Source organism: Salinicola halophilus (assembly GCF_003206155.1).
Classification (GTDB): Bacteria; Pseudomonadota; Gammaproteobacteria; order Pseudomonadales; family Halomonadaceae; genus Salinicola; species Salinicola halophilus.
Genome location: NZ_PZJV01000002.1, coordinates 171,410 through 286,752, shown reverse-complemented (window position 1 = coordinate 286,752; position 115,343 = coordinate 171,410). Strand labels below are relative to the sequence as shown.

The following is a 115,343-nucleotide window of genomic DNA, read 5'->3' as shown; positions in this document are numbered from 1 at the left end:
CGATGTACGTCGCCGCGATCGAGGCGATGGGGGCGGTGCCGACGCCGATGTCGCTGGGCGACGTCTATCCGGCCCTCGCTCAGGGGCTGGTCGACGGCGTCGAGAACCCGCTGCCGGTGCTCTACGGCGGCAAGTTCTATGAGGTGGTCAAGACGCTCAACCTGACCGGGCACATGCATACCGTGGCGCCCTTCGTCACCGGCCAGGCGTTCTGGGACCAGCTCTCGGCCGAAGAGCAGCAGATTCTCACCGAGACCGGCCAGGAGATGGCGACCAACCTGCGCGGCCTGGTGGAGCAGGAGACCGCCAAGTCGATGCAGGCGCTGACCAACGCCGGCGTCGAGGTCCACGAACTGGACACCACGGCGTTCCGCGAGCGCGCCGGCGAAGAGATTCCCGCTGCCTTTCCGCAGTGGAGCGACGGTCTCTACGACCGGATCCGCCAGATCATGGAGGAGTGACGCGCCGCGCCCGGCGGCGGCCCGCATCATCGACGCGGGCGTCGCCGGGCTCGCTCGACCTCGTTCCCCCAAGCCTTGCGGAAAGATTGCCTGTCACCACCGCGACGCAAGCGCCGCGTCGCCGAGAGATCGCCTCATGCCAACGCTATTCAGAGCCGTCGACCGTGTGATGCGGCTCGACGAGGTGATCGCGAGCCTGGCCCTGTTCGGCCTGTTCCTGGTCGCGATCGCCAATGTCTTCATGCGCTATTTCCTCTCTTCGCCGCTGGCTTGGAGCGAAGAGATCCTGCAATTGCTGCTCGTCTGGGCCAGCTTTCTCGGCGCCAGCGCCCTGGTCCGACGCAACGAGCACGTGCTGATCGGCCTGCTCAACGACAAGCTGCCCGCCGCCCTCGCCCGCTGGAACGTGCGGCTGTTCAACGTCGGTGTCGTCGCGCTCTGCGCGCTGGCGATGCTCTTCTGGGGCCTCGAGCTGCTGCCGTTCTCGCGCTTTCGCGCCACGCCGATGCTGCAAATTCCCTATTACTGGGTGCACATCGCCATTCCGATCAGCGCGGTACTGATGCTCTATCACGCCGTGGTGCGGCTCATCACCGACGACCGCGACGTCGCCGGTCCCGGCGCGGAGCCGGCGCCAGCCGGCACGCCACTTCACTCGACGCTCGGCACTGCCGACGGACACCGGGAGTAACTTCATGGCCGTCGGATTCGCCCTCGTCGCGCTCTTCGTTCTCTTCTGCCTCGGCACGCCGGTCGCGTTCGCGCTGTTCGCCTCGAGTCTCGTCTACTTTCTGGTCGGCGCCGACCAGCCGATGGTGATGCTGATCCAGCGCCTCGCCGGCGGTCTGGAGTCGGTTTCGCTGCTGGCGATCCCGTTTTTCATCATGGCCGGCGTGTTCATGAACCACTCCGGCATCACCGAGCGGCTGCTCAAGCTGGCCGAGCTGATGACCCGACGACTCCACGGCGGGCTGGCCCAGGCCAACGTGCTGCTGAGCACCTTCATGGGCGGGCTCTCCGGCTCCAACATCGCCGACGCCGCGATGAACGCCAAGCTCCTGGTGCCCAGCATGACCGCCGCCGGCTATCCGAAGGCGTTCTCGAGCGCGGTTACCGCTTCGTCGTCGCTGGTCACCTCGACCATTCCGCCGGGTATCGCGCTGATCGTCTACGGCTACGTCAACAACGTCTCCATCGGCCGGCTGTTTCTCGCCGGGGTCGTCCCGGGCGTATTGATGGCCGTGGCACTGATGTTCCTGGTCTCTCGCCAGTGTCGTCGGCTCGGCTATCAGCCGCCGCGCCGCGAGCGGGTCTCTCGCGTCGAATGGATCAGCGTCACCCGGGCGGGCATCATCGCGCTGCTGCTGCCGGTGGTGGTGATCGGCGGCATTCGCGTGGGCCTCTTCACCCCCACCGAGGCGGGGGCGATGGCGGTGCTCTACGCGCTCATCGTGGGGCTCTTCGTCTACCGCCAGATGGGGCTCGGCAGCGTCGCGCTGGCAACGCGAGAGTCGCTGATGGCCTCGGTCAACGTGCTGTTCATCATCGCCGTGGCCTCCGGCTTCGCCCGGGTGCTGACATGGGAGCAGATTCCCCAGCAGATCGCCCTGCTGCTCTCCTCGGAGGTGGGCAGTGCGGTCGCCTTTCTGCTCATCGCCAACGCGCTGCTGCTGATTCTGGGCATGTTCCTGGAGGGCAACGCCATCCTGATCGTGCTCTCGCCGCTGCTGGCACCGGTGGCCGCGCAGTTCGGCATCGATCCGGTGCACTTCGGCATCGTCTTCATCCTCAACGCCTCGATCGGCACCATCACCCCGCCGCTGGGCACGGTGATGTTCACCACCTGCTCGATCACCGGGGTGTCGATACCCGACTTCATCCGCGCGGTGATGCCCTACTGGCTGCTGCTGGTGGGACTGCTGCTGGTGGTGACCTTCGTGCCGGCGGTCTCGCTTACGCTGCCCAACTGGGTGTTCTGAGCCGCGACCGAGGCGAGCCGCAAAACGACCGGGGCCGGCGAATTCGCCGGCCGCTCTCCTACTCGTCGGTCACTTTCCTGCCCGCCGGCCTCTTGCCTGCCGGCGGAGCTCGCTCCTGCCCACCGGCCTTTGCGAGTCGCGCTGGCCGTGCCCCTCTCTTCCAGCCGCCGCCTTCGACAAATCGACGAGACGCTCGGTCTCGCCGCCCACCGGGCGTACCGGTAAGATGACGTTATCGGCGCCTATGTTGAACATAGTCGCGTCGATTCGGGCGACGGGTCGTCGCCGCGACCGATTTCGAGACCGGAGACGCCCTCGCGTGACCTCTTTTCGTAGCGATATCTCTTCGAACGGCGCCGTATCGGACGAGACGGCGTCGACGCTTGGCGTGGCCGAATCCCTGGTGCGCGACATCTTCACCGGGGACTACCGGCCGGGGGACTTCCTGCCGCGGGAGGTCGATCTCTGCACGCGGTTCGAACGCAACCGCTCCGCCGTGCGCAGCGAGCTGCGCCGGCTGGTGGATGCCGGTCTGATCGAGCGGATCTCCGGCTACGGCTCTCGCGTTCGCGAGTTCTCGGACTGGAACATTCTCGACCCGCAGATCACCATCTGGATGACACGCTTCGCGACCCCCAACCCCGGCATCCAGCGCGACATCCTGGCGTTTCGCTTCGACGTGGAGCCCTACGTGGCGATGACCGCGGCGAGTCGTGCCACCGCGCGGGATCTGGTGGCCCTGGAGGAGGCCTTCGAGGGGATGGGCCAGCATCTGCGTGACGCCCCGGCGGATGCGGCCGAACGCGCCCGCCTGCACAACGACTGGGACGTCGCCTTTCACGTCGCCATCTTCAAGGCGACGCACAACATCGTCTGGACGCAGCTCTCGCACATTCTACGCCCCTCCATCCACCTGCTCATCGAGACCTCCAACGTCAGCGAGAGCGCGCCAGGTGACAGCCTGGAGCGCCACCGCCAGGTGATGGAGTGCATCCGCACTCGCCGCCCGCGGGACGCCTTCTTCGCCTCCGTCACCCTGCTCGAGGGGACGGCGAACGCGCTGGGCATCGAGATGCCGCAGATGCGGCTCGGCCTGGTGCCCGACTGAACCAGAACGCTCGGCAGAACCAAAGTGCTCGACCGAACCAGAACCCCCGACCGAACCGAAACGCCGAAAGCACGCGATGCACGACGACGCCCGGCGTAACGACGCCCGGCGTAACGACGCCCGGCGTAACGACGCCCGACGTAACGACGCCCGGCACGCCGGCTAGCGCGCGCGCCGACGCCGCTCGGCGAGCGCACGAATATCCGTCGGCCCCGTCCGACAGCAGCCGCCGACGGCGCTCGCCCCCGCCGCCAGCCAGCGCGAGAGACCGTCGGCGAGATCCGCCGGCGCCGCGCCCGCCAGCGCATCCGCCGCGTGCCAGCGTTTGGCCACCGGATCGTAGTGCTCGCCGGAGTTGGGATAGACGATCACCGGCAGCGCGGTCCGGGTGCGAATCGTCGCGATCAGCGGCTCGATGTGCACAAGTGCGGTGCAGTTGATCCCCATGGCGACCACGTTGGGTCGGCCCGCCAGTGCCCGGGCGCAGTCGGCGATGGGCGTGCCGTCGCTGATGTGCTCGCCATCCTTCGCCGAGAAGGTGATCCAGGCGCGAGCGTCGAGCGCTTCCAGCAGATCGGCAATCGCCAGCGCCTCCTCGAGTGACGGCAGCGTCTCCACCGCGAGCAGATCCGGCCCGGCGGCCAGCAGCGTCTCCAGGCGCGGGCGGTGAAAGTCGGCGAGGAAAGCCCGGTCGATTGTCGAATCGGCGTAGCCGCGGTACTCGCTGCCGTCGGCGAGAAACGCCCCGTAAGGCCCCACCGAGGCCGCCACCAGCGGATAGGGTCTCGCGACGGCGTCTCCCTGCTCGCGCCAGAAGGCGTCCCGCGCCTCGCGGGCCAGCGTCACCGAGCGACGCATCAATTCGTCCGCCGTCTCGGCGTCGAGCCCGGCGCGCATGAATCCCTCTCGGGTCGCCTGATAGCTCGCGGTAATGGCGCAGTCGGCGCCGGCCTCGAAGTAGGCGCGGTGGACATCGCGAATCGTCTGCGGCGATTCATCCAGAATCCGCGCCGACCAGAGGGCGTCGTTCAGGTCGCAGCCCAGGCGCTCGAGCTCGGTGGCGAGCGCACCGTCGACGATCATGAAGCCGAAGCGCGCGGCGATCTCGGCGATAGGGTTGGCCAGGGAATCGAACGTCGCGTTGGCACTCATGTCGGCGTCTCCTCAGTGGGTTCGGCGTTGCGAGTCTGCCCGACAGCCCGCTGCCCCGAACGGGTCAGATAGTAGGTGGCGTAGCAGAGCGCGATGAAGGGCACGCCGAAGTAGAGCGCGACGCGCTGCTGCGGATCGAAGGCGATGCCCACGCAGGCGAGCAGGCAAAAGCCGAAGGCGGCGAGTGGCACGAAGGGATACCCCGGCGTCCGGTAGCGCAGATCCCGCGGATCGTTGCCGGCGCGCACGTACTCGCGGCGAAAGCGGTACTGACTCAGCGCGATCGCCATCCACACGACCACCACGGCGAGTCCGGAGATCGACACCAGCGCCAGATAGACCACGTCCGGCGCGTAGAGGCTCGAGAACAGCGAACCGAATCCGCCGATCATGCTCAGCGTGAGGGCATTCATGGGGATGCCGCGGCGATTGAGCCGCCCCAGCGCCCTGGGCAGCGTGCCCTGACGCGACAGCGTCCAGAGCATGCGCGAGGCGGCGTAGAGCCCGGAATTGGCCGCCGACAGCAGCGCGGTGATGATCACCAGATTGATGACGTCCGCCGCGCCCGGCACGCCGATGCGGTCGAACACTGCGACGAAGGGGCTCTCGACCAGCCCGGCCTGCTCGCGGGGCAGCAGCGCCGCGATCACCACGATGGTGCCGACGAAGAAGAGCACCAGCCGCCAGAGCGTGGCGCGGATCGCCCGGGGCACGTTGGTCTCGGGGTCGACGGTCTCGCCGGCGGCGATGCCGATCAGCTCGGTGCCGGAGAAGGCGAACATCACCGCCAGCAGCGTGGTGCCGATGGCGAGATAGCCGGTGGGAAAGAGCCCCTCGGCGAAGAGGTTGTCGAGCCCGGGCGCCCCGCTCGCCGTCTCGCCCGCCAGCGGCACGAAGCCCACCACTGCCGCGCCGCCGAGCGCGACGAAGACCACCACCGTGGCGACCTTGATCAGCGACAGCCAGAACTCCGTCTCGGCGAAAAGCCGGGTGGTGATGGCGTTGGTGGCGAAGACGATCAGCGCGAAGATCGCGCTCCAGTACCAGCCGGGCAGATCGGGAAACCAGCGGCCCATGAAGACTGCGGCGGCGGTGAACTCCGAGCCCAGCGCCACCGTCCAGGTGAGCCAGTAGAGCCAGGCGACGGTGTAGCCCGTGGCCGGGCCGATGAAGCGCGTGGCGTGAGCGCTGAAGGCGCCCGCTTCCGGCATCTGCACCGTCAGCTCGCCCAGGCACATCATCACCAGCCAGGCGATGACGCCCCCGATGAGATAGGCCAGTATCGCGCCGAACGGCCCGGCCTGATTGACGGTATAGCCGGAACTCAGAAAGAGCCCGGTACCGATGACGCCACCCAGCGACAGCATCACCAGATGCCGGCTCTGCATGCTGCGCTTGAACGTCGAGTCTTCGCTGTCACTCATGAAACACTACCCTTGCGGCTCGTTGACTCAGTGTCGGGGGCCGCAATGGTAATCAATCTCGCCCCCGAACGGGGACGCAAGACGTTGATGCGTAAGACCGTTTGGGAACAAGACGATGCGCGAGCGTAACGCGGGGGCCTGGCGCCCCGCCGCCGTCGAAGCGCGTGGCTCTTGGCTCTTGGCTCTTGGCTCTTGGCTCTTGGCTCTTGGCTCTTGGCTCTTGGCTCTTGGCTCTTGGCTCTTGGCTCTTGGCTCAGTGATTGTCCCGCGGCAAGTCCCAGGCGATGGCGCGGTACTTGGTGGCGGGCCTGAGCGTCATGCCGCGATCGAGCGGTTCGATCATCGAGCGCTGGATCTCCTGCCACGGCGTCTGGTGATCCCGATACGGGTAGCCGCCGGCGGCCTCGAGCCGAGTGCGGCGGGCGTCGAGCTCGGCGTCGTCGACCATGAGCGTCACCTGACCGCGCCGCAGATCGACGCGCAGCCGGTCGCCGGTCTCGAGCAGTGCCAGCGCCCCGCCGGTGGCCGCCTCGGGCGAGGCATTCAGGATCGACGGCGAGCCGGAGGTGCCGGACTGGCGCCCGTCCCCCAGACACGGCAGCGAGTCGATACCGCTTTTGATCAGCGCTTCCGGCGGCTGCATGTTGACCACCTCGGCGCTGCCGGGATGCCCCACCGGCCCCGCGCCGCGCATCACGAGGATCGAGTTCTCGTCGAGGCCGAGGGCCGGGTCGTCGATACGCGCGTGGTAGTCCTCGGAGCCGTCGAACACCGCCACCCGCCCCTCGAAGGCATCGATATCCGCCGGGTTGGAGAGGTAGCGCGCGCGAAAGTCCGTCGAGATGACGCTGGTCTTCATCAGCGCCGAGTCGAACAGATTGCCCTTGAGATTGATGAACCCCGCCGAGGCGACCAGCGGGTCGTCGAAGCGCCGGATGACGTCAGCATCCTGAGTCTCTCGCCCGCGGCAGTTCTCACCGAGGGTGAAACCGTTGACGGTAGGCGCATCGGCGTGCAGCCGCTCGGCGCCGAGCAGTTCGTTGACCACCGCCGGTACCCCGCCGGCGCGGAAGAACTCCTCGCCGAGGTAGGCCCCCGCCGGCATCACGTTGGCGAGTAGCGGAATGGCGTGACCGAGACGCTCCCAGTCGTCGTTGTCGATCTCGATGCCGACGTGGCGGGCGATGGCGTTGATGTGGACCGGGGCGTTGCTCGACCCGCCCAGTGCCGAGCAGACGACGATGGCGTTCTCGAACGCCTCGCGGGTGAGAATTCGGCTGGGTCGCAGATCCTCCCACACCATTTCGACGATGCGCGCGCCGGTGGCGTAGGCGACCATCGGCCGCTCCTTGTAGGGCGCGGGAATCATCGCCGAGCCGGGCAGACTCATGCCGAGCGCCTCGGCCATGGAGTTCATGGTCGAGGCGGTGCCCATGGTGTTGCAGTGGCCCACCGAGGGGGCGGAGTCGGCGATGCGGGCGAGAAACTCGGGGTAGTCGATCTCGCCGACCGCAAGGCGCTTGCGCAGCTCCCAGACGATGGTGCCGGACCCGACCCGCTCGGCGCCCCGCCAGCCGTTGAGCATCGGCCCGCCGGAGAGCACGATCGCCGGGAGATCGGCGGTCGCCGCCGCCATCAGGCACGCCGGCGTGGTCTTGTCGCAGCCGGTGGTGAGCACCACCCCGTCCAGCGGATAGCCGTGCAGCACCTCGACCAGGCCGAGGTAAGCGAGGTTGCGATCGAGCCCCGCCGTCGGCCGGCGCACGTTCTCGTGGATCGGATGCAGCGGGAACTCGAACGGCACCCCGCCGGCAGCGCGAATGCCCGCCTTGGTCCGCTCGACCAGATCGATATGGTGGCGGTTGCAGGGCGTGAGATCCGAGCCGGACTGGGCGATACCGATGATCGGCCGCCCCGACGAGAGCTCTTCCAGCGTGATGCCGTAGTTCATGTAGCGCTCGAGACACAGCGCGGTGGTGCCGGCGTGGTCGGGATTGTCGAACCACCAGCGGGAGCGCAGGCGGTCGGGGGTGACGCGGGGGTGATCGCTCATGACTCGTCGCTCTCTTCGGTGTCTTGCAGTCGGTGCGCCTCTCCCGCCGTCAACGAGAGAGACAAGGCTCATCGTCGGATCTAGAGCGCCTTCGCCGCCGAGTAGCCGCGATCGTCCGCCGGCTTCAGCGTGTTGCGCAGCGTGCGGCCGAAGGCCGGCAGCGTGATCTCGTAGCGATCCCCGGGCTCGACCACCACGCTATCGGCAAAGCTCAGGGTGGCCGTGCCGAAGAAATGAACGTGGACGTCGCCGGGGCGGCGGAAATTGTCGTACTTGAAGTGGTGGTGCTCGAGATTCGCCAGACTGTGCGCCATGTTGGCCTCGCCGGTGGCGAACGGCTTCTCCCACAGCACGCGGCCGTCACGCACGATGCGGCTGGTGCCCTCGAGACTCTCCGGCAGCTCGCCGATCAGAAGCTCCGGCCCGAAGCTGCAGGCGCGAAGCTTGGAGTGCGCCAGCCACAGATAGTTGAAGCGCTCGGTGACGTGGTCCGAGAACTCGTTGCCGATGGCGTACCCCACCCGCCACGGCGTGCCGTCCTCGCCGATGAGGTAGAGACCCGCCAGCTCCGGCTCCTCGCCGGCGTCCTCGGCGAAAGCGGGAGACGGAATGTCGGCCTCCGGGGCGACCACGCAGTCACCGTCCCCCTTGTAGAACCACTCCGGCTGCGGCCCGACCTTACCGTGCGCCGGTTTCCCCGCCTCCAGGCCCATGCGGAACATGCGCATGGAGTCGGTCAGTTCGCTCTCGTCGATCTTTTGGGCGGCGTGCATCGCCGAGCGGGTGTCGGCGCTGCCCAGATGCGTCAGCCCCGTACCGGTGACCAGGCAGTGCGCCGGGTCGGCATGGGTCAACGGCGGCAGCAGGCGGCGCTGCTCGACCAGCTCGGCGTAGTCGAGACGGGTCTCGGTGAGCGCGGCTTCGACGACCTCGGTCAGCGCGCGCGACTCAGCGATGGCGCGCCGGGCCAAGGCGTAGACGCCGCCCTCTCCCTCGACGAGGCGCACCTGGCTGTCGCTTTCGACGTAGCCGACCGCCAGGCGGTTGTTCTCGAGAAACTGGATCAGACGCATGGACACTCTCCTGGTGGGCTCGTTGGCTCGTTGGCTCGCCGACTCGTTCACTCACCGACTCGCTGGAAGGGCGCTCGACGACGCCGTCATCGGTGCGACTCGGATGACCTCGGGCGATGACGACGCGGCGGCCTGCGGGCGACAACGGATACCGTCCGCGCCCCGCATCGCCGGAACGCCGGAACGCCGGAACGCCGGAACGCCGGAACGCCGGAACGCCGGAACGCAGCGACGTCATCCTAGACCCTCTATGTTCAACATATAGACAATAAGTACAACATAGACTTTTGGAGCAAATACGCTCCCGAGCAATGGGGTTAGGCTGGCCTGGCGTCGTGGCCCTGAGGACTCACCGATATCCCGGCCGCCCGCGAGTACGACAATCAAAACAATCCACGATCGCTGATGCCCACGATCACCGATGCTCACGATCGCTCATGCTTACGATCGATAATGCCCACCTCGGGCCGGGAGACTCGCCATGCCTATCGCCTCGCTCAAACGCCCATGCCTCGCCCTTCTCAGCGTGGCGATGCTCGCCCCGCTACCGGCGCTCGCCGACTACCCCGAAAAGCCGATCACGCTGCTGGTGCCCTGGGCCGCCGGCGGCGGGACCGACGCCACCGCGCGGACCATTGCCGCCGCGCTCGAGGAGGAGCTGGGCCAGACCGTCAACGTCGTCAACCGCACCGGCGGCAGCGGCGTGGTCGGCCACACGGCGATGGCGATGGCGAAACCGGACGGTTATACGCTCGGGCTGATCACCGGCGAGATCAACATGATGCACTGGCAGGGGCTGACCCAGCTCACCTACGCCGACTACACCCCGATCGCGCAGATCAACTACGACTACGCGGGTATCCAGGTCGCCGCGGACGGGCCCTTCGACTCCCTCGACACGCTCATCGACAAGGTGAAGAGCGAGTCTTCCGGCAGCTACAACGCCTCCGGTACCGGTCAGGGCGGCGTCTGGCACCTCGCCTTCGCCGGTTTCCTGCTCGACCAGGGCATGGAGCCCAATCGGGTCTCGTGGATTCCCAGCCAGGGCGCGGCACCGGCGATGACCGAGATGGCCGCCGGCAGCATCGACATCGTGCCGAGCTCGGTGCCGGAAGCGCGCTCGATGATGGATGCCGGCCGCGTCGAGAGCCTGGCGATCATGGCGCCGGAGCGACTCGACTCCTTCCCCGACGTCCCCACCCTGAAAGAGGCGATCGGCAGCGACTACACCATCGGCGAGTGGCGCGGCATCGCCGGGCCGAAGGGCATGGACCCGGCCGTGGTCGAGACGCTGGAGAGCGCGATCCAGGCCGCCTACGAGAGCGACACCTATCAGGACTTCATGGCCAGGCAGGGCTTCGGCACCCAGTGGCGCGGGGCGGACGACTTCGGCACCTTCATGGCCGAGCAGGACGAACGCTTCGGCGAGATCGTCGAACAGGTCGGGCTGGCCAAATGATCCCCCATTCCGCCGGGAGATGAGCGCATGAGAGATTTCCTGCTCGGCCTGGTATTCGCGATCGGCGGCGGCGTGATCGTCGCCGTCGCTCGCACCTACCCGACGATGCCGACGCTGCAGTTCGGGCCGTCGCTGTTCCCGACGATCATCGGCATCGGCATGATCCTCGGCGGGGTGCTGCTGACGTTGACGAGTCTCACCGCGTGGCGTGCCGCCCTCGGCGACTCGCGCGGCGTCGTGGGTCGCTTCGACTGGCGCGGGCTTGCGCTCTCGCTGGTGCCCTGCGCGCTGGTGGTGTTCTACATCCTGACCGCAGAGATCCTGGGGGCGATGATCTGCATGGCGGTCTCGATGCTGGCGCTGATGTTGATGCGCGGCGCCAGACTCTGGCTGGCGGTGATCGTCGCTCTCGTCGTCTCCGGGACAATCTACTGGCTCTTCTCGCGCTACCTGCTGATTCCGCTGCCGGAAGGCCTACTGCTTTCACAGCGCCTTCCCTTCTCCTCTCTCTCACTCGCCGGGTGATCGCCGATGGATGCATTCCTGCAGGGCCTGGCCATGGTCTTCAACGCCCAGACGATGCTGGTGATCGTCGCCGCGGCGATCTTCGGCCTGTTCGTCGGCGCGATTCCCGGGCTCACCGCCACCATGGCCGTCGCCCTGCTGGTGCCGATCACCTTCTACATGGACGCCACGCCGGCGATCGCGGCGATCGTCGCGACCTCGGCGATGGCGATCTTCGCCGGCGACATTCCCGGCACCTATCTCAACATTCCCGGCACCCCCGCCTCGGCGGCCTACGTCGGCGAATCGCACCGGCTGGCGCAGCAGGGGCGCGCCCGGGAGACGCTGGGCACCAACCTGGTGTGTTCGGTGATCGGCGGGCTCTTCGGCACGCTGGTGCTGGTGTTCGTGTCGCCGTCGCTCGCCGAGGTGGCGCTCAACTTCAGCTCCTTCGAGTATTTCTGGCTGGCACTGCTGGGGCTCAGCTGCTCGATCTTCATCGCCATCGGCTCGCGGCTGAAGGCATTTCTCTCGCTGATGGTGGGCCTGCTGCTCTCCACCGTCGGGCTCGACATGATGAGCGGCGCGCCGCGCTTCACCTTCGGCGTGCCCGACCTGATGGCGGGAATCAACTTCATTCCGGTGATGATCGGGATGTTCGCGTTGAACGAGATCATGATGTTCTACGCCTCGCGGGACGAGTCGCGCAGCGTGCCGGTAATGGCCAAGGACAGCGTCTTTCGTGAGACGCCTCGCCACCTTCGCCGCTACTGGCGCAACGTGCTGCGGGGCAGTTCGCTGGGCACGCTGATCGGCGCGCTCCCCGGCGCGGGTGCCGATATCGCCGCCTGGATCGCCTACGCCCTGGGCAAGAGCCGTTCGAAGCAGAAGGCGAAGTACGGCACCGGCCATATCGAGGGCATCGTCGACGCCAGCTCCGCCAACAACTCAGGCATCAGCGGTGCCTGGGTGCCGGCGCTGGTGTTCGGCATTCCCGGCGACACCATCACGGCCATCGTCATCGGCGTGCTCTACATGAAAGGGATGAATCCGGGGCCGACCATCTTCATGGAGGGCGGCGGCCAGGTCTATGCGCTGTTCACGGTGTTCTTCGTCGCCAACCTGATCATGCTGCCGCTCGGCTACCTGGCGATCCGTGCCTCCAAGGTGTTCATCCTCACGCCGCGCAAGATCCTGATGCCAGTGATCCTGATGTTCTGCATCGTCGGCGCCTTCGCCATCAACAACGCGGTGACCGACATCTGGATCATGCTGATCATCGGGATGGCCGCCTACGTGCTGGCGCGCAACGATTTCCCCATGGCGCCGGCGATCCTCGGGCTGGTGCTCGGCGGCACGCTCGAAAACAGCTTCATGAGCTCGATGCTCAAGACCAACGGCGACCTGCTCGCTTTCTTCGAGCGTCCCATCAGTGCCGGCCTCGGCGCGCTGGTGATCCTCGTCTGGCTGCTGCCGACGCTGCTCAAGGGCTACCGTCGACTGCGCCCCTCCAAGACCGGAGTTCCCCATGACACGCCATGATGCCTTTGATCTGCGCGACACCCTGAAGACGCTCTTCGTCGAGCGCGGCGCCGCCCCGGAGGTCGCCGCCATCACCGCCGAGGTGCTGGTCGAGGGCGACCTGCTCGGCCACCACACCCACGGCGTCAAACTCGCCAACGGCTATCTCAAGGATCTCGCGGCCGGCCATGCCAGCGGCGACCCGGCCCGACTCGAGATCCATCAGACCAGCCCGGTAGCGGCGCTCTTCGACGGCCACTACCTGCTGGGGCCCTATCTGGTGCGCCGCGCCCTCGATCAGTGCCGGGAAGCGGCGGCCACCTTCGGCATCGGCATGGTGAGCCTCAAGCGCTCGCACCACATCGCCTGCCTGGCCGCCTATCTGCAGCCGCTGGTCGAGGCGAATCTGATGCCGCTGATTCTCACCTCCGACCCGGCGGTCGCCTCGGTGGCGCCGTTCGGCGGGCTGGACCGGGTCTACACGCCGAACCCGCTGGCGATCGGCATCCCCGGTCGCGAACAGCCACTTTTGATCGACGTGAGCATGTCGACGATCACCAACGGCACCGTCGCCAAGACTCGCGCCGCCGGCGAGCGGCTTGCGCATCCGGCGATCCTCACCGGTCACGGTGAAGCGAGCGCCGACCCGGAGGACTACTTTGCCGAGCCGCCGGGCAGCATCCTGCCGCTGGGCGAGCTCGCTTTCGGTCACAAGGGGTTCGCGCTGGGGCTGATGGTGGAGGCGCTGACTTCGGCGCTCTCGGGTTTCGGGCGCAAGGACTCGCCGGAAGGCTGGGGCGCGTCCGTCATGGTGATGGTGATCGACCCGGCGAAATTCGGCGGCACGGATGCCTTCCTCGACGAGACCGACCACCTTGCCCGACAGTGCCACGGCTCGCGCCCGGCCGACCCCGAGCGCCCGGTTCGCCTGCCGGGCGAGGCCGCCCTCGCACGACGCCGGGCGGCAATGGAAAACGGACTCGAACTGCCCCAGGACGTGCTCGACTCGCTGCGCGAGGCGGTCCAGGGCTCGTCGCTGGCCGGACAGACCGCCTTCGGCTAAGTCTTCGACGCGCCGGGTCTGGCGTCGTGCCGGCCCCGGTGCGTCGAACGTGTTCTGTTTTCACTCTCTCTTCCATCGTTCGCTTTTCTTTCAGGAGCCTTCATGCCCCGTCATGCCGCCCCGTCGATCGACGCTCTCTCTACCGACACACGCTCTACCGACACGCTCCCCACCGATGCCGAGCGCGCGCTGCTGATCGGCCGCGTCTGGCTACCCCGCGACCAGCGCGGTGACGGCCGTGGCGACGGCCCGGCGGTGGTCGCCGTGCGCGGTGAGCGACTGGTCGATCTCTCCGCCCACGTCGCCACGGTCTCCGAGCTGCTCGAGCGCCGCGATGCCGCCGAGCTCGCTCGCGATGCCGACGCGCCCGACATCGGCGCCCTGGACGAGATTCTCGCCAACGCCGGCGAGGGCGCCTCATCGTCGGTGCCCTCGCTGCTCGCGCCCTGCGACCTCCAGGCGATCAAGGCGTGCGGGGTCACCTTCGCGGTGAGTCTGCTCGAGCGGGTGATCGAGGAGCAGGCCGGCGGCGACCTCAATCGCGCGGCGGCGCTTCGCGACGAGATCCAGACGCTGATCGGCGGCGATCTGTCACGGATTCGCCCCGGCTCGGACGAGGCGATGGCGCTGAAGGCACAGCTTCAGGCGCGGGGCGGCTGGTCGCAGTACATGGAGGTGGGGATCGGCCCCGACGCGGAGGTCTTCACCAAGTCGCAGCCGCTCTCCTCGGTGGGTCACGGCGCCCGGGTGGGCCTGCATCCGGCCTCGAAGTGGAACAACCCGGAGCCGGAGATCGTGCTCGCCGTCGACGCCGCCGGCGAGCCGCGCGGGGCGACGCTCGGCAACGACGTCAATCTGCGCGACATCGAGGGACGCAGCGCTCTGCTGCTGGGCAAGGCGAAGGACAACAACGCCTCCTGCGCCATCGGCCCGTTCATCCGGCTGTTCGACGACACTTTCGGTCTCGACGACGTGCGCGCGGCGAAGGTCTCGCTGCGCATCGAAGGCGACGACGACGATTTCGTGCTCGAGGGCGAGAGCGACATGCGCGAGATCAGCCGCGATCCGCTGGACCTAGTGCACCAGACCCGCGGCGCCCATCACCAGTATCCCGACGGCTTCATGCTGTTTCTCGGCACCATGTTCTCGCCGATCCAGGATCGCGACGGCGAGGGCCAGGGCTTCACGCATCACATCAATGATCGCGTCACCATCTCGACCCCGACCCTCGGCAAGCTGACCAACGTGGTCGATCGCAGCGACCGACTGCCGCCGTGGAGCTTCGGGATCGGCGCGCTGATCGCCCACCTCGCCGGGCGCTGATCGGGTCAGCCCGGATCGGTCAGCCCGGATCGGGTCAACCCTGGCCGGCGCGCTCCAGCGCCTCGAGTCTCTCCAGGAACGCCCGCACCACCTCCGGGCGCTCCTCCCCCTTGCGCGTGAGGATGCCGTAGTAGCCGAGCGGCTCGCCCACGGTGAGCGGCAGCGCCACGAATCGCCCGGCGGAGACGGCGGTACGCAGCACCGAGGTCGGCATCAGGGCGATGGCGTCGGAGGAGCCGACGAGCTGCAGCGTCGTCTGCGTCGAGGTGGTCTCGATGACATTGCGCGGCGACGCGACGCCCGCCTCCGCCAGTGCGGCCTCGAAACGCCCCCGCATTGGGCTCTGTATGGGATGCATCACCCACGGCCAGCGCACGATCTCGGCAAGCGTCGGCACGCGGGCGGCCGCCTCGTCGGAGGTGGACACCAGCGGATGATCGGCGCGCACCACCAGCGAGACGGGCTCGGCCATCAGCGGTTCGAAGTCGAACAGATGCCGCTGGGCGGGGTCGGTGAGCCGACCGATCACCACGTCGAGCCGCTTGTACTCGAGCTCCCCCAGCAGTTGATCGCTCGAGTTCTCGAACACGCGCACCACCAGGCGCGGGCGCTCACGCTTGAGCGCGTTGATCGCCTGCGGCAGCAGCACCGGTGCCGCTCCGGGCACCGCACCGATCACCAGATTGCCCTGCCCGCCTTCGCGCAGCGAAACGAGGTCGTCGATCAGCCGGTCGGTGTCGTTGAGAATGCTGCGCGCATAGCGCACCAGCAGCCGGCCCGCCTCGGTAGGCTCCATGCTGCGCGGCTGACGCAGAAAGAGCGTCATGCCGAAGAAATTCTCGATGTCCTTTAGCATCTTGCTCGCCGCCGGCTGACTCATGCTCATACGTCGCGAGGTGGCGTGAAGATTACGACTTTCGTCGAGCGCGACCAGCAGCACCAGGTGCTTGGTTCGCAACCAGCTCTTGATGTGAATTCGACTATCGTGGGACATCGATCTTTTCACTCATAGGCTTTGGTCACAGACGATAACCCTGCGTTATTCAGGTGGCAAAAAAAACGATTGGTGAAAGCTCGCTTGCCTCCCGTACGCTGAATTCGACGTCGAGATCACGTTCCCTGCCGGTCACTTAGCGCAACCCGGTATTTCGCTCTCGACCGATAGACGAATAAAAGGTCGCCGACGAAACGCCTTGTATCGCATCACCGTCGTGACGGGGATTTTTCTTGACGGCCGCGGGGCAATCGTCAGCCGTTGACGCCTCGATGCAGCAACGATCGTTACCGATAGAAAGCGTTTCGAGACCGATTAACGGTCTAAAAACCGGGGGGTTACCGGCCTTTTTTTTCCGCGATTCAACCGCGATTCGCGTGGGTCATATCGAGGCGATCACGGCTCGGAAATCACCACGAAAGCCACGCCCGGGACTTCGACGAACGTCTTTTTACCCCAAGCGTCACCAAGACAAGGAGCGCGCAGCCGATGCCGAGAATTCAACGTGTCGACGTGCAGGATATCCGGTTTCCCACCTCGCGAGCGCTCGATGGCTCGGACGCCATGAACGCCGCGCCGGACTACTCGGCGACCTACGTCACCCTGCATACCGACGCCGATGACGGCCTCGAGGGCCACGGTCTCACCTTCACTATCGGCCGCGGCAACGAGATCTGCGTGGCGGCGGTGAACTCTCTGGCATCGCGCCTCGAGGGGCGAACGCTCGAGTCGATCACCGCGAACATGGGCGAATTCTGGCGCGACCTCACCAGCGGCGACAGTCAGCTTCGCTGGCTCGGCCCGGAAAAGGGCGTCATCCACCTCGCCTGCTCGGCGATGGTCAACGCCGTGTGGGATCTCTGGGCCAAGCACGAGGGCAAGCCGGTCTGGAAGCTGCTCGCGGACATGAGCCCCGCGGAGCTGGTCTCGTGTCTCGACTTTCGCTTCATTACCGATGCGCTCACCCCGGACGAGGCGATCGCGCTGCTCGAAGCCAAACGCAGCGGCAAGGCCGAGCGTGAAGCCTATCTGCGCGAGCACGGCTACCCCGGCTACACCACCTCCGCTGGCTGGCTGGGGTACTCGGAAGAGAAGATGCGTACGCTCTGCCGCGAGGCGCTGGCCGAGGGGTGGGCGCACTTCAAGCAGAAGGTCGGCGGCGACATCGACGAGGACCGCCGCCGCGCCGCCATCCTGCGCGAGGAGATCGGCGCGGATCGCACGCTGATGATGGACGCCAACCAGATGTGGGACGTCCAGGAGGCGATCGACAACATGCGCCGGCTCGCCGAATTCGATCCGCACTGGATCGAGGAGCCCACCAGTCCCGACGATATCCTCGGCCATGCCCAGATCCGCCGTGAGCTTAAGACCATCGGCGTGGCGACGGGCGAGCACTGTCACAACCGGGTGATGTTCAAGCAGTTCTTCCAGGCCGAAGCGCTCGACTACTGCCAGCTCGACGCGGCGCGCCTCGGCGGTCTCAACGAGGTGATCGTCGTGGTGCTGCTGGCGGCGAAGTACGGCATTCCCGTCTGTCCCCACGGTGGCGGCGTGGGACTCTGCGAATACACCCAGCACATCTCGATGTTCGACTACATCGCCGTCTCCGGCGAGCTCGACGGACGCCTGCTGGAGTACGTCGATCACCTGCACGAGCATTTCGTCGACCCGGTCACCATCCGCGCCGGCCGCTATCGGGTTCCCGACGCCCCGGGCTACGGCGTGACCATGAAGCCCGAATCGCTCGCCGAGCACCGTTTCCCCGAGGGGCCCGCCTGGCGGGATGCCCCGGCGACCGACTGACCCGTTTCACCCGCAGGAACGTCGCCGACGCCCGCGCGCCGGCGAGGACGCAAGACCCACAACGCACTCGCGCCAGTCAGGAGTCCAACGATGAAAACAACCGCACTCCCATTCTCCCATCTCGCCCAGCGGGCCGGGCGACCGTTCGCCGCGCTGGTCACCGCAGCCGCCATGAGCTTCACCGCCGTTGCCGCCCACGCGGCCACCGAGATGCCGCCGATACCCGAGGTCCAGGGCGACGTCGTCGAGGGCGACGGCAACGACTACAACCTCAAGTTCAACATCGGCCTGACCCAGTCCAGCGCCCAGTACCGCGGGCTCGAGTACTTCAAGAAGATCGTCGAAGAGCGCGGCGACGGCCACATCACGGTCGAGGCGTTCCACAGCGCCCAGCTGGGTGACGATCTCCAGTCCGTCAGCGCGCTGCAGGCGGGAACGCTCGAGATGACCGCGCCGTCGACCTCGCCGATGGTCAGCATGTTCCCGCAGTTCGCGGTCTTCGACCTGCCGTTCCTGTTCCCGCAGCCGGAAGACGCCGACCGCGTACTCGACGGCGAGATCGGCCAGCAGATGCTCGAAGAGGCCTCGTCCAAGGGGCTGGTCGCCATCGGCTGGGCGGAGAACGGCTATCGCCAGCTCACCGACAGCGGCGTGGCGGTCAGCGAGCCGAGCGATCTCGAGGGGCTAAAGATCCGGACCATGCAGAACCCGATCCACCTCGACATCTGGCGCACACTGGGGGCCAACCCGACACCGATGTCCTTCGCCGAGCTCTTCACCGCGCTGGAGCAGAACGTGGTCGACGGCCAGGAGAACCCGTGGAACACCATCAAGTCCTCACGCTTCAACGAGGTCCAGCAGTACGCCACGGAAACCAATCACGTCTACACGCCGTTCATCACGCTGGTCTCCGAGCGCTTCTGGAACCGTCTGCCGGAGAGCTACCAGCAGCTGCTGCGCGAAGCGGCGACCGACATGGGCGAGTACGAGCGTGAGGTGAGCCGCAGCATGAGCGATCAGATCAAGCAGGATCTGGCCGACAGCGGCATGGAGATCACCACGCTGACGCCGGAGCAGGTCGCGGTCTTCCAGGAGACGCTGGAACCGGTCTACGCCCAGTGGCGCGACAAGATCGGCGGCGACCTGATCGACAGCATTCGCGATGAGGCGAGCGCCGAACAACAGTAACCCGTCGGGGCCGCCGATGCGCGGCCTCGCTCTTTATCGAGCCCAATGACGCTCGCTGTCGGCTCAACGAGCCCGATGACGCTCGCTGTCGGTTCAACGAGCCCGATGACGCTCGCCTTCGATCGAGCCCGGCGGCGGGCGTTTTCGACCGTCACCGGCGCTCGCCCTTCGTTCCTTCGTCGAGGAAGCCCACGATGAACGCCGACTTAACCGCTGCCCGACCGCTGCTCGGCTGGCTCAAACTGACCCTCGAGATCGCCCTGGGGATCCTGGTGCTGGGCGTTGTCTTCTGCGTGACCGCCAACGTCTTCGGCCGCTACGTGCTCAACTACTCCTACACCTGGGCGGAAGAACTCTCCCGGGTGCTCTTCATCTGGCTGGTGCTGCTCGGGGCCGGCGTCGGCAGTCTCGACAACGAGCACGTCGCCGTCACCTATTTTCGCGACAAGGCCCCCGCGGGCCTGCGCAAGGCGCTGGCGCTGCTCGCCATCGCCATCATCTACGTCGTCTGTATCTGCGTGCTGCTGGGATTCAACGAACTGATCGGCGGCTACATGAGCGCCACGCCGATGCTGGGTATTCCCCACGCCTTTCTGTACAGCGCCATGCCGGTCATGGCGATCCTGACACTCATCGCCAATAGCGTGGCGCTGGTCTCACTGCTGCGAGGGAAGACGCCATGATTCTCTGGAGCATTCTGATCGGCCTGGCGATCTGCATCGTCATCGGCATGCCGATCTCCTTCGGCCTCGCGGCCATCACGCTGTTCATCTTCTTCTCGGCGGACTATGCGCTCTCGCCGCTGATCTCCCAGGCGGTCAACGGTCTCGACTCCTTCCCGCTGCTCGCCATTCCGCTGTTCATCCTGGTCGGCGAGGTGATGAGCGAAGGCGGCATCGCCACCCGACTGGTACGACTGGCAAGCGCCCTGGTGGGGTTCGTCGCCGGCGGCCTGGGTCAGGTGGCGGTACTCACCTCGATGTTCTTCGGTGGGATCAGCGGCTCGGCGGTCGCCGACGCGTCGGCGGTGGGCAGCATGATGATCGGGCCGATGAAGCAGCATCGCTACAGCGCCCCGCTGGCGACGGCAATCGTGGTCGCGGCGTCCGTGGTGGGAATCATCATTCCGCCCTCCATTCCCATGATTCTCTACGGCGTGGTGACCAATACCTCGATCTCTCAGCTGTTCCTGGCGGGGATCGTACCGGGAGTGCTGATCACCCTGGGGCTGGCGGTGACCACCTACGTGCAGTCGCGCAAGAACGGGCGCGGCCAGCCGTTCTCGTTTCCGGAACTCGCCAGCGCCCTGAAGGAGTCGATCTTCGCGCTGCTGCTGCCGGTGATCATCGTTGGCGGGATTCTTTCAGGGGTCTTCACGCCCACGGAAAGCGCGGCGATCGCGCTAGTCTACGCCTTCGTGGTGTCGTTCGTGATCTATCGCAGCCTCACGCTCAAGCGCTTCTTCCAGCTCTGCATCAATACCGGGCGCCTCACCGGCGTGGTGATGCTGCTGCTGGCGTTCGCCAGCGTGCTGGCGTGGCTGCTGACCGCGAACATGATTCCGCAGACGCTGGTGACGACGCTCTCCGCGGTGACCGACAACCAGTTTCTGCTGCTCCTGCTGCTCACCGCCTTTCTGCTGGTGGTGGGGTTCTTCATGGACCTGACCCCGGCGATGGTGATCCTCGCCCCGCTGATGACGCCGGTGGTGGTGAAGCTCGGCATCGATCCGGTCTACTTCGGGGTGCTGATGTCCTTCGTGCTGGGGATCGGGCTGATCACCCCGCCGGTGGGCACGGTGCTCTACGTCGGCTGCGGCGTGGGCAAGGTGGGCATGGAGAGTCTGGTCAAGAGCCTGCTGCCCTTCTATTTCACGCTGCTGGCCCTGCTGGCACTGTTTCTTGTCTTCCCCGGCCTCGTGCTGTGGTACCGCTGAGCGAGGAGTGAATCCATGCCGACCCGAGACGATCTGATTGCCGACCTGCACGGCCTGCTGGGCGAACGCGGTGTCGTGACCGATGCCGAGGCGATGGCGCGCTATCGCACCGACTGGACCGGCCGCGTCGGCGGCATGCCGCTGGCGGTGGTGCGCCCCGCCTCCACGGCGGAGGTCGCCGAGGTGGTGAGCTACTGCCACCGCAACGACGTGCCGCTGGTGCCCCAGGGCGGGCACAGCGGCCTCGTCTGCGGGGCGATGCCGGACGAGGAGATTGCGGAGCTGGTGGTGAGCCTGGAGCGACTCGCGTCGATCCGCGAACTCGATCCCATCAATTTCACGCTGAGCGCCGACGCCGGCTGCGTACTGCAGACCCTCAAGGAGGCGGCCGAGGCCGCCGAGTGCTATCTGCCGCTCTCGCTCGGCGCCCAGGGGAGCTGCCAGATCGGTGGCAACGTTGCCACCAACGCCGGTGGGCTCAACGTGCTGCGCTACGGCATGACGCGCCAGCTGGTGCTGGGGCTCGAGGTGGTACTGCCGGACGGCCGCATCTACAGCGGCATGCGCGCGCTGCACAAGAACAACACCGGCTACGACCTCAAGCAGCTGTTCATCGGCGCCGAGGGGACGCTGGGAATCGTCACCGGCGTCGTGCTGAAACTCTTTCCCCGCCCGCAGGTGACGCGCACGGCACTGCTGGGCTGTCGCGACATCGCGGCGGTGCTCGAGCTCTACGCCCTGGCGCGCCGCTGCTGCTGCGATCTGCTCACCGCGTTCGAGCTGATTCCGCGACGCTGCCTGGAGCTGGCGATGGAGGCATCACCGGACCTGCGCGACCCGCTGGACGCGCCCCATCCCACCTACGTGCTGCTCGAAGTCAGCGCCAGCGGACCCGCTGACCTGGATACGATGATCGAGACGCTGTTCGAGCGCGGCATGGAGCAGGAACTGCTCGATGACGGTGTGCTCGCCGCGAGCGAGACCCAGGCGCAGCAGCTCTGGCTGATTCGGGAAGCGATGCTGGAAGGTCAGCGGCGCACCGGCGAGCATCTGCGCACCGACATCTCGCTGCCGATCTCCTCGCTGCCGGCGTTCCACGAGCAGGCGACTCGAGCCGTGCTCGACGCCTGCCGTGACGCGACGGTGATCGCCTACGGCCACATCGGTGACGGCAACCTGCACTTCAACATCCTGCCGCCGCCGGCGACGCCGGACTCGGACAAGCCCGCCCTGCTCCACGAGCTCGAGACGATCCTGTTCGATCTCGTCGCCACCTTCGACGGCAGCATCAGCGCCGAGCACGGCATCGGCCGCTTGAAGCAGGCGCCGTTTCTCGAGCACCTGTCGGCGCCGGAGTTCGAACTGATGCGCGGCTTGAAACATCTCCTCGATCCGCGCGGGCTGGTGGCCCCGGGCCGCATTCTGCCGGCGCCCTCGCCGTGACCGCCTCGGAGATGGCCCTACCCAACGCCACGCCAGTTAACGGGAGCGCCCCATGAGAACGCCGCTGCGTATCGCCGTCATCGGCACCGGCCTGATGGGCACGCCCATCGCCCGCCATCTCGCCGGTGCCGGCCATGCGGTCGCGGCCTGGAATCGCACCGCCGCCAAGCTCGACGCCCTCCGCGAGGCCGGCGTGACACCCCTCGCCGAAGCGATGGAGGGCGCCACGGCCGACGTCGTACTGGTCATGCTCAGCGACGGCCCGGTCTGCGATTCGCTGCTGCTGGGTGGCGACGGCCTGATCGCGGCGATGGCGCCGGGCAGCACGCTCGTCGTGATGAGCTCGATCCCCGTCGCCAGCGCCGAGGCTCAGGCCGCGGCGGCCGCGGCGCGGGGTGTCGACTATCTCGATGCGCCGGTCTCCGGCGGCGAGCGCGGCGCCATCGACGCCACGCTTGCGATCATGGTGGGTGGCGACGAGGGCGCGTTCGAACGACGACGCGGGCTGCTCGAGTGTCTGGGTCGCCCGACGCACGTCGGCCCCGCCGGCTGCGGTCAGCTCGCCAAGCTCGCCAATCAGCTGATCGTCGCCAACACCATCGCCACCGTCGCGGAGGCGCTACTGCTTGCCGAACGCGGCGGCGCCGACCCCGCCCGGGTGCGCGAGGCCCTGCTGGGCGGCTTCGCCGATTCGCGGATCCTGCAACTTCACGGCCAGCGCATGATCGAGGGCGATTTCGCCCCCGGCGGCCCCGCCAAGTGGCAGCACAAGGATACGCGCACGGCCCTCGAAACTGCGGCAGTGCTGGGGCTCGATCTGCCCGTCAGCCAGCGGGCGGATGCATTGTTCGCCGACCTGCTCGAGCACGGCGACGGCGAGCTGGACCACAGCGCGCTGATCCGCGAGCTGCGACGCCACAACGGTCTGCCGGTGACCTGAGCGGCGCGGCCTTTCGCCACTGACTCTATTTCAGGCACAAAAAAACGCCGCCCACCTGAGGTGGGCGGCGTTTTGCCTGGTGCGATCGGCTAGCGATCAGGCCTGCGAGCGACGAACCGGCGCTTCGCCGTCGTTACGACGACGCGGTGCGCGTTCCGGCGCGCCCTGGTCCTCGGCGATCTCCAGCGTACGACCGCCGACGCGAGCGCGGGACATTTTCGCCAGGATGCTGGAGGGCAGACCGCTCGGCAGCTCGACCACGGAGAAGGCGTTGCGGATATCGATACGCCCGATACGCGCGCCTTCGATGCCGCCTTCGTTGGCAAGCGCCCCGACCAGCTGACCCGGCTTGATGCCGTCCTTGTGGCCGACGGAGACGCGATAGCGCGTCATGCCTTCACGCGGGCCGCTTTCGCGACGACGCGGTGCGCGATCGCGGTTGCCGCCGTCGCGGCCACCGTCACGGGCGTTGTCGCGACGCGCGGGACCGGCGGTGATGCGACCGATCGGCGCTTCACCAGCACGCGCGAGCGTGGCGAGTGCGGCGGCCAGATCGACGGGGTCGTGCCCCTCTTCGACCAGCTTCTCGATCAGCGCACGCTGATGGTCGGCGCCGGCGTCGAGCATTTCCCGCAGACGAGCGCTGAAGCTCTCGTCACGGTGAGCCCGAATCGCCGACTCGTCCGGCAGCGGCATTTCCGTCATTGCCTGGCCGGTAGCCTGCTCGACCCAGCGCACCTTGCGGGTCTCGCGACCGCCGGCGAAGGTGATCGCGGTGCCGTTACGACCCGCACGACCGGTACGGCCGATACGGTGAATGTAGGCTTCCGAATCCTGCGGCAGATCGTAGTTGATCACGTGCGTGATACGCGGCACGTCGAGGCCGCGAGCGGCGACGTCGGTGGCGATCAGCACGTCGACCTTGCCACGCTTCAGCCGGGTGACGGTGCGCTCACGCAGGCTCTGGTCGAGATCGCCCGAGAGGCCGGCGGCGTTGACGCCGCGTGCGGTGAGCTGCTCGACCAGCGTGGTGCAGGCGGCACGGGTCCGCACGAAGACGATGGCGGCGTCGACCGGCTCGACTTCGAGCACACGAGCGAGGGCTTCGAGCTTGCTCGGGCCTTCGACGCGCACGACGCGCTGTTCGATGTTCTCGCCGGTGCTGGTCTTGGACTCGATCGCTACCTTGACCGGATCGACCTGATAGCGATTGACGATGCGCTCGATCTCGCTCGGCAGCGTGGCCGAGAAGAACACGCGCTGAGAGCCTTCCGGCGTCTCGGAGACGACGCGCTTGACGTCGTCGATGAAGCCCATGCGCAGCATCTCGTCGGCTTCGTCGAGCACCAGCGCGGAGAGGCCTTCGAGCTTGAGGCTGCCGCGATCGAGGTGATCGATCACGCGGCCCGGCGTACCGACAACGACCTGCGCGCCACGCTTGAGCGCGGAGAGCTGTTCACGGTATTCCTGGCCGCCGCAGAGCGTGGCGATTTCCAGGCCCTTGAGGTTCTGGCCGTACTTGGAGAACGATACGGCGACCTGCTGGGCGAGCTCGCGGGTCGGTGCCAGCACCAGCACCTGCGTTTCGCGGCGGCCGAGTTCGAGTCGGCTGAGCAGCGGCAGCGCGAAAGCGGCGGTCTTGCCGGTACCGGTCTGCGCCTGGCCGAGTACATCACGGCCGTCGAGCAGTGCCGGGATGGTCTGTGTCTGAATAGGTGACGGTGTCTCATAGCCCAGGGTATCGAGGGCAGACAGTACTTCCGGCAATAGCGCCAGATCGCCGAATTTCGGCGTCGCGTCGGTCGAGGTCATTTCACACCTTGGAGTAGCCGGCAGGGCACCGGCGAAAATGTCGTGGCATCGCAAACGCTAGGTTCGCAGGATGCCGGTCGCACCTGGCATCGCATCTGACGCGGGCCAAAGAGGCTGCGTCGATGACTTATGTGGCGACCTGAACGCGCCCGGTCATTGAGAACACGACCGTTGAAGCGCTCCATCGTTGCATCCGGACGCAGAATTCGGCTTGCGCCGTGCGTCGTAAACGAGATACGTCCGGTATTGGCATCGACTTACCCGTCGATGGCGTGGGTTGCAGACATATCGGCAGGATGGCGGGGTCAACACATGCGAGGAGGCGCAACTATACCATCGGCGAATGGCATTCTCCACCGTGTTGGTAAATTTCCTACATGAGCCGTCGGCGGCGGCCTACGCCGTGCGTCCACCCGCCCGCTTCGAGCGTGATCGAACTCGACGGTGCTCGAGTTCGATCACCGAAAGCCGACAGAACGTCAGCGCGAGCCGACCCCAGTCAGGCGACGGACGATCGCGTAGACTGACCGGCCGTTTCTCCCGCTGACTGGACTCACCCGATGCCGACACTCTGGATCGATGCCGACGCCTGCCCGCGAGCGGCGCGGGATATCATCCTGCGCGCCGCCGAACGCACGCAGACCCTGACCTGGATGGTGGCCAACCACGCCCTGCCCTTGCCGCCGTCGGCCTGGGTGAAGTCGTGGACCGTTGCCCACGGCTTCGACGCTGCCGACCAGGCCATCGTCGAGAGCGTCGACGCCGGCGACCTCGTCGTGACCGGCGACCTGCCGCTGGCCGGCGAGGTCATCGAACGCGGCGCCGATGTGATGACGACCCGCGGCGAACGCCTGAGCGCCGATAACGTGCGCGCCCAGATTCAGATGCGCGACTTCATGGAGACGCTGCGCGCCAGCGGCGAGCAGACCGGCGGCCCTTCGGCCTATGGCGACGTCGACCGGCGCGAATTCGCCAATGCGCTGGATCGCTGGCTGCGCCGCAACGCCTAGACGCTCACGCACAAGGCCGGCGTCGCTCGCGCCGTTCAATCGCGCTCGCGGATGCCGTAGCCGGTCAGGCGTTCACGGTCGTGCTCGCGATCGAGATCGAGCTCGGGCCCCAGCGGTACGATGCGCGTCGGATTGATGGTCGGATGGCTATAGTAGTAGTGACGTTTGATGTGATCGAAATCCACCGTCTCGCCGATACCCGGCCACTGGTAGAGCTCGCGCAGATAGTTCGAGAGATTGGGATAGTCGGCGATGCGCCGCCGATTGCACTTGAAGTGGCCGTGATAGACGGCGTCGAAACGCACGAGCGTGGTGAACAGGCGAATGTCGGCTTCGGTGAGCCAGGTGCCCGCCAGATAGCGCTGCGTCTCGAGGCGGGACTCCAGGCGGTCGAGGCAATCGAACAGCGCCACGAAGTGCTTCTCGTAGACCCCCTGCTCGGTGGCGAAACCCGTCTTGTACACGCCGTTGTTGACGTTGTCGTAGACGTCGGCATTGACCGCATCGATGGTGTCGCGCAGATCGTCCGGATAGAGCGTCAGCCGGTTGCCGGTCAGCGTGTCGAACGCCGCATCGAACATGCGGATCAGATCCGCCGATTCATTGCTGACGATCCTGCCCTCGCGCTTGTCCCACAGCGCCGGCACGGTCACCCGGCCGGTATAGGTCGGCTCGGTCAGGGTGTAGAGCTCACGATGAAACTCCACGCCGTTGAGATCGTCACCGCTCGACCCTTCTTCGACGTGATAGGACCAGCCCTGATCGAGCATGAGGGGGCTGGTGTGGGAGACGCCGATGAGCGATTCGAGCCCCTTGAGCTTGCGCACGATCAGCGCACGATGAGCCCAGGGACACGCCAGCGACACGTAGAGATGGAAGCGATCCGGCGCCGCCTCGACACCCGGCTGCCCTTCGGGTCCGTTGCTGCCATCGGCGCTCACCCAGTCCCGCAGCTTGGCGGATTCGCGCACGAATTCGCCGCCATTGCCTTCGGTGTCGTACCACTGATCGCGCCACTCACCGTTGATCAGCAATCCCATGCGCCTTCTCCTCGCTTTCATTGATGGCAGGGCGTCGCGAACGACGCTCCCCGTTTGTCGTGTGTATAGCGTAGGCGGTCGCCGACCTCGGTCCCAACCCGATCGGGCAACCGCGCCGGCCGGCGTTCACTTCGCTTGTCTATTCCCGGCCGACCTCACCGCTCAGGCTATTGGCAGTCGACGACGACGCCTCGATCAGCGCCTCGGCGAGGGCCCGCGCCGCCGGGCCGGCGCTGTCGATATCCCGGTAGTAGAGTTGAAGCGTGGCATGACGTACGGCGCCGAGCCGCAGTGACAGCGCTTTCAGAGACCCAGCGTCGAGCGCCGGCTGGATGACGGTCTGCGGCACCCAGGCGAATCCCAGGCCACGCTCCAGCATGTCGATCGACGTCGAGAGATGACTGACCGTCCAGCGCTGCTCGGCCTTGAGCCAGCCATGATCACCGCGGTGGCGCACTGCCGAGTCGCGAATGACGATCTGACGATGCCGTTCGAGATCGCGCAGATCGAGAGAGCGGTCGAGCCGATGCAGCGCGTGATCGGGATGCGCCACCGCAATGAAAGGCACGTCGACGAGCGGCTCGCCCAGAAACCCCTGTGCCGGGATGCCAGAGATCGCCAGATCGGCAACGGATTCGTACAACATTTCGACAGCGCCGTTGAGCACCGTTTCGTGTAACTGCACCCTTACGTAGGGGAAGCGCTGCGAGAAGCCGAGCATCGCCGCCGCCAGCGCATCCCGAGGGAATATCTGATCGACGGCGAGCGTCACCTCGGCCTCGAGCCCGCCGGCGAGATGTTCGGCAACCTCTTCGAGCGAGGCGGCGCTCTCGATCACCTGCCGCGCTCGACGCAGCAGCATCTGCCCCGCTTCGGTCATCACGACCTGACGCCCGCGCGGCTCGAAAAGCTGCACGCCGAGCTGCTCCTCGATCTTGTGAATCGCGTGGTTGAGCGTCGAAGGACTTTTGTGGATGACTTCTGCCGCCTTGGCAAATCCACCGTGATCGGCTACTGCCGCCAGCATCTGCCACTGCAGTAAGGTCACTTTTGGCACGCCGCCCCTCCTCGTATCGATCGCCACTTTTCGCCCCCGCCCAACCTAACGCCAGATTAGCCTGGCGTCGCGTACGACTCCCACGTCGCGCCATTGGTCAGGGGTGACAAAACGTCACGCAGAATAACATTGACCGTGAACCAGCCAATTTTCGGCGAGATTAAACTGATACAACTCTTTTACGAGGATAAGAGTTAAGAATAATGTGGCAGCAATTCGTGAACCATATTGGTGCAATGTGCGGAATTATCTGGCGCTAAAGTGCACGTCTTTTGTTAGTCGGCAAAGCACCGCGTTGTCTGACCTGATCACGCTCAGCCCGCATGGTTCGGGCCTTTTGAGGGTGGATATAAATACAGCCTAGGCAATTAATACCGCGTTAGGGTAAGGTTCCCGAGCCTTGATGGGTTCTGTCATCTATTTTTCTTCGGGCTTTCACCTCCATGTTGCGAATTTTTCATTCGCTACCCCGCGCGCACAAGGTGCTTATACTTCCGGTCGCCACCATGGTCACCGTGCTGGGTACGCAAAAGATACTTGGGGTTTTCGACACTGCCGAAAACCCTATCGCCACGACCACCGTGGCAACGACGACACCGCTTACCCAATCGAGCGCCAATTCGGCGTCGAATTCGGGTGATTCACCGGCTCATGCCACGCTCGTCGCGCTCTCCGAGGACATCCCGCTGGCGAAACTCAAGCCGCTGGACGTGCTGGACATGAGTGTCATTCAGAGCGCGCACGCCGATGAACGCGCGCCTACCGCGCTGGCCAACGGTGCCATCGATTCGGTGTCGCCGGTGCTGAGCGCCAACGTGGTGGCCCTGGCCATGAGCCTAAGCGATCGGCACCGCGACCTGGCAGCGCAGGAGAGCGATATCGGCGGCACCTCCTACGAGGACTGGTCCTTCGATACCACGCTCGACCCGAGCGGCGACACCCAGCTCGGTGACGAGATCGCCTCTCGCGAGCATTACGTGCCCTCGTGGCAGAGCTACACGATCCAGCGTGGCGACTCCTTCGCGCTCACCGCCGAGCGGACCCTCGGGCTCGACTACTCGACGGTGGTGCAGATCCTCGACGCGGTGCCGGACAAGAAAGTGCTGACCCGCTGGCGCGTCGGCAAGAGCTTCGACTACAAGCTCGACGAGAGCGGTCAACTCTTGGCGCTGCGGGTGATGAAGAACCCGCGTGACGGCTATCTGATCGAGCGCGACGCCGACGATGAGCACTTCGCCTACTCGCCGATCGTCAACGCCACCGAAGCCACGCAGCGCATGTTCAGCGGCACCGTCAACGGCTCGTTCGCCGCTTCGGCACAGTCGACCGGGCTTTCCAACAGCGAAGTCTCCAAGCTCGTTCAGGTGCTCTCGAAGAAACTCGATTTCCGTCGTGACGCGCGCGTCGGTGACCAGTTCCAGGTACTGGTCGAGTCCGACATGATCGACGGCGAGTCGATGGACTCCAAGATCCTCGCCGCGGAGTATCAGGGACAGCGCATGGATCTCACGGTGATCCGCAACAGCGCCGACGATCACTTCTATACGCCGGACGGCAACAGCCTCGACCCGGCCTTCGATCGCTATCCGTTCGAAGGACACTACCGTGTCAGCTCGCCATTCAATCTGCGCCGCCACCATCCGGTGACCGGACGAATCAGCCCGCACAAGGGCACCGACTTCGCCATGCGCAGCGGCACGCCGATCGACGCACCGGCGGCCGGGCGCGTCGAGCGGGTGGTCAACCACCCCATCGCCGGCAAGTACATCCTCATCCAGCACGACAATGGCTACGAGACCCGTTACCTGCACCTGAGCAAGATGCTGGTGAAGCCGGGTGAGCGGGTGAAGATGGGTCAGGAAATTGCGCTGTCGGGCAGCACCGGCCGCGTGACCGGCCCCCATCTGCACTACGAAGTCCTGGTCAACGACCGCCAGGTGGACGCCATGCGCGTGCCGCTGCCCGAATCGCAGAGCCTGAGCGGCGACGCCCTGGCCGCGTTCAAGCGGGAGTCGGAGAACCTGCTTGCCAAGCTCGATCAGGGTGGCAACGGCGAACCAGCGCTCGCCAGCGTCAACGTCAAGCGCAAGCAGCGCGCCGACGACAGCATCTAAGCCCCACGTCGAAGCGCGAAGCGGCACCGGAAAAGCCACCCGACGGGTGGCTTTTTTGCGTTGGGTCACGCGATCACGACATCGCATCGGCGCAAGCTCGAGATCGCGTCGACGCCCATCCCGTCACCTTCGGCCACTTTCGTCGATCGCCCGTCTCGGGGCTGGCGCTTTTCGCGATAGCGCGTCATTCTGCAGAAGAAGCCACTCGCCAGAGAGGTAACGCCGAGCCCCAATCCTGATGTCCGAAATCGCGGCACTGATGGAGTGGTCAAGGCGACATCGACTTGTCACCGCACACTGTCAGGGTCGAGAAGCCTTGATCTCACAGGAGTGCTTTTGCCGATGGTGCGAATCGACAAGAAAGCCAACAGGCTCTACGTGCTGGACACCAACGTCCTGATTCACGATCCCGCCGCCCTCTACCACTTCGACGAGCACGACGTCGTCATCCCCATGACGGTGCTCGAGGAGCTCGATAAACACAAAAACGGCATGCGCGAAATTGCGCGTACCGCACGACAGATCAGCCGCACCCTCTCCGACCTGACCGCCAACGTCACCCCCGAACAGATTCAGCAGGGTATTCCGATTCCCCGCGTCACCGGCGATCCGGCCGGGCGGCTGCGGTTTCTCTGCTACTCGGATCTCGCCCCGCTGGAAACGCTGGAAAACTCGCCGGACAACCGCATCCTCGCCGAAACCTGCCGCCTGCGCGACGAGCGTCCCGACGCCTCGGTAATCCTCATCACCAAGGACATCAATCTGCGCGTGAAGGCCGCGGCGCTCAAAGTGCCAGTGGAAGACTATCTCAACGACCGCGCCTTCGACGATCTCGACACCATGATCGAAGGCGCCCAAGTCTATGCCGAGGCGGGCCGCGGCGGGCAGAGTCTTTGGGAGTCGCTCGACGTCGAGGTGATGGTCGAGCGCGCCGAAGGGCAGACGCGCTACCACCTGGAGGGAAGCGTTCCCGAGTCGTGGCACGTCGGCATGCTCATCTCCGACAGCGAGAACGGCGCCGATTTCGAAGCGATCGTGCGCAGCATGGGCCCCAGGCGCGCTACCCTCGAGCTTCTGACCAACTACCGCCATCACGACGGCGTCTGGGGCGTTCACGCCCACGATAGCCGGCAGAACTTTGCCCTCAACCTGCTGATGGACCCGGAGATCGACATCCTGACCATTGCCGGCAGCGCCGGTACCGGCAAGACTTTCATGACGCTCGCCGCGGCGTTTCAGCAGACGCTCGACGGTAAACGCTTCGAGCGGATCGTCTTCACCCGCGCTCCGATCCCCATGGGCGAGGACATCGGCTTTCTGCCGGGCACCGAAGAGGAGAAGATGTCGCCGTGGATGGGCGCCTTCCACGACAACATGGACAACCTGCTGCGGGACGAGCGGGAGGGCTCATCGAGCTGGAGCGACGGCGCGACCCGCCAACTGATCGGCTCGCGGGTCCAGATCCGCTCGCCGACTTTCATGCGCGGACGCACACTCAACGACACCATCCTGATCATCGACGAGGCGCAGAACTTCACCCCCAAGCAGCTCAAGTCGCTCATTACCCGCGCCGGGCGCAATACCAAGATCGTCTGTCTGGGCAACGTCGGCCAGATCGATACGCCCTATCTCACCGCCAACACCTGCGGCATGGCGGCGGTGGTCGAGCGCTTCCGCGACTGGCCCCACGCTGGCCACATCACCCTCAAGAGCGTCGAGCGCTCGCGCCTGGCACTCGCCGCCGAGGAGCTTCTCTGACACCCCACTCGGCGCATCCACGCTATGTCGCCACCCACTCGGCCCACCACGCAAAACGCCCCGGCATGCCGGGGCGTTTTGCGTCGAATCATCACGCCGACAATGGCGCGCGACTCTAACGTCAGTGATTCTCTTCCACGTCAGGCTTTTTGTTGTTCTTGACGTCCTCGATGAGCTGCTCGGCTTCGCTGCGCGGGGTTTCGGCCATGATGCGCTGCGCTTCTTCCCAGGTGCAGACCTCGGTGTTGCAGGAGATGCAGTAGACGTGATCGTCATCGTTCTTGGCCTGCGACACTTTCATCGAATGGCTATCGCACTTGGGGCAGCCTTTGGGCATACGGAATTCTTCGGAAAAGTCCGACATTGCGTGAATCCTCCTGGTCGCTGACGGTCGTGCTTGAGTATAGCCGAGCGCGATCTAGCGCGCCCGGCGACGCCATATCCGGCAGGCGTTGTTGGCTGGCAGCGGATAGTGCGCTTCGTACGCCAGGCCCGCCGCCTCGGCGAGCGCATCGAGCGCCTCGACGTCGCGGATGCCCCAGCGCACGTCTCGTGCACGAAGGTCGGCGTCGAAGCGCGCGTTGCTGGGCGCGGTATGCGCCCCGCGCTCGCGAAACGGACCGTAGACGACGAGCGGCGCGCCCTCGGCAAGGGTACGCCCGGCGCCGGCGAAGAGCGCTTCGCTGGCCGGCCACGGCGAGATGTGCAGCATGTTGCTGCAGACGATGGCGGCAAGCGGCGCCTCGATCGGCCACTCGGCGGTCACGTCGAGCGCCAGCGGCTCGGCGAGATTGCCAAGCGCCGCCGCCCCGCACCAGGCGGCAATGGAGCGGCGCGCCTCGCTGCTGGCGTCGGAGGGCTGCCAGTCGAGGTTGGGAAAACGCGCGGCGAAATGCACCGCGTGTTCGCCGCTGCCGCTGGCGATCTCGAGCACTCGGCCGGCCGCCGGCAGCACCTGCGCCAGCACCTCGGCAATGGGCTCGCGATTGCGCTGAGCGGCGGGGCTGGTCAGGGCATCGTTCGCCTGCCCCTCGAGCGAATCCATACTCTGCATGGCGTCAGCCGAGCCTCGACGCGAGCCACTTGGCGATATCGCCCGCCTGTTCGGGGCAGAGGCTGTGGCCCATCTCATAGGTGCGATAGTTGATCGGATAGCCCTGCGCTTCGGCGCGCTCCGCGCCCTCGCGTCCCAGACTCTCCGGCACCACCGGGTCGGCGGTGCCGTGATGCACTTCCACCGGCAGCGCACGATTGGCCTCGGCCAGTTCGATGCTGTCCGCGGTGGCGTAGTAGGTCGACAGCGCCAGCAACCCGCCTAGCGGCTGGGTATAGGAGAGCGCCGCCTCGTAGGCGACCGCGCCGCCCTGGGAGAAGCCGGCGATGACGATACGACGACTGTCGATGCCCGCTTCGATCTGGGCGTCGATCAGCGCGTGGACGCGCTCGGCGGAGGCGCGAAGCTGCGCGACGTCGACGCGACGCCCCAGATTCATCTCCAGGATGTCGTACCACGCGGGCATCGGCGTACCGCCGTTGATGGTGACTGGCAGCTGCGGCGCGTGCGGCAGCACGAAGCGGACCGCCAGGGCATCGTCCAGCCCGAGCGCGGGCACCAGTGGCTCGAAGTCGTGGCCGTCGGCGCCGAGACCATGCAGCAGAATGACGCAGGCGTCGGCAGGTCGCTGATTGGCGGGCTCGAGGATCAGTTCTTGCGCGTGAGCCATGGGGGCACATCCTTGAATAGCGGCGATGAAAAGAGACGGTCGTCGAGACGATGGCGAACAGTCTAACCTCTCGTCCGGCGCTTTGCCCGACCCGGCCCCTGAGCGTCACCCCGCTTCGCTGCTATGCTGCGGCGACGCTCGTCGGGGGATGGCGTGCCGACAGGCCTCGCGCCTGTCGGCCCCGCCCCTTCATCCGATCGCCTAGAGGACCCTGCATGCGCTCACCGTTTCGACGCTCTCCGCTGCTGGCGCTGATCTCTGCGCTGGCACTGCTCAACGGCGTCTTCCTCGCGCTCGAATTTCCCTGGGCGGGCTTTCCACCGGCTCATGCCGTCGCCCTGGAAGCCGTGGCGATCGTCGGCCTGCTGGCACTGATTCCGCCCTTCCGCGGCCGCCGCTGGCTGACCGGTAGCGTTGCCCTCTTCGCCGTGGTCGTCGCCTTCTGCGCTCTCGGCGACACGCTGATGCAGCGCATGCAGGGTCGCTCGCTCAACCTGTATACCGACCTCGGTCTGATCCCGATTCTGCTCGAGCTGATGGTTTCCAACCTGGGCTATGCGCTGGCCACCGCGCTCGTCGCCGCTCTTGGCGTCGGTGCCTTCCTGCTGGGGCTGGCGCTGCAGTACCTGCTGCGCCGCTTCGATGGACGCAGTACGCCCTGGCCGCTGGCCCTCGCACTCGGGGTCGTGGGAGTCGGCGGGCTCGTCGGTGTCGCGCCGCTCAGCGAAAGCGAAGCCACGGATGGCGCGACGGGCGTTGCGATCTCGGCACTCGGCCAGCCGCTGGTGGGATTCATCGACTTCGAGTGGCAGCGGGCGAGCGATACCCGCGCCGCCCTCGAGACCTTCGGGCAGCGTCTCGCCACCGAACCCGCCTATCCCGTGCAAGGGCAGGCGCTGCCGGGGCTCGCCGATATCGACGTCGTTCTCGGCTTCATCGAGTCCTACGGGGTGGCAGCGGTCGAGCGTGAACCCTTCGCCGATACCGTCCGGCCTCGGCTGGCAGCGCTCGAGCAAACCCTCGACGAGGCCGGACTCTCGATGGTCACCGGGCGCGTCACCGCCGCGACGCTCGGCGGGCAGTCCTGGCTCAACCACGCCACCTTTCTCAGCGGGTTGCCCGTCACCTCGCAGCTGCGCTTCGAATTGATGATGAACCGCCCGCGCTCGACGCTCATCGACGACTTCACCGCGACCGGCCATCGAACCCTTGCCGTGATGCCGGGCATCACCCGCGCCTGGCCGGAGGGCGAGCGCTACGGCTACGACGAGATTCACGTCGAGGCAACGATGGACTACCGCGGGCCGCCGATCGGCTGGGCGAGCATGCCGGATCAGTTCACCTGGCAGCGTGTCGCCCAATATGCATTGGCCGAAGACGCCGACACGCCGACGTTCACCGAGCTCGCGACCCTTTCGAGCCACGCCCCCTGGTATCCGGCGATCGAGCCACTCGAGGACTGGGATGCCCTCGGCGACGGCGAGGTGTTCTCGCGCTGGGCAGGCGTGGGCGAGGACTACGCCAAACTGTGGCAGGACCCGGACGAGATGCGTGACTACTACGCCCCCGCGATCGACTATGCGCTGGCGACGGTAGGCGGTTTCGCGCGCCGCTACGTCGACGACCATACGCTGCTGATCGTGCTCGGGGATCATCAGGCGGCGCCGGCGGTGATCGGCCGTCGTCCGGGACGCGACGTGCCGATCCACGTCATCAGCGGCGACCCGGCGCTATTGGAAGGGTTCCTGAAGGCCGGATTCCGGACGGGAACGTTGCCGCCCGGCCCCGAAAGCGCGCGTCCGATGGAGACGATGAGGGGACTGCTGCATCGACTCTACGGCGAGGCGCGAAACGCCACGCCGTAGCGTGTCAGACAAGCAACCTCGGACAGGCGGCGTCAGTGCGAGTCGGACACGACCCTGGACTGATGACGGCTCTTGATCAGACTCGCGACCGTGGTGACCACCAGCGTGCCGAGGATGATCGTCATCGACAGCCAGATCGGAATCTCGGGTACCAGATGGATCGGCTCACCGCCGTTGATGAACGCCAGCGTGTTGGTATGCATCGCCTCGATGATCAGCTTCACGCCGATGAACGCCAGAATGAACGAGAGCCCCAGGCTCAGATAGACCAGACGCTTCAACAGCCCGCCGATCAGGAAGTAGAGCTGGAGCAGCCCCAGCAGGGCGAAGGCATTGGTAGTGAAGACGATATAGGGCTCCTTGGTCAGCCCGTAGATCGCCGGGATCGAATCCAGCGCGAAGAGTACGTCGGTCATGCCGAGCGCCACCACCACCATGAACAGCGGCGTCGCCAGCCGCTTGCCGGTCTTGACGCTGAAGAGGCGGTCGCCGTCGAACTCATCCGTCGCCGGCAGACGCTTCTGCACCCAGCGCACCATGGCGTTGGGCTCGTAGGCTTCGTTCTCGTCGTGCCCGCCGGCGCCCTCGCGTACCAGCTGGATCGCGGTGTAGAGCAGAAATAGCCCGAACAGATAGAACACCCAGCTGAACTGGGCGATGGCGGCCGCCCCCACGGCGATGAAGGCGCCGCGCAGAATCAGCGCGATGACGATACCGATGAGCAGCGCCTTCTGCTGATAGGGTCGTGGCACCGCGAACTTCGACATGATGATCAGGAAGACGAAGAGGTTGTCGACCGACAGGCTCTTCTCGGTGATGAAGCCGGCGAAGTACTCGGCGCCGTGCTGCGCCCCCCAGACCCACCAGAGCCCCGCGCCAAAGGCCATGGCGAGGGCGACGAAGAACACCGACCACCAGGCCGCCTCCCGAAAGGTGGGATCGTGCGGCTTGCGTACGTGGGCGAAGAAGTCGAAGAGAAAGAGTGCGGCGATGCCAGCGACAGTCGCCAGCCAGACCCAGACGGGTACGTGCATGCGGGAACCTCCGGTAGACGGTGAACGTCACCGAAAGTCTCTCCCGTCGCGCCGAGGCCGAATGCCTCGAAGTGACCGATAGCGCCGGGGCATGTGGCCCGTGCTGACGACGCTATTGCCGGGGCGGACAATGATCCGGCCCGTGGGATACTCCCCTTCCGTGCCGGCGCATTGTGGCGTGGGCCCCGCAGCGTGGCAAGCAGAAAAAAGCCCGCGCGGGGGCGGGCCTGGAGAGGCGTAAGCGCAGTCGAAGAGAGAGGCGAAAGCGAAGTTGGAGAGAGAGGCGACGGAGTTCGATCAGCCCGAAAGCACCACCGTGCGCCCCGAGTGCAGAAACACCCGCTTCTGCTGGTGGTAGCGAACCGCCCGCGAAAGCGTCAGACATTCGATGTCGCGTCCCCGCGCCACCAGATCCTCCGGGTAGTGCGCATGATCCACCGTCTCCACTCCCTGGGCGATGATCGGCCCCTCGTCGAGATCGTCGTTGATGTAGTGCGCCGTGGCGCCGACCAGCTTCACGCCCTTCTCGTAGGCCTGATGGTAGGGCTTGGCGCCCTTGAACCCCGGCAGCAGCGAGTGGTGGATGTTGATCGCGCGGCCGGCGAATTCGTGACACAGATCCGGCGAGAGCACCTGCATGTAGCGGGCGAGGATCACCAGCTCCGCACCGCTTTCGTGCACCACTTGGCGAATCGCGGCCTCCTGCTCCGCCTTGGTCTCCGGCGTCACCGGCAGGTGGTGATACGGAATGTCGTGCCAGGCGGCCAGCGGCTCCAGATCCGGGTGGTTGGAGACAATGGCTCGCACGTCGATCGCCAGCTGCCCGGTACGATAGCGATAGAGCAGATCGTTCAAGCAGTGATCCGCCTTGGACACCATGATCACCACCGGCAGTCGTGTGCCGGGGGCCATCAGCTCGAAGGTCATGTCGAACTCGGCGGCGCGGGCGGCGAAGCGTTCGTGGAAGGCGGCTTCGGTGAAATCACCCAGCTCCGGGCGAAACGCCGCGCGAATGAAGAAGCGCCCGCCCCGGTAGTCATCGAACGAGTGCAGCTCGGTGATGTAGCACGCCTGCTCCTTGAGAAAGCGCGTGACCACGTCCACCGTCCCCAGTCGGCTCGGGCACTGAGCGGCGAGAATCCAGCTGTCGTTTTCGGCCTGCCTGTCTTTGTTGATTTGCATGATGGCTCCAGCCACGGCCGCCATCGCGCAGGCGATGGCGGCCAATCATCAGGACGTCGGGGATTCGACGCTCACGCCGTATTCGCGTCCGGCATCCCTTAGCCAGCGCACGCAGTAGTCGGCAAAGCTTCGCCGCACCACCAGCTCGAAACGATCCTCGCTGGGTCGGCGCAGGTTGACGCTGGTCTTGGCGAAGACCGTCCCCACCGCCTTGCCCACCGGCAGACCGTGGCTGTGCACGTCATAGGTCACCGACTTCATCAGCACCTCGCGAGCCTTCTCCCCCGAGAGCTCCACCAGCGTCTGTCCTCCGCTGACGTTGACGATGGCGAAGTGGGCATCCCCCAGCCGCTCGCGCAGGCGATTCTCCAGCTCGAACTCTTCCCCGCCGGGGACGATCACCAGCCACTCGTCCGGCGACAGCCACTGCACCGAACGGCTGCCATCGGCATCGAGATTCAGGCCCAGCGGCTTGCCCGGCAGGTTGATCCCCAGCTCGGCGCGTACCGCCTCGTCGAGGGTGATGGCACCGCCGCGCAGGATCAGATGGCCGAGAAAGGGACGTTCGACCGCTCGCACCTGACCGCTGCCGCCGGCGGCATCGACGAGCCCGCGCTGACGGCTCCAGGCGAGCGGCGACTCGGCGTCGATCGGCTCGACGGGGTGGGTATCGAACACGGCGACGCGGCTGACATTGGTTTCAGAACCGGCTTCAGACATTCTGGCGCTCCCACTTGGGATCAAAGAACACGGTGTTCACCACCTCGGCTTCGTGGGTGGTGCCATCGGACATCGGCAGATAGACGGTCTCGCCCATGCGGTTGCGTCCGCCCTTGAGTACCGCCAGCGCGAAGCCGCTTTCGAGGATCGGGCTGTAGTAGCTCGAGGTGACGTGGCCCATCATGGTCATGGGAATCGTCTGCTCGCGGTCGAGCACGATCTGCGCGCCCTCCTCCAGCACCACCGTCGCGTCCTTCGGCTTGAGGCCGACCAGCTGCTTGCGATCCTCCCGGGCGGTGTCCGGGCGGGTCAGCGCGCGCTTGCCGATCCAGGGGAACGGCTTGTCGTAACCCACCGCCCAGTGCATGCCGAGATCCTCCGGCGTCACCGAGCCATCGGTATCCTGACCGGCGATGATCAGCCCTTTCTCGGCCCGCAGCACGTGCATGGTCTCGGTGCCGTAGGGGGTCAGGTCGTACTTTTCGCCGTGGGCGAACAGCGCCTTCCAGACGTGCAGGGCGTAGTTGGCCTGGACGTTGATCTCGAACGCCAGCTCGCCGGTGAAGGAGATGCGGAACACCCGCGCCGGCACGCCCGCTACCGTACCTTGCTTCCAGTCCATGAACTTGAACTGCTCGCGGTCGAGATCGATATCGGTCACTTCCGCCATCAGCTTGCGCGCCTCCGGCCCGGTCACCGTCATGGTCGCGAAGTGATCCGTCACCGAGTTGAAGTAGACCTGCAGTTCCGGCCACTCGGTCTGGTGCCACAGCTCCAGCCACTCCAGCACGCTCGCCGCGCCGCCGGTGGTGGTGGTCATGAGAAAGTGGTTTTCGCCCAGGCAGCTGGTGGTGCCATCGTCCATCAGCATGCCGTCGTCTTTGCACATCAGCCCGTAGCGCACGCGCCCGGGGGCGAGCTTGGCCCACTTGTTGGTGTAGATACGCCCCAGGAACTCGCGGGCATCCGGACCCTGAATGTCGATCTTGCCGAGCGTCGAGGCATCCAGGATGCCCACCCCCTGGCGTACTGCCAGACATTCGCGGGCCACCGCGTCGTGCATCGTCTCCGTCTTGCCGTTGACCTTGCGCGGGAAGTACCAGGGGCGCTTCCAGTGGCCGACGTCCTCGAACTCGGCACCGTTCTCGACGTGCCACTGATGCAGCGCGGTGTAGCGCTCGGGATCGAACAGCTCGCCGCAGTGACGGCCGACAATGGCGCCAAAGCTGACCGGCGTGTAGTTGGGTCGGAAGACGGTGGTGCCCACCTCGGGGATCGAGCGGTGCAGACACCGCGCAGCGATCGCCATGCCGTTGATGTTGCCGAGCTTGCCCTGATCGGTGCCGAAACCGAGTGCCGTATAGCGCTTGACGTGCTCGATCGACTCGAAGCCCTCGCGGGTCGCAAGCTCCACCCCGGCCGCGGTGACGTCGTTCTGCAGATCGACGAACTGCTTGGGGGCGCGCAGCGAGGATTTTTCGTGAGGTACCTGATAGAGCGCGCTGGTGGCGCTCTCGGTGCGCGTTTCGACGCTCGGCACGGCGATCGCCTCGGCCTGCTCGAATCCCGCTGCCTGCGCGGCCTCGGCGCCGGCGCGGGTACCGTCGGCGAGCGTCTCGTCCAGCGCGTAGACCGCCTGCACGCCGCCGGCGAAGTGCATGCCCTTGACCTCGCCGGGCACGAAGCCGAGCAGATCTTCACGCCACTGCGGGCGCTTCCCGGTATGCGACGCAAGGTGGATCACCGGGCTGTAGCCGCCGGAGCTGGCGATAGTGTCGCAGGCCAGCTCCTCGATCTTGCCAGTCACCACGAAGCGCGTGGTGTCGATGGCGACGACTCGCGCACCGCTGACCCGCTGGCTGCCGCTCGCTTCCATCACCGCGCTACCGGTGATGACGCGGATACCGCTGTCGCGGGCCTGCTTGACCAAATCGCCGTCCGGGTTGGCGCGGGAGTCGACCACTGCGACGACCTCGCGGCCGGCCTCTTTCCAGTCCAGCGCCGTGCGGTAGGCGTGATCGTTGTTGGTGGTCAGCACCAGCCGCTGCCCCGGCGCCACGCCGTAGCGACGCAGATAGACCGAGATCGCCCCGGCGACCATGTTGCCCGGCACGTCATTGTTGGCGTAGACCAGCGGGCGCTCGTGGCTGCCGCTGGCGAGCACCACCCGCTCGGCGCGGACACGGTGTAGCCGTGAGCGCACTTCACCGGCGCGACCGGCATCCGCTGCGGTATCAGCGAGATGCTCGGTGCAGCGCTCATGCAGGGTGACGAAGTTGTGATCGTGGTAGCCGTTGGCCGTGGTGCGCGGCAGCAGCGTCACGCTCTCCATGCCCGCCAGCTCGGCGACGGTTTTCTCGACCCAGTCGGCGGCCGAGGCACCGTCCAGCGCTTCGCGGCTATCCAGCAGCGAGCCGCCCATCTCCTCCTGCTCGTCGCAGAGGATGACGCGAGCGCCGGCGCGCGCGGCGGTAAGGGCCGCCGTGAGACCGGCGGGGCCGGCGCCGATCACCAGCACCTCGCAGTGCTGATTGAGATGGTCGTAGATATCCGGGTCGGACTCGGCGGGCGAGCGACCGAGACCGGCCCCCTTGCGGATGAACTTCTCGTAGGTCATCCACATCGAGGCGGGGGCCATGAACGTCTTGTAGTAGAAGCCCGGCGGCATGAAGCTGCCGCCCAGCTTGCCCACCCAGCTCATCACATCGCGCTGGACGTTGGGCCAGCCATTGGTGCTGCGCGCCACCAGCCCGTCGTAGAGTGCTTGCTGCGTGGCGCGAACGTTGGGCACCTGCGCGGCCTCGGTGGCGCCGAGCTGGACGATGGCGTTGGGCTCCTCCGGACCGGCGGCGACGATGCCGCGAGGGCGGGAGTACTTGAAGCTGCGGTTGACGACGTCGACGCCGTTGGCGAGCAGCGCCGAGGCCAGGGTGTCACCGGCAAACCCCGGATACTGCTGGCCGTTGAAGGTGAACGTCAGCACCCGCGAACGGTCGATGCGTCCGCCCTGACTGAGACGATTGTTCTGGCTCATGACGGCGTCTCCTCGTTGAGCGTGCTGTTCTCGGGCCGGGCGCCCACGGTCTGCCAGCCGCCGTCGGCGGTCTGTACGCCCTGCTCGTGGCGCACCCTGGCGGTCTCGGCCGTGATCGTCGGCTGCTCCCCCATGGGATAGGTCTCGAGAATCTCGTAGGTGGTGGTGTCGCGGGTGATGTTGAAGAACTTGCGACAGCCCAGCCGATGCACCCACATCTCGTGGTGAATGCCGCGCGGGTTGTCGCGGAAGAACAGATAGTCACCCCACGCCTCGTCGCTGACGCTATCGGGATCGGCGGGGCGCACCAGATGCGCCTGCCCGTTGGGATGGAACTCCTCTTCCTCGCGTCGCTCGTCGCAGTAGGGGCAGAAGATATGGAACATGAAGTCTCTCCTCAGTGTGCGACGCCGGCGGCGCCGTGCTCATCGATCAGCGCGCCGGTGTGGAAACGGTCGATCGAGAACGGGGCGGCAATGGGATGCATCTCGCCTTTCGCGAGACTGGCAGCGAAGACGTGGCCAGAGCCGGGCGTGGCCTTGAAGCCACCGGTACCCCAGCCGCAGTTGAAATAGAGCCCCTTGACCTTTGTCTTGGAGAGGATCGGGCAGGCGTCGGGGCAGGTATCGACGATGCCGCCCCACTGCCGATTCATGCGCACCCGCGAGAACATCGGGAACATCTCGACGATCGCCTGGAGCGTGTGCTCGACGGTGGGGAAACTGCCGCGCTGGCCGTAGCCCAGATAGCCGTCGATCCCCGCGCCGATCACCAGATCGCCCTTGTCGGACTGGCTGACGTAGCCGTGCACGTGGTTGGACATGGTGACGGTGTTGAGAATCGGCTTGAGCGGCTCGGACACCAGCGCCTGCAGCGGGTGGGATTCCAGCGGCAGCTTGAGTCCGGCCATGTTGGCGAGAACACCGGAGTTGCCCGCCGCCACGCAGCCCACCGTGTTCGCTTCGATATCGCCGCGATTGGTATGGACGCCGAAGACCTTGCCGTCGCGAATCTTGAAGCCGGTCACCTCGGTGTTCTGCAGAAGATCGACCCCCAGCGAGTCGGCGCCGCGAGCGTAGCCCCAGGCAACGGCGTCGTGACGCGCGACACCCGCACTCTTCTGCCACGAGGCCCCCATGACCGGGTAGCGCGCGCGCTTGGAGGTATCCAGCGCCGGCTCGATCTCCTTGATCTGATCCGGGGTGACGACTTCGCTGTCGATGCCGTTGAGGCGGTTGGCGTTGACCCGGCGCTGGACGTCGCGCATGTCCTGCAGCGTGTGGGCGAGGTTGAGCACGCCGCGCTGGGAGAACATCACGTTGTAGTTCAGATCCTGCGACAGCCCTTTCCACAGATCCAGCGAGTGGTTATAGAGCTGAGCCGCCTCGTCCCACAGGTAGTTGGAACGCACGATGGTGGTGTTGCGCGCCGTGTTGCCGCCGCCGAGCCAACCCTTCTCGATCACCGCGACATTGGTAATGCCGAACTCTTTCGCCAGATACCAGGCGGTGGCGAGACCGTGACCGCCGCCGCCGACGATGATGACGTCGTAGCGCTTCTTGGGTGTCGGATTGCGCCAGTGGCGCTGCCAGTTCTCGTGGTGACTCAGCGCATGCTTGACCAGGCTGAAACCGGAATAGCGTTGCATATGCCCTCTCTGTGCCACGGCAGCGGCGGTCGGCGGATGATCGTCTTGACGTCATTTTTGGCGATAGTATCGCCCGCCCGAGGGTCCAGAATGCGCGGTCACGTCACGCCAGGATGCATTTGCGACACCGGTGGTGAATTTGCGACAGCGATGACGATGTCGCCGTCGCTAACCCATCCGCGCCACCGGCTCGCGGCGATGGCACTCCACCGCGTGATCATTGACCATGCCCACCGCCTGCATCCAGGCGTAGACGATGACGGGGCCGGCGAACTTGAAGCCGCGCTTTTTGAGCGCCTTGGAGATCTCTTCGGAGAGCGGCGTCTGGGTGGGCACGGGGCCGTCGCGCTCGAAGTCCCGCTGGATCGGCCGGCCGCCGACCTTGCCCCAGAGAAACTCGGCGAAGTCTTCGCCGTTATCGCGCATCGCCAGATAGGCGCGGGCATTGCCGATGGTCGCCTCGATCTTCGCCCGGGAGCGAATGATGCCGGCGTTGCCGAGCAGGCGCTCGACGTCGCTTGCGTCGTAACGTGCGATGCGTTCCGGGTCGAAGCCGTCGAACGCCTCGCGGAAGGCGTCGCGTTTCTTGAGAATCGTCAGCCAGGAGAGCCCCGCCTGGAAGCCGTCGAGGATCAGCTTCTCCCACAGCGCACGGCTGTCGTATTCGGGCACGCCCCACTCGGCGTCGTGGTACTCGGCGTTGAGCGGATGGGTCTGCGCCCAGGCGCAGCGGATGGGTTGGTTCATGACAGAGAGACTCTGGAGAAGGTTTGGGCGTCAACCAGTGACGGCGTCTTTTATCCGGCGCTTGAGGCGTTGCGCGAAAGAGACGGGCTCCAGTTGAAGGCCGATTTCCGCCGCCAGCGTGGGGTTGGTGGTGGTCACCCGACTTCCATAGCGATGAGCGAGTAGTTTCAAGCATGCCACGTCCCCGTCGACGTGGAATCGAGGTGTCTCTTCACCGATATAGCTGTGCCCGCCGGCTAGCGAGAATCCGGCGAGGGTGACCTTTCGCGCCCCCAGCCACAAAGCCAGTACGACCGCGAACAGGCCATTGGAGACTCGATCGTCACGCTTGCCGAGCCCCGAGTCGCTACCTCGCAGCGTATCTTCGAGGATCGCGGCTCGCATCAGCGGATCGGCCGCGTAGCTCGAGCCGCTTTCGAAACCCCGCTCTCTCAGGACTGCCGAGCCCGCCTCGAACTCATTTCCGGCGGTGACGAACAGCAATCTGGATGTCCTCAATCCTCGCAATCTTTCGAGACTCTGGCTGGAAACCTCTCTTTCCACCCGCGTCGTGTAGCCGGCAATGACCGTCAAATCGGGGACGAGCCCGTGTCGAGCCGCCACCCAGGGCGAACCATTGATGCAGACGCATCTCGAGTAGCGGCGCGGACTGGGCATGACGGGTTCGGGTGCCGACCCCAGTATCAAGCAGTTCCGGTCGACGAGGTCGTCGCTCATCCAGCGCTTCAAGCGATCCAGTTGACGGCGATCTTCGATGAGATCTTCGACGGCCAACGCGGCCTCAGGGGTCTTCAGATCCGGCGGCATGGTCCTCGCTTTCCACTCGCTTGACGTTTGTAACCTGAATGTACGGCTCTCAGGCCCGTGTAAACCGAGCGTTAGCAGAACACCGATTCGGCGGGAGGGCAAAGCGAGTTGGCGGGAGTCTTATGGGCGCCGGCAATAAGTGGTGAGTCCGCCCGGTCGAGCGATCACTCACGAAACAGCCGGCAACGCTCGAAAGCGTCACCGGCTGCTGTTGAGGCGCCCAGTCGGCGCCAACGGCACTCCTTGGGGGCCCAGGGGCGGCGACAGGCTAGCCCTTGGCTGTTAGCTCGTCGCTCAGCCCAGCGTGCCGTGGGGGTCGATGACGAATTTCTTCGCCGCACCGCCGTCGAAGTCGGCGTAGCCCTTGGGGGCGTCGTCGAGCGAGATGGTCTGGACGTTGACCGCGCGTCCGATGTGCACCTTGTCGTGCAGGATCGCCTGCATCAGCTGGCGCTGATAGCGCATCGCCGGCGTCTGGCCGGTGTGGAAGGACATCGCCTTGGCCCAGCCGAGACCGAACTTCATCGAGATGTTGCCGTGCTTGGCCTCTTCGCTCTCGGCGCCCGGGTCCTCGGTGACGTAGAGCCCGGGAATGCCCACCGCCCCGCCGGCCTGGGTGATCTCCATGGCGGCATTGAGCACCGTCGCCGGCTGCTCGTGGGAGTGGTTGTGACCGTGGCAGTTGGCCTCGAAGCCCACGGCGTCGACCGCGCAGTCGACCTCGCGGGTGCCGAGTACCGATTCGATCAGGTCCGACATGCTGGCGTCCTGCTTGAGGTCGAGCCCCTCGCAGCCGAAGCTTCTCGCCTGATCCAGACGTTTCTCGTTCATGTCGCCGACGATGACGCAGGCCGCGCCCAGAAGCTGAGCCGACACGGCGGCGGCAAGCCCCACCGGACCGGCACCGGCGATGTAGACCGTGGAGCCCGGCTGGACGCCGGCGGTCACGCAGCCGTGAAAGCCGGTGGGGAAGATGTCCGAGAGCATGGTCAGATCGAGAATCTTCTCCAGCGCCTGCTCCTTGTCCGGGAACACCAGCAGCTGGAAGTCGGCGTAGGGCACCATGACGTACTCCGCCTGACCGCCGACCCAGCCGCCCATGTCGACATAGCCGTAGGCGCCGCCGGGACGGTCGTCGTTGACGTGCAGACAGATGTGGGTATCGCCGCGCTTGCAGTTGCGGCAGCGCCCGCAGGCGACGTTGAACGGCACCGAGACCACGTCGCCGACCTTGACGAATTCGACGTCGCGACCGCACTCGATCACTTCACCGGTGATCTCGTGGCCGAGTACCAGCCCTTCCGGCGCGGTGGTACGCCCGCGCACCATGTGCTGGTCGCTACCGCAGATGTTGGTGGTGAGGATCTTGAGGATGACGCCGTGCTCGCACTGGCGATTGCCCAGCGCCAGCTCGGGGAAGGCGATGTTCTCGACGGCGACTTTGCCGGCGCCGCGAAATACGACGCCACGGTTGGCGGGTGAAGACATGGGTGCGCTCCTGTGACTGGTCTCTGGTGGCTCCCCGCCAGTCGCTGCCGGCGCGATCTCTCGTCGAGGAGCCTACCCGGCCAGCGTAGGAGCGCCGCCCCGGGGGAAACTGTCTCTTTGCGTCACTCGTCGCCGTGGTTGCGACATCGGCAACGTCCAAAAGTCGTAGATAGGCACGTCGCCAGGGAACACCAGTCGCCAGTGCACGCCAAGCGTTCTGTCGCGATCAGAAATCGATGACCACGGGCCCCTTGGGCTTCGAGCAGCAGGAGAGGATGTAGCCCTCGGCTTCGTCCTCCTCGGTGATGCCGCCGTTGTGCTCCATCTCCACGTCGCCCTCCACCTTCATCACGCGACAGGTGCCGCAGATGCCCATGCCGCACGCCTTGGGGATGTGCAGGCCGAGCTTGGCAGCGGCGGCGTGAATGGTTTCGTTCTCGCCGATACGAATGCTCTTGCCGCTGGTGCTGAACTCGATCGGCATCAGGTCGGCCATATCGACCTCTTCCGCATCGGCCTCGGCCTGCTCGGCCAGCTCGATGACGTCCTCCTGCACGTCCACCGGGGTCGCCCCGAAGGACTCCTGGTGGTAGCGCGACATGTCGAAACCGTCCTCGAGCAGGACATTGCGCACCGCGTTCATGAAAGGCGTCGGACCGCAGCAGAAGATCTCCCGGTCGAGATAGTCCGGCGCCATCAGGCTCAGCATCTGGCGCGAGAGATAGCCGCGGAAACCCGCCCACGCCTGGCTGATGGCGTCGGAGCGCTCGCAGACGATGTGCAGCTTGAACTCCGGCAGCCGGGAGAACATGTGGATCAGCTCGCGGTGATAGATGATGTCGTCCGGTGCCTGGGCGCAGTGGACGAACTCCAGATCCACCGCGGCGTTGGTGTCGAAGAACCAGCGCGTCATCGACATCAACGGCGTGATTCCCACCCCGCCGGAGAGCAGCAGCACCTTTTCCGCGGGGTGATCGATGACGTTGAAATCCCCCACCGGGCCGTGCACCACCATCTCGTCGCCGACGCGAAGATTGTCGTGCAGCCAGTTGGAGATCTGCCCGCCGATCAGCCGCTTGACCGTGATCGAGAAACTGTAAGGAATCGACGGCGAACTCGAGATGGTATAGGAGCGCATGGCCGGCTTGCCGTTGATCTCGAGCTCGAGCGTGACGAACTGCCCCGGCTTGAAGAAGAACATCACCGGCTGGTCGGCCATGAAACAGAAAGTCTTAACGTTCCAGGTTTCCTGGATGATTTTGACGCAGCGGACCTGATGGCGACCGTTGGTCCAGGTTTGCGTGTTGACCGGATTGGAAAATTGCATCGTCATCGCACTCGATCGAGGAAGCGGCCCGTGTACGCGCTCCCGGTGGATTGCCCCTATCAGCGGATTCTGCGCGACGCCACCGCCAGCGACTTTTCCCTTAGCGACACGGGCATACCTGCCAACTCCAATCGCGACACGATTCACCCGCGACGGCGTTTTCGCATCGTTCGCCGACAGACGCGGTGCCGGGCGAGTTCGCCACCACCCGGCCGACGACACCGTCGGCATCCCCCTCCTTTTCTCGCCTCGCCTGACGCCACGCATGACGCCCCCGGTGACGTCGAGATGCCCCTGGGTCACCGGTCTCTGTCCGAGTCGTCCAGGCATCGCTGGATGTCGCGGCTGGACAACTCGCCGGCCGAGACGTGGGCGACACTCGCCGAACGGGCCACTCGCGACCTGACTCTGGTCATCGGTCGACGCTGAGGCCGCGGGCGAAGCGCCCGGTCGATCCCGCGGACGTGTTCGGGGATGACCCCACAGCATTTGATGAGCACAGCATTTGATGAGGATGCGACCATGTCAGTAACTCCCCGCGACAGCTTCGGCCGCCAGGGTCTCGGCACCTCCCCCGAGGCGACCCGCGCGGCAGTCGCCACCATGCTGGACGAGCGCCGCCCGGCGTTCTCTCTGCCCCAGCCCTTCTACAACGATCCGCACGTGTTCGGCCTGGACATGCAGGAGATCTTCGAGAAACAGTGGATCTTCGCCGGCATGACCTGCGAAATCCCGGCCAAGGGCAATTTCTTCAAGGTCGAGGTCGGCGACAACTCGATCATCGTCGTTCGCGGTGCGGAGAATCGCGTTCACGCCTTCCATAACGTCTGTCGTCACCGCGGCTCGCGCCTGTGTCTCAAGGACAAGGGCAAGGTCGCCAAGCTCGTCTGTCCCTATCACCAGTGGACCTACGAGCTCGACGGCCGCCTGCTCTTCGCCGGCAGCGACATGGGCGAGGATTTCGACACCAGCGCCTACGGTCTCAAGCCGGTGGAGATTCGCACGGCGGGCGGATTCGCGTTCATCAACCTGAGCGACGACCCCGAACCGATCGACGACTTCCTGGTCTCACTGGAGCACTACCTCTCACCCTACGAGATGGACAACGTCAAGGTGGCGGTGGAATCGAACATCGTCGAGCGCGCCAACTGGAAGCTGGTGCTCGAGAACAACCGCGAGTGCTACCACTGCAGCGGCTCGCACCCGGAACTGCTCAACTCGCTGATCGAATTCGACGATACCGACGACCCGCGCTCCACCGGCGAGTATCGCGATCTGGTCGAGCGCAAGCAGTCCGACTGGACCCAGTGCGAGGTCCCCTGGCAGCTCAAGCGCTTCGGCAAGCGCAACCGCCTGACGCGCACGCCGCTGATCGACGGCATCGTCTCGATGACCCTCGACGGCAAGCCGGGCAGCAAGCGCCTGATGGGGCATCTGCCCAACGCCGACATGGGCTCGCTGCGCATCCTCCACCTGCCCAACTCCTGGAACCACTTCATGGGCGATCACGCCGTGGTGTTCCGCGTGCTGCCGCTGGGGCCGCAGGAGACGCTGGTCACCACCAAGTGGCTGGTGCACAAGGATGCGGTCGAGGGCGTCGACTACGATTCCAACCGCCTGCGCCAGGTGTGGGATGCCACCAACGATCAGGACCGCAAGCTCGCCGAGGAGAACCAGCTGGGCATCAATTCGCTCGCCTACGAGCCCGGCCCCTACTCGAAGACCTACGAGTTCGGCGTGATCGACTTCATCGACTGGTACACCCAGACGCTGCGCGACAATCTCGATGTCGAACGTCCGGTCTCGCTGCAGACGGTCTCCTCCTCTTCCTGATTCGCGACGCAGGCTTTCACCCTTCTCCGAAGGCGCCCCGACGGGCGCCTTTCTTCGTTGATAACGCTCAACAAAATTCGGTTCGTCGACGCGGATCGTCGGATCGAGACGCTGTTCAGGCTAATCGTTGGCGAACATAAAGTTGTTCGACTAAAGTCTCCCCCCTGGGCTCCAGAGTCGATCCAATCACCTGTCAGGGAAGACACGGTTCATGCAGGAAAAAGACACTTCGAGCGGGATCGGCTACATCCTCGCGATCTGCCTCGTCGCCGCCCTCGGCGGCATTCTCTTCGGCTACGACACGGCCGTTATCTCCGGCGCCATCGACGGCATCACTCGCCATTTCGATCTCTCGCCGACGCTCAAGGGCTGGGCGGTTTCAAGCGTCGTGATCGGCAGCATTGCCGGCGCGCTCGGCGCCGGCTGGCTCGCCAACGTCCTCGGTCGGCGCATGACCATGATGACCGCCGCCGTACTGTTTCTGATCTCGGCGATCGGCTCGGCGCTGGCCCCGAACTTCGTGCTCTACATCCTGCTTCGACTCGTCGGTGGCGTCGCCGTGGGTATCGCAAGCGTGGTCTCGCCGATGTACATGGGCGAACTGGCGCCACAGCACTGGCGCGGGCGCACGCTGAGCATGTTCCAGCAGTCGCTGGTGGTGGGCCAGACCATCGTTTTCTTCGTCAACTACTTCATCGCCCGCGACGCCGCCGAGGCCTGGCTGACCGACTACGGCTGGCGCTGGATGCTCGGCTCCGAGGCGATTCCCGCGGTGCTGTTCGGCCTGCTGCTACTGCTGGTACCCGAGTCGCCGCGCTGGTGCATCATGCGCGGCCAGTACGATCGGGCGCGCAAGATCCTCAAGCGCTTCACCCCGAGTGACCAGATCGAGCCGATGGTCGAGGACGTGCGCAACTCCCTCGACAGCGGTAACGCCACCGGTCGCCGCGCGATGAATCGTCAGCGCCGCGACGAGCGGCGCGGTTCGCGCAGCGAACTGCGACGGCCGATCATGATGGGCATCGCCCTGGTAGGTATCTTTCTCTCCGCGGCGCAGCAGTTCTCCGGCGTCAACGTGGTGATGTACTACGCCCCCACGGTCCTCTCCGGCGTCACCGACTCCACCGACAGCGCGTTGCTGCAGACCGGTTTCATCGGCATCGTCTTCATCTTTGGCAACCTGGCCGGCATGTACATGATCGACCGCATGGGCCGCATCAAGCTGCTCACCGTCGGCTCGCTCGCCTGCATCGCGAGCATGGTCACGCTCGGCGCCATCTTCTGGTTCGACGTCCAGGGCTACACCGCGATGTTCGCGATCATGGTCTACGTGGTGGGCTACGCCATCTCCTGGGGCTGCTGCAGCTGGACGCTGCTCTCCGAGATCTTCCCCAACTCGATTCGCGGCTCGGGCATGGCAATGGCGATGGGCGCGCAGTGGACCGCCGGTTTCATCGTCGCTCAGACCTTCCCGATGATGCGCGGCAGCGAGTGGCTCAACGCGATCTTCAACGGCGCCTTCCCGTTCTGGCTCTTCGGTGCCATCACGCTGGTCAGCCTGCTGCTGGTGTGGCGCTTCGTCCCCGAGACCAAGGGCATTCCGCTGGAGGGCATGGAGTCGCTGATGCGCGAGAAGTTCAAGCGTGGCCGGGTCAAGCAGCGCGACGCCTATCGCGAAGCCGACAGCGCCACCGCCTGATACCTCCAGGCCAAATCCTCGAGACAAACAAGGGCGCCCCCGCTTCGGGGGCGCCCTTTTTTCGTTGTCGCCAAGCGACGCGAGCGTGCGGATGGCGCCGAGGCTGGCGCCCGTCTCACTGGCGCCCGTCTGCCTCCATCTGCGCCTTGAGCAGCTGCATTCTCTGTCGATAGCCGTCGGTGACCTGGCGCGCCTGCGCCGGGTCGTTGACCACCCGAGGCGTGATCAGCACGATCATCTCGGTGCGATCGCGACCCTCGGCGCGGCTGCCGAACAGTCGGCCCAGACCGGGGATCGAAGAGAGCCACGGCACCCGGGTATCCGACTGGGAGTTGTTCTGCTGGATCAATCCGCCCAGCAGCACCGTCTGTCCGCTCTGCACCGCGACCTGGGTCGCCACCGAGCGCGTGGAGATGCGCGGGTTGGACTGATCGGCCACGGCGCTGCTGTCGTCGGCGTCGCTCACCTGCTGATGAATGTCCATGTAGACCAGGCCACCGGGATTGATTCGCGGTACCACGTCGAGGATCACCCCGGTCTGCACGTATTCGACGCTGCTCAGCGTGGTATCCGAGTTGGCCGTGTTGACCGTCGTCTGGCTGATCGGCACGTTGTCGCCGACCTGGATCTGCGCCTGCTGATTGTTGAGCACCACCAGCGACGGCGCCGAGAGCACCTGCGTCAGCCCCCGCCGCTCCAGCGCCCGCAGCGCGACCTGCAGGTTGTCGCTGACGAAGGAGTAGAACGCCGAACTGTTGCCCAGTGCCGCGCCCCCTGCACCCAACGCCCCCTGGCTGCCACTCTCATCGATGGTGCCGCCGCTCGAGGCGTTGCCGGCGAGCTGGCCCAGATACCACTGAACACCCAGGTTGAGATCGCCGGTCAGCCTGACCTCGAGAATACGGGTCTCGATCTGGACCTGACGCGGCGGATTGTCAAGCCGCTGAATCGCGGATTCGATCTCCTTCCACTGGGCGGGCCGTGCTCGTACCAGCAGCTGGTTGCTGCTCTCCTGCGCGGTGATGCGAACCGAGGGCATCGAGGCGCCGCGGCCTCCGCTGTTGCCGCCGAGCGAGACCCCGGCGCTGCCGGAAGCGCCGTCGCTCTCGCCCCTCGTGCCCGCGCTCTCGTTCGCCGACGTCGACAGGCCGGCGCTGGCGCCGCCGATCATCGTGTCGTTGCCGCCCGCGCCGCCCGCGCCGCCCATGCCGCCCATGCCGCCCATGCCGCCCATGCCGCCCATGCCGCCCATGCCGCCCATGCCGCCCATGCCGCCGTTCATACCGCCGCCACCGGTGAGCGTGCTCAGCTCCGTCGTCTCGAGCCCCGGTGCCACGTCCGCCGGCGACGCCTGGGCGGCGCCGTCGCCGCCGTAGATCTGCTGCAGATAGCCGGCGAGGTTCGCGGCCTTCATGTTGCGCACGTCATAGACGTAGAGCTGCGGCTCGTTGCCGCCGCCCTCATCGATGGCGCGAATCCACTCGCCCACCTCCGCGAGATAATCGGGCTGCGAGGAGATGGCGATGATCGAGTTGGTCCGCTCGTTGGGCAGAAACCGAACCATGCTGGAAAGCGGTGTCTCGCTATCCTCGCCGAAGACCTTCTGCAGCTGCGGCATCAGCTCCGATACCGAGGCGCGCTGCAGGCCGTAGACACCGAGCGACATCCCCTTGAGCCAGTCGACGTCGAAGGTATCGACCGTGTCCTGGTAGTTCGCCAGCTCGTCCGGCGTGCCGGCGAGACCGATGACGTTACGAGTCGGGTCGACCAGCAGAAAGGCGTTGTCGCGCACGAAAGGCTCGAGCAGCTTCTTCATCTGCGCCGCGCCGATGTAGCGCAGCGGGTAGAGCCGCGCCGACAGTCCCGCCGCCGGCTCGGCCATCGGCATCTGCGGCACCAGCTTGCCGGCCACCGCCTGATTCGCCGGCAGGATGACGTAGCGATCCCCCTGGCGAATCATGGCGTTGTCGGTCCAGGAGAGCAGCGTCTCGAGAATCGACAGCGCCTGCGGGTGATCGACCGGGCGCGCAGTGGAGAAGCTCACCGTGCCCTCCACGCCCTGGGCGATGCTGTAGTTCTCGCCCAGCAGATCGCCCATGACACTGTTGATCACCGCCTCGATGGGCTGATCGGTGAAGTTGAAGACGACGTCGCCGTCGCTTGCCTCGGTGGCGGGGCGGGCTTCCTGCGGGTCGATGAAGCGCTGGCTGCCGGTGACGATCCGCTGCTGCGCGACGGGCTCGTTCACGGCGGCGCCAGCGGTGTCGTCCTGTCCGCTCGCGGACGAGGTGTCCTCGACGGAGGGCGCGGGCGCATCGGCGCCGCGGAAGGCTTCCTCGAACAGCGCGGGGTCGCCGCGCAGAGGGGTTGGCGCCGCGGCGCAGCCCGCCAGGGAGAGCAGCAGCGCCACTCCCGGTAGCAGAGATGGCAGCGAGGCGCGGGTCAATCGAATCGGTAGCGTTGGCATCATGGTGTCTTGAACGACGGCAGTGTAATGGCGGAGTGTTCGGGGGGTGGCGGTAGCCGTTTCATCGGCAGGCCGAGCGTGTGTCGCTCGCCCTGACGGGTGAAGGTCGCCGAGCGCGGGCCGAGCTCGCTCAGCGTCCACGCTCCCTCCAGTGTGTCACCCGGTTCGAGCCGGATGCCGGGCGCGCCCGGTCGATGTAGATAGATCCAGCGCGATTCGCCGTTGGCGACAATGCCGGTGAGGGCCACCGACGGGAATGGCTGAGTGGCCTCGCGCTCGCCGGCGGGGTCGGGCTGACGCTCGGGGCTGAATATCGGGCGTTGCCAGATCGCGCTCAGCGACGCCTCGGAGAGCGTGGGTGGCGAAACGTCGGCGCGGCCGTAGGACACCTCGCTCACGGTGGCCGGGGGCAGCCACTGCGGCGCGGCGGGGGCCCGCATCAGCCAGAGCAGCGCCGCCCCCAGTGCAGCACCGGTCAGCGCCAGCGCGAACGTCGGCAGGCGCGCATGCCCGAGACGTTCACGGGCGTTCGGCCGCTCTCGACGGCGTCGGCTCATCGGTCGCTCTCTCATGTGTCGCCCCCGGTAGCGGCCTGCAGGTAGCCACGCACCAGCAGGTTGACCTTCAGCCGTCCGGGGCCGGGGTTCGCCGAGGCCTCGTCGCGGCGATGAAGACTCGCTTCGTCGATGAAGAGACTCGGCTCGCCGTACTCCAGGTCGTGCAGCACCCGGGCCAGCGGCTCGATCGCACACGCCAGCGTCACGCTCACCTTGACCGGGCGATAGGGCTCGTCCGTCGCCACCGTAGGTGCGGCGATCGGCATGCGCTGCGTCACCTCGCACCCGGGACCTTCGGTGGCGTGGCGCCGAACGCGATCCAGCACTCGCTGCATCAGATCCGCGGCCACCGCATTGGGGTCACTGCCCGGTAGCAGGCTCGCCTCGCGGTCGGGGTCGTCTCGCGACTGCGCCAGCGCCTCGGCCAGACCGTCGCCCCGAGCGATGAGCTCGGCGTAATGCTGCTGCTGCTGACGAAGCTGCGCCTGGGAGGCGCGAATCTCCTGCAGCGGTGCGAGAAAGGCGAGCTCGACCACCAGGTACCAGACGAGCCACACCAGCAGCGCCAGCGCGCCGAGGGCGGCAACCTTTCGTTCACGGCCGGTCAGCGGTCGCATCGTTGCGCTCCTTCGAGGTCGGGTCACGGTCGCGCAGCCGGGCACGTATCGAGTAGCGCTCTCGGCCCGTCGCGTCATCGGATTGAATCACGCCCTGAAAGCGCGCCTGTTCGAGGCTCGGACAGCGGCGCACCTGCGCGATCAGTGCACTCGCCCGCTCGCTCTGCCCCGAGAACGTCACCTCGCGACCGTTCTCCAGTGAGAGCTCGCTGATCCACTCCTCGTCGCCGAGGCAGCCGGTGAGTTCGGCGAGCAGCTCGCTGAGCGTCGCCCGTGACGCCTTGCGCTCGCCGAGATAGCGGGCGGCACCGACGGTGGCGTCGAGCTCGTGGCGCAGCGACTGCAGATGGCGCACCTGCTCGCGCTGGCCGTCGACCGTCGCCTGCATCGTCTCCAGACGCTGGCGCTCGTGATGCAGGTAAGCGGCGGCCAGAGCCAGCAGCAGCACGAGGCAGGTCGCGCCGAGCCAGCGGTCGAGCCGCACCGCCCGCGGCGCTCGCGCCGCAGCGCCGGCCGGCAGCAGATCGACGCCGAGCCGCTCACCCTCGGCGTCGATCACGTCGATCGCCTGCAGCCGCAGGCCGCGTTCGTCGCAGGTGGCCAGCATGGCGTCGAGGCGCTCGCGAGCCACCGCGACCAGCTCGACCTCGGCGCGCTCGTCCCGCTTGCGTAGCACCCGGGCGACGAAGTGCAGCGCCTCCGGCTCATAGGGAAAGTAGCGGCCGAGTTCGTAGCGCAGCACGCGGTGAAGCGACCGCGTCGCCGCCGCCGGCAGCGTGATCCGCTGGACCATGGCGTGCGTTGCCGGCAGCAGCAGGGTCACCGGCCGTGCGGTCTCCGGCGCCGACGTCGGCGGCCAGAGGCGCGTGCATGCGCGACGATCCAGCCGCGCCGCCAGTGCCGGCGGCAGCAGGCCGAGCAGCTCGTCGAGCCAGGCTTTCAGCCCGCGGCGGATTACGCTATCGGTCCAGCGCGAGCGCCCTTCCCGACGCAGCGTCTCGATCGCCAGACGGCCGCTTTTCATCACCCGTTTCATTGCTGCCATCTCAAGACTCGAAAAGGTTTTTGCCCGGCGCCGCCGGCCTGCGTGACCAGCGTTACGTCCAGACGATCGTGAAAACCATCGCTCAGCGTCGCCTCCACGCTGACGCTCACGATCTGCCCGGGGTCGCGCAGCGCGGCGTCACTGCGCGGCAGTCGCAGTACGCGGGCCAGACGCGGTGAAGCGAACGCCGGGTCGGGGCGCGAATACCCGGACCAGACGGTGATATCCGGCAGCAGGCAGCGGTAGCGTGCCTCGCTGATACCGGGCAGCGCCCGCACCTCGTCGAGCATCCGCAGCGGCAGGCCGTCACGGCGGGCAAGCAGCGCCGAGGCGGCACGGTCGGCGGGGCCACCGCACGCCTGCAGCAGCGCGCGCAGATCCGCTTCGTCGGCGGCGTTGAGATCGAGCTTGCCGCGCTCGCTGCGTATCCGGATGCGCAACTCGCTGTCGGCGACCCGCGCGCGATGGATCGCACCGTCCGCCCGCCATGCCTGACCGTCGTCGCGCCACAGCGAGGCGACGGCCAGATTGACGCCGGCCTCCGCGGCCAGCGACGCTTGGGTGTGCCGGTGCTGCCAGGCAGCCTGGCGCTGCTGGAGCTGCACCGACACCGCCAGATTGCCGAGCAGCAGACTCGCCAGGGCGATGATCCAGAGCACCAGCAGCAGTGCCGCGCCACGCTGGCGCTTCGCGACCCCGTCCTGACACCTCATGAGCCGGCACCGCCCGAGAGATCCAGCCGCAGCGCCACCTGCTGCGTGACCCAGACCCGCCCGGCGTCCAGCGTGAGCGTCACCCGCACCGCCCTCGGCAGCCGCGACGGCCAGGGCCAGTGATCGAGCCACTCCGTCGGTTCGCCCAGCGGCGAGCGTCCGCGATAGCGAAAGGCCACTGACTGGACGCCGCCGAGCAAACGCTGCGGCTGGCCCCAGGGTTCGAGGCGGTCGCCGTCGAGGCGTGACAGGCTGACCTGCAGACGGTCGTCGTGGCGTTCGATCTGCTGGCGATAGAGCCCCCCGCCGACCGAGCTGGGCAGCGGCGCATAGAAGACCACCCGGGTCGGCTCGCCCTCAAAGCTCGTCATCCGCGTCTGCTCGTCGTTGCCGGCGCTGAGCGGCAGGGTTCGGCTCAGCGTCTGCTGCAGGAAACGGTGAGCGGCGCGCGTTTCATCCAGCGATTCACTGTGCCGCTGGGCCCCCTCTACCGCCCGGTTGCCGGCCACCATGGCCGAGCTCACCAGCGTCAGCAGCAGGCCCATGAGCATCAGGACCACGAGGGTCTCCAGCAGCGTGAAGCCGCGCTGCAGGTTCATGGCGTCGTCGCCATGCGCGTTCGCAGCGTGGCGTAGTCCCGCTGGCGTCGGCCGTCGCTGACCCGGAGCGTCAGCCGGTAGAGAACCAGCCGCCCGGCGGCCCCCGCCACCTCGTTCCGGCGCTTTGTCACCAGCGTCCAGTCGAAGCCGTCCCACTGCCCGTGACGGGTTCCCACGACCAGCGGCTGACCGCGCAGATCGTCGAGCACCGAGCGTGCCGCGACGTCGAGCCGGTCGTTGGCCGCCACCTGCGCCAGCGAACGGGCGCTCTGGGCATACGCCCCCAGCAGGACCGAGGCGAAGACCACCATCAGCACGATCGCCGCCAGCATCTCCAGCAGCGTGAACCCGCGCTGTCGCGTCATGGCAGGGTCCGTAGCTGCGTTCGCCCGGTGAGCCAGGCGATATCGATACGCCAGCGTCGGCCCGCGTGTTCGATGCGCACGTTGCCACCGCTGGCACCGCCGTCGGGATAGAAGACGAAGGCGCCGCCCCGCTCGCGGGCGGTGTGCAGCCGCAGCGCGTAATCCGCCGGCCAGCCGACCGGCGGCTTGCCGGGGACCTCGAGACGGCGCGCGGCGAGATCGAATCTCGCCGGCACGGGCGCGCCGCGGGTGATCGCCTCGACCCGCGCGCCGCGCAGCCCGGCAACCAGATCCGCCAGCGTGCGGCGCTCCTCGGCCGACTGCATGCCGCGGCCGATGCCCACGGCGAGAATCGACGCCGCCAGGCCCAACAGCACGATCACGACCAGCAGCTCCAGCAGGGTGAAACCCCGCTGGCCACGCCCGGTTACCGGCAAGGCTTACTCCCAGTTACCGACGTCGGCGTCGAAGCCTTCGCCGCCCGCGGCGCCGTCGCGGCCATAGAAGATCAGATCGAAGGCGCCGTGCTCGCCGGGTACGCGGTAGCCGAACTCATGGCCGAACGGGTCGCGCAGATCCGACGCCTTGGCATAGGGGCCGAACCACTGGCTCAGGCCCTCCGGCTGGGTGACCAGCGCGTCGAGCGAGCGCGGCGGTGCGCCCACGTCCAGCGCGTAGCTCTCGACCTTCATGCTCAGGCTCGCCAGCTGGGCCTTGCCGGCACCGTACTTGCCCTTGTCGACGTTGCCGCCGACCTGACTGACGACGATGGTGGCGATGACGCCCAGCAGCACGATCACCGCCAGCATCTCGAGCAGGGTGAAACCGGTCTGACGCGGCGGCGCATTCTTGGATAGGGACATGGTGTCGTTGGCCATTCCAGGGTTAGAGGTTGCTGGTGAGGCTCATCAGCGGAAGCATGATGGCGAGCATGATGGCCGCGACCAGCACGGTCATGACGAGGGTCAGCGTGGGCACGAGGGCGGCGAGCAGACGGTCGATGACGCGCTTGGCCTCGACGTCGAACACCGCAGCGACGCGCATCAGCATCTCGCCGAGGGTGCCGGACTGCTCGCCGACCTCGATCATCTGCACGGCCAGCTCCGGCAGCAGCGCCGGGGTGGCGATGGCGTCGGCGAAGGCGCTGCCCTGCTTGACCGCCTCCGTCACCTCGATGAGGTGGGCGCGCATCGCCCGGTTGGCGCTGACGTCGCGGGCAATGTGCAGCGCGCCGAGCAGCGTCACCCCGTTGCCGAGCAAAGTCCCCAGGGTTCTCGCCAGGCGAGCCGTCTCCAGGCGCGTCAGCAGCGGGCCGAGGCCGCGCATGCCGAGCAGCCGCCGATCCTGCGCCAGCCGCTGTCGGGGCCGGTATCGGCTGGCGAGCAGCGCGACGCCACCCGCGGCGAACGCCGCCAGCAGCACGACGCCCCAGTGCTCGAGGAAGCCGCTGACGACGAGGATCGCTCGCGTGATCAGCGGCAGCGCGATGCCGAGATCGTCGAAGATGGGCACGAACTGCGGCACGACGTAGGTCAGCAGCAGCGCCACCGATCCGATCACGCCGACGATCAGAAAGAGCGGGTAGATCGAGGCGTTGATCACCTCGCTGCGCAGGTTGTGGCTGCGCTCGAGATAGTCGCTGAGCTGCTGCAGGGTGACGTCGAGCACGCCGCCGGCCTCGCCGGCGCGCACCAGGCTTACGTAGAACGGCGAGAAGGTGTCGCCCTGCGCCTGCAGCGCATCCGACAGCGGCTGACCCGCCTTGACCGCTTCGCGAATCTGCTCGACCACGCGACGGCGGCGCTCGCCGTCGAGCTGCTTGAGCAGCGTCGTCAGGGCGCGGTCGAGCGGCTGACCCGCCGCTATCAGCGTCGCCAGCTGCTGGGTGAAGACCACCAGCTCGCCGGCCTTGAACGCGCTCGGCGAGCGCTTGAGACGCAGTCCCTGCCCGCCGCGACGCAGCCGCAGGACCAGCAGTCCGCGCTGCTGCAGCCGCGCCGCAGCGCTGCGTTCGTCGGGGGCCTCGAGCTCGCCCTGCTGCTTGCGCCCCTCGGCATCGAGAGCGTGATAGGCGTAGGTCGGCAACTCAGTCGCCCCCCGTCACGCGCAGGACTTCGTCGAGCGAGGTGGTGCCGGCCAGCGCCTGACGCAGGCCGTTCTCGTAGAGCGTCTCCAGCCCCTTGCGCCGCGCCGCGGTCTCGAGCGAAGCGGCGTCGACCTGCTGCATGAGCAGCCCGCGCAGCTCGTCGTCCATCATCAAAAGCTCGGTCAGCGCACTGCGCCCGTGATAGCCGCCCCCTGGCTTCGACTCGTCGGGGCGGTAGAGCATGATCGGGCGCGCCTCGGTGTAGCGGTCGAGACGGTGACGCTCGATCAGCGCCTGGGGCGCTTCGAAGGCGATACGGCTCTCGGGGTCGAGCCGCCGTACCAGTCGCTGGGCGAGAATGCCCTCTAGCGTCGAGGCCAGCAGGTAGGACTCCACGCCCATGTCGAGCAGCCGCGTGATGCTCGCCGAAGCGCTGTTGGTATGCAGCGTGGAGAGCACCAGGTGCCCCGTCAGCGACGACTGAATGGCGATGCGGCTGGTCTCCAGGTCGCGCATCTCGCCGATCATGATGACGTCCGGGTCCTGACGCACGATGGAGCGCAGCGACGCCGCGAAACCCAGGCCGATCGAGGGCTTCACCTGGATCTGGTTGATGCCCGGCAGCTGATACTCGACCGGGTCCTCGACGGTGATGATCTTGCGCTGCTCGGTATTCAGCCCCGATAGCGCCGTATAGAGCGTGGTGGTCTTGCCCGAGCCGGTGGGCCCGGTCACCAGAAAGACCCCGTGCGGCCGCTCGAGCAGACGTCGGATGTTGTCGATGGTCGTCTCGGCGATACCGAGGCTTGCGAAGTCGAGACTCACCGTCCGGCGATCCAGCAGGCGCATCACCACCGACTCGCCGAAGCTCGTGGGCACCGTGGAGACACGCAGATCGAGCTCCCGTCCCTGGATACGGATCATGATGCGGCCGTCCTGGGGCAGCCGGCGCTCGGCGATGTCGAGACGTGCCAGGATCTTCAGCCGCGAGATCATCGCCGCGGCGTAGCCGGCCGGCGGTGCCTCCCCTTCGATCAGCACGCCGTCGACGCGATAGCGCACCTTGAGCTGGTTCTCGAACGGCTCGATATGAATGTCCGACGCCCGCCGCTCCAGCGCCTGCTGGAGAATCAGGTTGACCAGGCGGATGACCGGGGCTTCGGAGGCCATGTCCTTGAGCTGCTCGATGTCGTCGGGTACCGCCTGGGCGTCGTCGAGCGTCTCTACCGTTTCTCCCTCGGCCCCGCGGGCGTCGCTGTAGCGCCGCTCGATCAGCGCCTCGAGCGCTTCTCGAGTTGCCACCCGTATCACCAGAGGCTTCTGCCCGCGATAGACCAGCGCCTGCAGACCCGGCATCGACAGCGGTACCGATGCGACGACGGTGGTGGCCGTCGGCGCATCGTCGATGACAACCAGACCGTGGTGACGGGCAAAACGCTCCGAGCCGAAATCGTCCACCGGCTCGAGCGCCTCGCCGGCTGCGGGATCCCACGGCGACGTGTTCAGCAGCCGCGTATAGGCCGCGACCACTTCCGCCTCCTTGACCGCCCCGAGGCGCAGCAGAGTGCCGAGCAGACTCTCGTCACTCAGGCCTTCGGCCTCTGCCAGGCGAGTCGCCCGCGCCATGTCCGCCGACTCCAATGAGCCTGCTTCCAGTAGCGCATCGCATAGCGACTTGGCCGTAGGGATGTCCTCGGTCATCAAGATTTTCCGATCCATCGAAGCGGGCCGACGCCGAAATTCTTGCCGATCGATCGCGGCATGGCATCGGAAATAGTCGTCTCTAAAAGGCGACACGAGAAGGAAATGGTGGCGTTTAAGCGATCAGCAATGCTGATGATATCCACGTAAGCGCCGAACCATACCACAAAATAAAACCTACCATCAAATAGGTTTTAAACTAAGTGAATATTGCCTTTCATCTTCCATAAAAAGACTATTTATTGCTGTTTAATGATTTTAACTGAAATTTTATTTCATTTTGAACAGAAATATCGTAGACCGCGAATGCCTTACGCTGAGCCAACATGACGAAACCGGCAGAAACACGGATGAAATTCGCGCATTTATCGGCGCGAAAAAGGCGTCGAAATCGCGTCGCTTGAATTTTTCTTTTTTATGACCAGACTTGCGCGCGCTCTCGTCGTTGGCGACGAGATTCATTGCAGAAAATCAACCGATACGAGAGAACCGTTCGATGACACAATCGTTACGTTCGATTACGTTTTTGGCCTTGGCAGCGATGGCGATGCCGGCATTGGCCACACCCGGGAACGACACCGACTCGCAGCAGAATTTCCAACAAAAGCGTGAGCACTACGAGCAGCAGAGAGACGAGCTCACCGGGGCGAACAAAATCGAGTCGCACCGTCAGCGCGCGCACGACGACCAGAACGACGAGGGGCAGAGCGCCTTTCTCGACGCCCCCGTGGATACCGAAGACGCCCCCGATCAGCGCACTGACGACGCCCGGTGACCCTCACACCACCGCCGATTTCCCCTGCCGTCAGTCAATGAAGTCCTGAAAGGATTCGATCCGTGAGACACATCAAAAAAATACTGGGCCTTGGCCTCATGGCGCTCGGCGCCCTGCAGCCCGTGGCGTCCCAGGCAGAAGACACGCCGACCGAATGGCAGAGGGTGGAAGCACGAGTCAGTTCCATCCTCGACAACATGAGCCTGTCGGAGAAGATCAACTACACCCGTGTCGACGACGGACACATGTTCCCCTCGCTGCCAAAGTGGGGCATCGATGGCACCGTCGCCTACGACTCTTCCATGGGCGTGCACGTCAATAACAAGACGTTCGGTGCGCAGTATCCGTCGCTCTCCGCCCTGGCAGCGACCTGGAGCGTCAAACGCGCCCAGGAGTACGGCCTGGCGCTGGGCTACGAAACGCGTATGGCCGGCGGTCAGCAGATGCTTTCGCCGTCGGTGAACCTCTATCGCACGCCCTACGGCGGCCGCGCGGCGGAAAACGTCAGCGGCGAGGACCCGTTCCTCGGTGCGGTGATGGCGCCGGCGATCGTCAACGGCATCCAGGCGCAGGGCATCCAGGCCAGCGGCAAGCACTACCTCGCCAACGAGCAGGAAGCCAACCGCCAGAACGTCGACATCCGCGTCGACGAGCGCACGCTGCGGGAACTCTACCTCCCGGGCTTTGAATCGATGGTGAAGAACGCCAACGTGGCGTCGATCATGTGCGGCTTCAACAAGATCAACGGCGATTACGCCTGCGAGAACCACCACCTCATCACGGAAGTCCTCAAAGGCGAGTGGGGCTATCAGGGTTCGGTGATCTCGGACTTCAACGCCATCCATGACCCCTTCAAGGGCGCCTGGGCCGGTACCGACCTGGACATGCCGACGGGTCTGCAGTTCACCGAAGACAAGCTGATGCCCTACGTCTGGAGTGGCCAGCTACCGCGTGAAGTGATCGACGACAAGGTCAAGCGCAACCTGCGGGCCGTGGTCAGCTACGACTTCCAGGAGAATCTCAACGAGGCCCAGCCGCTGGCGCATCCCGAGTACGGGGCCCGCTCGGCACTGGATATCGCTCGCGAGAGCACCATCCTGCTGCGTAACGAGAAGACCCGAGCCGGCCGTCCGCTGCTGCCGCTGGACCGCAGCGCCCGGGTCGCGGTGATCGGCGATCTCGCCCAGCAGGCGCCGCCCTCGCCCTTCGGCACCGCCAACGCGCCGCCCGACACCTACATCACCGAGCTCAGCGGTATCGAGCAGCTGGCGTCGCGCCCCTCCAAGGTCGACTTCATCTCCGAGATGAGCCTCAACCCGAAGAATTCGATGTGGTACATGCCGTCGACGGGTGGCTTCCCGGTCAGCAATCACGGGGTCAAGGCCGAGTATTTCGACAACGCCTCGCTCGCCGGCGAGCCTGCCGTGACCCGCGTCGAACCCGGCGTGAACCTGAACTGGACCACCGGTACCAACGAGACCCGCTCGGGCTCGACCCAGGTCTCCGGATTCTCCCCCACGGCGGGTGCGTTCTCTGCCCGCTTCACCACCACGATCAAGCCGACGATCAGCGGTCGCCAGGTGTTCAAGGTGCGTGCCGACGGCCCGTACAAGCTCTGGGTGGACGGTAAGCTGGTGCTCGAAAGCGACGGTCAGCCCTACTCCCAGGACGTGGTCAATGCGCTCGTCACGTCCGCCAAGACGCAGCGTCTGAAGGCGGGCGAGTCCTACGACGTCAAACTCGAGTACCGTCGCCTTCAGGGCAACTTCACCCCGGCACTCGGCGGCCTCGCCGGCGTGCAGATGAGCTGGGCTTCCCTCAATCCGCCTGCAGATCTGGCAACCTACGATGCGGTCGTGGTCGCGGTGGGTCGTAACCACGAGAACGAAGGCGAAGCCTACGATCACGGCTACGAGCTGCCCGACCAGGAGAACAGCCTGATCCGACAGGTGGCCGAGTCCAACCCGAACACCATCGTGGTCGTTCACGGCGGCGGCACCTCGGACATGACGCCGTGGATTCGCGAGGTCGGCGCGGCACTGCAGGCTTGGGACCCGGGCCAGCAAGGCGGCCAGGCCCTTGCCGAGATTCTCTACGGCAAGGTCAACCCGTCGGGCAAGCTGCCGGTGACGATCGATCGCAGGATCGAAGAGAACCCGAGCTACGCTTCCTACCCGGATCCAGAAGCCTATCGCGGCGACGATGCGCTGACCGAAATGGAGTACAGCGAAGGCCTCTACCTCGGCTACCGCGGCTACGACGAGAAGAACGCCAAGCCGCTGTTCCCGTTCGGTTTCGGTCTCTCCTACACCACGTTCGCCTACAGCGATCTCGAGCTTTCATCCAACGTGATGACGCCGGGCAACACCATCGAGGCACGCTTCACGCTGACCAACACCGGTGACAAAGCCGGCTTCGAGGTGGCACAGCTCTATGTGGAGCCCGTGAACCCGAGCGTCGATCGCCCGGAGAAGGAGCTCAAGGGCTTCACCAAGGTCTATCTCGAGCCCGGCGAGAGCAAGACGGTGAGCATCCCGCTCGACGCGCGCTCGCTGTCGCACTACGTCGAGCGCACCGATAGCTGGGACGTCGATGCCGGCAAGTACCGCATTCGGGTCGGCGCGAGCTCGGCGGAGCTGCCGCTCCATCGCACCCTGCGCACGCTCATGCCCCAGCGCCTGACGACGCGCGACAGCAATCCGCTGCCCGGCCCCATCCAGGCAGCCGTCAAGGTCAGCGAGCGCCAGAGCTACTGACACTCCCCCTGCCGCGGCCCGACGCGTCCGACTTCGGACGCGTCAGGGTCGCAGATTCCCGGCGAAACGCTGCAGATAGCCGTCGAAGAGGGCGAAGGCATCGATCTCGTCGGGTTTTCGCAGCCACTGAATCCGAAAACCGTCCATGACGGCGAAGAGTTCGGTGGCGATACCCGCGATGCGCCGGACCAGGCCGCCCCCCCAGACGCCCCGGTAAGGCTCGCTCCCAGCATGTGGCTTGCACCTCATCTTGCTTGTCCCATGCCCACCACTTTTCTCAGCAAAGGGTTTGAACGTTGATCCCCATTAAATATACCGTCGGCGTAGGCCTTATCGCCGTCAGCGCCGTATCACCGGCCACCGCGCTGGCACAAGAGGCCAACCGCTGGCTCGAGGTAGAGGCGCGCGTCAGCTCCATCCTCGATAACATGAGTCTGTCCGAGCAGATCAACTACACCCGCGTCGACGATGGCCACATGTTCCCGTCCCTGGAGAAGTGGGGCATCGAGGGCACCACCTCCTACGACTCCTCGATGGGCGTGCATATCGGCAACGGGACCTTCGGCGCACAGTATCCGTCGCTCTCCGCCCTGGCGGCGACCTGGAGCATCAACCGCGCCAAGGAGTATGGTCTCGCGCTCGGCTACGAGACGCGTATGGCCGGCGGCCAGCAGATGCTGTCCCCCTCGGTGAATCTCTACCGCACGCCCTACGGCGGCCGCGCGGCGGAGAACGTCAGCGGTGAGGATCCGTTTCTCGGCGCGGTGATGGCCCCCGCCATCGTCAATGGCATCCAGACGCAGGGCATTCAGGCCAGCGGCAAGCACTACGTCGCCAACGAGCAGGAAGCCAACCGCCAGAACGTCGACATTCGCGTCGACGAACGCACGCTGCGCGAGCTCTACCTGCCCGGCTTCGAGTCGATGGTGAAGAACGCCGACGTGGCGTCGATCATGTGCGGGTTCAACAAGGTCAACGGCGACTATGCCTGCGAGAACCATCACCTGATCACCGAAATCCTGAAAGGCGAATGGGGCTACCAGGGGACCGTGGTTTCTGACTACAACGCGGTTCACGATCCGTTCAAGGGGGCCTGGGCCGGCACCGATCTGGACGGGCCGAGCGGGCTGCAGTTCACCGAAGAGAACCTGATGCCCTACGTCTGGAGCGGTCAGCTACCGCGGGAAGTAATCGCGGACAAGGCCAAGCGTAACCTGCGTGCCACGATCAAGTACGGCTTCCAAGACAGTCTCAACACGGCACAGCCGCTCGAGCATCCGGAGTACGGCGCCCGTTCTGCCCTGGATATCGCCCGTGAAAGCATCGTGCTGCTGCGCAACGAGGAGACCACCTCCGGCCGGCCGCTGCTGCCGCTGGATCGCAGCGCCCGAGTCGCGGTCATCGGCGATATCGCCCAGCAGGCACCGCCGTCGCCCTTCGGTACCGCCTACGCCCCGCCCGACACCTACGTCACCGAACTCAACGGTCTCGAGCAGCTGGCATCGCGTCCCTCCAAGGTCGACTTCATCTCCGAGATGAGCCTCAATCCGAAGAACGCCGCGTGGTACATGCCGTCGACGGGCGACTTCCCGGTCAGTAACCACGGGATCAAGGCCGAGTACTTCGACAACGTCTCGCTCGCAGGCGAGCCTGCCGTGACTCGCGTCGAACCCGGCGTCAACCTGAACTGGCTCACCGGTACCAACGAGACCCAGTCAGGCTCGACGACGGTGTCCGGTTTCTCGACGACCGCTGGGGCTTTCTCGGCACGCTTCACCGCCACCATCAAGCCGACGGTCAGCGGCCGCCAGGTCTTCAAGGTACGCGCCGACGGTCCGTACAAGCTCTGGGTCGACGGCGAGCTAGTGCTCGAAAGCGACGGCGAGCCCTACGCTCAGGACGTGGTCAATGCGCGGATCACCTCCGGCAAGACGCAGCGTCTACGGGCGGGCGAGGCCTATGACGTCAGGCTCGAATACCGTCGCGAGGATGGCAGCTTCACACCGGCGCTCGGCGGCCTCGCCGGCTTGCAGATGAGCTGGGCGTCGCTGAATCCGCCTCGAGATCTGTCGACTTACGACGCCGTCGTCGTGGCCGTGGGTCGCGATCATGATGACGAAGGCGAAGCCTACGATCACGCCTACGAACTGCCCGATCAGCAGGCGGCACGCATTCGCCAGATAGCCGAGTCCAATCCGAACACCATCGTCGTGGTTCATGGCGGCGGCGCGTCGGACATGACCCCTTGGGTGAGCAACGTCGGCGCGGCACTGCAGGCCTGGGATCCGGGTCAGCAAGGCGGCCAGGCCCTCGCCGAGATTCTCTACGGCAAGGTCAACCCGTCGGGCAAGCTGCCGGTGACGATCGATCGCGAGATCGAGCAGAACCCCAGCTACGCTTCCTACCCGGATCCAAAAGCGTATCGTGGCGTCGATGCGCTGACCGAAATGGAGTACAGCGAAGGCCTCTACCTAGGCTACCGTGGCTACGACGAGACGAACGCCAAGCCGCTCTTCCCGTTCGGTTTCGGCCTCTCCTACACCACGTATGACTACAGCAACCTGACGCTGTCTTCCAACGTGGTGACGCCGGGGAATACGGTCAATGCCCAGTTCACGCTGACCAACACCGGTGACATGGCAGGCTTCGAGGTGGCGCAGCTCTACGTGGAGCCCGTGAACCCGAGCGTCGAGCGTCCGGAGAAGGAGCTCAAGGGCTTCACCAAAGTCTACCTCGAGCCCGGCGAGAGCAAGACGGTGAGCATTCCGCTGGATTCGCGTTCACTGGCCTATTATGTCCAGAACACGGACAGCTGGGACGTCGACGCTGGCCAGTTCCGCATTCGTGTGGGCGCAAGCTCCGACGACCTGCCGCTCGAGGGTAACCTGACGGCGCTGATGCCCCAGCGCCTGACGACCCGCAACAGCAACCCGCTGCCCGGCCCCATCCAGGCAGCGGTCAGTGTGAGCGAAACCGAGGCCTACTGATCAGCGGCTTACGCCCGATCGACACTCGACGGGGCCCGTTCCGGGCCCCGTCATTGCGGCCGTAGACTCCCGACGAGGCGCTGCAGGTAGCCATCGAAGATGGCGAGGGCATCGACCTCGTCGGGTTTTCGCAGCCACTGAATCTGGAGACCGTCCATGACGGCGAAGAGCTCGGTGGCGACACCCGCCACATCGACATCGACCCGGATTTCGCCGTTCGCCTGCAGCGTGGCAAGGTGCGCCTGGGCATGCGCGTGGGTCAGCTCGAATTTCTCGAGATACCATTCCCAGGCGGGATGGTGCTCGGCCAGGCTCTCGACGTTGATCATCATCGACGCCTGACACTCCTCCCGGCTCTCCAGACTGAAGCGCAAACTCATCCTGGCGAACGCCACGAAACCCTCGAGGGTCGGCGTCATCTCCAGCTCGCTGAACTTCTCCGTCACCCGCCGATCGCGTCGCGCCAACAGTGCCTGCAGTAGCGACACCTTGTTGGGAAAGTGATGCAGCAGCCCGACGCTGGTGATCCCCGCGATCTCCGCCACGTCACGCATCGATGCCGCGGCATAGCCGTCTCTGGCGAAGATGGTCGTCGCCGCGTCCAGCAAAAGCGCCCGTCGCATCTCGCCTTTCGGCGCGCGGCGACGTTTGACCGCGCTGCCGGTCGCCGAATTCGCGCTCTGTCGGTCATCCGACGTGGTTTGCCGTTCGGACATCGCCCTTTGCTCCGCCTTGGGTCCTGAATGCATGCCGGTCGTGCCGACACCTACCGTCGAGTCATAGCGGCACTCGGCATCGCGCCCCCACCCGCGACGTCTCACGCCGTCGTCTGCCGCGAGAAAAGCCCCTGCCGCCGGGCGATTTCACAGGCGGTCGCGATGGAGACCATCGCGACCAGCGCATTGCCGAACCACATGCCCAGCATGATACCGCTCGCGCCGAAGAACTTCCCCCCGAGCCAGACCCACGGCAGCGTCCCCAGAGTGGCGCGCGCCCAGGCAAAGAGCGTGACCCACCACGAGCGCTCGAGCGACACGAAAACGGAGACGGCGATGAAGTCGAGCCCGATCAGCAGCCAGAAGCCAAGGCCATAGCGACACAGATCGACGAGCAGTGCCTCGCCCGCCGCGGAGAGCGAAAATAGCGTTGCCAGCAGCGGCGACGAGAGCGCGAGCACGCCCCAGGCCACCACGCCATAGCCCAGCACGAGCTGCACGCTGCGACGCAGCGCAAGACGAAAGTCTCCTCGCCGGTGCTTGCCGAGCAGCAGCGAAAAGACCGGCACCAGTGCCGTGGGTAGCGCGAAGTAGAAGCAGTAGACGATCTGGAGCAGCCGATCCATCAGCGACATCGCCGCCATCACCGAGACGCCGAAAGTCGCAAGCTGGCTCAGGGTGAACCCCAGTGCGACCGGTGTCGCCAGATGCCCCAGCGCATAGGGTGAAGCAATGTGCGCGACGCGCCGCACATGGCGGCGCAGCAGACGTCCCCGGCGGCCGAAGCGCAGACCGATCCGGCGCTGCACTTGCCACAGCCCGAACCCGCCGGAGAGACAGCCCGCCACCACGCTGGAGATACCGGCGCCCAGCAGTTGAAGATCGAAGCCGAAGATCATCACCGGGTCGATGAGCGCCAGCGACAGCGCCATCGTCAGTACGACGATCAGCGCCCGGCGCGGTTCGCCGACGGCACGTAGCAGCTGCGCCGTGGCCTGCGTCACCGCGACCGGGATCACCGCCAGCAGGGTTATCTGAAGATAGTGACGAGCATCCGCATCGACCCCCGCGGCCGGCCCCAGCCAGGCAACGACCTCGTCCAGCAGGCTCGCCCCCAGTGCGATCACGACGGCGGCGACGCCAACGGCCAGGCCGAGCGACTGCAGCGCCAGTACGGGCAGGATGGCCTGTCGCCCGCGACCGACCCGCTGCGAGATGATGCTGCCCGCCGCCAGCACCACGCTGGTCACCAGAATGGTGGCGACGAACGAGAGCGTCTTGCCGATGCCGACCGCCGCCGTCGCCACCTCGTCGCCCAGCTGAGAGACGTAGGCCAGCGTCAGAATGTCGGTCAGAAACAGCGCGAGCAGACTGACGGCCGCCGTACTCGTCATTAAGAGCACCTCGCGGCCGACGGTGCTGTCGCGGGAGTGGGTATCCAAGGGAGTCATGCCGAGTCGCCTACCTGGCTGGCGCTCGCCAAACGTTTCGCGAGCGCGGAGAGCGCCGGAGTATAGCAGCGACGGCCACCGGCAACCGGGGCGGCCTTGCCAGCCACTCGTCGACGGCGGGTTCGACGATTCCCCGGCGCCGACCTCGTGGGCGACCGAACGACCTCGCCTGCAACGACCGCCCCCCCCAAAATAAAAAGCCCGGCGCGAGGCCGGGCTGTCTGACGATGATCGCCAGTCGATCTACCAACGGTATTTGAGGCTGCCGATCACGCTGCGGCTCTCGCCGTAGTAGCACCAGTAGTCGCAGCCGCTGACGTAATCTTCGTCGGTGAGGTTGGTGACGTTGACCTGAGCGGTCCAGTTGGCGTCGATGGCGTAGCTCGCCATGGCGTCATACAGCGTGTAGGAGGGTACGCTGGTATCGCTGTACCGCGGTGAATCGACACTGGTACCGACGTAGCGTGCCCCGGCGCCCAGGTCGAGACCCGCGAGCGCGCCCTGAGTGAAGCCGTAATCGAGCCAGAGCGAGGCCTGGTGCCGCGGAATGATCCCAGCGCGCAGATCCTTCTGGGTGTCGCTGACGTCCACCGTCACGTCGGTGTAGGTATACGCTGCAGTGATCTGCAGGCTGTCGGTGAGATAGCCCACGCCTTCCAGTTCGAAACCGCGAGAGTGACGCTCGCCGCCCTGGTTGCTCGACGAACCGCCGCTGGGGAAGAGCGTATTGGTTTCCTTGAGATCGAATACTGCCGCGGTGGCGTAACCGTCGAGCCAGTTCGGCGCGTACTTGATACCAAACTCCCACTGCTCGCCCTCACTAGAGTCGTAGGCGTCGCCATTCAGGTCGTTACCGATCGTCGGAATGAATGATTCGCTGTAGCTCAGGTAGGGCGAAATGCCGTAGTCGCCGAGGTACATCACCCCGCCGCTGTAGGTCATTTCGTCTTCGTCGTAGCCCTGATTACTGCCACCTTCCGTGCGGTTGGTGACGCGGGCGCTGTCGTGGCGGGCGGCAGCCAGCAGAACCCAGCGGTCCTGGAGCCGCAGCTGGTCCTGCACGTAGATGCCGTACTGCTCCTGACCCAGATCGACATAGCTGGGATTGCCGCGGCCGGTATTGCTCGCGTTCGACGTATCAAAGATATCGACGGGACCGTAGCTGAAGTTGTCGCGGTTAACGTAGCTGGCGTCGAGGTTCTGGTAATCAAAACCGACCAACAGCGTGTTCTCGGTGCTCTGGGTGTACCAGTTACCGACCATCCGATTGTCGATGGTGACGGCATCGTAGCTGCCGTCGCGATCGGTCAGCCCGCGCATGGCAGTGCGGCCATCTGCCTGAATGAAAGACGGATAGGCCGTGCGAAGCTCGAGATCGAGCGTGCTCAGACGCGCGTTCTGCTGGAACGACCAGGTATCGTTGAACTGATGTTCGAGCTCGTAGCCGACGGCGAACTGCTCGTGCTCTAGGCGATCGTTGTCGCTATCGCCGAGATCGTCGTCACGGTCGACCTTGCCGAACGGGGTGTCGTTGACCGAACCGTAGGGGAGATAGAAGACGTTGGCCGGGGTACCTTGATCGCGCTGATAGCTCGTCAGCAGTGTCAGCGTAGTGTCGTCGGAGAGATCGACCGCAAGGCTCGGCGCGAAATAGACCCGCTGGTTATCGGTGCCGTCGACTTCGCCATCCTGGTCGCGAAACAGCCCCACGAAGCGGTAGCGCACGTCGCCACTTTCGCTCGCGGGACCGGAAGTGTCGATGCCCACCTGGCGGTGGCCACGGTTACCCGCCTGGATATCGACCAGTCCCTGCGCTTCCTCGGTGGGACGCTTGCTCACAGCGTTGATGATGCCACCCGGTGGCGCCTGCCCGTAGAGGATCGACGCCGGCCCCTTGAGAAAGTCCACTCGCTCGACGCCGAAAGGCTCGGTCTTCCACCAGAGGTAGCCGCCCTCACGAAACAGACGAAGTCCATCCTGATAGGTTGAGTCCTTGGTATCAAAACCGCGGAAGAAGAACCAGTCGGCCTTGGCGTCGTTGCCGTAAGGGGAAGAGAGCACGCCACTGCGGTAGCTAAGCACCTGATCGTAGCGGTCAACGGCACGCTTCTGGATCTCCTCGTCAGACACGACTGAAGTCGAGCGCGGCGTCTCGAGTATTGGCGTATTCACCTTGAGCGCGGTCGCCGTCACGACCACGGTGTCGGAAGCGGTGTCGGGCGCCTGCGCGACGGCGGCGACGGGAACCGTCAGCAGCAACCCTCCGACGAGGGCGAATTGGCGTTTGATTGTCATTGAGTCGGCCCTTGAGCGGTCGATTTGTCCATGAACGTACCCAGTTGGCAAGCGAGTGTAATGGAAGGTGAGCTGCATTTGAATGAGAATTCCTCTTAATCGAGGACGAAACGCAATGGCATCGAGACCGCCGATCGCCCCGGCTCGATTGATAACGATTGTCATTCGATCTACCATCACCGGCCATCGCCGCTCGGGCGCCCGCGGTCAGCGCGATGGGCGTCCGTACTTCGTTCGCACCTGCAGGAAAGCCCCTTGCCGCGCCACCTCCCCGTACGCATCGCCGCGGTAACGCGCCTTCTATTGCTCGCTGTCGCGCTGACGTTCGCCAATGGCGCTGTCGCCGGCGCCACGCCGCGTATCGCGGCGGCGAACTGGACCGTCGCGGAGACGCTGATCGCGCTGGGCGTCACCCCCTATGCGGTGGCAGACATCCCCAACTACGACACCTGGGTCCAGTCGCCCCCCATTCCGCCGGAAACACTCGACCTGGGGCTGCGCAACCAGCCCAACCTCGAACTGCTGGCGCAGAAGCCGCCGGACCTGCTGATCAGCAGCGCTCTTTTCTCCAAGGACAATGCGCGTCTCGAACGCCTGATGCCGGTGCGCCTGATCGACAACTTCTCGAGTGACCTGCCCTACTTCGAAGCGACGCTCGAGATGACCCGCGAGATCGCGCGCCTGAGCCACACCGAGGCGCGCGCCGAATCGCTGATCGATGGGACGCGTCGAGCACTCGACGCCGCTTCGCAGGCGCTCGAGAGCCTCGACCGGCCGGTCTACGTGGTGCAGTTCAGCGACTCCCGCCACGTGCGCGTCTTCGGCGAGGGCAACATGGTCGGCACACTGATGGCGCGAACCTCCCTCGACAACGCCTGGACCGGCCCGACCAACGCCTGGGGCTACGCCAACGTTTCCATCGATCGGCTCGCCGAGACGCCGGATGCGCATATCGTGGTGATCAAGCCGTTCCCGCGCTCGGTCGATGCCGAGCTTGCCAACAACCACATCTGGTCGCGGCTGCCCGCGGTACGCGCGGGTCGCGTCAGCGAGATCGAGCCGGTCTGGATCTTCGGCGGTCTGCAGTCGATTCAGCGTCTCGCCCACGAGCTGGTCGCCGCCCTCGCCCCCGAGGGCCGGGGCGACACGGGAGAGGCGTCTTGATCCGGCGGGCGCGCTCGCCGCTGTGGCTCGTGCTGCTACTGGCGGCAGCGACCGTCGTGCTCGGCTACGTCAACCTGGCCACGCAGTTCGGCGATCTCCAGGGCCAGTGGTGGCAGGCAATCGTCAGTCCCGACGACGCGCGTATCCGTCAGGTCATACTTCACTTCACCCTGGCACCACGCCTGCTGGTCGCGCTGATGAGCGGGGCGGCGCTGGCGCTGGCGGGCTGTCTGATGCAGCAGGTGCTGCGCAACCCGCTGGCCTCACCGGCGACGCTCGGTGTCACCAGCGGGGCGCAGATGGCGCTGGTCATCGCCACGCTCTGGGCCCCCGGCTGGATGCTGGCCGGGCGCGAGTGGATCGCGCTGGCCGGCGGGGTCGGCGCCGCGCTGCTGGTCCTCACGCTCTCCTGGCGGGCGCGCCTGGCGCCGATGGTGGTCGTGCTCTCGGGGATGGTCGTCAGCCTCTACGCCGGCGCGGTCAGCAGCGCACTGCTGATCTTTCACCAGCAGAGCCTGACCGGGCTGTTCATCTGGGGCTCGGGGGCGCTTGCCCAGGACAGCTGGGACGACACCCGCTTTCTGGCGCTGCGCGTGGGACTCGTGCTGGTGCTGTCGCTTTTCCTGCTGCGGCCGCTCTCCCTGCTCGATCTCGAGGAAGAAAACGCCAAGAGCCTGGGTATCTCGATGCGCAAGCTGCGCTTCGCCGCGCTGGGGCTGGGGATCTTCGTCACCGCCTGCGTGGTGAGCGCCGTGGGGGTGATCGGTTTCATCGGCCTGGCCGCTCCCGCCATCGCCCGACTCTCGGGGGCGCGCACGCTGCGCCAGCGCCTCGGCTGGTCGCTGCCGATCGGGGCACTGCTGCTGGCCGTGACCGACCAGATCGTGCAGGCGCTGTCCCCCTTCACCGCGGCGCTGTTGCCGACCGGCGCGATGACCGCCGCCTTCGGCGCACCGCTGCTGCTCTGGCTACTGCCGCGACTGTCGCTGGGGGGGACTCGCCCCATCACGAGCCGTGCGATGGTCCTGCCCCGCCGTGTTCACCCGTCGCGACGTCTCTGGCTGCTGGCGAGCATTGCCATTGCGGTGGTGATCCTCGCGCTGGGGTTCGGTTTCGTCCTCGAGGGTCGCGCCGCGCATCCGGCGTGGATGGGGCTCGACGACCTCGGCCTGGTCATCGACTGGCGGCTGCCCCGGGTGATGACCGCCGCGGCCGCCGGCTTGATGCTGGCGCTGGCAGGAACGCTCCTGCAGCGCATGACCGGCAACCCGATGGCGAGCCCCGAAGTGCTGGGCATCAGTGCCGGGGTCGCCATCGGGGTGATCGCGCTGATGCTGCTACCGCTCGGCGTCGCACCGCTGAGCACCTCCGTCACCGGGCTCGCCGGCGCCATCGCCTCGATGCTGGTCCTCGTCGCCTGCAACCGCCGCAGCGGCTTTGCGCCCGAGCGACTCCTGCTGACGGGGATCGCGATCTCCTCGATGCTCGACGCCATGCGCGCCATCGTGCTGGCGAGCGACGACCCGCGCGCGCAGGAGCTGCTCTCCTGGCTGACCGGCTCGACCTACTATGCGAGTCTCGAATCGACGGGCTGGGTCGTGGTGGTGGCCCTCGTACTGATGGCGCTGGTGCTGCCGCTGCAGCGCTGGCTCACGCTGCTGCCGCTCGGCGCCCCGACGGCGAAGGCGCTCGGCGTGGACATCGACCGCAGCCGGCTCACCCTGCTGGCGCTGGTGGCGCTGCTGACGGTGGCAGCGACACTGGTGGTCGGGCCGCTGTCGTTCGTGGGGCTGCTAGCGCCGCACATGGCAAGGCTGATGGGCCTGAATCGCGCCCGGCATCAGCTGATCGGCGCCGGTCTACTGGGCGTGATCGTGATGGTCGCCGCCGACTGGCTGGGCCGGAATCTCTTCTTTCCCTACCAGCTGCCGGCGGGCGTGGTCGCCGCGCTGATCGGCGGGCTCTACTTCATGTGGGGGCTGCGCCGGCTCTGATGGGTGCCCATGACGGGCCGGCGCCGTCGCGCTAGGCTTTCGCCTCGAGCGCCGGGAGAAGATGGCGCTCGATCGCCAGGCGTACCGAAGGCAGCAGAATGTCGGTCTTCTGCAGCCACTCGCGCACCGCCGCGTCGAGTCCGTCGACACCGTTGGCGCGATGACGGTTCGCCGCCAGGCGGGCACAGGTCTCTGGCCCCGCCTCCGGCGGTACGTGCACCCCCAGCGACTCCAGGCGCTGACGAAAGTCTTCGCCATCGATGAGCTCAACGATGTCCATGCTTCCTCCCCAATAGGCTGGTTTACCCCTGAGCGAGGCGTCTGTTCGTCCGACGCCTCCCTCGACTGCTACGCTAGGCTGCTTCGCTCGGCGCGGCCGTGCCCCCGCGCCTTCAACCTCTCTTGAATCGAACGCCGACTCGCCGGGAGCGCACCCGCCAGCCATGAGACGCCCGCTACTCTCTTTTCGCCGAAGGCGCGTGCTCTTCGCCCTTCTCGTCGCCGCGGGTTCGAGCGGTGGCGTCTCGGCGCAGCCGTTCACCTACTGGGACGACCCCACGGCGTCGGCGGTCACGCTGTCGCGGGCGGCGTTCATCGCCAACGCGCGGCGACTCGATGTCGACTCCCGCCTCGTCTACGTCAATCGCGTGGTCAACAACGCCGCCCGACAACAGGAAGAAACCGGCGACGTCTGGAAGGGCTTCACCCGGCTGACCGAAGACGACTTCGGCGACTGCGAGGACTTCGCCATCGCCAAGTACCAGATCCTGCTGGCGGCCGGTACGGCCTCCGATCGGCTCGACCTGCTCGCCGCCCACGATACGCTGACGCCCACCTATCACGCCGTGCTGCGCTACCGCCGCGACGACGGCGGCCACTGGATTCTCGACAATCTCACCCCGATGATCCTTGACGCCGCCGACCGGACCGATCTCGAGCCCATCGTGGCGTTCGACCGCGAACACGCCGAGCGCTATCGAGACGGCGCCTTTCATCCCGTCGACCCGGCCCGCATCGTACTCGGCGACCAGTCGCTGGCCGAGCGCATGCCGAAGCTGCTCGACTACTGAGCACCGGTCATCGCTCGGCGACGTTTCGCTCGGCCGTCATTCGACTACGACTCGCCCGCCGAGCTCTCGCCGGTGTCGGCGATGATCTTCTCCGCCCGCAGATAGTCGATCAGTTTCTCCGCGGCCTGCTCCGGCGTGAGATCGGTCAAGACCTGCCCGCCGGACGCCGAGGACTTGGCCGCGGCGGCCTTGAAGCGATCTCGCGCGTTGGTCGACTTCACCACCTTGAGCCGCTTGGGCCGCGCCCTTGCCGGCTGCCACTGCCAGTCGACGTTGGCGACATCGGGACGCTTTTCCCCCGCTGGCAACCGATCGTCGACGGTGTCGATGCGCCCGCGCCGCGCCGGGCCGAAGGCGCTCTGACGCGGCGCCTCGGCCACACTGTCGACGGCGATCAGACACGGCAGACGGACCTCCAGGCGCCGGCGCTGGCCCTGCGGCAGCGCCTGCAGCACGGTGACACTCCGCGCGTCGCAGCGCTCGATGGCCGCCACGCCGGTGGCGATCGACCAGCCCAGCCGCTCCGCCAGCAGATAGCCGACCATGCCCGAGCCCTCGCCGCACTCGGCACGCTGGCCGGTGAGCGCCAGCTGCACGCCGCTGCGTTCCAGCCACGCCGCCAGCAGCGGCACGGCGTCGTCGCCCGCTTGCATCGGCAGCAGCGATAGCGCCCCGTCGCGCTCGTCGTCGAGGCCGTGGAACATGCCCAGATATCCTTCCAGACACTCCCGCAGCGACGCATCCTCGGGGTCGCCGGCGTGCACCAGCGAGAGATCGGCACCCGCCAGCGACAGTCCCATCTCGACGGCGCGCGCGTCCTCGCGGGCGCGACCGGCGCGGCCGGAGACCGGGTGGCGACCGCTCGACACCAGCGCCACCGCCTTCACCTCGGCGCGAGGCGAAGGCGCTTTCGCATCAGGCTGCGGCATGTTGAGACTCCTCCGTTTGCCACGACTCGCCATCGCCATCTCGCGGCTGGCCGAGCCGCTCGCAGACCGCCGCCAGCACCGCATCACCGTCGGCGATGAGCGCCAGATCGGCGCGTTTGACCATGTCGCAGCTGGGGTCGTTGTTGATCGCGATCACCCGCTGACACTTGGCGATGCCCTGCAGGTGCTGCACCGCCCCGGAGATTCCCACGGCGACGTAGCAGCTCGCGGTGACGAAGGTGCCGGTGGCGCCGACCTGACGGGTCCGCACCATGTAGCCGTCGTCCACCGCCACGCGGGAGGCGCCTTCGCTGGCCCCCAGCACGCGGGCGGCGTGGTGATAGCCTTCCCAGTCGGAGACGCCCCGGCCGGCGGAGAGAATGAACGGCGCCTGGGCAAGCGGAATCTCCTGCGGGTCGACGGCGACGCGGCCGCGGTCGATCACGCCAAGGGTTGTGGCCTGGTCTCCGGCCACCGGTGACGCCTCATCGGTCGCTGCCAGATCGATGCGCCGCGCTTCGTGGCGCGTCTCGCTGACCGGCTCGGCACATTCGGGCAGGGCCAGCAGCACACGGGCGACGTCACGCAGAATGTCCTGACGATCCCCCGCGCGGGAGAGCGTCCTGCCGTCGTTGAGCTGCCACACCCGGGTCGCCGGGCGAGCGTCGGCGGCACCCCGAGCCGCAAGCCGCGCGCCGAGCCGGCGACCGAGATCGCCGCCGTCCGGCAGGGCATCGGCGAAGATCCAGTGCTGCGGCGTGAGAGCGCGTTCGACGGCGACCAGCGCGGCCAGACGCGCCTCCGGGTCATAGCCTTCGGCAACCGTGGCGGCGAGATCGACCACGCGATCGGCGCCGGCGTCCTCGAACCCGGTGACACCGCTCAGAAAGGTGATCGCCGTCACCGCCAGATCCCGGCCGTCGGCGAGCTGCCGGGCGAGGCCGAAGAGATCCTTGTCGTGATCGCCGAGACGCCCTTCGGGCAGCTCCGGGACGACCACGACATGCCCCGCGGGCTGATCGATGACGATCTGACGCCGCGCCGGTTCGGCGCTGGCTTGCGAGGCGCTCACCGGGCTCGCTTCGACCGAGGCCCCGCTGCGGTCGATGCGCTTGATGCCGTTGGGGCCGATCGCCCCGAGCGCGTGGGGATTGACCCGTGTCACACCTTCGCTGCTGGTCCAGCGCCAGGCCGGGCGGGCGAATTCGTGATGGCGCGGATGCAGCCGATTGCGCCGGGCGCGTTCCGCGTGGGGGTCGATGCGTCTGACGCTCATGCCGGTTCCTCCTCGCGCGTCGAACTGGAAACGGTCGCTGCTGGCGCCGTTGCCACCAGGGCGTCGGCGACCATTTCGGCGAGATCCCGAATGCGCGGGCGCGGCTCGACCACGCCTTCGAGCATCGCGGTGCACTGCGGGCAGGCGACGGCGACGGTGGTCGCCCCGGTCGTGCGCACGTCCTCCATGCGCATGTCGGGGATGCGCGCGCGGCCGGGCACGTCGGAGAGCGCCGCCCCGCCGCCGCCGCCGCAGCAGCGCGAACGGTAGCCGGAACGCTCCATCTCGGCGACTTCCAGACCCAGCGCAGCGAGCACCTGCCGTGGCGCGGCGAATTCGCCGTTGTAACGCCCCAGATAGCAGGGGTCGTGATAGGTGACGGTCTCCGGCTGCGTCGGGGCGGCCACGTTGATACGTCCACCGTCGAAGAGCTCGGCGATGAAGGTCGAGTGGTGCAGTACGCGGTAGTCGCCACCGAAGGCGCTGTACTCGCGGCCCAGCACATGGAAACTATGCGGGTCGGCGGTGACGATGCGCGCGAAGCGGTAACGCGCCAGCGTGGCGATGTTGCGCTCGGCCAGGCGCTGGAAAGTCGCCTCGTCACCCAGGCGGCGCGCGACGTCGCCGCTGTCCCGCTCTTCGTCACCCAGCACGGCGAAGTCGACGCCGCCGGCACGCAGGATCTTGACCAGCGAGCGCAGGGTGCGCTGGTTGCGCATGTCGAAGGCGCCGTCACCCAGCCAGAGCAGCACGTCGACACCTTCGGGGCGATCCTTGATCCGCGGAATCTCCAGATCCGCCGCCCAGTCGAGGCGGGAGGCGTTGTCGAGTCCGCCGGGATTGTCGGTGGCGATCAGGTTGTCCAGCGCCGCGGCGCCCTTCTCCGGCGTTTCGCCCTTCTCCAGCGTAATGAAACGGCGCATGTCGACGATGGCGTCGACATGCTCGATCATCATCGGGCACTCCTCGACGCAGGCACGACAGGTCGTGCAGGCCCAGAGCGTCTGCGCCTCGACCAGCTGCGGCACAATCGGCTCGGACGGGCCGCCGTGATGTTTACCGACGTCGATGCCGGGGTAGCCGGACCCTGCATAGTGCGCGTCAGAACCGCCGGCCATCCCGACGATCATGTCCTGAATCAGTTTCTTGGGATTGAGCGGCTGCCCCGCCGCGTAGGCCGGGCAGACATTCTGACAGCGGCCGCACTGCACGCAGGCGTCGAATCCCAGCAGCTGCTCCCATTGAAAGTCGGCGGGCTTCTCCACGCCCAGCGTCTTCGCCGTGAGGTCCAGCGGGAACAGCGCGGTGGACCGGCTACCGCGATGGACGTCGTGGCCGACATCGGCATGATTGTCGTCGAACCGCTCGGGGCGCCGGTGGAACGCCAGATGAAAGGAGCCGGCGAAGGCGTGCTTCATCGGTCCGCCCCACCCCATGCCGACCACCATTTCCAGCAGTCCCCAGACCAGCACGGCGGCGAGCACGATCGCCAGCACGCCGCCGCCGAGAGCGGTCGGCGCGACGCCGACCAGCGGCAAACTGATCAGGAACATGCCGACCGAATAGGCGATCAGACTCTTGGAGAGACGCTGCCACGGGCCCTTGGAGAGCTTGGGCGGCGGATTCACACGGCGCAGATTGACCGCGACGGTGCCGATGAACATCACAAGGCTCGCCGCCAGCAGCAGCCCGCCGAGAATCGGGTTGCGCCAGCCGAAACCGTGGACGACCAGCGCCAGTGCCATCGCGGCGACATAGCCTCCGGCCGTTGCCACGTGGGTATGCGCAATCGCCTTGTCGCGAGCAACGACATGGTGCAGGTCGTTCAGATAGCGCTTGGGCATCAGCGCGAGCCGGCGCCACACCATCGGCGTGCGCTGGCCCTGACGCCACAGCCGGATGCGGCGACAGGCACCAGCCGCCCCGACCAGTAGTGCTGCAAAGATCAGAATGGGGAGTAGCGTCTGCAACATGGTGCTTCTCCAAAACGGTCACCGGCATGAACGGTTCACGTCGGTGGCGGAAAATGGCAACGCGATCCGTTCCGATCACGTCACCATGCAAGAGAAAGCGTGATGAGCGACGGTCAGGCTAGGCGAAGGCCGGCGAGCGAGCGCAGTGGACGTGGGTGTCCATGAGCATCGCGAGCCGGGCTTCAACAACGTCTGATCGAGCGCAATCGCTTTGCCAGCACAGTGGTTGTTCATGAGCATGGCGACGACAGATTCAACGCTGTATCGCCGAGCGCAGTCCGTTCCGCTCACAAGTCTTTGCAGAGGCGGAGCGCATCATAAATCGCCGCGTGCGTATTCCGCTGCGCCACACAGTCGCCCAGCCGGAAGAGAGCAAACTCGCCGCTCTCGGCCAGCGTCGGCTGCGCCGTCGCGGCGTAGAGCGCTTCCAGGTCGATCTGGCCCTGGTTCCGCGAACGCGCCTTGAGCGCGTAATAAAGCGACTCGTCCGGACGCACACCGTTCTCGATCACGACCTGATCGACCACGCGCTCCTCCTGCTCGCCGGTGTACTCGTTTTCGAACACCGCCACGAGCTTCTCACCTTCGCGGTAGACCTTGTGCAGTCCCAGGTCGCCGGTCATCACCACCGACTTCTGGTAGAGGCTGCGGTAATAGGTGGGAAAGGTCGTGCCGCCAATCGCCACGCCGGGTTTGGTGTCGTCGGTGACGATCTCCACCGTGGCGCCCTTGCTGGCGAGATAGTCGGCGGCCGACATGCCACCGAACTCGCACATGGTGTCGTAGACCAGCACGTTGTTTCCCGGCTCGACCTTGCCCGAGAGGATGTCCCAGCTGCTGACGACCAGGCTCTCGTCGGGATCGTCCGAGTAGCCCCATTCCGGGACCTGTTCGAGAAACGGATGGCCGCCATTGGCGAGCACCACGACGTCCGGCTGCAGATCACGGATGACGGCGTCATCGGCGCGAGTCTCGAGTTTGACGTCGACGCCGAGACGCGCGAGTTCCATTTCGTACCAGCGGGTGATACCGGCAATCTGGTCGCGCTGCGGGGCCCTGGCCGCCAGCGTGATCTGGCCACCCAGCTGCGGCTCGGCCTCGAACAGGGTGACATCGTGGCCGCGCTCGGCGGCCACACGGGCCGCTTCCATACCGCCGGGCCCTCCGCCGACCACCACGATCTTGCGCTTCGCGCCGGTGGTCTTCTCGATGATGTGCGGCAGGCCCATGTACTCTCGCGAGGTCGCCGCGTTCTGGATGCACAGGACGTCGAGCCCCTGATACTGACGGTCGATGCAGTAGTTGGCCCCGACGCACTGGCGGATCTGGTCGGTCTCGCCGGCCTTGATCTTGGCGATGATGTGCGGGTCCGCGATATGCGCCCGGGTCATCCCCACCAGATCGACGTAGCCTCCCTCCAGGACACGCTCGGCCTGGGTCGGATCCTTGATGTTCTGCGCATGGATCACCGGCACCGAGACCACTTCCTTGACGCCCGCCGCCAGGTGCAGGAATGGCTCCGGCGGGTAGGACATGTTGGGGATGACATTGGCCAGGGTGTCGTGGGTGTCGCAGCCGGAGCCGACGACGCCGAAGAAGTCGACCATGCCGGTGGCGTCGTAGTACGCCGCGATCTGCTTCATGTCGTCCTGAGAGAGACCGTCCGGGTGGAACTCGTCGCCGCAGATGCGCATGCCGACGCAGAAGTCATCGCCTACCTCGGCGCGGACCGCCTTGAGCACTTCCATGCCGAAACGCATGCGGTTCTCGAAGCTGCCGCCCCACTGGTCGGTACGCTTGTTGACCCGCGGGCTCCAGAACTGGTCGATCAAGTGCTGGTGAACGGCGGAGAGTTCGCAGCCGTCGAGCCCGCCCTCCTTGACCCGCCGTGCGCCCTGGGCGAAGTCGCTGATGACGCGCCAGATCTCTTCCTCTTCGATGGTCTTGCAGGTCGCGCGGTGGACCGGCTCGCGCACGCCGGAGGGCGACAGTAGTGTCGACCAGTTGTGGCCGTCCCAGCGCGAGCGTCGGCCCATGTGGGTGATCTGGATCATGATCTTGCCGCCGTGCTTGTGCACCGCGTCGGCGAGATTCTGGAAATAGGGAATGATGCGGTCGGTGGCGACGTTGACCGAGCTCCACCACTGCTGCGGGCTGTCGATGGAGACCGGCGACGAGCCGCCGCAGATGCAGAGCCCGCAGCCCCCCTTGGACTTCTCTTCGTAGTATTTGACGTAGCGATCCGTGGTCATGCCGCCATCGGTGGCGTGGACCTCGGCGTGAGCGGTGCTGACCACGCGGTTACGGATGGTCAGGTTGCCGATCTGGATCGGCTTGAACAGGGCTTCATGAGCCATGGGGATCACCTCGTTCGAGCCGCCGTACCGACCGGGGTGTCAGGCGGTCGGTCAAGCGGACTCGGCCAGCACGAATTCAAAGATTTTTGTTGGGCGGCACTGCCGCGACTGCCTCACTACGCTTTCGCACGCGTCTCTTTCGCGCGCCTCTCTCGGCCAGCCCGCAGGCTACTTCGGTGAGACGTCGAAGTAGCCGACCTCGCAGCCTTCTTCGGCGCCGCTCTGGGTCTGCTCGGCGACGGTGCGCAGGCTGTTGCCGCGCGCTTCGAGAATCTGGTCCATCGCGCCGGCGAACCAGCCGGTGAACATGTACTCCTCACGCTTGCCGGTCTTGCCGAGCTGATAGACGAAGCACGAATGCTCGAGGCGCACGCGGGCGGTGCCCGCGTCGAGGTCGATCGCTTCGGTGACGAACAGCCCCCAGCCGCGCTGCGAGAGACGCTTCATGTAGTGCTCGAACACCGCCTCGCCTTCCAGACCGTGGAGCTCGGCCTCCTTTTCGCACCAGTGCCACGCCGACTTGTAGCCCGCGTCGTAAAGGATCTGGGCGTACGCCTCGACGCCCAGCGCTTCCTCGATCGCCACGTGGTTGTTGATGAAGAAATGGCGCGGCACGTAGAGCATCGGCAGCGCATCGGTGGTCCAGACACCGGTGTCGCTATCGACGTCGATCGGCAGTTCGGGGGCCATCTGGGTCATGTCGGTTACCTCTGAAGTTGTTCTTGGGCTTCGAGCTGCGAGCTGCGAGCTGCGAGCTTCGAGCTTCGGGCTTCGAGCTACGAGCAAGATTGCGCCCGCGACACCGCGGAGCCGAGCGAGCTATCGAAGACAAGGCGAAGTCTGCCGATATCGCGCAGTGGACGTGGTTGTCCATGAGCAGAGAGCGGCAGACTTCAACGCCGTATTCGCGACGCGCAGCCGGCTCGTCACGGCTTACTCGCCCCAGACGTCGCGAAGAGTGCGCATCCAGTTCTCCCCCATGACCTTGCGCACCACCGACTCGGAGAGGCCGTGGTCCAGCAGCGCCTGGGTCAGGTTGGGAAACTCACCGATGGTGCGGATGCCCTTGGGATTGATGATCTCGCCAAAGCGCGTCAGACGACGCGCATAGCCCTTGTCGTGGGTGAGCCACTCGAAGAAGGCCTCGTCATGGCCCTGGGTGAAATCGGTGCCGATGCCGATGGCGTCCTCGCCGACGATGTTCATGATGTAGACGATCGCTTCGACGTAGTCTTCGATGGTGGCGTTGACGCCCGCCTTGAGAAACGGCGTGAACATGGTGACGCCGACGAAACCGCCATGATCGGCGATGAACTTGAGCTCTTCGTCCGACTTGTTGCGCGGGTGTTCCTTGAGACCGGACGGCAGGCAGTGGGAGTAGCAGACCGGCTTCTGGGACTCGAGGATCACCTCTTCGGAGGTCTTGGCGCCGACGTGAGAGAGATCGCACATCATGCCGACCCGGTTCATCTCGGCGATCACTTCCCGGCCGTAACCGGAGAGGCCGCCGTCGCGCTCGTAGCAGCCGGTACCCACCAGATTCTGGGTGTTGTAGCAGAGCTGGGTGATGCCGACGCCGAGCTTCTTGAAGATCTCGATGTAGCCGAGCTGGTCCTCGAAGGCGTAGGCGTTCTGAAAGCCCAGAATGATGCCGGTCTTGCCCTCTTCCTTGGCGCGGGTGATGTCGCGGGTGGTGTGCACGGGACGCACCAGCTCGGCGTTGTCGCGCATCAGCTTGTTGACGCTGACGATGTTGTCGACGGTCGCCTCGAAGTCCTCCCACACGGAGACCGTGCAGTTGGCGGCGGTGAGTCCGCCCTTTCGCATGTCCTCGAACAGGGCGCGATCCCACTTGGCGATGATCAGACCGTCGATGACGATGGCGTCGTCGTGTACGGATGTCGTCGACATGCAAACTTCTCCTCGATGGCGCGCCCTTGGGCTGGCGTCGTGTTGTGAATCGAAGGGTCGGCGCCGTGTGTGCCTGAAAGCGACGGTGCGACCGTTTCGGCAGCATATCCCTCCGTCCGGGCCGTACACGGATCGAAAACGAAGCCGACTGTTCTTTTTGCGCCAGCGAAAATGGTCCCATTGCGACACGCCGACACGGCTCGAATGCGACACGCCGGACCGCCCTCCGGCGATGCCGCGGGCAGCGTCACGGCGATTGCCGGGCAGTGCACCACGGTCGCCGACGATTGACGTGCCGAGCAGCCCGGGTTAGAACGTTCCATATATAGAACGAAACGAGGACGTCGCATGGAGAAGTCCGTGGACCTGCAGGCCTCGAGCGCGCTGGGCGCCCATCTACAGGCGCTCAGGGAGGCCCGGGGGCTGTCGCTGTCACGTCTGGCGGCGAAGGCCGGTCTGGCGAAGTCGAGCCTGTCGCGCCTCGAGCGCGGAGATGCCAACCCAACGCTGGATACGCTCTGGCGACTGGCGCGGGAGCTCGACGTGGCCTTCAGCGCCCTGATCGCCCCCATCGCAAAAGCGACAGCCGACATCCAGTCGTATTCCGATACTCAGTCGGCGTCCGATACCCAGTCGTCGCCCGATACCCCGTCGTCGTTCGCTACCGCCGCCTCGCCCACCGGTGACTCCGGCGTTGCGGTCACGCTGGTCGAGCGCGGCACGGGGTCGCCGGCCGTCGATGTCTATCTCCTGCATCTGGCGCCGGGTGCGAGACGCGACGCCGAGGCACACGCCCCGGGTACCGAGGAGACGGTGCAGCTAGTCGCCGGCACCGCCAGCGTCGGCCCGGTCGAAACGCCGAGCACGCTCGCGCCGGGCGGGCGGCTCACCTTCGACGCCGGGCAGGCTCACCGCTATCTGGCGCACGACGACGGCGCCACCCTGCTGGTGACGATCGTCTACCCGGTGCGTCGCGAGGAGAGTCGGCCATGACTTCACCGCGCTCGGAGACGTCGACGAACGCGACCCACGGGCCTCCGGGCGTGCTGCGCGGCATCCGCGAGGCGATACCGCTGCTCGGCGGCTATATCCCGGTGGCGGTATCGTTCGGCCTGGTGTCGGTGCAGGCGGGGTTCGGCGTGCTGGAGACGCTGGCGATCTCGACGCTGATCTACGCCGGCGCCTCGCAGTTTCTGTTCGTGGGAATGGTGGCGAGCGGCGCCCCGCTGTGGCTGGTGGTGGCGATGACGCTGCTGATCAATCTGCGCCACGTCGTCTACGCGCCCAACCTGGCAGCGTGGCTAACGCCGAGTCGCTGGTGGCCGTGGCTGATGCACGGACTGACGGATCAGGTCTTCGCGCTGGCCCACACCCGTCTGCCCCAGCTGCCCGAACGCCAGCGGGTGGGCTGGTTTCTCGGCGCGGCGCTGCTCGCCTGGCTGAGCTGGATCGCCGGTTCGCTGCTCGGTGCCGTCGCCGGCGAGTGGCTCACGGCGCGCTGGCCGCTGCTCGGCGAGGTGATGCCCTTCGCCCTGCCCGCGCTCTTTCTGGTGCTGGTGGTACCGCGCTTCACCTCGCCCCGCTGGGCGCTGGCACTGACCGTCTGCGTGGCGGCAGCGCTCGCCTTTACCCTGAACGGGCTGGCCAACGTGGGCATCCCCCTGGCGGCCGGTCTCGGCGCATTCTGCTTTTTCACCCTGCGCTCGCCGCGCCTGCCGGGACGCTCACGATGAGCGTCGAACTCTGGATCGCCCTGCTCGCCGGCGCCCTCGGCACCTATCTCATCCGGCTGCTGCCGCTGCTCTGGATGCAGCGCCGGCTGCGCCAGACCCGCGAGCGCGAGGGGTCGGAGTCGATGCCGGCGTGGCTCGCGGTGCTGGGACCGATGATGATCGCCGCGGTGCTCGGGGTCTCGCTGGTGCCGCGAGTCCCCGACACCGCCGGCTGGGTCGCCACGCTCGTCGGTCTCATCGCGACGCTTTTGACCTGGCGGCGCACCCGCTCGCTGGGCCTGCCGGTAATCGCCGGCGTCGCGACTTTCGGCGCGGTGATCGTCGCGGTGCGGCTGGTGCTTGGCTGAAGCCACTGCCCGGCGCGGCAGGTATCAGCCGTCGCTGCGAGCCGAGTGCTCTGCCGACCTGATGGCGACATGGCGTTCGACGTCCGCCGGCGTGATCCGCCCCTTGCGCCCGCGGCCGGGAATGGCTGCGAGCGAGAGCCCGAGCAGGCGCGCCCGCTTGCGCACGGCGGGGCAGGCGTGGACGCGGCCGCCCCTTTCCCTGCCGTGGCTTTCACCGCCCCCGGCATCACTGCCGTCGTTCTCCTCGATCGTTCCAACGCGGTCACTGCCCATGGCTTCAGCGCTCCCAGGGGGTGAGAGCGGCGGCGTCGATGCCGAAGCGGGCCAGGGCATCGATGACGACCTCGGCGGTCAGTTCGCCACGTTCCACCAGGGCCGACAGCGTCATCACGACGACGTGATACCGATCCACCTCGAAAAAACGGCGCAGTGACTCGCGGGTGTCGGAGCGGCCGAACCCGTCGGTCCCCAGCACGTAATAGTCGCTCGGCACCCAGGCGCGGATCTGATCGGCGTAGAGGCGAATGGCGTCACTGGCGGCGATCACCGGCCCGGCAGCGCGTTCGGCCAGCTGTCGGGTGACCCAGGGCTTGTCGAGCGTCTTTCCGGGGGCGAGGAAACGCTGGCGGTCGTAGGCCAGCGCCTCGCGGCGCAGCTCGTTGAAGCTCGTCGCACTCCAGACATCGGCGGCGACGCCATACTCCTCACGCAGGATTCTCGCCGCCGCCTCCACTTCGCGCAGGATGGCACCGCTGCCCAGGAGCTGGGCGCGGGGACGTTCGGCGTCGGTCGAGTCGTCCTCATCGAGCAGGTAGAGACCGCGGACGATGCCCTCCGCGCAGCCTGCCGGCATCGCCGGATGGGGGTAGTTCTCGTTCATCACCGTCAGATAGAAGAAGACGTCCTTCTGACGCTCGACCATCTCCAGCAGACCGTGACGCACGATGACCGCGACCTCGTAGGCGTAGGTCGGATCGTAGCTGCGGCAGTTGGGAATGACGGAGGCGAACAGGTGGCTGTGACCGTCCTGGTGCTGCAGTCCTTCGCCGTTGATGGTGGTGCGCCCCGCCGTGCCGCCGATCATGAAGCCGCGGCAGAGCATGTCGCCGGCGGCCCAGGCCAGATCGCCGATGCGCTGAAAGCCGAACATGGCGTAGTAGATGTAGAACGGGATCAGCGGCGTGGCGTGGTTGGCATAAGCCGTCGCCGCCGCGATCCAGGAGGACATCGCGCCGGCCTCGGTGATGCCCTCTTCCAGAATCTGCCCGCTGCGATCCTCGCGGTAGAACATGATCTGTCCGGCATCGGCGGGCTCGTACTTCTGCCCCTCCGGGGCGTAGATACCCAGCTGGCGAAAGAGCCCCTCCATGCCGAAGGTACGGGCCTCGTCGGGGATGATCGGCACGACCTTGGGGCCGAGCGTTTTATGCTTCACCAGCCCGGTCAGCACGCGCACGAACGCCATCGTCGTGGAGAGCTGGCGCTCGCCGCTGCCCTTGGTCTGGGTGGCGAAGACCCGGTCATCGAGCGCGGGGATGCTCGCCGCCTCGACGTGGGTGTCGCGGGCCGGCAGATAGCCGCCGAGTTCGGCTCGGCGCGCGTGCAGATAGCGCATCTCGGCGCTGTCGTCCGGTGGCCGATGGTAGGGCATGACCTCGAACTCGCGAGCCCCGCCCTCGAGAGCAGCGTCGTCGATGGGCAGCTCGAAGCGCTCGCGCAGCGCGCGCAGGCCGTCGGCGCTCATCGTCTTGATGTTGTGCGCTTCCATGTCGGCCTCGCCGTGTTCGCTGCCCATGCCGTAACCCTTCACGGTGTGGGCGAGAATCACCGTGGGGCGGCCGTCGCCGCCCTGAACCGCAGCGTGGTAGGCGGCGTAGACCTTCTCCGGGTCGTGCCCGCCGCGGGTCAGGTTCTGGATCTCTGCATCCGACATCGAGGCGACCCGCTCGGCAAGCTCAGCGTACTTGCCGAAGAACTTCTCCCGGGTGTAGGCCCCACCCTGCGCCTTGAAGTTCTGGTACTCGCCGTCCACCGCCTCGTTCATGCGCCGACCCAGCAGGCCGTCGTGATCGGCCTCGAGCAGGCGATCCCAACCGCCGCCCCAGACCACCTTGATGACATTCCAGCCGGCGCCCTTGAATGAACGCTCGAGTTCGCTCATGACGCTGGCGTTGCCGCGCACCGGGCCGTCCAAGCGCTGCAAATTGCAGTTGACCACGAAGATGAGGTTGTCGAGCGTCTCGCGACTGGCGACATTGAGCGCGCCCAGGGTTTCGGGCTCGTCGCACTCGCCATCGCCGAGAAACGCCCACACCTTGCGCTGCTCGAGCGGCTTGAGTTCGCGCTGGTCCAGATACTTCATCAGGCGCGCCTGATAGATCGCCTGGATCGGCCCGAGCCCCATCGAGACGGTGGAGAACTGCCAGTAGTCCGGCATCAGATAGGGGTGCGGATAGGAGGAGAGCCCGCTGCCGCCGACTTCCTGACGAAAGTTGTCCAGCCGGGGTTCGTCGAGACGGCCTTCGAGAAAGGAGCGGGCGTAGATGCCCGGCGCGATGTGGCCCTGGAAGTAGATCAGATCGCCGGCGAAACGCTCGGAGCGGGCGCGGAAGAAGTGATTGAAACCCACCTCGTAGAGCGTGGCGCTGGACATGTAGCTCGCCAGATGACCGCCGAGGCTCTTGTCCTTGGCGTTGGCACGCACCACCATCGCCACGCTGTTCCAGCGAATCGCCGAGCGCAGCTTGCGCTCCAGCGCCAGGTCGCCGGGATAGGCCGGCTGCGCGTCGAGGCCGATCGTATTGCGATGAGGCGTCGTGAGCGCTTCCTGCGCCGAGGTGAGTGCCGGATTCTCGAGCAGCCGGGCGATCACGAAGCGCGCCCGCTCTTCTCCGCCGACGCGAATCAGCGACGCGAGGGCGTCGGTCCACTCGCCGGTTTCGGTGGGGTCCAGATCGACGATACTGTTCATGGGCTCTGCCTCCTGTGGCGCCCCGCCAAACCGCGATGTCGCGGCATCAATGGGGCGTGGGAATGGCAGCTACCTTAGGATCGCCACTCTCCCGCGCTCAACGCGGGCCGTCAGGAAACAGTTTCCCGAATTCAGGACCATGAACCTCAATCATCTCAGAATCTTCGTCAGCGTCGCCGAGCAGGGCTCGATCCTGGCGGCGTCGAAAGCGCTCGGCGTCCCCAAGTCCACCGTCGCCCGCCAGCTCGCCCAGTTCGAGACCGAGCTCGCCCAGCCGCTGGTGTTGCGCAACACGCGCCACCTCCGTCTGACACCGAGTGGCAGACGGCTGTACGAACGCGCGCACTGCCTGATCGCCGCACTCGAAGAGCTGGAGAACGACCTGGGCGAAAGCGACGACGCGCTGAGCGGCAAGCTCACGGTGGCGATTCCGTCGGAGTTCGCGGTTCGCTGGCTCAACGACGGCGTGGCGGCATTCGTGGCCGCGCACCCCGGCGTGGCGCTCGACTGTGTCACCAGCATGGCGCCGCTGGACCCGGTCAAACGCGACGTCGATGTCTCGATCAGCTATCACCGCGGCAAGCTCGCCGACAGCGCCATGGTGGTGCGGTCGCTGGTGACGATGGAGAGCGTAGTGGTAGCGGCGCCGAGCGTGATCGCCGAGCACGGCCGCCCCGGGTCCATTCACGAACTGACCACGCTGCCGTGTCTGTCGACGCTGACTGCGCTGGAGGCGAACCCGTGGCACTTCCTTGACGCCTCGGGCCAGGCGATCTCTCTCAAGGTACCCGCGCGGTATCGCGTCGACAGCTCCACCCTGCTGATCGCCGGTGCCCGGGCGGGTATCGGCTTTGCGATCATCCCGCGGCATTTCTGCCAGCCGTGGATCGACGCCGGCGAACTGCTGGAGATCGCCCTCGATCTGACACCGGCGCCGCTGGAGATCATCGCCATCCACCCCGACCGGCACGGCATCACCGCGAGAGCCCGGGCCTTCGTCGACCTGGTGCAGTCCCGTCTGCGCCAGGAGCCGGGGCTCATCTAGCCTCGGCTGCCCGCTACCCGTCTGCCGATGCGCCAGGCTGTCGATGCAGCAGGATATCGACGCGCCGATTGGCCGCGCGGCCGGCTGCCGTGGCGTTGTCCGCCATCGGGCGAGTGTCGCCGTAGCCGATGGCGCGTAGCCGCGAGGTGTCGATGCCCTGCGCGCCGAGGTAGCGCACCACGGCAATCGCCCGCGCGGCGGAGAGATCCCAGTTGGAAGGAAACCGGCGCGTGGCGATCGGTACGCTGTCGGTGTGCCCCTCGACCGACATGTCACCGTCGAAGCTCTGGATATCCTCGGCGAGACCGGCGATCACATCGCGCCCCTCGGCGGTCAGGGTGGCCTGACCGCTGGGGAAGAGCAGGTCGTCGTCGATACGCAGCGTGATCCCCTGCTGCCCTTTCATGACGCGCACGCCCGCGATCTCGAGGCCCGCCAGCCGCGGTTCGAGGCCGTCGTTGAGCGGCTCGAGTCCGGCGTCCCGCGGCGTCACCGCGGCAGACTCGGTGCGGCTATCGGCCTGGGTATCGGTCGTCTCCCCCCGCGGGATGAGCGACAGCAGCAGCACGAACAGGGTCAGCAGCAGCGTGAGCACATCGAGATAGCTGGTCAGCCAGCCTTCGTCTTCCGCCGCCGCCGCGGCGGGCGGCGTCAGCAGATGCTGCATGTCTCGCTGGCGCATGGCGTTACTCCTCGGTGGCCGAAGCCGACGCCCCGGCGGTGGGCCGCGGCTTGACGTTGCGATCGCGAATCTCGTCGCGATAGCTGACCACGAAGGAGTTCAGCGTCTCCTCGATGAACGACGGCAGCCGACGCTTGCTCATCAGGGAGATCCCTTCCATCACCATGTTCATGGTGATCAGGCGCTCCTCGGTGCGCCGCTCGAGCTTCACCGCGATCGGCTTGAAGATCAGATTGGCCAGCAGAATGCCGTAGAAGGTGGTCAGCAGCGCGACCGCCATGCGCGGGCCGATGATGTTCAGACTGCCCGCGTCGATGACCTCGAGCATGTTCACCAGCCCCACCAGCGTGCCGATCATGCCGAACGCCGGGGCGTAGGTCGCCATGGTGCGGAAGATCTGCGCGTCGGCCTGCTCTTGCGCCTTCAGCCGGGTGATGCGCCACTGCAGCACGTCGAATATCTCATCCTCCTTGGTGTTGGCGATGAGCAGCTGCACCCCGGAGCGAAGAAACGGATTGCGCACGTATTCGAGTTCGCTTTCCACCGCTCGCACGTCGCCCTTGGTCCAGAGCCGCGAGAGTGCCACCAGCTCGTCGATGTCGTCTCGAACGAAGGTGTTCTCCCGCTGGAACACCACCCCGACCAGTCGCACGACGCGAACCACTTCCTTGAGCGGGTAGCTGATGAAGGTCGCCGCCAGCGTGCCCGTGACGACCAGCGCCAGCCCCGGCAGGTTGACGAAGCTGTCCGGGGATTCGGCGGTAAAGAAGAGAACGCACACCAGAAGCAGCACGCTGGCGAAGATACCTATCAGCGTCGAGGGGTTCATCGACGGCTCCTTGCAAAAGAGTGAGTGGCGCGAGCGTGACGGCGAGCCTGGCGGTGAGGCGGCGTGCCTCCCGGGGGCAGACCGGGTCGCTCGCAGCCGGAAGCGCCTGTGCCCCGTCGCGGTGCGCGACTGGCGCTTTGCACGTACCTCCGGCCTACGCGAGACAACGGCCGATGGAGCGAAAAGTTGAGCAGGCTAACTATCATTCGGCACGACCGATCACCCCCACGCCAGGGGTCATGGGCGCTGAAGGCGGATCGCGGTGGTTTGTCGCAGCGGGAGGAATGGGGACGCCGATCGCTTAACGGAGGCAATATCGACCGACAGGGGGGAGGCATCTGACGGGTTGCCGTAAAGCGAGCGAGCGCGGCGCGAGTCGGCACTCCCGATACGAAGCCGCCCGCCGCCCGATCGCTCAACGAGAGTCGAGCGATCGGACGACGGGCGACGACACGGCAGTGACCGGCTAGTTCAGTGCGACGCTCGCGTAGGTGGGTTCGCCATGGGCGTGGTCCAGCGCGACGCTGGCGCTGCTGATCTGCAGCAGCGAGTCGTGGGCCAGGTTCGGGTCGGTCAGCGGTGACAGACGCTGGAAGCGGATCGACTCGTTGCGATCCTCTCGCGGTGGCGTCCCGAAGGTCTCGCGATAGCACTTGGAGAAGTGCGGCGTGGAGACGAACCCGCAGGCCGAGGCGATCTCGATGATCGGCAGCGAGGTCTGCTTGAGCAGCTGGCGCGCCCGGGTAAGACGCAGCTTGAGGTAGTAGCGCGACGGCGAGCCGTGGAGATGGCGCTGAAAGAGTCGCTCGAGCTGGCGCCGGGAGACGCCGACGTAGCTTGCCAGCGCGTCGAGCTCGATCGGCTCTTCGATGTTGGCTTCCATCAGCGCCACGATTTCGAGCAGCTTGGGCTGGGTGGTGCCCAGCATGTGCTTGAGCGGCACGCGCTGCTGATCCTCTTCACCGCGCACCCGTTCGCAGATGAACATCTCCGAAATCGCCGCGGAGAGTTCACGCCCGTGATCGCGGCGGATCAGGTTGAGCATCATGTCCAGCGGCGCGGTACCGCCGGAGGCCGTGAAGCGGTCGCGATCGATGGAGAAGAGCCGGGTGCTCCAGGCCGCCCGCGGATAAGCCTCCTGCATCGCCGCCAGACACTCCCAGTGGATACTCGCCTCGTAGCCGTCGAGCAGGCCGGCCTGCGCCAGCGCCCAGCTACCGGTACACACCGAACCGATACGCCGCACGCGCCGGGCGCGACTCTGCAGCCAGGCGACCAGCGACGGGGTCGCCGAGCGCAGCGGCGCCACGCCGCCACAGACCACCAGCCAGTCGAGCTGGAGCGCCGAGTGGGCGCCGGCATCCGGGGTGATCTGCATGCCGTCGCTGGCGCGCACCGGCGTGCCGTCGAGCGTCAGGACGTACCAGCGATAGAGCTCCCGTCCGGCGAGCTGATTGGCCATGCGCAGCGGTTCGATGGTCGACGCCAGCGAAATCAGCGTGAAATCGTCGAGCAGCAGGAATCCGAGAGTCTGGGGGGCGGCGGTATCGTCGTGTTGGACGACGCCAGAGCCGGGCAGGTGTGCCATGTCTAGTCTCCTCCAAGGATAGGTCGGTGGTCATTGTTATTGGCGTTTCCCTGGTCCCGATTCGCCGGAGAAGCGGCCCGTTCGAAGGCCCTTCGCGGCAGCCACCGGGGGCCATCGTCATACCCCGTTCGACGGCCCGTTCCGATCTATGTCGGCTCGATTTCGACTCTAATCCCGGCAATCTTTACACGCATGCGTTTTTATCTCATTGCGACATTGGCAGCGCTCACGACTAGTCGAGTGTCGCTTTTGGAACAGTTTAGGCCTGGAAGGCATAGGTTTATGACAATCGTTAGGTGCGAAGCAGGTCGCGAACGCGCGCCTTGTCCTCTTCGAGGATCAGGCCCTGATCGAAGCGCTGCACCACCCGCTGCATGTAGCGACGGGCGAGCTGTCGCTCGTTGTCGTCGCCGGCCGCAGCAAGCGAAATCAGCCCTTTCTGAAGGCGGATTCCGATCTCGACCGCGGAGGCACCGTCGCGGGAGATCGGCGTGAAGAAGTCGTCGAAGATGTCCTCGGAGCGCAGCGGATCGACGTAGACGTGAGCGACGGGCTGGTCGACCTCATCGATGCCGTCGGCGGCGTGACGAACCCAGGGCGTCAGGACGCGAACGCCGCAGCCGATGACGTCGATGGCCGTACCGGAGTCGTTGATCCCCGGCGAAAGGGCCTTCGAGGCCACCTCGGCGAGCACGATGATGCCGAAGCGCGGATCCTGCTCGTAGCGTCGCGACGGGCCGATGGTGAAGGCCGCCGCGATCTTGTCGGCGCGCTCGTCGTCGAGCGGCCCGGTCAGCGCCAGCACGGTCGTCTCATCGACGTACTTGCCGGGCAGTTCCCGCACGTAGATCGCCTGCGCGCTGTCGTTCGCCAGCGTGCCGAGACGCTTCATGTCGATGTGCTGGATATAGCCGATCTTGCCGGCGCGCACCGGCGAGAGCCCCTGCGGCAGCGATGGCGGCGTCGCCTGGCCGCCGAGGTGTGGGTTGTCGATGCGCGTCTTGAAGGCATCGCTCGCCGCTCTTTCTATCTTGGCGATCGTGTCCCTCACCCGCCCCAGTCGAGTGAGATACCCCGCCCACTTGATCAGCTGATAGACCACCAGCACGATCACCACCAGCGTGGCGCCGAACAGCAGCGTACGACCGTCCGCGTCGTAGATCCCGGCTGCCAGCGCCACGATACCCACCAGGCTGAAGAGAAACGCGCCGATGAAGGTCGCCAGCGTGTTCTGGGTGACTCGATCCTCGATCAGCAGTAGCGTCGCCCGGGGGCTCACGTTGCTGGTCGCCGAGCCGTAGGCGGTGACCATCGCGCTGAGCGAGAAGGTCGTCACCGCCAGCATGCTCGAGGCGATGATGTTGAGAATGTCGTCGACGGCGGTCGCCCCCACTTTCAGGATCGACGGCACCTCGAGCCACGGCGTCGCGAGCCAGGCGATCAGCGCCGTCGCGACGCCGGCCAACGAATAGATCGTCGCGCGGTACCACAGCGACCGGTGCAACCGGTGCCAAATCCATTGAACTCGCCCGATCATGACTCTCTTCCTCGTCGAAATGCTTCCCGAGTCTAGCCGAAACGAGCCCGCGCGCGCCCTGCCCCGCTTCGCCTTGGGCCCGGCGCGACGACGAGAGTCGCGCGTACCGAAGCGCGTGCACGGCGATACTCAGACGCGCCAATGCTCACGCGCCGTCTATACGTGTGCCAGTGAACTATGCTGATTCGGTTTTCCACCGCTTTCGGGCCAAGGCAAAAGGAGTTTGCCATGACCAATGATGCTCCCCGCGTGACGCGCAAGCGTTCCGGCAAGGGGTTTACCTACCGCTATGCCGACGGCGAGACGCTCAAGGACAAGGCGTGGCGGAAGTGGATCGCCTCATTGGCGATTCCACCGGCGTGGCACGACGTCGAGATCGTGCTCGACGAGCGCCACCATATTCACGCCACGGGCCGCGACTCGGCCGGGCGCAAGCAGTACGTCTACAACGCCAAATGGCGGGAGAAACGCGAGGCCCTGAAGTTCGATCGTATCGTCGAGTTCGCCGGGCGACTGACGCCGATGCGACGTATCACCGGTCAGCACATGACGCTCGAGGGGCTGCCGCGGGAGAAAGTGCTCGCCTGTATGGTGCGACTGATCGACAGCGCCTATTTCCGCCCCGGCAGCGAGCGCTACCGCCAGGAGAACGAGTCCTACGGGCTGACCACCATGCGCTCCAAGCATCTCACCATCGAGGGTGACGAGCTGATCTTCGACTACCAGGGCAAGAGCGGGCAGCACCAGCACCGCGTGGTAGAAGACGACAAGCTCGCCGAGATCGTCGGCGAACTGGACGACGTGCCGGGCTACGAGATCTTCAAGTACTTCGATGAGGACGGCAACAAGGTCCGCGTCGACAGCCACGACCTCAACGACTACATCCACGAAGTGATGGGCGAGCGCTTCAGCGCCAAGGATTTCCGGACCTGGGCCGGCACCTCGCTGGCCGCGCTGGCGCTCGAGGAGTTCGGTGTCGGCGACGACGAAAAAGTCAGCGAGAAGAACGTGCGCCAGGCGGTCGAGCACGTCGCGCAGAAACTCGGCAACACGCCGAGCATCGCCAAGGCGAGCTACATCGATCCACGGGTGGTGGAGAGCTATCTCGACGGCCGCACGCTCGAGCACTTTCGCAAGCTGGTCGAGACCGAGATCGAAAACGACGACGATCTGACGAGCCCCGACGAGCGCGCCATTCTCGGGCTACTCCAGGCCAAACTCGAAAAACGGCGCTCACGCGAACGCTGATCCGCAGTCAACAGTGCCGCGACGCGGCGACGCTTGATCGACGCTACCCCGCTCGCGGTGCTACAACGAGCCTGCTGATATCGGGACCGATATCGTTCGGGGCCATGCCCGCCCTCGGTACGGCCCTCTATCGACGGGCCAGTATCATAACCGGGTCCATCGCCCCACTCATCGACAGGGAGAGCCTTCATCATGTCTACCGCCCCCGAGCGCGATACGCTCGTTTTCGTCGCCAATGCCGGTGACGGCACCATCGGCCGCTACCGCTTCGACCGCCAGACCGAGAAGCTCGAGTCGCTGGGCACCACAGAGGCCGGCAACAACGTCATGCCGCTGGCGGTGAGCCCCGACCAGCGTTTTCTCTACGCAGCGGTTCGTAGCGAACCGCTGCGCGTGCTGAGCTACCGGATCGATCCCGACAGCGGCGACCTCACCCCGCTCGGCAGCGGCGCGCTCCAGGGGAGCATGGCCTACATCGCCGTCGACCGCAGCGGGCGTTATCTGCTCGCCGCCTCCTACGGCGACAGCTGCGTCAGCGTGAGCCCCATCGACGCCGACGGGGTGGCCGGCGATGCCACGCAGACCGTGGAAGTCGGTACTCACGCCCATGCCATTCTCACCTCGCCGGACAACCGTTACGCCTTCGCCACTAGCCTGGGCGACGATCATATCGAGCAGTTCCATTTCGATGGCACGCTCGCGCCCAACGATCCCCCAAGGATCGACACCGCACAGGCCGAAGGGCCTCGCCACCTCGTCTTCTCCCCCTGCGGGCGCTTCATCTACGTGCTCGGCGAGTTCTCGGCCGACGTGACGACGTTCGCCTTCGATGCCGAAAGCGGCCAGCTCACTGAGCTCAGCGTGTGTCCAGGCATCGCAGAGGGCAGCTCTCTGGCCCACGGCATGCGCCAGCAGGACATTCCCGAAGGCGATGATACGCCGCGCATCTGGGCCGCCGATCTTCACGTCAGCCCCAACGGTCGCCACCTCTACGTGTCCGAGCGCACCAGCAGCACGCTGAACGTCCTCGCCGTCGACCCCAATACCGGTGCGGCGCGCTTCATCGAGAGCGTGGAGACCGTCTCTCGACCCCGCGGCTTCGAGATCGACCCGCTGGGTGGCTATCTCATCGCCGCCGGCGAGCTGAGCGATCACCTCGCGCTCTACCGAATCGACGATAGCGACGGCCGATTGAGCCATGTCAGCGACGCCCCGGCCGGCAACCAGGCCAACTGGGTGGAGATCGTCGCCTACGACTGAGCGACGCGGCACACCACCCACGCCGCGGCGACCGGCGCGTGAATGCGCCGGTCACCGCCCGCTGATATACTCGGGCTCGCCAAGTTGTCGACAACCCGATCCGGCGGCTTCACCGCGAGTCGAGTTTTGCCACCGCTGAGACAAGAGAGGTCATCCCTGCCATGCCCAACACGCCCAAGATCATCTACACGCTGACCGACGAGGCGCCCGCGCTCGCCACCTTCTCGCTGCTGCCGATCGTCGAAGCGTTCACCGGGACCGCCGGCATCACCGTCGAAACCCGCGACATCTCTCTGGCCGGGCGCGTCCTGGCGCAGTTTCCGGACCTTCTGAACGACGAGCAGCGCGTCAGCGACGATCTGGCCGAGCTCGGCGAGCTGGCCAAGACGCCGGAAGCCAACATCATCAAGCTGCCCAACATCAGCGCCTCCGGCCCGCAGCTGAAAGCCACGATCAAGGAGCTTCAGGGTCAGGGCTATCCTCTGCCGGACTACCCCGACTCCCCGCAGAACGACGACGAAAAAGCGATCAAGGCCGCCTATGACAAGGCCAAGGGCAGCGCGGTCAACCCGGTGCTGCGCGAAGGCAACTCCGATCGTCGCGCGCCGAAGTCGGTGAAAAACTACGTGCAGAAGTATCCGCACCGCATGGGCGAGTGGAGCGGCGAGTCGCAGTCCCACGTCGCGCACATGGAAGAAGGCGACTTCTACGGCAGCGAGCAGTCCGCCGTGATCGACCAGGCCGGCAAGCTGAAGATCGCCCTCAAGCAGAAGGACGGCACCGAGGTCGTGCTCAAGGAGAACTTGAGCGTGCAGGAAGGCGAAGTCGTCGACGCCTCGCGCATGAGCAGCCGCCGTCTGCGCAACTTCATCGACCGTGAAATCAAGGACGCCAAGAAGCGCGGCGTGCTCTTCTCGCTGCACCTGAAGGCAACCATGATGAAGGTCTCTGACCCGATCATGTTCGGCATCGTGGTCGAGGAGTTCTACAAGGACGTGCTCAAGACGCACCGCGAAGCCCTCGATCTGGCCGGCTTCAACCCCAACAGCGGTATCGGCGATCTCTACAGCGCGATCGAGAAGCTGCCGAGCGAACAGCAGCAAGCGATCAAGTCCGACATCGACGCGCTCTACAAAGAGCGCCCGCCGATGGCGATGGTCGACTCCCACAAGGGCATTACCAACCTGCACGTGCCGAGTGACGTGATCATCGACGCCTCGATGCCGGCGATGATCCGCGACTCCGGCAAGATGTGGGGCGCCGACGACGCGCTGCACGACGCCAAGGCGGTGATCCCGGATCGCTGCTACGCGACGATCTATCAGACCGTGATCGAGGACTGCAAGGAGAACGGCGCCTTCGATCCGACCACCATGGGCAGCGTGCCCAACGTGGGCCTGATGGCGCAGAAGGCCGAAGAGTACGGCTCTCACGACAAGACCTTCCAGATCCCGGCGGACGGCACCGTCGTCGTCACCGACGAAAACGGCCAGACGCTGTTCAGCCACGACGTCGAAGCCGGCGACATCTGGCGCATGTGTCAGACCAAGGACGCGCCGATCAAGGACTGGGTCAAGCTGGCGGTCAACCGCGCCCGCGAGAGCCAGACCCCGGCGATCTTCTGGCTCGACGCCGAACGCGCCCACGATGCCAAGCTGATCGAGAAGGTCGAGACCTACCTCAAGGATCACGACACCAGCGGCTTGGATATCCGCATCCTGGCGCCGGACGAAGCGATGACCTTCTCGCTCGAGCGTATCCGCCGCGGCGAAGACACCATCTCGGTCACCGGTAACGTGCTGCGCGACTACCTGACCGACCTCTTCCCGATCATGGAGCTCGGCACCAGCGCCAAGATGCTCTCCATCGTCCCGCTGATGAACGGCGGCGGCCTGTTCGAGACCGGCGCCGGCGGCTCCGCGCCCAAGCACGTTCAGCAGCTGGTCGAAGAGAACCACCTGCGCTGGGATTCGCTGGGCGAGTTCCTGGCGCTGGCCGCCTCGCTCGAGCACCTGGGCAGCACCTTCGACAACGCCCGCGCCAAGGTACTGGCGGCGACGCTGGACCGCGCCAACGGCGAATTCCTCGATGCCGACAAGTCGCCCAAGCGCAAGACCGGCGATCTCGACAACCGCGGCAGCCACTTCTATCTGGCACTCTACTGGGCGCGCGAACTCGCCGCGCAGACCGAAGACCAGGAGCTGAAGTCGCTGTTCGAAGAGATCGCCAAGACCCTCGGCGACAACGAGCAGAAGATCGTCGACGAGCTCAACTCGGCGCAGGGCAAGCCGGTCGACATCCAGGGTTACTACCACCCGAACCGCGAGCTGACCAGCCAGGCGATGCGCCCGAGCCAGACGCTCAACGCCGCGCTGGACAAGCTCTACAAGGCCTCCTGATCGACGGCCGCCCGGTTCGCCGGGCGGCTGCGATGGCACTCTGACGCCGCTGCCGACACACGGTGTTGGTGGACGGCAAAACAGAAACGGGCCCGCACCATTGGTGCGGGCCCGTTTGCGTTGGGCGGTGAGTTCGATCAGCTCGCGGCGAGCGTCTCCACCGGCCGGCCGTTGCGGAACTCCGGCACCTCCGGCTCGTCGACGGCGAAGATCCCGCCACTGAGACGCCGCACCCGCTTCATGAACAGCGCGATGCAGATCAGCGTGCCGATGGCCGCCGCCACGTAGCTCATCTGCAGCGAAAGCCCGAAGCCGATGGGCGCGTAGGCCAGGTAGGTGAAGGTGGCCATGGTCATGAACACCGCCGGGATGGAGGTGATCAGATGCGGCTTGCGCGCCAGTACCAGATACATCGTCGCCACCCACAGCGCGATGACCGCGGTGGTCTGGTTGGCCCAGGAGAAGTAGCGCCACAGCAGCGTGAAGTCCATGTGCGTCAGCGCGTAGGAGACCACGAACAGCGGTGCGGCGATCAGAATGCGGCGCACGATCGGGCGCTGATCGATCTTCAGGTAGTCCGCGATGATCATGCGGGCGCTGCGAAACGCCGTGTCGCCGGATGTGATCGGCAGCACGATGACACCCAGGATCGCTAGCGTGCCGCCGATGGCACCGAGCATGTGGGTAGAGACTTCGCTCACCACCGCTGCCGGGCCGCCTGCGGCCAGCACGCTGGAGAGCGACTGGTCACCGTGGAACAGGCTCATTGCCGCCGCGGCCCAGATCATCGCGATCACGCCCTCGGTGATCATCATGCCGTAGAAGATCTTGCGACCGTTGCTCTCGTTCTCCGTGGTGCGCGAGATGATCGGCGTCTGCGTCGCGTGAAAGCCCGACAGCGCCCCGCAGGAAATGGTCAGGAACAGCAGCGGGAAGATCGGCGCATTGTCCGGATGCATGTTCTGGAACGAGAGTTCCGGAATCGGCGCGCCGGTGAAGAGCATGCCCAGCCCGATGCCCAGCGCGCTGAACAGCAGCAGTGCGCCGAAGTAGGGATAGACGCGACCGATCACCTTGTCGATCGGCAGCAGCGTGGCGATCAGGTAGTAGGCGAAGATCACCAGGGTCACCAGCGTGAGCGACAGCGACGTCATGTTGGAAAGCAGCGTCGCCGGCGAGGTGACGAACACCGTGCCCACCAGAAGCAACAGCAGAATCGCGAAGCCGTTGACCACGTGCTTCATCGCCTTGCCCAGGAACTTGCCCGCCAGCTGCGGCAGGTGCGCGCCGTGGTTGCGGATCGAGATCATGCCGGTGAGATAGTCGTGAACCGCGCCGGCGAAGATGCAGCCGATGACGATCCAGACGAACGCCACCGGGCCGTAGAGTGCGCCCAAAATCGGCCCGAAGATCGGCCCGACACCGGCGATATTGAGCAGCTGAATCAAGGAATTGCGCGTGGACTTCATCGGCACGTAGTCGATGTCGTCGCGCATCGTGAAGGCCGGCGTGCGTCGCTTGCGGTCGGCGACGAACACCCGCTCCACGAATTTGCCGTACGTGAAATATCCCGCTATCAGCAGCAGGATCGATGCGATGAATGTGATCATGTCAGGCCCCTGGGGAGAGACGACGCGAGTGCGTCTGGCGGGAACGTCGTTGGGCCAATGGAAGACCCAAGCTAGTCGACGCCAAATCTACGGAAACGCACTGGGCACAGCAGTTAGACTTTGGTGGCACTGGCCCACGCTTTCAGCGCTCCGGCGCCCGGAGATCGCGCTTTGACTTGCGCCCAGGGCGCAATGGCCCCATATCTAGGTGATACCCACTCGGGAGACGGACAATGGCCAGCGGCTGGGCAAAAGACGGCGCGGTTCAGGATCAGATCGATAGCACCGTGGAAGATGGCATTCGCGAAGCGCGTGAGCGGCTTCACCACCACGGGCCGAGCCTCGAGGAGTGCGAGGAGTGCGAGGCCCCGATCCCCGAAGCGCGGCGTGAGGCCGTTCCCGGTGTGCGGCTCTGCATCGAGTGTCAGGCGGCGGCGGACAAGCGCCAGACGCACGCCAGCGGCTACAACCGCCGCGCGAGTAAGGACAGCCAGCTGCGCTGAACACGAGCTGCCCCAGCCTTCGACCCGCAACCGGGCCAATCCGGCAGTGATGCCTTCCCAGGCCATCGCCGGACACCACTGAACCCGATGCCGTCACCGCCGTCGAACGAATTGGCGACTTTTTACCCTGCTTAATCCAGGTTAAAAAAAGATAGAAGCCGTTAATCTGGACACCCTATCGCCGATAACCCTCAAGTCCATGATAAATCGAGACTCGAGCGGATTCGGATTCGAGGATATGCCGTCTGACGGCAAGATTTGGGTTGCTCCCTGCGACCGCCTGACTCGGCCTGGATGACGGCGCTTGCGCTCTCAACCCAAACGAGTCTTTTTTCTTCCGGCACGACTAGAGCATTCGCTGTAGCGTGCCATCCCGCGCGATCAGTCGGTGCGACAGCGCCGCCGCGCCATGCCCCAACGCCAGCGCCAGCAGCGCCCAGGCAAGCGTCGAGTGCAGCCAATCCGCCGGCATTTCCAGCAATGGCATCTGACGCTCGGCGCCAGGAATGAACCGCACGCCCCACACCTCCATTCCCCGCCCGGACGCCCACGAGCGCAGAATCGCCGCGCCGGGAATGCACAGCGTCAGCGCATTCAGAATCATGTGCCCCACTCTCGCCGCCTCTCCGACGGCATTTGCCGACTGCATGGGCCGCGCGCTCGCCGCCCGCATCCCCCAGGCCCAGATCAACCGCACCGCCATCAATACGAATACCGTCAGCCCGACCAGCCCGTGAGGCGCCACTGCCGCCAGCGCCTGCGTCAGCGGCGTACTCCCCAGCCAGCGCCAGGCCAGCACCGTGGTGAACTGCGTCAGCAGCAGCCCCGCGATACTCCAGTGAAGCCAGCGGCTGACCCGGCCATAGCGTTCGCCGTCGTCTCGCCACCCTCTCGATTCGTTCACGCGCTTCTCCGTCACCTCCAGCGAGTGACGGATGATGCCATATCGCATTCGATAATAATTCTCGAATACCGATAGCGCAGTGAAAGAGGGGGAGAGGGCGTGGAGGCTCCACACGAGAACGCCCATACCCGAGGCTTCATGAAACCGGCCAATGGAACGACGCGATAAAAAGCTCGCTTTCGCCAGCGCAGCGAGTTAGCGCACCAGCCGGCTCACCGCGTCATCAACGGCGACTTCCCCGTCCGTCAGCTCCAGGATCTCACCAGTGACCGCCGGCGTCTCCAGCAGCGCCGCCAGCACCTGGGCCACGCTATCCCGCGAGACCGACCCGTAGGGCAGCGCCGCCCCCAGCGCGACACGACCCGCGCCCGCCTCGTCGAGCAGCTTGCCGGGACGCAGAATGACCCAGCCGAGCTCGGAGGCCGCGACCGCCACGTCCGCGCGCTTCTTCTCCGCCATGTAGTGCTCGAACCCCGGCTTGGGCTCCCCGCCCCGACCCGCCTCGGGGAACGCCGAAACGAGATAGAACCGCGAGACACCCGCCGCCCGCGCCGCCTCGACCGCTTTGATCGGCCCGTCGCCGTCGATCGCCGTGGTTCTGTCCGGGCCACTCCCCGCCGCCCCCGCGGAGAAGACGATGGCGTCGCAGCCGCTGGCTGCCTGGGCGAGATCATCGACCGACATCGTGATGATGTCCCCCAGCACCGCCTGACCGCCGGCCTGCTCGATCGCCGACGCCTGCCCCGGCTTACGGTGCAGCCCGACCACCTCATGCCCGTTGCCGATCAACATCGGCAGTAGCCGAGAACCGATACCGCCCGTTGCGCCGATCACTAGGACTTTCATTGGCTGACCTCCAGTCTTTAGGCGCGGTACGTTCGCGCGCGCCCGTGTTGAGTGCGAAATGGATGGGAGGGAGGTTAGAACGCGCGTCTGGCGGGTGCCAGTAGGACAGAGTGTTTGGCGGCAAGGAAGAGGGTCAACCGATGAACGAATGCACGCTTACTTTTTAAAATCCGAAGAGAGCAATCGACAAACCGATTTTGAATCTGCCTAGAGACACTTATAAGAGGCAAACATAACTCAACGACTAAAATAAATTAACCCCCAGCAACCAAGGGATTATGAGAGCGAGTTAAACAACGCCACTAGCCGTCTTCTCTCGTAAAATCAGCCCTTTACCGAGCAACTAACTGTCAACACCCGTCTTCAAGCGTCAACGGCGTTGACAGTTGGTTGACACCTAGCCGTACGCGACTCTGCTAACTGACCAACGAATTACGAAATCTTTCGCGAATCCGTCACAAACCGTCTTTCTTCGAAACATCAGCCAGTTATAGAAACTAAAGCCGACACAACCTGTCGGTAAGCGTCCACCCTGTTGACCCTTGGTTGACACGTCATTTTTTCAATACGCAATAACTCTTCACCTCGTCGTTTACTGAAAAACAGTCCTCGTAATAGTTAACAGTATAAGAAAAATAAAATGAAGCTACGTATACCAACGCCCCCATTAACATCATTCTCTTGAAATTATAATAAAAATGCCCGTTTTTGATGGTTTTCCATTCCCCGTCCACATACCTTTTTACTTTAGCGTGATAATCTAAGAAACCCTTTAGCAGAAACTCTTGGAGCTCAGAAGAAACCTCTTTTACTTTTTCTAAACTATTATCGTCCAACGCATGCTGCACTCTTTCAGCAAAAGCTATATCCAGTTCCCTTAGCATCCTTGTCTCACCATACAAAATACCTTCGTTTTTATCACTTGACGAATTTAAATATAGCGAAATTAAATTAAATTTTGTTTCTGACTTCAAGAAAAGGTCATTTGATACTGATATATACTCTTCTGACCAGAATGAATCTCTTATTTCTTTAACAGTTTTAAACCCATCATCTTCGATCGCCTTCAATAGCTCCCCAAAAGATGATGCAAGATTACTAGTATAATCCGCACAATGGAATTTCAAATCACTAAGCCATTTCTCCCTATGCTTCCCTATTTCATTTTCCTTATTCGTCTCACTCACCAATATAGCTACGATAGTTGAAAATATTGCTGCCACTACAAAGCTTAAAACAGATGGTGGCGTGTGATGCATGTCAAAAAATGCGGGCGAAAAAACTCCTAGTGCAAGCAAAATAATAATGATTGCCGTGCTTCCTATTATCCTGTATTTTTTGCTTGAGTTTATTTTATCCGAAAACTTTTTCAATTCTTTTCTGCTCATAATTTACTTTCATCCTTTCTATTCTGATACCTGCAGCTCTACATGCCTTGTCTAAAGTCTTGTCGTCGTCTTCTTGGAGTGCTGACTTGCGATCCTTTTGATTCAAATTTATTGCGCAGCAGACGCTAAAGTCGCTTTTATAGCACAGCAGAAAATCAAAACTCCATTGACAAAGTTTTTCATAGATTGCTTCATATTCGCCATTCTTTTCTCTATAGGCAGAAAAATCGGGCTTAATTACCTCTGAGGCGCGGATTTTAACAAGAACATAAAAGCGGGATTGGTATTTATCTTTTATGAGCCTATAAGCAAGTTCCTCAGCTGGCGTTAACAATTGCTTTTTTATCAAGCATATTTCACCTCCCATGATATTTTCATGTAAATCTACCTTTTCATCACTAACTTCGTCTTCGCTTTGATAACCAACTGCGCTTTCATACGTCTTTTTTTCGCTGCCGCTTCCTTTCGGCTCATTATTTTCAATAGTTTCTCCCAAAAGCTCCACCACAGCCTTTTTAAAGCTCTCGCTAGCAGAACTACATCCACATTTAAACCGGATCAAAATCGGTTCAACAACAAAAACGAAGACGCCGTACGCCACTACAGATACAAGGAGCATTCCTAGCACTGGATGTTCTGCCACTAGCAATACAGTGCCAAGAGCTCCCATTCTTACCCAAAGAATGAAAGCGGCAATGGAGATCGCACCGCAGACTGCGATGCGGATGACATTTAACTTATGATTGGAAGGCTCAACCCACAGTGCCAACCAGCTTCCAACGATCATTCCTCCGCCGGTCAGCATCAATCCTTCTGCTGCGTTCCCCGGCATGACGATTCCCCGATTAGACTGTTTTCAGTTCTCATCGGTAGATCCTCAAGGTTCTTGAGCGTCTAAAGCGCTCTTTCCCTGATCCCGCCCATCACTAATTCCCTGTTCCCCGGTACCAGCGATCCGCTACTCGTTTCGCGACCCTGTATCCGTTCCCGTTGGCTCGAGCCGATCTCTGGTCGCTTCTATCTGGGGATCAACCTGCCCGGCCTCTTCAAGCGTCTGATCAATCATCAGCTACATCGTGTAACGTGAGTACACCGGCGTAATTTTCCATATCACCCTGAACGAGGGTTCATTACGGCCGCTTTCTTTATCGAGGAGCGTCTGCTTTGAGATGCTATTCAGATCGCAGACTACCCGATGTCCCGATACCCGGCCCTTTCTATCACAGCGCGTCGCTAACGCGTAGTTGCCGGCCAATCGATAGGCGTACGGAAGCCCAGCGAACGCTGACGATAACCGGGCAAAACTTTCAAGGTAGTTTAGCGACGGAAATTCGAGCTGACGACGCCGAATGCGACGCACACGGGCCTGCAAACGCAACCTGTTGGCGGCTTCGGTGTCTGATGCTGCAGAAAATCGCGGGGGATAATGGTGGGCCCAGTAGGACTTGAACCTACGACCAAGGGATTATGAGTCCCCTGCTCTAACCAACTGAGCTATAGGCCCGGAAACGCGGGAGCCGTATGATACCCAAAGCGTTCGGCACAGGCCAGCCGTCGCAAGCCCAGTCGTCCAGGGAGGACACCCATGTCATCGAGCACTCTCATTCGCCGCCTGACGAGCCTGTCTCTCGCCACCGGCCTGATCGCGGGCAGTACGCTAGCGCAGGCGGCGTGGCAGATGGATCCGAACCAGTCCCGCGTGACCGCGACGGTCACGGAGATCACCAGCGCGGGAGACTCCATCCCTCACGAGCATTCGCTCAACCGGATGGAGGGGCAGATCAGCGCGGACGGCACGCTGCGCCTGCCGGTGCGGCTCAACCAGACGGACATCATCGATCGGCTGGGCAACCTGCCGCCGTGGATGAATTCACTCACCAACACCACGCTGGTCACGGTAGTCACCCAGCTGCCGCCGGAGCGGATCAACTCGCTCGACGTCGGCCAGTCGACGGTGGCGGTGATCAACCTGCGCACCGATGCCAACGGCGAGCAGCGCGAGGAGCAGCTGCCGGTGCGCTTCACTCGCGAAGCCGAGAACGTGGTGCGCGTGCGCAACGCCGAGCCGGTCTCCATCGACGGCCGCGAGCTGATGAAGAATCAGACCGTGCGCTCGATCCTCTCGATGATGGGCTATCAGCAGATCGGCGACGATGTGCCGGTGGAACTGGACGCCGTCCTCGTCGACCGGTGATCGCCACGGCATGACCGCTTCGCCCCTACCCTCTCTTCCCCTGCCGCCGGGATGCCAGCCGCTGGACCGCGACTGGCCCTGGCGGCAGTCGCTGGCGTCCGCGCAATTCTCGGCGATGCGTTTCGAGACATCGGCGCTGGCCGCTATCGATTCCTCGACGTATCGGATCGAGCTCTCCGAACGCCTGCTCGCTTCCGCCGACAAGCGCCGGGCGGAGTACGTCGCCGGGCGGCTCTGCGCGCAGCAGGCACTGCAGGGGCTAACGCACGAGACGAGCGCCCCGGGGCAGACGTCGGCCGGGCCGCCGGCGTGGCCGCGCGGCACGGTCGGCTCGATCACCCATAGCCGGGGCCTTGCCGCCGCGGCGGTGGCAAGCCGCGATCATGTGGCCGGGCTGGGGATCGATGCGGAGGCGCGCATACCCGCCGAGCGCGCGCGAAGGCTCGCCCCGCAGATTCTGGTCGAGGCCGAACGCGACTGGCTCGCCACCCTCGATGACACCGCCGCCAGCGAGTTCGTCACCACCGCGTTCTCGCTCAAGGAGAGCCTGTTCAAGGCGCTCTTTCCGCTGGTGGAGCGGCGCTTCTACTTCCACGATGCCCGCCTGATCGACTGGCAGCCGGCAGAGCGCACCGCGACGCTTGAGCTACTGACGACGCTCTCTCCCCACTGGCCCGCGGGCGCGCGCCTCGCCGGTCAGGTCACCGAAATCGACGATCACCTCTTGACCCTGATCGCGATCCCGCGACAATCGTAAGCCTCCAAACTTTATTGAGCGATGGCGACCACTTCGGGTCGCCGCCGTCGTTTTCTGGAAGGCCGTCACCATGATCAAGTGGATTCTCATCCTGCTGTTCGTCGCCAGCGTGCTCTACACCCATTTTCGCGGCAAGGTACGTCACCGGCCGCTGCGCCAGGCCTCCGATCACTCGACCTTCATGGCGCCGATCAACGCGCTGATGACGCTGTTCGGCCGCGACAGGGACCAGCCGTATCACGACCTCGCCAAGTACCCCGAGCTCGAGCATCTCACCGGCAACTGGCGGGAGATTCGCGACGAGGCGATGGCGCTGCAGGACCACATCAAGGCCGCTTCGAGCTACAACGACGCCGGCTTCAACTCCTTCTTCCGCCGCGGCTGGAAGCGCTTCTATCTGAAGTGGTACGGCGACAGCCACCCGTCGGCGCGGGAGCTCTGCCCGCGCACCACCGAACTGCTCGCGGGCATTCCCAACGTGAAGGCGGCGATGTTCGCCGAGCTGCCCGCCGGCAGCCACCTGACGCTGCACCGCGACCCCTACGCCGGCTCCATGCGCTACCACCTGGGGCTGGTGACGCCCAACGACGACCGCTGCTACATCGATGTCGACGGCGAAAAATACAGCTGGCGCGACGGCGAGGCGGTGATGTTCGACGAGACCTACCTCCACCGGGCGGAGAACGGCTCGGAGCAGGATCGCCTGATTCTCTTCTGCGACATCGAGCGCCCCATGAAGTATCGCTGGGCGCAGGGGCTCAACCGCTTCTTCGGCCGCACGCTGATGGCCGCGGCCAGCTCGCCCAACGACGATAGCGACCGTACCGGCGGCCTGAACCGGGCGTTCAAGTATCTCTATGCGGTGCGCAAGCAAGGCAAGGCGCTCAAGAAGCGCAACAAGACGCTCTACTACGCCATCAAATGGGCGCTCTTCGCGCTGGTGATCGTCGCGATTCTCGCCTGGTAGCGCTCTCCTCGCTTCGCGCTATTCACACCGGGTATTGCCGCGCCGCGCTTTTCTCATGGGCGCGGCGTTGTCGTGGCCGCACCGGCTCGTGCCCGGTTGATCCGCCAGACGCCTTGGGCTTCTTCGACGAAGACGATTATCATTCGCAGATCGTTCTCGTCGTTGGATCGCTATCATGCCGCCTCTCGCTCCCGATGCCGCACGCCCTATCGGCTCCCCGGACAAGCGCACGCTGACGGTCGATGACTTCGGCCATTTCGAGCGCCGCTACCGGGTCGCGCATCGCTTTCCCGCGCTGGAAAGATCCCACCGCTCCGCCGCGGCGATCGCCGAGGGGCGCGTCGACGAGCAGCGTCTCGCCGCGGGGTGGCAGCTGGTGGGCTCGGATCTCTGCGTGCATCGCACCTACGAGAGTCATGCCCGCGACGACGCCCCCGCCCATCTCTCGCTGGTCCAACTGCTGGAAGGCGAGGCGGCGATCACGCTCGGCGAACGGACCCACCGGCTGACCGCGGAGCGCGGCGTACTGCTCGCCTACACCGGCACCGGCCGCCTTAGCGCGTGCCACGTCGCGCAACCGCGGGTACGCGCCGTCAACCTGACGCTGCCGGCCTCGGCGCTGACGACGGACCCGCGGCTCGCGCGGCTTCGCCCCCTGTTGGAAACGCCCGGCGGATGCTGGCCGGTTACCGCGAGCGATGGCTTGCGGGCATCGCTTTCGCACTGGCTCGCGCGCCCTGACGTCGCCGGCGGGGCGCTGCTGGCCGAAGGGCTGGCGCTGCAGCTACTCGCCGAGGCGATGACGGCCGTCACACCGGAGGATTCCCCATCGCCGTGTGCCTTCGGTGACCGACTGGCAGGGGTCCACCGCCTGATTCAGGAGCGCCCCGGCGACGCCCATACGCTCGCCTCGCTGGCGCGCATCGCCTGCATGAGTGCGAGTTCGCTGCGCAGCAAGTACCGCCAGCGCTACGGTCGCCCGCTGTTCGATCATCTACGCGAGTGCCGGCTGACGCTGGCGCACCGGCTGCTGCGCGAAGGCGGCGAGGTGCAGGAAGTGGCCTTCCGCGTCGGCTATCGTCACCCCTCCAACTTCGCCACCGCCTTTCGCCGCTATCACGGCGTCGCGCCGCGAGACATCGCCGCCACGGCTCGCGTTCCCTCCGCGCTGACGTAACCGCCGTCGTTTGGCACTTTGAATAGAGGTTTCGTCACTGCGCATAGACGTTTCGTCACCGTGAATAGGCGCTCCCTGAGCGTTATCGGGAATAATTCTCGATAACACTTAACATCCAGTCTCATCAGGAGCCTCCATGCGTGTCTCGCGTCGTCACCTGCCCCCTACCGTCTGCCTCATCGGCGTGTCGCTACTGCTTCCCCAGGCGACGTTCGCCCAGTCGGCCGACGGCACGGCGAACACCGACTCGCTCGACACGGTCACGGTCACCGCGCCCACCGCCGCGACTAAGACCGAAACGTCCTTCTTGGAAACCCCGCAGACAGTGTCGACCGTCGATCGCGAGGAGATGGACGAGCGCGGCGTCCGCACCCTTCGCGATGCCGCCCAGTACACGCCAGGCGTTTACACCAATCAGGTGGGCGCTTCCAATCGCTACGACTATCTCGTCATGCGCGGCTTCTCCGACGGCAGCCTGAGCAACACCTATCTCGACGGCCTGAAGGTAATGGGCGATACCAACGGCTATAGCTCGATGGTCATCGATCCGTGGTTTTTGGAGAGCATGGAGATCGTCAAAGGGCCGGCCTCGGTGCTCTACGGACGCTCTTCTCCCGGCGGGCTAGTGGCGCTCACCAGCAAGCAGCCGCTGTTCGAGTCACGCAACGAAATTCGTCTGCGAGCCGGTAGCAACGACTATCAGAGCGCGGCGTTCGACTTCTCCGGACCGCTGGGCGAGAGCCGGCGCGTGGCCTACCGGCTGGTCGGGATCGGCACGCAGAGCGATACACAGTTCGATAACGTCGAGGAAGATCGCTACGCGATCATGCCCTCACTGACGTGGGACCCGACAGACGACACCTCGATCACCGTCATGGCCTACCTGCAGCACGACCCGGAGGGCGGCTACCACTCCGGTGCGCCCTATGAGGGTGCGGTCAGCTCGCATAACGGTAAGCACATAGACAATACCTTCTTCGATGGTGAACCGGATTACGACAAATTCGAGCGCTATCAGCGCATGTTTGGCTACGACCTCGAACACCGCTTCAGCGACGACGTCATCGCGCGTCAGAAACTGCGCTATCTCAACGCCGACACCGAACTCAATCAGGTCTACCAATACGGCTGGATCGACGACACCAACGAACTCACGCGCTACTACTCCGGCGGACGCGAATCGCTGCAGGCGTGGACGCTCGACAACCAAGTGGAGTCGAATTTCGAAAGCGGCTTCATCGACCACACCGTGCTGGTGGGCATCGACTACCAGAAGCGTGACAACGACGTCGACTGGCCTTCCGGCGCATTTCCGTCGATCAACCCCTTCAGCCCTGAGTACGGCGCCGACCCTACTGCCCTCTACCCCGGTACGCAGGAGCGTCACCAGCTCGATCAGACCGGCATCTACCTGCAGGATCAGATGGCGATCGACCGCTGGCGCCTGACGCTCGGCGGGCGCTATGACTGGGTCGATATCGACAACACCAACAAGCTCACTGGCGACAAAAGTTCGCTGGAGGATACCCAGTTCAGCGGCCGCGCCGGGGTGCTCTATCTCTTTGACAACGGCTTCGCACCCTATCTGAGCTACAACACCGCTTTCACCCCGACGAGCTTCGTTGACGAAGATGGCGACTTGCTGGAGCCCATGGAGGGTGAGCAGTGGGAAACGGGGCTGAAGTACGAACCGCCGGGGACTCGGAATCGCTACAGCGTATCGCTGTTTCGCATCGATCAGGAAAACGTGGCGACCAAGGAGCAGCCCGTCGACCCTTACCGGGCGATCGGGGAGATTCGCTCTCAGGGCGTGGAGCTGGAGACCCGAACTTGGCTGACCGACAACTTCCGCGTCGAAGCCGGCTACGCCTACACCGACATCACCTACGAGAAGAGCGACGTGCCGGGTGAAGAAGGCAGCTACGCCATTTACGCACCGCGTCACCAGGCCAACCTTTGGGGCCACTATGCATTCGACAGCGGCATGCTAGACGGGGTCGATGCCGGCGTTGGCGTGCGCTACTACGGCGGCATCTATGCGGATCGCGTCAATAGCGAAACGGTGCCCGACTATACGCTGGTCGATGCCGCACTCGGCTATGACTTCAGCAAGCTGGGCATGGAAGGGATCAACGGCCGAATCAACGTCGGTAACCTGCTCGACAAGGAGTACGTCGCCTCCTGCAACTCGCTCGAGTACTGCTACTTCGGCGCCGAGCGCAATGTTACGGCGACCCTCTCCTACCAGTTCTGACCGACCCGCCCCACCCGTCGAGCGCCGGCCGATCCGCCGTCGGCGTGATTGCCCAGAACGCTCGCCAGCGCCCCGCCCCCTCGGTGTCGGGGCGCTTTTCGTCCCGGCTCGCCGTCTCTCACAAAGCCGCACTGCACAAAGCCGCACTCCACCAAGCCGCACTCCACCAAGTCGCACTCCACCAAGTCGCACTTCACAAAGCGGCGCTTCACAACGCCGTACTGCCCAAAAAAACGGATCGTGCCGGTTCAGAAATCCCGTGTCATTTCGTCTCCTATCCGCCCACCGATGCAAACGGTTTTCATTCTCGATATGAGACACCGCTGCCTCCGTGGCTACCGGGCCGCCAGTCAGGAGACGTCGTCATGCGATACGACAGCCATTCCCGCACCGCCATACCGCTGCGAGCGTTCGACCGACCGCCGCAGGACGCGACACGAGCGCTGTTCAGCGAGCAGTCGCTTTCGGCCTATCACCAGGGCATGCAGCGCTGCATCGATCAGGTGCGACGCAGTCTCGACCGCCACCGCCGCCCGACCAGCGGGGTCACGCCCGCGTCGCTGCAGCCGGCCTTCGATGCCATCGATCTCGACCACCCGTTGGCGACGCTCGACGAGAGCCTGGAGGAGCTGCAGCGACTCTATCTGGACCACGCCGTCCACTTTCACGACCCGCACTACGTCGCTCATCTCAACTGTCCGATCACCCTGCCCGCGATTCTCGCCGAGGCGATCGCCACCCCGCTCAATACTGCCGTCGAGACCTGGGACCAGAGCGCCGGCGCGACGCTGATCGAACAGAAGCTGATCGACTGGATCGCCGCCCAGGCCGGTCTCGGCGAAACCGCCGACGGCGTCTTCACCAGCGGCGGCACGCAGTCGAACCTGATGGCGCTGATGATCGCCCGCGACCACGCCTGCGCCGCCCTGCCCGGCCATACGGGCAACCGCCACGGCGGCCTGCCGGACGCCTTTCGCCAGCTGCGCATTCTCACCTCCGAGGTGAGCCACTTCAGCGTGCAGAAGGCCGCTGCGCTGATGGGGCTGGGCTACGACGCGGTGATTCCGGTACCGACGGATGCCGAGCGCCGGATGGACGTCGAAGCGCTGACGACGATTCTCGCCGAATGCGAGCGCAACGGACTCAAGCCCTTCGCGCTGGTGGCGACCGCCGGCACCACGGACTTCGGCAGCATCGATCCGCTCTTGGAACTGGCCCCGATCTGTCGGGCGCGGAAGCTCTGGCTGCACGTCGATGCCGCCTACGGCGGTGGCCTGCTGCTGTCGTCCCGCTACCGCCACTGGCTCGCCGGCATCGAGCAGGCGGACTCCGTGGGGATCGATTTTCACAAGACCTTCTTCCAGCCGGTGAGCTGCAGCGCCTGTCTGGTGCGCGAGCGGGCGCATCTCGGCTACGTCACCCACCACGCCGACTATCTCAACCCCCGTGAGCAGGCCGAAGACGGCACGCCGGATCTGGTCAACAAGAGCCTGCAGACCACGCGGCGCTTCGATGCGCTGAAGCTCTGGATGACGCTGCGGCTGCAGGGAGCCGAAGCGCTCGGCGGCTATCTGGAGACGGTGATCGCGCTCACCCGCGAGACGCACCGCGCGCTCTGTCAGCGCGACGACTTCGAGGTGCTGATGGCCCCGCCACTGTCGACGCTGCTCTTTCGCTATGCCCCCGCCGGCACCGAGGGCAAAGCGACCAGCGAGGCCGAGATCGAAGCGCTGAATCAGGACATTCGCCAGGCGCTGTCGCAGCGGGGCGAGGCGGTGATCGCCGCCACCCGCGTCGACGGCCGGCTGTATCTCAAGTTCACCCTGCTCAACCCGCTCACCCGCGCCCAGGATCTCGCCGCGCTGATCGAGCGCATCGCCGAACGCGGTGAGGCGCTCATCGCCGAGCGGAGTGCAAACGAGCAGGGCGCGACTGAGCAGGGCGCGACTGAGCGAGACGTGGTCGACCCGCACG

The 115,343-nt window shown here is 65.5% G+C and carries 95 protein-coding genes and 1 tRNA gene (2 of these 96 running past the window's edge); 41 read left to right on the top strand and 55 right to left on the bottom strand.

Going from position 1 to position 115,343, the window contains the following annotated elements:
* The 4 genes from DOM33_RS08980 to DOM33_RS08965 form a co-directional block, all read left to right on the top strand.
* Nucleotides 1–461: the 3' end of a C4-dicarboxylate TRAP transporter substrate-binding protein gene (locus DOM33_RS08980; RefSeq protein WP_110668045.1), read on the top strand. It extends 541 nt beyond the left edge of the window; the window shows 461 of its 1,002 coding nt (coding positions 542–1,002); its start codon lies off the left edge, out of view; its stop codon occupies nucleotides 459–461.
* A gap of 136 nt (nucleotides 462–597) precedes the next feature.
* A complete protein-coding gene (locus DOM33_RS08975) occupies nucleotides 598–1,152 on the top strand; it encodes a TRAP transporter small permease (RefSeq protein WP_110668044.1) in 555 nt (184 codons plus the stop codon).
* A gap of 4 nt (nucleotides 1,153–1,156) precedes the next feature.
* Entirely contained in the window at nucleotides 1,157–2,440 is a 1,284-nt protein-coding gene (locus DOM33_RS08970; RefSeq protein ID WP_110668042.1) for a TRAP transporter large permease, read from the top strand.
* Between the two features lie 319 nt (nucleotides 2,441–2,759).
* Nucleotides 2,760–3,548 carry a FadR/GntR family transcriptional regulator gene (locus DOM33_RS08965; RefSeq protein ID WP_420820186.1) on the top strand — a complete coding sequence of 263 codons (789 nt, stop codon included), beginning with the start codon at nucleotides 2,760–2,762 and terminating at the stop codon, nucleotides 3,546–3,548.
* A 162-nt stretch (nucleotides 3,549–3,710) separates the two neighbouring features.
* On the opposite strand, the gene mmuM is transcribed toward DOM33_RS08965, so the two are convergent.
* The 4 genes from mmuM to araD1 all read right to left on the bottom strand — a co-directional run bounded on the left by mmuM (nucleotide 3,711) and on the right by araD1 (nucleotide 9,250).
* Complete coding sequence (gene mmuM / locus DOM33_RS08960; protein WP_110668038.1) at nucleotides 3,711–4,700, bottom strand: homocysteine S-methyltransferase; 990 nt, start codon at nucleotides 4,698–4,700, stop codon at nucleotides 3,711–3,713.
* Nucleotides 4,697–6,124, bottom strand: coding sequence for an amino acid permease (locus DOM33_RS08955; RefSeq protein ID WP_110668036.1), 1,428 nt, complete (start codon nucleotides 6,122–6,124; stop codon nucleotides 4,697–4,699). Before DOM33_RS08955 ends, mmuM begins: the two co-directional genes overlap by 4 nt.
* A gap of 253 nt (nucleotides 6,125–6,377) precedes the next feature.
* Nucleotides 6,378–8,177: an IlvD/Edd family dehydratase gene (locus DOM33_RS08950; protein ID WP_110668034.1), complete on the bottom strand. Its 1,800-nt coding sequence runs from the start codon at nucleotides 8,175–8,177 to the stop codon at nucleotides 6,378–6,380.
* Between the two features lie 80 nt (nucleotides 8,178–8,257).
* The gene (gene araD1 / locus DOM33_RS08945) at nucleotides 8,258–9,250 is read right to left on the bottom strand and encodes an AraD1 family protein (protein WP_110668033.1); all 993 of its coding nucleotides are present in this window, start codon (nucleotides 9,248–9,250) and stop codon (nucleotides 8,258–8,260) included.
* Nucleotides 9,251–9,731: 481 nt separating this feature from the next.
* Between araD1 and DOM33_RS08940 the strand changes: the two genes are divergently transcribed.
* The 5 genes from DOM33_RS08940 to DOM33_RS08920 all read left to right on the top strand — a co-directional run bounded on the left by DOM33_RS08940 (nucleotide 9,732) and on the right by DOM33_RS08920 (nucleotide 15,120).
* Nucleotides 9,732–10,709, top strand: coding sequence for a tripartite tricarboxylate transporter substrate binding protein (locus tag DOM33_RS08940; protein ID WP_420820185.1), 978 nt, complete (start codon nucleotides 9,732–9,734; stop codon nucleotides 10,707–10,709).
* Nucleotides 10,710–10,736: 27 nt separating this feature from the next.
* On the top strand, nucleotides 10,737–11,234 hold the full coding sequence (locus tag DOM33_RS08935; RefSeq protein WP_110668030.1) for a tripartite tricarboxylate transporter TctB family protein: 498 nt from the start codon (nucleotides 10,737–10,739) through the stop codon (nucleotides 11,232–11,234).
* Nucleotides 11,235–11,240: 6 nt separating this feature from the next.
* On the top strand, nucleotides 11,241–12,755 hold the full coding sequence (locus tag DOM33_RS08930; RefSeq protein WP_110668028.1) for a tripartite tricarboxylate transporter permease: 1,515 nt from the start codon (nucleotides 11,241–11,243) through the stop codon (nucleotides 12,753–12,755).
* A complete protein-coding gene (locus tag DOM33_RS08925; RefSeq protein ID WP_110668027.1) occupies nucleotides 12,742–13,797 on the top strand; it encodes an Ldh family oxidoreductase in 1,056 nt (351 codons plus the stop codon). The genes DOM33_RS08930 and DOM33_RS08925 overlap by 14 nt, the downstream gene beginning before the upstream one ends.
* 102 nt (nucleotides 13,798–13,899) lie before the next feature.
* Nucleotides 13,900–15,120: a fumarylacetoacetate hydrolase family protein gene (locus tag DOM33_RS08920; protein WP_110668025.1), complete on the top strand. Its 1,221-nt coding sequence runs from the start codon at nucleotides 13,900–13,902 to the stop codon at nucleotides 15,118–15,120.
* 34 nt (nucleotides 15,121–15,154) lie between these two features.
* On the opposite strand, the gene DOM33_RS08915 is transcribed toward DOM33_RS08920, so the two are convergent.
* Nucleotides 15,155–16,114, bottom strand: a complete 960-nt coding sequence (locus DOM33_RS08915; protein ID WP_110668023.1) for a LysR substrate-binding domain-containing protein — start codon at nucleotides 16,112–16,114, stop codon at nucleotides 15,155–15,157.
* A gap of 489 nt (nucleotides 16,115–16,603) precedes the next feature.
* Between DOM33_RS08915 and DOM33_RS08910 the strand changes: the two genes are divergently transcribed.
* The 6 genes from DOM33_RS08910 (at nucleotide 16,604) to DOM33_RS08885 (ending at nucleotide 23,427) form a co-directional block, all read left to right on the top strand.
* The gene (locus tag DOM33_RS08910) at nucleotides 16,604–17,920 is read left to right on the top strand and encodes an L-fuconate dehydratase (RefSeq protein ID WP_110668022.1); all 1,317 of its coding nucleotides are present in this window, start codon (nucleotides 16,604–16,606) and stop codon (nucleotides 17,918–17,920) included.
* A 90-nt stretch (nucleotides 17,921–18,010) separates the two neighbouring features.
* The gene (locus tag DOM33_RS08905) at nucleotides 18,011–19,108 is read left to right on the top strand and encodes a TRAP transporter substrate-binding protein (RefSeq protein ID WP_110668020.1); all 1,098 of its coding nucleotides are present in this window, start codon (nucleotides 18,011–18,013) and stop codon (nucleotides 19,106–19,108) included.
* Nucleotides 19,109–19,302: 194 nt separating this feature from the next.
* Nucleotides 19,303–19,791, top strand: a complete 489-nt coding sequence (locus DOM33_RS08900) for a TRAP transporter small permease (protein ID WP_110668018.1) — start codon at nucleotides 19,303–19,305, stop codon at nucleotides 19,789–19,791.
* Nucleotides 19,788–21,044 carry a TRAP transporter large permease gene (locus tag DOM33_RS08895; RefSeq protein WP_110668016.1) on the top strand — a complete coding sequence of 419 codons (1,257 nt, stop codon included), beginning with the start codon at nucleotides 19,788–19,790 and terminating at the stop codon, nucleotides 21,042–21,044. The genes DOM33_RS08900 and DOM33_RS08895 overlap by 4 nt, the downstream gene beginning before the upstream one ends.
* Before the next feature lie 15 nt (nucleotides 21,045–21,059).
* Nucleotides 21,060–22,487: an FAD-binding oxidoreductase gene (locus DOM33_RS08890; protein ID WP_110668015.1), complete on the top strand. Its 1,428-nt coding sequence runs from the start codon at nucleotides 21,060–21,062 to the stop codon at nucleotides 22,485–22,487.
* Between the two features lie 52 nt (nucleotides 22,488–22,539).
* Nucleotides 22,540–23,427 (top strand): NAD(P)-dependent oxidoreductase, encoded by an 888-nt coding sequence (locus DOM33_RS08885; RefSeq protein WP_110668013.1) that lies wholly within the window; start codon nucleotides 22,540–22,542, stop codon nucleotides 23,425–23,427.
* A 96-nt stretch (nucleotides 23,428–23,523) separates the two neighbouring features.
* On the opposite strand, the gene DOM33_RS08880 is transcribed toward DOM33_RS08885, so the two are convergent.
* The gene (locus DOM33_RS08880; protein WP_110668011.1) at nucleotides 23,524–25,239 is read right to left on the bottom strand and encodes a DEAD/DEAH box helicase; all 1,716 of its coding nucleotides are present in this window, start codon (nucleotides 25,237–25,239) and stop codon (nucleotides 23,524–23,526) included.
* 560 nt (nucleotides 25,240–25,799) lie between these two features.
* On the opposite strand from DOM33_RS08880, the gene DOM33_RS08875 reads away from it, so the two are divergent.
* Nucleotides 25,800–26,249, top strand: a complete 450-nt coding sequence (locus DOM33_RS08875) for a YaiI/YqxD family protein (RefSeq protein WP_110668009.1) — start codon at nucleotides 25,800–25,802, stop codon at nucleotides 26,247–26,249.
* Between the two features lie 35 nt (nucleotides 26,250–26,284).
* On the opposite strand, the gene DOM33_RS08870 is transcribed toward DOM33_RS08875, so the two are convergent.
* Entirely contained in the window at nucleotides 26,285–27,289 is a 1,005-nt protein-coding gene (locus DOM33_RS08870) for a glutathione S-transferase family protein (protein WP_110668007.1), read from the bottom strand.
* A 139-nt stretch (nucleotides 27,290–27,428) separates the two neighbouring features.
* Nucleotides 27,429–28,346: a LysR family transcriptional regulator gene (locus tag DOM33_RS08865; RefSeq protein ID WP_110668005.1), complete on the bottom strand. Its 918-nt coding sequence runs from the start codon at nucleotides 28,344–28,346 to the stop codon at nucleotides 27,429–27,431.
* Between the two features lie 443 nt (nucleotides 28,347–28,789).
* Here DOM33_RS08865 and DOM33_RS08860 point away from each other — a divergent pair, with 443 nt between their 5' ends.
* On the top strand, nucleotides 28,790–30,460 hold the full coding sequence (locus tag DOM33_RS08860; RefSeq protein ID WP_110668003.1) for a peptidoglycan DD-metalloendopeptidase family protein: 1,671 nt from the start codon (nucleotides 28,790–28,792) through the stop codon (nucleotides 30,458–30,460).
* A gap of 342 nt (nucleotides 30,461–30,802) precedes the next feature.
* Nucleotides 30,803–32,218: a PhoH family protein gene (locus DOM33_RS08855; protein WP_110668002.1), complete on the top strand. Its 1,416-nt coding sequence runs from the start codon at nucleotides 30,803–30,805 to the stop codon at nucleotides 32,216–32,218.
* 121 nt (nucleotides 32,219–32,339) lie between these two features.
* Here the strand turns inward: DOM33_RS08855 and DOM33_RS08850 are convergent, their stop codons facing one another.
* The 3 genes from DOM33_RS08850 to DOM33_RS08840 are packed head-to-tail and all read right to left on the bottom strand — an operon-like array spanning nucleotide 32,340 to nucleotide 33,942.
* Nucleotides 32,340–32,582, bottom strand: coding sequence for a hypothetical protein (locus DOM33_RS08850; protein WP_110668000.1), 243 nt, complete (start codon nucleotides 32,580–32,582; stop codon nucleotides 32,340–32,342).
* A 54-nt stretch (nucleotides 32,583–32,636) separates the two neighbouring features.
* Nucleotides 32,637–33,272 (bottom strand): DUF938 domain-containing protein, encoded by a 636-nt coding sequence (locus DOM33_RS08845; RefSeq protein ID WP_110667998.1) that lies wholly within the window; start codon nucleotides 33,270–33,272, stop codon nucleotides 32,637–32,639.
* 4 nt (nucleotides 33,273–33,276) lie between these two features.
* The gene (locus DOM33_RS08840) at nucleotides 33,277–33,942 is read right to left on the bottom strand and encodes an alpha/beta hydrolase (RefSeq protein ID WP_110667996.1); all 666 of its coding nucleotides are present in this window, start codon (nucleotides 33,940–33,942) and stop codon (nucleotides 33,277–33,279) included.
* Between the two features lie 215 nt (nucleotides 33,943–34,157).
* Here DOM33_RS08840 and DOM33_RS08835 point away from each other — a divergent pair, with 215 nt between their 5' ends.
* On the top strand, nucleotides 34,158–35,807 hold the full coding sequence (locus DOM33_RS08835) for an alkaline phosphatase family protein (protein WP_110667994.1): 1,650 nt from the start codon (nucleotides 34,158–34,160) through the stop codon (nucleotides 35,805–35,807).
* A gap of 32 nt (nucleotides 35,808–35,839) precedes the next feature.
* On the opposite strand, the gene DOM33_RS08830 is transcribed toward DOM33_RS08835, so the two are convergent.
* From DOM33_RS08830 to DOM33_RS08785, 10 genes are all read right to left on the bottom strand, one after another.
* Complete coding sequence (locus DOM33_RS08830) at nucleotides 35,840–36,841, bottom strand: TerC family protein (protein ID WP_110667992.1); 1,002 nt, start codon at nucleotides 36,839–36,841, stop codon at nucleotides 35,840–35,842.
* Nucleotides 36,842–37,138: 297 nt separating this feature from the next.
* On the bottom strand, nucleotides 37,139–38,023 hold the full coding sequence (gene purU, locus DOM33_RS08825) for a formyltetrahydrofolate deformylase (protein ID WP_110667990.1): 885 nt from the start codon (nucleotides 38,021–38,023) through the stop codon (nucleotides 37,139–37,141).
* A 48-nt stretch (nucleotides 38,024–38,071) separates the two neighbouring features.
* Nucleotides 38,072–38,743, bottom strand: coding sequence for a sarcosine oxidase subunit gamma (locus DOM33_RS08820; RefSeq protein ID WP_110667989.1), 672 nt, complete (start codon nucleotides 38,741–38,743; stop codon nucleotides 38,072–38,074).
* On the bottom strand, nucleotides 38,736–41,777 hold the full coding sequence (locus tag DOM33_RS08815; protein WP_110667987.1) for a sarcosine oxidase subunit alpha family protein: 3,042 nt from the start codon (nucleotides 41,775–41,777) through the stop codon (nucleotides 38,736–38,738). Before DOM33_RS08815 ends, DOM33_RS08820 begins: the two co-directional genes overlap by 8 nt.
* The gene (locus tag DOM33_RS08810; RefSeq protein WP_110667985.1) at nucleotides 41,774–42,163 is read right to left on the bottom strand and encodes a sarcosine oxidase subunit delta; all 390 of its coding nucleotides are present in this window, start codon (nucleotides 42,161–42,163) and stop codon (nucleotides 41,774–41,776) included. The genes DOM33_RS08815 and DOM33_RS08810 overlap by 4 nt, the downstream gene beginning before the upstream one ends.
* A gap of 11 nt (nucleotides 42,164–42,174) precedes the next feature.
* Entirely contained in the window at nucleotides 42,175–43,425 is a 1,251-nt protein-coding gene (locus DOM33_RS08805) for a sarcosine oxidase subunit beta family protein (RefSeq protein ID WP_110667983.1), read from the bottom strand.
* Between the two features lie 168 nt (nucleotides 43,426–43,593).
* Entirely contained in the window at nucleotides 43,594–44,172 is a 579-nt protein-coding gene (locus DOM33_RS08800) for a DNA-3-methyladenine glycosylase I (protein ID WP_110667981.1), read from the bottom strand.
* 30 nt (nucleotides 44,173–44,202) lie between these two features.
* Complete coding sequence (locus DOM33_RS08795; RefSeq protein ID WP_110667979.1) at nucleotides 44,203–44,979, bottom strand: hypothetical protein; 777 nt, start codon at nucleotides 44,977–44,979, stop codon at nucleotides 44,203–44,205.
* 294 nt (nucleotides 44,980–45,273) lie between these two features.
* Complete coding sequence (fdhA, locus tag DOM33_RS08790) at nucleotides 45,274–46,467, bottom strand: formaldehyde dehydrogenase, glutathione-independent (RefSeq protein WP_110667977.1); 1,194 nt, start codon at nucleotides 46,465–46,467, stop codon at nucleotides 45,274–45,276.
* A gap of 226 nt (nucleotides 46,468–46,693) precedes the next feature.
* Nucleotides 46,694–47,800 carry an FAD-binding oxidoreductase gene (locus DOM33_RS08785; RefSeq protein WP_110667975.1) on the bottom strand — a complete coding sequence of 369 codons (1,107 nt, stop codon included), beginning with the start codon at nucleotides 47,798–47,800 and terminating at the stop codon, nucleotides 46,694–46,696.
* 516 nt (nucleotides 47,801–48,316) lie between these two features.
* On the opposite strand from DOM33_RS08785, the gene DOM33_RS08780 reads away from it, so the two are divergent.
* Both DOM33_RS08780 and DOM33_RS08775 read left to right on the top strand, forming a co-directional pair.
* Nucleotides 48,317–49,627, top strand: coding sequence for an aromatic ring-hydroxylating oxygenase subunit alpha (locus DOM33_RS08780; protein WP_110667974.1), 1,311 nt, complete (start codon nucleotides 48,317–48,319; stop codon nucleotides 49,625–49,627).
* A 211-nt stretch (nucleotides 49,628–49,838) separates the two neighbouring features.
* Nucleotides 49,839–51,326: a sugar porter family MFS transporter gene (locus DOM33_RS08775; RefSeq protein ID WP_110667972.1), complete on the top strand. Its 1,488-nt coding sequence runs from the start codon at nucleotides 49,839–49,841 to the stop codon at nucleotides 51,324–51,326.
* A 115-nt stretch (nucleotides 51,327–51,441) separates the two neighbouring features.
* Here the strand turns inward: DOM33_RS08775 and gspD are convergent, their stop codons facing one another.
* The 11 genes from gspD to DOM33_RS08720 are packed head-to-tail and all read right to left on the bottom strand — an operon-like array spanning nucleotide 51,442 to nucleotide 61,476.
* The gene (gene gspD, locus DOM33_RS08770) at nucleotides 51,442–53,793 is read right to left on the bottom strand and encodes a type II secretion system secretin GspD (RefSeq protein WP_110667970.1); all 2,352 of its coding nucleotides are present in this window, start codon (nucleotides 53,791–53,793) and stop codon (nucleotides 51,442–51,444) included.
* Nucleotides 53,793–54,350, bottom strand: coding sequence for a general secretion pathway protein GspN (locus DOM33_RS08765; RefSeq protein ID WP_110667969.1), 558 nt, complete (start codon nucleotides 54,348–54,350; stop codon nucleotides 53,793–53,795). Before DOM33_RS08765 ends, gspD begins: the two co-directional genes overlap by 1 nt.
* 11 nt (nucleotides 54,351–54,361) lie before the next feature.
* Nucleotides 54,362–54,967, bottom strand: coding sequence for a type II secretion system protein GspM (gene gspM, locus DOM33_RS08760; RefSeq protein ID WP_110667967.1), 606 nt, complete (start codon nucleotides 54,965–54,967; stop codon nucleotides 54,362–54,364).
* Entirely contained in the window at nucleotides 54,945–56,012 is a 1,068-nt protein-coding gene (locus tag DOM33_RS08755; protein ID WP_110667966.1) for a type II secretion system protein GspL, read from the bottom strand. Before DOM33_RS08755 ends, gspM begins: the two co-directional genes overlap by 23 nt.
* A complete protein-coding gene (locus DOM33_RS08750) occupies nucleotides 56,000–56,725 on the bottom strand; it encodes a type II secretion system minor pseudopilin (protein ID WP_110667964.1) in 726 nt (241 codons plus the stop codon). The genes DOM33_RS08755 and DOM33_RS08750 overlap by 13 nt, the downstream gene beginning before the upstream one ends.
* Nucleotides 56,722–57,324 carry a type II secretion system protein GspJ gene (locus DOM33_RS08745; protein ID WP_110667962.1) on the bottom strand — a complete coding sequence of 201 codons (603 nt, stop codon included), beginning with the start codon at nucleotides 57,322–57,324 and terminating at the stop codon, nucleotides 56,722–56,724. The genes DOM33_RS08750 and DOM33_RS08745 overlap by 4 nt, the downstream gene beginning before the upstream one ends.
* Nucleotides 57,321–57,689, bottom strand: a complete 369-nt coding sequence (locus DOM33_RS08740; protein WP_110667960.1) for a type II secretion system protein — start codon at nucleotides 57,687–57,689, stop codon at nucleotides 57,321–57,323. Before DOM33_RS08740 ends, DOM33_RS08745 begins: the two co-directional genes overlap by 4 nt.
* Complete coding sequence (locus tag DOM33_RS08735; RefSeq protein ID WP_110667959.1) at nucleotides 57,686–58,126, bottom strand: GspH/FimT family pseudopilin; 441 nt, start codon at nucleotides 58,124–58,126, stop codon at nucleotides 57,686–57,688. Before DOM33_RS08735 ends, DOM33_RS08740 begins: the two co-directional genes overlap by 4 nt.
* 3 nt (nucleotides 58,127–58,129) lie before the next feature.
* Entirely contained in the window at nucleotides 58,130–58,552 is a 423-nt protein-coding gene (gene gspG, locus DOM33_RS08730) for a type II secretion system major pseudopilin GspG (RefSeq protein WP_110668638.1), read from the bottom strand.
* A gap of 22 nt (nucleotides 58,553–58,574) precedes the next feature.
* Nucleotides 58,575–59,774, bottom strand: coding sequence for a type II secretion system F family protein (locus tag DOM33_RS08725; protein ID WP_110667957.1), 1,200 nt, complete (start codon nucleotides 59,772–59,774; stop codon nucleotides 58,575–58,577).
* A 1-nt stretch (nucleotide 59,775) separates the two neighbouring features.
* The gene (locus DOM33_RS08720; RefSeq protein WP_110668636.1) at nucleotides 59,776–61,476 is read right to left on the bottom strand and encodes a GspE/PulE family protein; all 1,701 of its coding nucleotides are present in this window, start codon (nucleotides 61,474–61,476) and stop codon (nucleotides 59,776–59,778) included.
* A 496-nt stretch (nucleotides 61,477–61,972) separates the two neighbouring features.
* On the opposite strand from DOM33_RS08720, the gene DOM33_RS08715 reads away from it, so the two are divergent.
* Nucleotides 61,973–62,251, top strand: coding sequence for a hypothetical protein (locus DOM33_RS08715; protein ID WP_110667955.1), 279 nt, complete (start codon nucleotides 61,973–61,975; stop codon nucleotides 62,249–62,251).
* A gap of 62 nt (nucleotides 62,252–62,313) precedes the next feature.
* Entirely contained in the window at nucleotides 62,314–65,007 is a 2,694-nt protein-coding gene (locus DOM33_RS08710; protein ID WP_204352654.1) for a beta-glucosidase, read from the top strand.
* 42 nt (nucleotides 65,008–65,049) lie between these two features.
* Here DOM33_RS08710 and DOM33_RS16170 read toward each other — a convergent pair whose 3' ends face one another.
* The gene (locus tag DOM33_RS16170; protein ID WP_162617943.1) at nucleotides 65,050–65,256 is read right to left on the bottom strand and encodes a hypothetical protein; all 207 of its coding nucleotides are present in this window, start codon (nucleotides 65,254–65,256) and stop codon (nucleotides 65,050–65,052) included.
* A 47-nt stretch (nucleotides 65,257–65,303) separates the two neighbouring features.
* On the opposite strand from DOM33_RS16170, the gene DOM33_RS08705 reads away from it, so the two are divergent.
* A complete protein-coding gene (locus DOM33_RS08705; protein WP_110667951.1) occupies nucleotides 65,304–67,994 on the top strand; it encodes a beta-glucosidase in 2,691 nt (896 codons plus the stop codon).
* Between the two features lie 50 nt (nucleotides 67,995–68,044).
* On the opposite strand, the gene DOM33_RS08700 is transcribed toward DOM33_RS08705, so the two are convergent.
* From DOM33_RS08700 to DOM33_RS08690, 3 genes are all read right to left on the bottom strand, one after another.
* Nucleotides 68,045–68,710 carry a TetR/AcrR family transcriptional regulator gene (locus DOM33_RS08700; RefSeq protein ID WP_204352653.1) on the bottom strand — a complete coding sequence of 222 codons (666 nt, stop codon included), beginning with the start codon at nucleotides 68,708–68,710 and terminating at the stop codon, nucleotides 68,045–68,047.
* Nucleotides 68,711–68,811: 101 nt separating this feature from the next.
* Nucleotides 68,812–70,161, bottom strand: coding sequence for an MATE family efflux transporter (locus tag DOM33_RS08695; protein ID WP_110667949.1), 1,350 nt, complete (start codon nucleotides 70,159–70,161; stop codon nucleotides 68,812–68,814).
* Nucleotides 70,162–70,404: 243 nt separating this feature from the next.
* Nucleotides 70,405–72,456, bottom strand: a complete 2,052-nt coding sequence (locus DOM33_RS08690; protein ID WP_110667948.1) for a TonB-dependent siderophore receptor — start codon at nucleotides 72,454–72,456, stop codon at nucleotides 70,405–70,407.
* Between the two features lie 255 nt (nucleotides 72,457–72,711).
* Here DOM33_RS08690 and DOM33_RS08685 point away from each other — a divergent pair, with 255 nt between their 5' ends.
* Both DOM33_RS08685 and fhuB read left to right on the top strand, forming a co-directional pair.
* Nucleotides 72,712–73,620 carry an ABC transporter substrate-binding protein gene (locus tag DOM33_RS08685; RefSeq protein ID WP_162617942.1) on the top strand — a complete coding sequence of 303 codons (909 nt, stop codon included), beginning with the start codon at nucleotides 72,712–72,714 and terminating at the stop codon, nucleotides 73,618–73,620.
* Nucleotides 73,617–75,614 (top strand): Fe(3+)-hydroxamate ABC transporter permease FhuB, encoded by a 1,998-nt coding sequence (gene fhuB, locus DOM33_RS08680; RefSeq protein ID WP_110667944.1) that lies wholly within the window; start codon nucleotides 73,617–73,619, stop codon nucleotides 75,612–75,614. The genes DOM33_RS08685 and fhuB overlap by 4 nt, the downstream gene beginning before the upstream one ends.
* Nucleotides 75,615–75,645: 31 nt before the next feature.
* Here the strand turns inward: fhuB and DOM33_RS08675 are convergent, their stop codons facing one another.
* Complete coding sequence (locus DOM33_RS08675; RefSeq protein ID WP_110667943.1) at nucleotides 75,646–75,894, bottom strand: hypothetical protein; 249 nt, start codon at nucleotides 75,892–75,894, stop codon at nucleotides 75,646–75,648.
* Between the two features lie 199 nt (nucleotides 75,895–76,093).
* Between DOM33_RS08675 and DOM33_RS08670 the strand changes: the two genes are divergently transcribed.
* Nucleotides 76,094–76,684 (top strand): transglutaminase-like cysteine peptidase, encoded by a 591-nt coding sequence (locus DOM33_RS08670; RefSeq protein WP_162617941.1) that lies wholly within the window; start codon nucleotides 76,094–76,096, stop codon nucleotides 76,682–76,684.
* A 44-nt stretch (nucleotides 76,685–76,728) separates the two neighbouring features.
* Here DOM33_RS08670 and DOM33_RS08665 read toward each other — a convergent pair whose 3' ends face one another.
* The 6 genes from DOM33_RS08665 to DOM33_RS08640 form a co-directional block, all read right to left on the bottom strand.
* Nucleotides 76,729–77,613 carry an electron transfer flavoprotein subunit beta gene (locus DOM33_RS08665; protein ID WP_110667940.1) on the bottom strand — a complete coding sequence of 295 codons (885 nt, stop codon included), beginning with the start codon at nucleotides 77,611–77,613 and terminating at the stop codon, nucleotides 76,729–76,731.
* Nucleotides 77,600–78,889 carry an electron transfer flavoprotein subunit alpha/FixB family protein gene (locus DOM33_RS08660; protein ID WP_110667938.1) on the bottom strand — a complete coding sequence of 430 codons (1,290 nt, stop codon included), beginning with the start codon at nucleotides 78,887–78,889 and terminating at the stop codon, nucleotides 77,600–77,602. Before DOM33_RS08660 ends, DOM33_RS08665 begins: the two co-directional genes overlap by 14 nt.
* Entirely contained in the window at nucleotides 78,886–80,862 is a 1,977-nt protein-coding gene (locus tag DOM33_RS08655; protein WP_110667936.1) for a (Fe-S)-binding protein, read from the bottom strand. The genes DOM33_RS08660 and DOM33_RS08655 overlap by 4 nt, the downstream gene beginning before the upstream one ends.
* 287 nt (nucleotides 80,863–81,149) lie before the next feature.
* Nucleotides 81,150–83,219, bottom strand: a complete 2,070-nt coding sequence (dgcA, locus tag DOM33_RS08650) for a dimethylglycine demethylation protein DgcA (RefSeq protein WP_110667934.1) — start codon at nucleotides 83,217–83,219, stop codon at nucleotides 81,150–81,152.
* Between the two features lie 168 nt (nucleotides 83,220–83,387).
* On the bottom strand, nucleotides 83,388–83,918 hold the full coding sequence (locus DOM33_RS08645) for a DUF5943 domain-containing protein (protein ID WP_110667932.1): 531 nt from the start codon (nucleotides 83,916–83,918) through the stop codon (nucleotides 83,388–83,390).
* Nucleotides 83,919–84,152: 234 nt separating this feature from the next.
* The gene (locus DOM33_RS08640; protein ID WP_110667931.1) at nucleotides 84,153–85,130 is read right to left on the bottom strand and encodes a dipeptidase; all 978 of its coding nucleotides are present in this window, start codon (nucleotides 85,128–85,130) and stop codon (nucleotides 84,153–84,155) included.
* Between the two features lie 348 nt (nucleotides 85,131–85,478).
* On the opposite strand from DOM33_RS08640, the gene DOM33_RS08635 reads away from it, so the two are divergent.
* From DOM33_RS08635 to DOM33_RS08625, 3 genes are read left to right on the top strand one after another with little or no spacing between them, the layout of a single operon-like run.
* Nucleotides 85,479–86,123: a helix-turn-helix domain-containing protein gene (locus DOM33_RS08635; RefSeq protein WP_239495309.1), complete on the top strand. Its 645-nt coding sequence runs from the start codon at nucleotides 85,479–85,481 to the stop codon at nucleotides 86,121–86,123.
* The gene (locus tag DOM33_RS08630) at nucleotides 86,120–86,863 is read left to right on the top strand and encodes an AzlC family ABC transporter permease (protein ID WP_110667929.1); all 744 of its coding nucleotides are present in this window, start codon (nucleotides 86,120–86,122) and stop codon (nucleotides 86,861–86,863) included. The genes DOM33_RS08635 and DOM33_RS08630 overlap by 4 nt, the downstream gene beginning before the upstream one ends.
* Nucleotides 86,860–87,210, top strand: coding sequence for an AzlD domain-containing protein (locus DOM33_RS08625; protein ID WP_110667927.1), 351 nt, complete (start codon nucleotides 86,860–86,862; stop codon nucleotides 87,208–87,210). The genes DOM33_RS08630 and DOM33_RS08625 overlap by 4 nt, the downstream gene beginning before the upstream one ends.
* A 24-nt stretch (nucleotides 87,211–87,234) precedes the next feature.
* On the opposite strand, the gene DOM33_RS08620 is transcribed toward DOM33_RS08625, so the two are convergent.
* Nucleotides 87,235–87,483, bottom strand: a complete 249-nt coding sequence (locus DOM33_RS08620) for an E3 binding domain-containing protein (RefSeq protein ID WP_162617940.1) — start codon at nucleotides 87,481–87,483, stop codon at nucleotides 87,235–87,237.
* 4 nt (nucleotides 87,484–87,487) lie between these two features.
* A complete protein-coding gene (aceE, locus tag DOM33_RS08615) occupies nucleotides 87,488–90,181 on the bottom strand; it encodes a pyruvate dehydrogenase (acetyl-transferring), homodimeric type (RefSeq protein ID WP_110667924.1) in 2,694 nt (897 codons plus the stop codon).
* 139 nt (nucleotides 90,182–90,320) lie between these two features.
* On the opposite strand from aceE, the gene DOM33_RS08610 reads away from it, so the two are divergent.
* On the top strand, nucleotides 90,321–91,226 hold the full coding sequence (locus tag DOM33_RS08610) for a LysR family transcriptional regulator (RefSeq protein WP_162617939.1): 906 nt from the start codon (nucleotides 90,321–90,323) through the stop codon (nucleotides 91,224–91,226).
* Nucleotides 91,227–91,239: 13 nt separating this feature from the next.
* On the opposite strand, the gene DOM33_RS08605 is transcribed toward DOM33_RS08610, so the two are convergent.
* The 4 genes from DOM33_RS08605 to DOM33_RS08590 form a co-directional block, all read right to left on the bottom strand.
* Nucleotides 91,240–91,908, bottom strand: a complete 669-nt coding sequence (locus tag DOM33_RS08605) for an OmpA/MotB family protein (protein WP_110667920.1) — start codon at nucleotides 91,906–91,908, stop codon at nucleotides 91,240–91,242.
* Between the two features lie 4 nt (nucleotides 91,909–91,912).
* Complete coding sequence (locus DOM33_RS08600) at nucleotides 91,913–92,737, bottom strand: motility protein A (protein WP_110667918.1); 825 nt, start codon at nucleotides 92,735–92,737, stop codon at nucleotides 91,913–91,915.
* A gap of 466 nt (nucleotides 92,738–93,203) precedes the next feature.
* A complete protein-coding gene (gene gbdR / locus DOM33_RS08595) occupies nucleotides 93,204–94,325 on the bottom strand; it encodes a choline metabolism transcriptional regulator GbdR (protein WP_110667917.1) in 1,122 nt (373 codons plus the stop codon).
* A gap of 292 nt (nucleotides 94,326–94,617) precedes the next feature.
* Nucleotides 94,618–95,862: a DUF2254 domain-containing protein gene (locus tag DOM33_RS08590; protein WP_110667915.1), complete on the bottom strand. Its 1,245-nt coding sequence runs from the start codon at nucleotides 95,860–95,862 to the stop codon at nucleotides 94,618–94,620.
* Nucleotides 95,863–96,090: 228 nt separating this feature from the next.
* On the opposite strand from DOM33_RS08590, the gene DOM33_RS08585 reads away from it, so the two are divergent.
* The 3 genes from DOM33_RS08585 to DOM33_RS08575 all read left to right on the top strand — a co-directional run bounded on the left by DOM33_RS08585 (nucleotide 96,091) and on the right by DOM33_RS08575 (nucleotide 100,769).
* Nucleotides 96,091–97,110 (top strand): DNA topoisomerase IB, encoded by a 1,020-nt coding sequence (locus tag DOM33_RS08585; RefSeq protein ID WP_110667914.1) that lies wholly within the window; start codon nucleotides 96,091–96,093, stop codon nucleotides 97,108–97,110.
* A gap of 192 nt (nucleotides 97,111–97,302) precedes the next feature.
* Nucleotides 97,303–98,370, top strand: coding sequence for a lactonase family protein (locus DOM33_RS08580; RefSeq protein ID WP_110667912.1), 1,068 nt, complete (start codon nucleotides 97,303–97,305; stop codon nucleotides 98,368–98,370).
* Between the two features lie 161 nt (nucleotides 98,371–98,531).
* The gene (locus DOM33_RS08575; RefSeq protein WP_110667910.1) at nucleotides 98,532–100,769 is read left to right on the top strand and encodes an NADP-dependent isocitrate dehydrogenase; all 2,238 of its coding nucleotides are present in this window, start codon (nucleotides 98,532–98,534) and stop codon (nucleotides 100,767–100,769) included.
* Nucleotides 100,770–100,906: 137 nt separating this feature from the next.
* Here DOM33_RS08575 and DOM33_RS08570 read toward each other — a convergent pair whose 3' ends face one another.
* Nucleotides 100,907–102,379 carry a carbon starvation CstA family protein gene (locus DOM33_RS08570; RefSeq protein ID WP_110667909.1) on the bottom strand — a complete coding sequence of 491 codons (1,473 nt, stop codon included), beginning with the start codon at nucleotides 102,377–102,379 and terminating at the stop codon, nucleotides 100,907–100,909.
* A gap of 233 nt (nucleotides 102,380–102,612) precedes the next feature.
* Here DOM33_RS08570 and DOM33_RS08565 point away from each other — a divergent pair, with 233 nt between their 5' ends.
* A complete protein-coding gene (locus tag DOM33_RS08565; RefSeq protein ID WP_110667907.1) occupies nucleotides 102,613–102,882 on the top strand; it encodes a DksA/TraR family C4-type zinc finger protein in 270 nt (89 codons plus the stop codon).
* Nucleotides 102,883–103,228: 346 nt separating this feature from the next.
* Here DOM33_RS08565 and DOM33_RS08560 read toward each other — a convergent pair whose 3' ends face one another.
* The 5 genes from DOM33_RS08560 to DOM33_RS08545 form a co-directional block, all read right to left on the bottom strand.
* Nucleotides 103,229–103,786, bottom strand: coding sequence for a cytochrome b (locus DOM33_RS08560; RefSeq protein WP_162617938.1), 558 nt, complete (start codon nucleotides 103,784–103,786; stop codon nucleotides 103,229–103,231).
* Between the two features lie 195 nt (nucleotides 103,787–103,981).
* Nucleotides 103,982–104,632: an SDR family oxidoreductase gene (locus DOM33_RS08555; RefSeq protein ID WP_110667903.1), complete on the bottom strand. Its 651-nt coding sequence runs from the start codon at nucleotides 104,630–104,632 to the stop codon at nucleotides 103,982–103,984.
* Nucleotides 104,633–105,186: 554 nt separating this feature from the next.
* On the bottom strand, nucleotides 105,187–106,020 hold the full coding sequence (locus DOM33_RS16165; RefSeq protein WP_162617937.1) for a hypothetical protein: 834 nt from the start codon (nucleotides 106,018–106,020) through the stop codon (nucleotides 105,187–105,189).
* The gene (locus DOM33_RS08550) at nucleotides 105,986–106,852 is read right to left on the bottom strand and encodes a DUF2726 domain-containing protein (RefSeq protein WP_110667901.1); all 867 of its coding nucleotides are present in this window, start codon (nucleotides 106,850–106,852) and stop codon (nucleotides 105,986–105,988) included. Before DOM33_RS08550 ends, DOM33_RS16165 begins: the two co-directional genes overlap by 35 nt.
* A 595-nt stretch (nucleotides 106,853–107,447) precedes the next feature.
* Nucleotides 107,448–107,524 (bottom strand) — tRNA-Ile (locus tag DOM33_RS08545).
* Between the two features lie 81 nt (nucleotides 107,525–107,605).
* Here DOM33_RS08545 and DOM33_RS08540 point away from each other — a divergent pair.
* From DOM33_RS08540 to DOM33_RS08515, 6 genes are all read left to right on the top strand, one after another.
* Nucleotides 107,606–108,214 (top strand): hypothetical protein, encoded by a 609-nt coding sequence (locus DOM33_RS08540; RefSeq protein ID WP_239495308.1) that lies wholly within the window; start codon nucleotides 107,606–107,608, stop codon nucleotides 108,212–108,214.
* Nucleotides 108,215–108,224: 10 nt separating this feature from the next.
* Nucleotides 108,225–108,971 (top strand): 4'-phosphopantetheinyl transferase family protein, encoded by a 747-nt coding sequence (locus DOM33_RS08535; protein ID WP_162617936.1) that lies wholly within the window; start codon nucleotides 108,225–108,227, stop codon nucleotides 108,969–108,971.
* Between the two features lie 70 nt (nucleotides 108,972–109,041).
* The gene (gene lpxO, locus DOM33_RS08530; RefSeq protein ID WP_110667897.1) at nucleotides 109,042–109,938 is read left to right on the top strand and encodes a lipid A hydroxylase LpxO; all 897 of its coding nucleotides are present in this window, start codon (nucleotides 109,042–109,044) and stop codon (nucleotides 109,936–109,938) included.
* A 175-nt stretch (nucleotides 109,939–110,113) separates the two neighbouring features.
* Nucleotides 110,114–111,115: a helix-turn-helix transcriptional regulator gene (locus tag DOM33_RS08525; protein ID WP_239495307.1), complete on the top strand. Its 1,002-nt coding sequence runs from the start codon at nucleotides 110,114–110,116 to the stop codon at nucleotides 111,113–111,115.
* A 136-nt stretch (nucleotides 111,116–111,251) separates the two neighbouring features.
* Nucleotides 111,252–113,369: a TonB-dependent siderophore receptor gene (locus tag DOM33_RS08520; RefSeq protein WP_110667895.1), complete on the top strand. Its 2,118-nt coding sequence runs from the start codon at nucleotides 111,252–111,254 to the stop codon at nucleotides 113,367–113,369.
* A 365-nt stretch (nucleotides 113,370–113,734) separates the two neighbouring features.
* Nucleotides 113,735–115,343 carry the 5' portion of a pyridoxal phosphate-dependent decarboxylase family protein gene (locus tag DOM33_RS08515; protein WP_110667893.1) on the top strand. 50 nt of this gene lie beyond the right edge of the window, so 1,609 of the gene's 1,659 nt are visible here — the first part of the coding sequence; its start codon is at nucleotides 113,735–113,737; the stop codon falls past the right edge of the window.

Coding starts and splice junctions, on each gene's coding strand:
- DOM33_RS08895 (WP_110668016.1), top strand. CDS start 19,788: ATGATTCTCTGGAGCATTCTGATCGGCCTGGCGATCTGCATCGTCATC.
- DOM33_RS08535 (WP_162617936.1), top strand. CDS start 108,225: ATGACCGCTTCGCCCCTACCCTCTCTTCCCCTGCCGCCGGGATGCCAG.
- DOM33_RS08520 (WP_110667895.1), top strand. CDS start 111,252: ATGCGTGTCTCGCGTCGTCACCTGCCCCCTACCGTCTGCCTCATCGGC.
- mmuM (WP_110668038.1), bottom strand. CDS start 4,700: ATGAGTGCCAACGCGACGTTCGATTCCCTGGCCAACCCTATCGCCGAG.
- DOM33_RS08860 (WP_110668003.1), top strand. CDS start 28,790: ATGTTGCGAATTTTTCATTCGCTACCCCGCGCGCACAAGGTGCTTATA.
- DOM33_RS08820 (WP_110667989.1), bottom strand. CDS start 38,743: ATGTCTGAAGCCGGTTCTGAAACCAATGTCAGCCGCGTCGCCGTGTTC.
- DOM33_RS08665 (WP_110667940.1), bottom strand. CDS start 77,613: ATGCCGCAGCCTGATGCGAAAGCGCCTTCGCCTCGCGCCGAGGTGAAG.
- DOM33_RS08795 (WP_110667979.1), bottom strand. CDS start 44,979: ATGCCGCCGGATCTGAAGACCCCTGAGGCCGCGTTGGCCGTCGAAGAT.
- araD1 (WP_110668033.1), bottom strand. CDS start 9,250: ATGCGTCTGATCCAGTTTCTCGAGAACAACCGCCTGGCGGTCGGCTAC.
- DOM33_RS08775 (WP_110667972.1), top strand. CDS start 49,839: ATGCAGGAAAAAGACACTTCGAGCGGGATCGGCTACATCCTCGCGATC.
- DOM33_RS08920 (WP_110668025.1), top strand. CDS start 13,900: ATGCCCCGTCATGCCGCCCCGTCGATCGACGCTCTCTCTACCGACACA.
- DOM33_RS08955 (WP_110668036.1), bottom strand. CDS start 6,124: ATGAGTGACAGCGAAGACTCGACGTTCAAGCGCAGCATGCAGAGCCGG.
- DOM33_RS16165 (WP_162617937.1), bottom strand. CDS start 106,020: ATGAGCAGAAAAGAATTGAAAAAGTTTTCGGATAAAATAAACTCAAGC.
- DOM33_RS08835 (WP_110667994.1), top strand. CDS start 34,158: ATGCGCTCACCGTTTCGACGCTCTCCGCTGCTGGCGCTGATCTCTGCG.
- DOM33_RS08690 (WP_110667948.1), bottom strand. CDS start 72,456: ATGACAATCAAACGCCAATTCGCCCTCGTCGGAGGGTTGCTGCTGACG.
- DOM33_RS08785 (WP_110667975.1), bottom strand. CDS start 47,800: ATGACGATGCAATTTTCCAATCCGGTCAACACGCAAACCTGGACCAAC.
- DOM33_RS08625 (WP_110667927.1), top strand. CDS start 86,860: ATGAGCGTCGAACTCTGGATCGCCCTGCTCGCCGGCGCCCTCGGCACC.
- DOM33_RS08950 (WP_110668034.1), bottom strand. CDS start 8,177: ATGAGCGATCACCCCCGCGTCACCCCCGACCGCCTGCGCTCCCGCTGG.
- DOM33_RS08635 (WP_239495309.1), top strand. CDS start 85,479: ATGGAGAAGTCCGTGGACCTGCAGGCCTCGAGCGCGCTGGGCGCCCAT.
- DOM33_RS08780 (WP_110667974.1), top strand. CDS start 48,317: ATGTCAGTAACTCCCCGCGACAGCTTCGGCCGCCAGGGTCTCGGCACC.
- DOM33_RS08675 (WP_110667943.1), bottom strand. CDS start 75,894: ATGGACATCGTTGAGCTCATCGATGGCGAAGACTTTCGTCAGCGCCTG.
- DOM33_RS16170 (WP_162617943.1), bottom strand. CDS start 65,256: ATGAGGTGCAAGCCACATGCTGGGAGCGAGCCTTACCGGGGCGTCTGG.
- DOM33_RS08910 (WP_110668022.1), top strand. CDS start 16,604: ATGCCGAGAATTCAACGTGTCGACGTGCAGGATATCCGGTTTCCCACC.
- DOM33_RS08915 (WP_110668023.1), bottom strand. CDS start 16,114: ATGTCCCACGATAGTCGAATTCACATCAAGAGCTGGTTGCGAACCAAG.
- gspD (WP_110667970.1), bottom strand. CDS start 53,793: ATGCCAACGCTACCGATTCGATTGACCCGCGCCTCGCTGCCATCTCTG.
- DOM33_RS08810 (WP_110667985.1), bottom strand. CDS start 42,163: ATGTTCCATATCTTCTGCCCCTACTGCGACGAGCGACGCGAGGAAGAG.
- purU (WP_110667990.1), bottom strand. CDS start 38,023: ATGCAAATCAACAAAGACAGGCAGGCCGAAAACGACAGCTGGATTCTC.
- DOM33_RS08605 (WP_110667920.1), bottom strand. CDS start 91,908: ATGCGCCAGCGAGACATGCAGCATCTGCTGACGCCGCCCGCCGCGGCG.
- gspM (WP_110667967.1), bottom strand. CDS start 54,967: ATGCGACCGCTGACCGGCCGTGAACGAAAGGTTGCCGCCCTCGGCGCG.
- DOM33_RS08655 (WP_110667936.1), bottom strand. CDS start 80,862: ATGTTGCAGACGCTACTCCCCATTCTGATCTTTGCAGCACTACTGGTC.
- aceE (WP_110667924.1), bottom strand. CDS start 90,181: ATGAACAGTATCGTCGATCTGGACCCCACCGAAACCGGCGAGTGGACC.
- DOM33_RS08975 (WP_110668044.1), top strand. CDS start 598: ATGCCAACGCTATTCAGAGCCGTCGACCGTGTGATGCGGCTCGACGAG.
- DOM33_RS08645 (WP_110667932.1), bottom strand. CDS start 83,918: ATGACCCAGATGGCCCCCGAACTGCCGATCGACGTCGATAGCGACACC.
- DOM33_RS08805 (WP_110667983.1), bottom strand. CDS start 43,425: ATGCAACGCTATTCCGGTTTCAGCCTGGTCAAGCATGCGCTGAGTCAC.
- gbdR (WP_110667917.1), bottom strand. CDS start 94,325: ATGGCACACCTGCCCGGCTCTGGCGTCGTCCAACACGACGATACCGCC.
- DOM33_RS08580 (WP_110667912.1), top strand. CDS start 97,303: ATGTCTACCGCCCCCGAGCGCGATACGCTCGTTTTCGTCGCCAATGCC.
- DOM33_RS08925 (WP_110668027.1), top strand. CDS start 12,742: ATGACACGCCATGATGCCTTTGATCTGCGCGACACCCTGAAGACGCTC.
- DOM33_RS08695 (WP_110667949.1), bottom strand. CDS start 70,161: ATGACTCCCTTGGATACCCACTCCCGCGACAGCACCGTCGGCCGCGAG.
- DOM33_RS08845 (WP_110667998.1), bottom strand. CDS start 33,272: ATGCAGAGTATGGATTCGCTCGAGGGGCAGGCGAACGATGCCCTGACC.
- DOM33_RS08850 (WP_110668000.1), bottom strand. CDS start 32,582: ATGTCGGACTTTTCCGAAGAATTCCGTATGCCCAAAGGCTGCCCCAAG.
- DOM33_RS08880 (WP_110668011.1), bottom strand. CDS start 25,239: ATGACCTCGACCGACGCGACGCCGAAATTCGGCGATCTGGCGCTATTG.
- DOM33_RS08855 (WP_110668002.1), top strand. CDS start 30,803: ATGGTGCGAATCGACAAGAAAGCCAACAGGCTCTACGTGCTGGACACC.
- DOM33_RS08555 (WP_110667903.1), bottom strand. CDS start 104,632: ATGAAAGTCCTAGTGATCGGCGCAACGGGCGGTATCGGTTCTCGGCTA.
- DOM33_RS08585 (WP_110667914.1), top strand. CDS start 96,091: ATGACCAATGATGCTCCCCGCGTGACGCGCAAGCGTTCCGGCAAGGGG.
- lpxO (WP_110667897.1), top strand. CDS start 109,042: ATGATCAAGTGGATTCTCATCCTGCTGTTCGTCGCCAGCGTGCTCTAC.
- DOM33_RS08900 (WP_110668018.1), top strand. CDS start 19,303: ATGAACGCCGACTTAACCGCTGCCCGACCGCTGCTCGGCTGGCTCAAA.
- DOM33_RS08715 (WP_110667955.1), top strand. CDS start 61,973: ATGACACAATCGTTACGTTCGATTACGTTTTTGGCCTTGGCAGCGATG.
- DOM33_RS08765 (WP_110667969.1), bottom strand. CDS start 54,350: ATGAGCCGACGCCGTCGAGAGCGGCCGAACGCCCGTGAACGTCTCGGG.
- DOM33_RS08720 (WP_110668636.1), bottom strand. CDS start 61,476: ATGACCGAGGACATCCCTACGGCCAAGTCGCTATGCGATGCGCTACTG.
- DOM33_RS08930 (WP_110668028.1), top strand. CDS start 11,241: ATGGATGCATTCCTGCAGGGCCTGGCCATGGTCTTCAACGCCCAGACG.
- DOM33_RS08940 (WP_420820185.1), top strand. CDS start 9,732: ATGCCTATCGCCTCGCTCAAACGCCCATGCCTCGCCCTTCTCAGCGTG.
- fdhA (WP_110667977.1), bottom strand. CDS start 46,467: ATGTCTTCACCCGCCAACCGTGGCGTCGTATTTCGCGGCGCCGGCAAA.
- DOM33_RS08575 (WP_110667910.1), top strand. CDS start 98,532: ATGCCCAACACGCCCAAGATCATCTACACGCTGACCGACGAGGCGCCC.
- DOM33_RS08525 (WP_239495307.1), top strand. CDS start 110,114: ATGCCGCCTCTCGCTCCCGATGCCGCACGCCCTATCGGCTCCCCGGAC.
- DOM33_RS08830 (WP_110667992.1), bottom strand. CDS start 36,841: ATGCACGTACCCGTCTGGGTCTGGCTGGCGACTGTCGCTGGCATCGCC.
- DOM33_RS08875 (WP_110668009.1), top strand. CDS start 25,800: ATGCCGACACTCTGGATCGATGCCGACGCCTGCCCGCGAGCGGCGCGG.
- DOM33_RS08590 (WP_110667915.1), bottom strand. CDS start 95,862: ATGATCGGGCGAGTTCAATGGATTTGGCACCGGTTGCACCGGTCGCTG.
- DOM33_RS08570 (WP_110667909.1), bottom strand. CDS start 102,379: ATGATCACATTCATCGCATCGATCCTGCTGCTGATAGCGGGATATTTC.
- DOM33_RS08620 (WP_162617940.1), bottom strand. CDS start 87,483: ATGGGCAGTGACCGCGTTGGAACGATCGAGGAGAACGACGGCAGTGAT.
- gspG (WP_110668638.1), bottom strand. CDS start 58,552: ATGTCCCTATCCAAGAATGCGCCGCCGCGTCAGACCGGTTTCACCCTG.
- DOM33_RS08540 (WP_239495308.1), top strand. CDS start 107,606: ATGTCATCGAGCACTCTCATTCGCCGCCTGACGAGCCTGTCTCTCGCC.
- DOM33_RS08970 (WP_110668042.1), top strand. CDS start 1,157: ATGGCCGTCGGATTCGCCCTCGTCGCGCTCTTCGTTCTCTTCTGCCTC.
- DOM33_RS08935 (WP_110668030.1), top strand. CDS start 10,737: ATGAGAGATTTCCTGCTCGGCCTGGTATTCGCGATCGGCGGCGGCGTG.
- DOM33_RS08565 (WP_110667907.1), top strand. CDS start 102,613: ATGGCCAGCGGCTGGGCAAAAGACGGCGCGGTTCAGGATCAGATCGAT.
- DOM33_RS08660 (WP_110667938.1), bottom strand. CDS start 78,889: ATGAGCGTCAGACGCATCGACCCCCACGCGGAACGCGCCCGGCGCAAT.
- DOM33_RS08750 (WP_110667964.1), bottom strand. CDS start 56,725: ATGAGGTGTCAGGACGGGGTCGCGAAGCGCCAGCGTGGCGCGGCACTG.
- DOM33_RS08890 (WP_110668015.1), top strand. CDS start 21,060: ATGCCGACCCGAGACGATCTGATTGCCGACCTGCACGGCCTGCTGGGC.
- DOM33_RS08610 (WP_162617939.1), top strand. CDS start 90,321: ATGAACCTCAATCATCTCAGAATCTTCGTCAGCGTCGCCGAGCAGGGC.
- DOM33_RS08745 (WP_110667962.1), bottom strand. CDS start 57,324: ATGAACCTGCAGCGCGGCTTCACGCTGCTGGAGACCCTCGTGGTCCTG.
- DOM33_RS08755 (WP_110667966.1), bottom strand. CDS start 56,012: ATGGCAGCAATGAAACGGGTGATGAAAAGCGGCCGTCTGGCGATCGAG.
- DOM33_RS08885 (WP_110668013.1), top strand. CDS start 22,540: ATGAGAACGCCGCTGCGTATCGCCGTCATCGGCACCGGCCTGATGGGC.
- DOM33_RS08815 (WP_110667987.1), bottom strand. CDS start 41,777: ATGAGCCAGAACAATCGTCTCAGTCAGGGCGGACGCATCGACCGTTCG.
- DOM33_RS08800 (WP_110667981.1), bottom strand. CDS start 44,172: ATGAACCAACCCATCCGCTGCGCCTGGGCGCAGACCCATCCGCTCAAC.
- DOM33_RS08630 (WP_110667929.1), top strand. CDS start 86,120: ATGACTTCACCGCGCTCGGAGACGTCGACGAACGCGACCCACGGGCCT.
- DOM33_RS08905 (WP_110668020.1), top strand. CDS start 18,011: ATGAAAACAACCGCACTCCCATTCTCCCATCTCGCCCAGCGGGCCGGG.
- DOM33_RS08840 (WP_110667996.1), bottom strand. CDS start 33,942: ATGGCTCACGCGCAAGAACTGATCCTCGAGCCCGCCAATCAGCGACCT.
- DOM33_RS08550 (WP_110667901.1), bottom strand. CDS start 106,852: ATGCCGGGGAACGCAGCAGAAGGATTGATGCTGACCGGCGGAGGAATG.
- DOM33_RS08700 (WP_204352653.1), bottom strand. CDS start 68,710: ATGTCCGAACGGCAAACCACGTCGGATGACCGACAGAGCGCGAATTCG.
- DOM33_RS08740 (WP_110667960.1), bottom strand. CDS start 57,689: ATGACGCGACAGCGCGGGTTCACGCTGCTGGAGATGCTGGCGGCGATC.
- DOM33_RS08640 (WP_110667931.1), bottom strand. CDS start 85,130: ATGTCGACGACATCCGTACACGACGACGCCATCGTCATCGACGGTCTG.
- DOM33_RS08870 (WP_110668007.1), bottom strand. CDS start 27,289: ATGGGATTGCTGATCAACGGTGAGTGGCGCGATCAGTGGTACGACACC.
- DOM33_RS08600 (WP_110667918.1), bottom strand. CDS start 92,737: ATGAACCCCTCGACGCTGATAGGTATCTTCGCCAGCGTGCTGCTTCTG.
- dgcA (WP_110667934.1), bottom strand. CDS start 83,219: ATGGCTCATGAAGCCCTGTTCAAGCCGATCCAGATCGGCAACCTGACC.